Here is an 82,767-nt window from a genome sequence, read left to right as displayed (position 1 = left end):
TGGAGAGGAAATCGAGATTATCGGTATTCGTCCAACGTCTAAGACGACGGTTACAGGCGTTGAAATGTTCCGCAAGCTTTTAGATCAAGGTCAAGCGGGTGATAATATAGGAGCTCTGCTTCGTGGTGTTGACCGTGAAGGGATTGAGCGTGGTCAAGTGTTGGCGAAGCCAGGATCTGTTACGCCTCATACACGTTTTAAAGCAGAAGCTTACATTTTGACAAAAGATGAAGGTGGACGTCATACACCATTTTTCACGAATTATCGTCCTCAGTTTTACTTCCGTACGACGGATGTTACAGGTATTGTTACGCTTCCAGAAGGAACGGAAATGGTTATGCCAGGTGACAATGTTGCGATGGATGTTTCGTTGATCGTTCCGATAGCGATGGAAGAGAAGCTTCGTTTTGCTATTCGTGAAGGTGGTCGTACTGTTGGTGCCGGTATCGTCTCTAAGATCATTGAATAAATAATGCTTGTTGAGTGCTTTGATTATTGAAGGCACTTTGTATAACAGGGAAATAAAGAGCATGAACAGTCAGAATATTCGCATTCGCTTGAAAGCGTTTGATCATAGAATTCTTGATACGTCGACGCGTGAGATCGTATCGACTGCTAAACGTACCGGTGCAAATGTCCGTGGTCCCATTCCGCTTCCGACGCGGATTGAGAAGTTTACGGTCAATCGTGGACCGCATATCGATAAGAAAAGTCGTGAGCAGTTTGAGATGCGAACACATAAGCGTCTTCTTGACATTGTTGATCCAACGCCGCAAACAGTGGATGCGCTTATGAAGCTCGATCTTTCTGCTGGTGTGGATGTAGAAATTAAGCTCTGAGGTTTGAGGACAGAAGGAACAGACCCGATGCGTTCAGGTGTAATAGCACAGAAGCTGGGCATGGCCCGTATTTATAATGATGCTGGTGAGCATGTGCCGGTGACGGTACTTCGTTTGGAGAATTGTCAAGTCGTTGCTCAGCGTACAGTTGAAAAGAATGGTTATACTGCTGTTCAATTAGGTGTAGGCTTTGCTAAGGTTAAGAATACTTCACAAGCTCTTCGTGGACATTTTGCTAAGGCTTCTGTTGAGCCTAAAGCCAAAATAGCAGAGTTTCGTGTGAGTCCCGACAATCTTCTTGATGTTGGTACTGAGATTACAGTGGAACATTTTGTTCCAGGACAAAGAGTTGATGTGACTGGTACCAGTATTGGTAAGGGGTTTGCTGGTGTTATGAAACGACATAACTTTGGTGGACATCGTGCTTCTCATGGTAATTCGATTACACATCGTGCTCATGGTTCTACAGGGCAGTGCCAAGATCCTGGTAAAGTTTTTAAAGGTAAAAAAATGGCTGGCCATATGGGGCAAGTGCGTGTAACAACACAGAATATTGAAGTTATTTCCACTGATAGTGAGCGTGGTTTAATTTTAGTGCGTGGTGCTGTTTCTGGTTCTAAAGGTTCTTGGATTTTGATACGGGATGCTGTGAAGAAGCGTCTTCCTGATAATGCTCCAAAGCCTGCTGGTATTCGCCGTCTTGTGAAGGAGAAAGCGGAAATGGTTACTCCGGTGACGGAAACCTCTGAGGTTGAGGGAGCCTAATAATGGATCTTGTAATTAAAACTCTTGATGGTAATGAAGCTGGCAAATTAAAGGTTTCTGAAGCTATTTTTGATCTTGTTCCGCGTGAGGATATTTTGCAACGTGTTGTTCGTTGGCAGCTTGCACGTCGTCAGCAGGGAAGTCATCAATCCCAAGGTCGTTCTGATGTGTCGCGAACAGGGGCAAAAATGTTTAAACAGAAAGGAACTGGGCGTGCTCGACATTCATCTGCACGTGCACCGCAGTTTAGGGGTGGGGGTAAGGCACATGGACCGGTGGTTCGTAGCCATGCGCATGATCTTCCTAAAAAGATTCGTGCTCTTGGGTTACGTCTTGCTTTATCTGCAAAATTAAAAGCAAAAGATTTAATTATTGTGGATGAGTTGACTGTTAAGGATGCTAAAACGAAAATGCTTGTTTCTCATTTTTCTAAGCTTGGATTTAATAACGCTCTCTTGATTGATGGTAAAGAGATTGATATTAACTTTCTTCGTGCAGCCTCTAATATCCCTAATATTGACATTTTGCCTATTCAGGGAATTAATGTTTATGATATTTTGCGTCGCAGCAAACTTGTTTTATCAAAAGCAGCTGTTGAGGCTCTTGAGGAGCGTTTTAAATGACAGATCTTCGCCATTATGATATAATTATTAGTCCAGTTATTACTGAAAAGGCGACTATGATTTCTGAATATAATCAAGTTGCTTTTAATGTCGCGCCGAAAGCGACGAAGCCTGAGATTAAGGCTGCTATTGAAGCGCTTTTTAGCGTAAAAGTTAAAGCAGTTAACACGATAGTCCGTAAGGGTAAAGTGAAGCGTTTCAAAGGTATAGTTGGTCGGCAGAGTGATGTCAAAAAAGCGATCGTAACTCTGGCCAGTGGTCAGACTATCGACGTTTCGACAGGTCTTTAAGAGGCTCGGAGATAGGAATAATGGCACTTAAGCAGTTTAATCCAACGACACCTGGGCAGCGTCAGCTTGTTATTGTGGAACGTTCTTGTCTTTATAAGGGAAAACCTGTAAAGATGTTAACTGAAGGTTTGTCTTCAAAGGGTGGACGTAATAATCGCGGTCGTGTTACTGCTCGTTTTCAGGGTGGTGGACATAAACGTAGTTATCGGTTTGTCGACTTTAAGCGTCTTAAACGTGATGTTTCAGCAAAGGTTGAGCGTTTAGAATACGATCCTAATCGTACCGCTTTTATTGCTTTAATCCGCTATGAGGATGGGCAATTGAGTTATATTCTTGCACCACAGCGTCTTGGTGTTGGTGATTCTGTTATGGCTGGTTTAAATGTGGATGTTAAACCAGGTAATGCTATGCCTCTTGCTAATATGCCTGTAGGTACAATTATTCATAATGTTGAGATGAAGCCAGGGAAAGGCGGACAGATTGCACGTTCAGCAGGTGCTTATGCGCAGTTGGTTGGACGAGATCATGGTATGGCTATTCTTCGTTTAAATTCTGGTGAGCAGCGTTTGGTTCCGAGTAGCTGTTTTGCAACTGTTGGCGCTGTTTCAAATCCTGATCATGGGAATATTAATGATGGTAAGGCGGGGCGGTCACGTTGGCGTGGTAAACGTCCACATGTTCGTGGTGTTGCTATGAACCCCGTTGATCATCCACACGGTGGTGGTGAAGGTCGTACATCGGGGGGGCGCCATCCAGTTTCTCCCTGGGGTAAACCTACGAAAGGTAAGCGTACGCGCTCCAATAAAGCCACTGATAAATTTATTATGCGTACGCGTCATCAACGCAAGAAATGAGAAAGGTAGTCTGAGGTGGTTCGTTCAGTGTGGAAAGGTCCGTTTGTTGACGGCTATCTTCTTGGTAAAGCAGAGAAGGTACGTGCAAGTGGGCGCAACGAAGTTATAAAAATATGGAGTCGTCGCTCTACTATTTTACCGCAATTTGTTGGTTTAACTTTTGGTGTTTACAACGGTAATAAGCATATTCCTGTTTCTGTTTCTGAAGAGATGGTTGGGCATAAGTTTGGTGAGTTCGCTCCTACCCGGACTTATTATGGTCATGGTGCCGATAAGAAAGCGAAGAGGAAGTAGGAATGGGAAAAGCTAAAGTTTCGCGCCAGCTTAAAGATAATGAAGCAAGAGCTGTCACGCGGACAATTCGTGTTAGTCCGCAGAAGCTTAATTTAGTTGCTGCAATGATTCGTGGTAAAAGAGTTAATGTAGCGCTCGCTGATTTGATGTTTTCACGCAAGCGAATTGCTGCTACTGTGAAAAAAACGCTTGAATCAGCAATTGCAAATGCAGAAAATAACCACGATCTTGATATTGATTCGCTTGTTGTGGCGGAAGCTTATGTTGGTAAGTCGATAGTGATGAAGCGCTTTCATGTTCGTGGTCGAGGGCGTGCTAGTAGAATTGAACGTCCATTTTCGCATCTTACTGTTATTGTTCGTGAAGTTACCGAAAAAGTGGAGGCCGCGTAATGGGGCAGAAGATCAATCCAATAGGACTTCGTCTTGGTGTTAATCGGACTTGGGACTCTCGTTGGTATGCTGATAGTGGTGAATATGGGCGCCTTCTTCACGAAGATTTGAAAATTCGTTCATATGTGCTTGAGGAACTTAAACAGGCGGCTATTTCTAAGGTTGTTATTGAGCGTCCTCATAAAAAGTGTCGTATTACAATTCATTCTGCACGTCCTGGTTTGATTATTGGTAAAAAGGGTGCTGATATCGAAAAGCTTCGTCGTAAACTCTCAGAAATGACGGATGCTGAAACTTCATTGAATATTGTGGAGATTCGTAAACCGGAGATTGATGCGACAATTATTGCGCAATCAATTGCTCAACAGTTAGAGCGTCGTGTTGCTTTTCGTCGTGCAATGAAGCGTGCTGTTCAGTCTGCTATGCGTCTTGGTGCGGAAGGTATTCGTATCAATTGTTCTGGCCGTCTTGGTGGTGCTGAAATTGCTCGTATGGAATGGTATCGTGAAGGTCGTGTTCCACTTCATACCTTGCGTTCTGATGTTGATTACGGTACAGCAGAAGCTAAGACCGCTTATGGTATTTGTGGTATTAAAGTTTGGGTCTTTAAGGGTGAGATTCTTGAGCATGATCCGATGGCTTCAGAACGTCGTGCTACGGAAGCTGATCAATCTGGTTCTTCATCGAATCGTCGCCGCGAAAATGCTTAGTTTTTGAGATTGAACTAAAATTTGGAGTAGAGAACAATGTTGCAGCCAAAGCGCACAAAGTTCCGTAAACAGTTCAAAGGCCGTATTCACGGTTTTGCGAAGGGTGGTACGGATTTGAATTTCGGTGCCTACGGTTTGAAGGCTGTTGAGCCGGAGCGGGTTACTGCTCGTCAAATTGAAGCGGCGCGTCGTGCGATTACACGTTATATGAAGCGTTCTGGTCGTGTGTGGATTCGCATTTTTCCAGATCTTCCGGTTACATCTAAACCGACTGAAGTTCGTATGGGTAAAGGTAAGGGAAGTGTTGATTATTGGGCTGCACGTGTTGCTCCTGGGCGCGTCATGTTTGAGCTTGATGGAGTTCCGGAGGATGTTGCACGTGAAGCACTAAGATTGGGTGCTGCAAAGTTGCCTATAAAAACGCGTTTCATCCAGCGTATTGCTGAATAATGAGGTTATAAGCGATGAGAGCCACAGAATTACGGGCGCAAACGCTCGACCAAATGAAAGATGAATTGGCTAAGTTAAAGAAAGAGCAATTTAATTTGCGTTTTCAAAAAGCAACAGGTCAATTAGAAAAGACTGCGCGCGTTAGACAAGTTCGTCGTGATATTGCGCGTATTAAAACTTTTCTTCGTCAAAAGATAAGTGAAAGTAAGGTTTAAGGAAATAAGAGATGCCTAAACGCGTTTTGCAGGGTGTTGTTATTAGCGACAAAAGTGATAAGACTGTTGTTGTCAAAGTTGAACGCCGTTATTCTCATCCGCTTCTTAAGAAGACTGTTCGGCAGTCTAAAAATTATAAAGCGCATGACGAAAACAACCAATTCAAGATTGGGGATCAAGTTTCTATTCAGGAATCTAGACCAATTTCGAAAGATAAATGTTGGATTGTTGTAAAAGACAATGTAGCGTAATGAGTTAAGCTTATTGTTTTAGAATTTAACAGTGTGGTTATCATTGATAAATTTGAAGGCGATAACTTTATCGTTATTTGGCAGGCAAATCCGAGTGTGTAAAAGATTCAATCGGATATATGTGTTAAGAGAAGGTGGCCAGTCATGATTCAGATGCAAACAAACCTCGACGTTGCTGATAATTCTGGAGCGCGTCGTGTCATGTGCATCAAAGTGTTAGGCGGTTCAAAGCGGAAATATGCTTCGGTCGGTGACATTATTGTTGTTTCGGTTAAGGATGCAATTCCTCGTGGCCGTGTTAAAAAAGGTGATGTTATGAAAGCTGTTGTGGTTCGTACTGCTAAGGATATTCGTCGCGCAGATGGTAGTGTCATTCGTTTTGATAGTAATGCTGCGGTTTTAGTAGATAATAAAAAAGAGCCGATCGGTACTCGTATCTTTGGACCTGTTCCCCGTGAATTGCGTGGTAGGAATCATATGAAGATCATCTCGCTTGCTCCTGAAGTTCTGTAAGGAGTAAATGTTATGCAGAAGATTCGAAAAGGTGATAAAGTTGTTGTTTTGTCCGGTAAGGATAAAGGATGTAGTGGTGAAGTAATTAAGGTTAGTCCAAAAGAGAATAAGGCTTTTGTTCGTGGGATTAATATGATTAAACGTCATCAACGTCAAACGCAGAAGCAAGAAGCTGGAATTATTTCTAAAGAAGCTCCGATTCATCTGTCTAATTTGGCGATTGCTGATCCTAAAGATGGTAAGCCTACACGTGTAGGCTTTCGTATGAATGCAGATGGTAATAAAGTTCGTTTTGCCAAGCGTTCGGGAGAGTTGATTAATGGCTGAGGAAAGACAAATACCGCGTATGAAAGCGCATTATTTTGAAGTGATTCGTAAAGTGCTTCAAGAGAAGTTTAATTACAGAAATGCGATGCAAATTCCGCGGATTGATAAAGTTGTAATAAATATGGGGATAGGTGAAGCAACTGCTGATTCGAAGAAGCCTTCCCTTGCCGCTGAGGATTTAGGGCTAATAACGGGTCAGAAGGCTGTTGTTACGCGTGCGCGTAATTCTATTGCGACCTTTAAGGTTCGTGAAGGAATGCCTCTTGGGGCTAAAGTTACATTGCGTAAAGATCGTATGTTTGAGTTTTTAGATCGTCTTGTGACGATTGCTCTTCCGCGGGTTCGTGACTTTCGTGGTTTAAATCCAAAGAGTTTTGATGGTCGTGGCAATTTTGCTATGGGTATTAAAGAACACATTGTGTTTCCAGAAATCAACTATGATAAAGTTGATCAAATTTGGGGCATGGATATTATCGTTTGTACGACAGCAAAAACGGATGATGAAGCTCGTGAGTTATTGCGTGCTTTTAATTTTCCTTTTCGTTCGTAACGGCAAACGTAGTGAGGTGAAATTATGGCCAAAGTAAGTGCCGTTGAAAAAAATAAGCGTCGTGAGGTGATGGTAAAGTGCTATGCTGCCCGTCGTGCACGTTTGAAAGCAATAGTTATGGATCAGAAGGTTTCTCTTGAGGAACGTTTTAAAGCTTCTGTTCAGTTGGCAGAGTTGCCGCGTAATTCTTCGAAAGTTCGTATTCGTAATCGCTGTGAGGTTTCAGGTCGTCCGCGGGCTTATTATCGTAAATTAAAAATGTCGCGAATTGCGTTGCGTGAGCTTGGCTCTATTGGCTATATTCCTGGTATTGTAAAGTCTAGTTGGTAAGAGGAGATTATTTAATGTCTATGTCAGATCCTCTTGGTGATATGTTAACACGTATTCGTAATGCACTTGGTCGTAAAAAAGGTAAAGTAGTTACTCCAGATTCGAAGCTTCGTGCGCACGTTCTTGATGTTCTTCAGTCGGAGGGTTATATTCGCGGATATAATCGAATTGATTTAGGTGATGGGAAAGCTGAGATTGAAATCGAATTGAAGTATTTTGAAGGGCTGGCTGCTATTCGTGAGATTTCACGTGTATCAAAGCCAGGGCGTCGTGTGTATGTTTCTGCTAAGTCACTTCCTCAGGTGGCAAATGGCCTTGGTATTTCGATTTTATCGACTCCTAAAGGTGTCATGGCAGATCATAAGGCGCGTGAACAGAATGTTGGTGGAGAACTCCTTTGTCGTGTTTTCTAAGTTATGTCAAGAAAACGGAAGAAAAAGTAGGTTAGAACAATGTCTCGTATTGGAAAGAAACCCATTTCAATTCCTTCTGGAGTTACTGCTACTGTTGAAGGTCAGCTGGTTAAGGCAAAAGGTCCAAAAGGTGAGCTGAGTTACGTCGTCAATGATGAAGTCTTAGTCAAACTTGAGGAAAATATCATATCAGTTATGCCGCGGGATCAGTCAAAAGATGCGCGTTCTAAATGGGGTATGTCGCGCTCAATGATTGAGAACATTTTTTGTGGTGTGAAAGATGGTTTTGAAAAGAGGTTGGAGATTAATGGGGTTGGTTATCGTGCTGCTTTGCAGGGTAAGGATGTTCAACTATCTCTGGGCTTTTCGCATGATGTGGTTTATAAAGTTCCGTCGGGTGTTACTGTGACTGTTCCTAAGCCAACGGAAATTGTTGTTTCTGGAATTGATAAACAGCAAGTTGGACAAGTTGCAGCGGAGATTCGTGAGTATCGTAGGCCTGAGCCTTATAAAGGTAAAGGTGTTAAGCATGCAGATGAACGTATCTTCCGTAAAGAAGGTAAAAAGAAATAAGGATTTTGTATTATGGTTTCATCTAAGGACATTATCCAACGTCGTGCAAGGCGTGTTCGTCGTAGAATTAAAATGGTTTCTCATGATCGTCCTCGGCTTAGTGTTTATCGTTCAAATCAGAACATTTATGCTCAAGTTATCGATGATTTGCGGGGATGTACACTTGTTTCAGCCTCTACTCTTGAAAGTGATTTGAAAAAATCGTTAAAGAGTGGTGCTGATAAAAAGGCGGCCTTTGCTGTTGGTAAGTTAATTGCTGAGCGTGCGAAGAAAGCGGGTGTTAATGAGGTGGTTTTTGATCGTGGAGCGTATGTGTACCATGGTCGCGTCAAAGCTTTAGCTGAAGCTGCTCGTGAAGGTGGTTTGAATTTCTAAAATTTCTTATTTATGAATGAGTAAGGAGAGTTTAGAGTATTTCGTTTAAGTTCTTCCAGTTTGATGAGGGACTTTGTTATCGTGCTTCCGGAAAAGAAAAAGGAATGAGGAATGGCACAAAAAGAACGTGGTGAGAGAGAAGAACGCGATAATGAATTTGTCGATAGGCTCGTTCATATCAATCGTGTTGCTAAAGTTGTAAAGGGTGGTCGGCGTTTTGGTTTTGCTGCTCTTGTTGTCGTTGGAGATCAAAAAGGGCGTGTGGGTTTTGGACATGGTAAAGCCCGTGAAGTTCCAGAAGCCGTTCGTAAAGCAACGGAATCTGCGAAACGTGGGATGATTTATGTTCCGCTTCGGTCTGGGCGTACATTGCATCATGATCTTGAAGGTCGTCACGGAGCTGGGCGTGTTTTGCTACGTTCGGCTTCTGCTGGTACTGGTATTATTGCTGGGGGACCGATGCGTGCTATTTTTGAAGCTCTTGGTATGCAGGATGTCGTTGCAAAATCACTAGGGTCGTCGAATCCTTATAACATGGTTCGTGCAACATTTGATGCATTGAAACATCAAATGCATCCTAGAGATATTGCTGCTCAACGTGGTATAAAGTATTCGACTTTGCAGGCGCGTCGTCGCCATTTAGTCGACCTAGAAGGGTAGTTTCTGAGATTATCAGAAAAGGAATTAGGAAATGGTTCAGAAAAAATCTCAGAGTGGTAAAACTGTGACGGTGGAACAAATTGGAAGCCCTATTCGAAACTCACAGATTCAGCGTGCAACCTTAAAGGGGCTTGGACTAAATAAAATGCGTCGTCGGCGCGTTTTAGATGATACACTTTGTGTGCGGGGTATGATTGCTCGGGTTCGGCATCTTGTTCGCGTTATAGATGAAGGTTAAGGGTTGCGGGAGTATTAGATATGAAACTCAATGAACTGCGTGATTGCGAAGGCGCAACAAAAAATCGTAAGCGTGTTGGGCGTGGTATTGGTTCCGGTACGGGTAAGACTGGTGGACGTGGTGTAAAAGGGCAAAAGTCACGTTCTGGTGTTTCCCTTAATGGTTTTGAAGGTGGGCAAATGCCTATCTATCGTCGTTTGCCAAAACGTGGATTTAGGAATTTCTTTGCTAAAACCTACAATGAAGTTTCACTGGGACGTATTCAGTTGGCAGTTGATGCAGGTAAGTTGAATATTGAAAAGCCTGTTGATATGGTTTCTTTGAAAGAGGCTGGTATTATTCGTCGTGAAAAAGATGGGGTTCGTCTTCTTTCTGATGGTGATTTGAAGGCTAAGATTACCTTTCATGTTTCTGGTGCTTCACAAGCTGCTCGTGTTAAGATTGAAAAAGTGGGTGGCCAGGTTATTCTTCCTGATATTGCTCGATAATTTTTTGATATGAATAGAGACCTAAAGAAGAATAATATCTGTTTTGTGGGATCTTTTGTGGAGAATTGTTTAAGTTCTGCATTTGTTTGTGTATGCATATATGAATTTTAGGATTATACTTCTGTGATTTGAAGAACTGGAGTGTAAAGTGGAGACGTTTTATGGCATCAGCAGCAGAGCAATTTGCTTCCAATATAAATTTCGGCACCTTTTCGCGTGCAACTGAATTAAAGAAACGCATCTGGTTTACTCTGTTGGCGCTTCTTGTATATCGTTTTGGCACTTACATCTCTCTTCCAGGTATCAATATCGATGCTTTGCGGCAAACATTTGAACATCACGCGTCGGGTGTATTAGGACTCTTTAATATGTTTGCTGGAGGTGCCGTTGGGCGTATGGCTATTTTTGCGCTGGGTATCATGCCTTATATATCGGCATCTATTATTGTGCAATTGTTAACATCTATTATTCCTTCTTTGGAAACTCTTAAAAAAGAAGGGGATTTAGGTCGTAAGATTATCAATCAATATACGCGTTATGTAACAGTCGTATTGGCAATTCTACAAGCTTTTGGTATTGCGGTTGCGCTTGAAAGCGGTATAGGGTCGGGGCTTCAAATTGTTTTAGAACCAGGTCTTATGTTTCGTATTTCTTCTGTTATTACGCTTGTTGGCGGAACGATGTTTCTTATGTGGCTTGGCGAGCAAATTACGTCACGTGGTATTGGTAATGGGGTTTCTCTTATCATTTTTACAGGGATTGTAGCCAACTTTCCTTCTACTTTTGCTCAGCTTTTGACAGCTCATAGTCAGGCTGATTTATCAACTTTTCTTTTAATAGGAATCGTTCTTATTGCTGTTTTGGTTATTGGGCTTATTGTTTTTATAGAGCGTGCGCAACGGCGAATTCTTATCCAATACCCGAAACGTCAGGTCGGTAATCAAATGTTTCAAGGAGATATGTCGCATCTTCCTTTAAAGTTGAATACTGCTGGTGTTATTCCACCTATTTTTGCTTCATCTTTATTATTATTACCTGCCACTATTAATAATTTTTCTGATAAAATGCCACAATGGGTTCAGGAGATTTCTTATGCTCTTGGTCATGGACAGCCACTTTATATGATTGTTTATGCATTTTTAATGGCGTTTTTTTGCTTTTTTTATACAGCTATTGTGTTTAATCCAAGTGATACTGCAGATCAGTTGAAAAAACATTCTGGTTTTATTCCAGGGATTCGTCCAGGTGAGCGTACAGCTGAATATATTGATTACGTTTTGACGCGTATTACTGTTGTGGGCGCTATTTATATTATCTTGGTTTGTTTGTTACCTGAATTTATGATATCTGCATTACAGGTTCCTTTTTATCTTGGGGGAACATCCTTGTTGATTGTTGTTACTGTTACACTTGATACGGTTGCTCAAATTCAGGGGCATCTTGTTGCCCACCAATATGAAGGGTTGATAAAAAAATCAAAACTTCGTGGAGGTAGAAGGAATTGATGAGAGTTATTCTTTTAGGTCCTCCTGGAGCGGGAAAAGGGACGCAAGCAAAAATGTTGACTGAGGAATATAACATTCCTCATTTATCAACAGGGGATATGTTGCGTGAGGTGATTGCCAAAGAAACGGAGATTGGTAAAAAAGCTAAAGCTATTATAAGTTCTGGTGCTTTGGTACCTGATAGTATTGTTAATCAAATCGTATCAGATCGGATTGATGAAGCTGATTGTGTAAACGGTTTTGTTTTGGATGGATATCCGCGAACTGTGGGGCAAGCAGAAGCGTTGCAACAGATACTGGATTCAAAAAATATGCGGCTTAATGCTGTTATTGAATTGTGTGTTGATGAAGACGTGTTGATTGAACGTATGAAGAAGCGCGTTGAGGAAACAATAGCGACTGGTGGACAGGTTCGTTTAGATGACAATCCTGTTGCTTTTGCAAAAAGATTAGTAGAATATCGTGAAAAAACAGCTCCCTTATCAAAATTTTATTCAGAGAGGGGAATGTTGAAGGTTATTGATGGAATGATTGGTGTTTCTGAAGTGACACGTATGATTAGAGGTTTTTTTTCATGAGATTTTTTTTTTAGAAATAAATGAAAAGAGTTGACTTTTGAGATGAAATCTATCAGAAGTGAATTTAATTTATTTTAGTGAAATAATAGGATTCGGAAGAATTTTTTTCTGAGTCTATTTTTTTCTGTAAGGTATATCAGGTATTTTATAACAATTTGTCAAAATAACTAAGGAGAGTAGGCGTGGCTCGTATTGCTGGCGTCAATATCCCGACAAATAAGCGTGTAATTATTGCGCTTCAATATATCCACGGGATTGGACCAAAATTTGCTCAAGAAATTATTGAAAGAGTTGGCATTCCTTTGGGGCGTCGTGTGCATGAGCTTTCAGATGCTGAGGTGCTGCAGATTCGTGAGGCAATAGATCAGGGGTATCAAGTTGAAGGTGATCTTCGTCGTGAGGTTGCTATGAATGTTAAGCGTTTGATGGATCTTGGTTGTTATCGAGGATTGCGTCATCGCCGGTCTTTGCCTGTCCGAGGACAGCGTACACATACGAATGCCCGTACACGTAAAGGTCCGGCTAAGGCAATCGCCGGTAAGAAGAAATAAGGGCCTTTGTGGAAGGTTTTTTATATATTCTTTTTCTTGTTTGATTTTTTTGACAAGGAAAAAAGGTGGAGCTGCTGATGTTACGGCAGTGATGAGATCGTTGAAAGGGAAATTATGGCCAAGGAAGCCACACGTGTTCGTCGTCGCGAACGTAAAAATATTTCATCGGGTGTTGTGCATATTAATTCAACATTTAATAACACAATGATTACTATTACTGATGCTCAGGGTAATGCAATTGCTTGGTCATCTGCGGGAGCTCAGGGGTTTAAAGGTGCGCGTAAATCGACACCTTTTGCTGCTCAAGTTGCTGCGGAGGATTGTGCAAGAAAAGCGCAAGAGCATGGTATGCGTTCTTTGGAAGTTGAAGTTTGTGGACCTGGATCAGGGCGTGAATCTGCTTTACGTGCATTGCAATCTGTTGGTTTTGTCATTACTTCTATTCGCGATGTAACACCAATTCCTCATAATGGATGTCGTCCGCGGAAAAGGCGGCGTGTTTAATTGGGTGTTGTTTTTTGTTGTCGGAGATTTCTCTGATGTTCACATTGGTCGTTACGATTGAATGGTAACGGAACTAAAGAACGGGAATAAAAATATGATCCAGAAAAACTGGCAGGAACTTATTAAACCCAATAAGGTTGAATCATGTGCACATGATAATCCAAATATTATAAGTGTGATTGCTGAACCTCTTGAGCGTGGTTTTGGTTTAACGTTAGGAAATGCGCTTCGTCGCGTTTTGTTATCTTCGCTTCGTGGTGCTGCTATTACTGCTGTGCAGATTGACGGTGTCTTGCATGAATTTTCATCGATTCCAGGTGTGCGTGAGGATGTTACGGATATTATTCTGAATATAAAAGAAATTGCGCTTCGTATGGAAGAAGAAGGGCCTAAACGTGTCGTCGTTTATAAAGAGGGGCCTGGTGTCGTGAAAGCGGGAGATATCAGTACAGTTGGGGATATGGAAATTCTAAATCCAGATCATGTTATTTGTACTCTTGATGAAGAAGCTGAAATTCGTATGGAATTTATTGTCAACACAGGAAAGGGGTATGTTCCATCTGATCGTAATTGTGTTGATGATGCACGTATAGGGCTTATTCCAATTGATAGTCTTTATTCACCTATCCGTAAGGTATCTTATAAAGTAGAAAATACACGCGAAGGTCAAGTTCTCGATTATGATAAATTAACGCTCACGATTGAAACAAACGGTGCTGTTAATGGTGAGGATGCTGTTGCTTTTGCAGCACGCATTCTTCAGGATCAATTATCGTTATTTATTAACTTTGAAGAGCCACAGAAGGAGCCTGTTGAAGAGGCTGATTCTGAGCTTTCTTTTAATCCTGCTCTTCTCAAAAAAGTGGATGAATTAGAACTTTCAGTTCGTTCGGCAAATTGTCTTAAGAATGATAATATTGTCTATATTGGTGATCTGATTCAGAAAACAGAATCTGAAATGCTTCGGACACCGAACTTTGGTCGCAAGTCGTTGAATGAGATTAAAGAAGTTTTGGCGTGTATGGGTTTACATCTTGGGATGGAGATTCCTGCGTGGCCGCCTGAAAACATTGATGATCTTGCAAAACGTTATGAAGATCAATATTAAAATTAGAATTTAAGGAGAGGGCTTATGCGCCATAGTAAGTCAGGACGCAAGTTGAACCGTACTGCCAGTCACCGTAAAGCGATGTTTGCAAATATGGCAACTTCGTTGATCGAGCATGAGCAGATTGTGACAACACTACCAAAGGCTAAGGAAATTCGTCCTATTGTTGAAAAACTCGTTACTCTTGGTAAGCGTGGTGGTTTGCATGCGCGTCGGCAAGCTATTGCAGCACTTCGTGATGCAGGAAAGGTTGCAAAATTATTTGATACGCTTGCGCCACGTTATGCATCACGCAACGGTGGGTATTTGCGTATTATGAAAGCGGGGTTTCGTACCGGTGATAATGCGCCCATGGCTGTTATAGAATTTGTTGATCGTGATGTTGAAGCGAAGGGTGCTGGGGATCGTGCTCGCATGGAAGCTTCTGAGAATGAAAAGGGAACATCTTCGTAGAGTTTTTTATTCTGTTGGATTTTTAAAGGCCGCCTTGTCTTGGGCGGTTTTTTTGTGAGCATTTTTAAGTTTGTTTTAGTTGAGAAATAGGTGCAGAGAGAAAATTATAGAATATTGAATTATCTTATTTTTATAATATTTATTGTTCAAATAGGTTGTTTTTATTCTCTATTATGAAATATTAATAGAGGTCCTTAATTTGCGGGGATACGTTTTTTTATTCTATTAATCTTCAACAGAATGTGCTGATTTTATAAGGAGTGGATTATGAGGTATTCTTTTTGGGTGCGGATTTTTTTTGCAATTATGATGCAGATATCATTTGATCATGTATATGCTCATGTTCCTCAAACACAAACAGAAATCACCCTTTCATTTGCTCCTTTAGTTAAAAAGACAGTTCCATCTGTTGTAAATATTTATGCAGCTCGACAAATTAGAGCTCGATCACCTTTTGAAGGCGATCCATTTTTTGAGCAATTTTTTGGTCGTTTTCAAAATAAATTTCCTGTTCGTAAGCAATCGTCATTAGGATCAGGGGTGATTGTTGATGCACGTGGTTTGATCGTTACAAATTACCACGTCATTAAAGATGCAAGCGAAATTAAAGTGGCTTTTTCTGATGGACGGGAGTTTGAGAGTAAGGTCGTGCTCAAAGATGAAGCAACTGATATTGCAATTCTTGAAGTTAAGGAAAAAGATGCTCAATTTCCGGCTCTTTCTTTGGGAAATTCTGATACTGTTGAAGTTGGTGATCTTGTTCTTGCTATTGGTAATCCCTTTGGTGTTGGTCAAACAGTTACAAGTGGTATTGTTTCAGCGCAAGCGCGTACACGTGTTGGGATTTCTGATTTTGACTTTTTTATTCAAACAGACGCAGCCATTAATCCAGGGAATTCTGGTGGCGCTTTAATTGATATGAAAGGTCAGTTAATCGGAATTAATACGGCTATCTATTCGCGTTCCGGTGGTTCTGTAGGGATTGGTTTTGCTATTCCAGTTAATCTTGTAAAAGTGATGCTTGATACTGTTAAACGCGGTGGAAAATATTTTGTGCCGCCTTATATTGGGGCTTCTTTTCAAAATGTTACAGCTGATATTGCTGGTGGTTTAGGTTTAGAACGTCCCTATGGTGCTCTTATTGTTGAAGTTATCAAAGATAGTCCTGCTGAAAAAGCTGGATTGAAAGTAGGTGATGTTATTTTGAGTGTGCAGGGGGTACGCGTTGACAGTCCAGATAGTCTTGGTTATCGTTTGATGACAGCTGACGTTGAGCATAGTCTTGCCTTGGAATATTTACGAAGTGGAAAAACTTTAAAAACACAAATAACAGTTTCATCAATATCAGAAACTGCATTTTTAAAATCTGAAAAAATTACGGGTGACAGTCCTCTTGCTGGTGCTGAGGTGTTAGATTTAACACCGCAAAATAGTCGACGTTTTCATCTTCCTATATCTGCAAAAGGGGTTGTGATTACCAATCTTGAGGAAATGAGCAATGCAGCTGGAATTTTTCAGTCAGGAGATATTCTACGTGTTGTAAATGGCCATAAAATTCAAACAGTTCATCAGTTGAAAAAGGTTCTTATGCAAGGTCGCTCAAATATGTGGCAATTGGAATATGAACGTGATGGTATGTATATTCGCCAATTTATTCGTTGAGGTTTTTTTTTTGAAGAAAGATTTTTTTACTTCGTCGTTTGATTTTCAAGTTAATAAAAATCAGCCACTTGCAGAAAGAATGCGCCCTTGTTCTCTCAATGATGTTGTGGGACAAAAGCATTTGATTGGAGAGGATGGTTTGCTTTCACGTATGGCGGCAACAGGCTCAATTGGATCGATGATTTTTTGGGGACCTCCAGGGACGGGAAAAACGACCGTTGCACGTTTGTTAGCCCTTGAAACAAATTTCGCGTTTGAACAGGTTTCTGCTATTTTTACAGGAGTTTCTGAACTTAAAAAGATTTTTGAAGTTGCGCAGAGGCGTTTTATATCTGGGGATAAAACACTTCTCTTTGTTGATGAAATTCATCGGTTTAATCGTGCACAGCAGGATAGTTTTCTTTCTGTGATGGAAGAGGGTACTGTGGTACTTATAGGTGCAACAACCGAAAATCCTTCTTTTGAACTGAATGCTGCCCTTCTTTCGCGTGCACGTGTTTTAACATTTCTTTCTCATGATCATGAAAGTTTGGACATGCTTTTGAGGCGTGCTGAAGAAGTGGAGGGAAAAACTCTTCCCTTGGATAATGATGCCAGAGACGTTTTGATAGAGATGTCTGATGGTGATGCGCGGGTTGCGTTAACATTGGCAGAGGAAGTTTGGTCTATTGCGCCATTGGGAGAGATTCTTGATGTTGTTGCTTTGCAAAAAGTTATTCAGCGTCGTGCGCCTATTTATGATAAAGGACGAGATGGGCATTATAATCTCATTTCAGCGTTGCATAAATCCGTTCGTGGATCTGATCCTGATGCTGCGCTTTATTATTTGGCACGTATGTTGGATGCTGGTGAAGATCCTCTCTATATTGGGCGAAGATTGGTTCGTATGGCCGTTGAAGATATTGGTTTGGCGGATCCTCAAGCTCTTGTCATTTGTAATGCAGCAAAAGATGCCTATGATTATTTAGGATCACCAGAAGGAGAGTTGGCCTTGGCGCAAGCATGTCTTTATGTTGCAACTGCGCCAAAGTCAAATGCAGCATATCTTGCGTATAAAGCAGCACTGCGTTGTGCACGCAAAAATGGCTCTTTACCACCTCCTAAGCATATTCTTAATGCTCCTACGAAATTTATGAAGGAAGAAGGGTATGGAAGTGGTTATTGTTATGACCATGATGAACCAGATGCTTTTTCAGGACAAGAATATTTTCCCGAAAAACTTGGACGTCAGAGTTATTATAAACCAGTTGAGCGTGGTTTTGAGCGTGAAATTGTGAAACGTCTTGAGTGGTGGCAACAGTTGCGCAAAAAACGTAAAGATCAAAATAAAATTTGAGTTGAAATACGTTTTTTATTGATCTCTTATGTTATTGTATGAGAAATTTAGCTTATATTTTAAACAATTTATTGCATTGCTTGTAGAGATTTTTTTGATATCTTCAAAAGTGCATATTTTTTCAAATTTAAATATATCATTCAACTTTTAAGCTGCTTTATTTTTTTTGGTTTTATTAAATAATATATTGACTTATAATGATAATTAACTGTTTCGTAAGTTGAATGAAAGTTTCAAATACCGTAAATTTCTCTCATCCCAAGTCTGTTATTTGTTGAAGCAATCAAGTTATTCGCTTGCATGTTACAAGCAGGATTAGCGTGTGATAAAAACTGTACAAGAAAGGACTAAAAATCCCTCCTATGAATTGTCTCAAGTGCCGAGAGCTGTTGCAATATTGGAGGATGATAAATAGTGTGATGGTGCCGGCTTGCTCCTTCTATAGAGTAAAGATGGTGGTGCCTAAAGGGTTTTGCAGTATACCACATTCATAGGTGTTGTCACAAAATGAGCTTGGAAGTTTTGAGAGATGTTTCTTAAATCAAGTGCATGAATATGCAACACAATAGCGTTTTGTTCTTCGATGCAATAGGGTATGAGGTTGATTGATGATGCGTTTTTTGTGTGATCAATAGCGGGAGAATTCTTAGTCTCTCAAGTATTTAATCAAAGGGATAAGCAGAAGGGTTGTAGAACATTGTGTTTAAAATTAAATTGTTCCTTTTCTAGAGAGATATAAATATGTTAACTATGCTCCCATAGAGATATTACTTTATTGGAGTTTATTATGTGTCATAAGATAAGCAATGCCAATTCTTTATTGTGATGGTCATGAATGTTTATGGACATAATGTGGAGATAGGAATGGAAATAGTCTGTGAAACTCTAAACTCAAGCCTTTAGTTAAATTAAAAGTACAGTATACACTAAAGTTTTAGGTTATTATGAATTTGGTCAAGGATATAATCGTGGATAAAACAAAAGCTCTCGATGCTGCTCTCTCACAAATTGAACGTTCTTTTGGTAAAGGCTCGATTATGCGTCTTGGGCAAAAAGAGCAGGTTGTTGAAATTGAAACAATTCCAACAGGGTCGTTATCCTTGGATATTGCTTTAGGGATTGGTGGATTACCGAAGGGGCGTATTGTTGAGATTTATGGACCAGAAAGTTCTGGGAAAACAACATTGGCTCTCCATGCTATTGCTGAGGCACAGAAAGGTGGTGGGATTTGTGCTTTTATTGATGCAGAGCATGCGCTTGATCCTATTTATGCGCGTAAGCTTGGTGTTGATTTAGAAAACTTGTTCATTTCTCAGCCAGATACCGGTGAACAGGCATTGGAAATTACAGAAACGTTGGTTCGTTCTGGTGCCGTTGATGTGCTTGTTGTGGATTCTGTCGCAGCTTTAACACCGCGAGCAGAAATTGACGGTGAAATGGGTGATGCTTTGCCCGGATTGCAAGCTCGGTTAATGAGTAAAGCGTTACGAAAATTAACCGCAGCAATTTTTCGCTCTAACTGTATGGTTGTTTTTATTAATCAAATTCGCATGAAAATTGGTGTGATGTTTGGTTCTCCTGAAACGACAACGGGTGGAAACGCTTTAAAGTTTTATGCTTCTGTTCGTTTAGATATTCGTCGCATTGGATCCATTAAAGATAGGGATTCAATCGTTGGTAATCAGACGCGCGTTAAAGTGGTGAAAAATAAATTGGCACCTCCATTCAAACAGGTTGAGTTTGATATTATTTATGGTGAAGGTATTTCCAAAGTAGGTGAATTGATTGATTTGGGTGTCAAGGTTGGTGTTGTTGAAAAATCTGGTGCATGGTTTTCTTATAATTCTCAGCGTTTAGGGCAGGGGCGTGAGAATGCAAAGCAGTTTTTACGTGAACATGTGGAAATAGCTACAGAGATTGAAGCAGCTTTGCGCCAAAATGCTGGTTTGATTGCGATTGAATTGTTAGAAAATGCAGGGTCAGAAAATATAGAAAGTGATGAAGCCATTTGATGGGGGGGGTCGTCTATAATTTTTTTTCTTTAAGATTTTTCTGTTTTTTTGTTTGAGTTTTTAAATACGCAGTCATTTTTTTCTCAATTTTTTAAAACAAATATTCCATTTTTGATTAAATTGACTCCATGCGTGGCGAAGAGGATTTAATGAGGGGGGATTTTTCTTTTATGGTTTTGTGCTGTATTGAGCAGGTGTCAACATGAATAGTGTTAATAATATTCGGTCAACATTTTTGGATTATTTTCATCGTAATGGGCATAAAGTTCTTTCTTCTAGTCCGCTTGTTCCGCGGAATGATCCTACACTTATGTTTACAAATGCAGGGATGGTGCAGTTTAAAAATGTTTTTACTGGACTTGAACAACCTTCTTATACGCAGGCAACAACGGCACAAAAATGTGTTCGTGCAGGTGGAAAGCATAATGATCTTGATAATGTTGGTTATACGGCGCGCCATCATACATTTTTTGAAATGCTGGGTAATTTTTCTTTCGGTGATTATTTCAAAGAAGAAGCTATTTTTTTATCATGGAATCTTTTAACAAAGGAATTTTGCCTGCCAAAAGATAAATTGTTGGTGACAGTTTATCAGAGTGATGATGTTGCTGCTGAACTGTGGCGTAAAATTTCAGGTCTTCCAGATGAAAAAATTGTTCGTATTGCGACGGCTGATAATTTTTGGTCGATGGGAGAAACAGGCCCTTGTGGTCCTTGTTCGGAGATTTTTTATGATCATGGTGATGAAATATGGGGCGGTCCTCCTGGAAGTGCTAATGAAGATGGGGATCGCTTTATTGAGATTTGGAATCTTGTTTTTATGCAGTATGAGCAAGTTTCCAAGGAAGAACGTGTTAACTTACCTCACCCTTCTATTGATACCGGTATGGGATTAGAGCGTATTGCTGCTGTTTTACAGGGCGTTCATGATAATTATGATATTGATCTTTTTCGTGCATTAATTGCTGCATCAGAAGAAATTACAGGGATTGAGGCAAAGGGTGATTTTATTGCCAGCCATCGTGTCATTGCTGATCATCTTCGCTCATCTGCATTTTTGATTGCTGATGGTGTGCTTCCTTCTAATGAAGGAAGAGGATATGTTTTACGTCGTATTATGCGTCGTGCTATGCGTCATGCGCATCTTCTTGGTGCTAAAGAGCCCTTAATGTGGCGACTTTTACCTGCTTTAATTCGCGAAATGGGACAAGCTTATCCTGAGTTGACACGTGCTGAATCTTTGATTTCAGAAACTTTAAGGTTAGAAGAAATACGTTTTCGTAAAACGCTTGAACGAGGACTTGGTTTGTTGAACGAAGCAAGTACCGATCTTAAAGAAGGGGACTATTTGAATGGTGAAGTTGCTTTCAAGCTCTATGATACCTATGGTTTTCCGCTTGATTTGACGCAAGATGTTCTTCGTCGTCGCGGAATATCTGTTGACGTTGGTGCTTTTGATAAAGCGATGGAACGCCAAAAAGAGGAGGCACGTGCCAATTGGTCTGGTTCTGGAGAAGCTGGAACAGAGAAAATCTGGTTTTCTGTTCGTGATCAAGTGGGGGCCACAGAGTTTTTAGGTTATGAAACTGAGACAGCGAAAGGTATTCTTACAGCTCTTGTATGTGATGGTAAAATTGTTGATCATATTTCTTCAGATCAGAAAGCTATGCTTGTTGTTAATCAGACACCTTTTTATGGTGAATCTGGTGGGCAAATTGGTGATAGCGGTATCATTTCTGGTGAAAATTTTATTTTTAAGGTGCATGATACCCAAAGAAAGGGTGATGGTGTTTTTATCCATATTGGGGAGGTGAAATCTGGTCAGGCATCGAGGTCTGATTGTGTAGAATTAACGGTTGATATTGTTCGTCGTAAGAAAATTCGTGCGAATCACTCTGCTACTCATTTGTTACACGAAGCTTTACGCCAAACATTGGGGGACCATGTTACACAAAAGGGTTCTCTTGTATCGCCAGATCGGTTGCGTTTTGATTTTTCCCATCCAAAATCCGTTTCACCAAAAGAGTTGAAAAAAATAGAAGATTTAGCCAATGAGATTATTTTGCAAAATAGTAAAGTAATAACGCGCCTCATGGCTGTAGATGAGGCCATTTCTGAAGGAGCCATGGCATTGTTTGGTGAAAAATATGGTGATGAAGTTCGCGTTGTTTCTATGGGGGAGCCACTTGAACAGGAAAGATTAAAAAAGCGTTGGTCAATTGAGCTTTGTGGAGGGACACATGTGGAGCGAACAGGTGATATTGGTTTAATTCATATTGTTTCTGAAAGTTCTGTTTCAGCTGGAGTGCGGCGTATTGAAGCTTTAACAGGCAAAGAAGCACGTCTTTATCTTAGCCGCCAAGATGAACGTATTCATGAAATCGCTGATCTTTTAAAAACTTCTTCTGCTGGTGTGGAAGAACGGGTGCGAATTTTGCTTGATGATCGTCGTAAACTTGAAAAAGAATTGAATGATGTACGCAAGAAAATGATGTTGAGTGGTGGAGTAACAGAAAGGAGCCAAGGTGATATTACCATCATCAATGGGCTTTCTTTTACCGGACGCGTTGTTAAAAATATTTTACCACGGGATCTTAAGGCGCTCGTCGATTCTGAGAAAAAACAAATTGGATCTGGAGTGGTTGCTTTTATTAGTGTCTCGGAGGATGGAAAAGGGAGTGCTGTTGTCGGTGTTACGGATGATTTAACGGATAAATTAAATGCTGTAGATCTCGTTCGTATTCTTTCAGCGATGCTTGGTGGTAAAGGTGGAGGTGGCCGTCCTGATATGGCGCAGGCTGGTGGTCCTGAGGGGAACAAAGCTGATGAGGCATTTGCGGCACTAAAAGATTTTCTTGAAAAAAATTAAAGAATGAAATCATTCTGCATAGGTATTTTTCACATTGTTATATTTGGTTGGCATCTATGTATCATGAATATCTGTCTGGTGTATTTCTGAAATGCAGATACAGCGTAATTGGGGAAAATACAATTGTAAAGATAAAGACAGTGTTTGTCTTTATCACCACTTTATCATTTGGCTTTATAGCTTCCAAGCGTTTCAGGAGTCACCTTTTTAAGATAAGATAGATTATGCAGCACTTCATGCTTTACTGTGTATTCTTTTACTAGGAAGACTAGTTATTGTGTTGCTCTTATAGATTTTTTGAAGAAACATCTCTTTTTATGAAAGGAAAAATACAAGATTTATTGCATACGATTATCCTTATAAAGTTATAAGCTATCATTATTCGATTAGTTATTCAAATGAATAAAATTTCTTTCCTTGAAAAGGCTTATAAAAGAGTTGTTGTATCTTAGAGCTATTATTTTCATTTTGCTTGTTATGTACAAGAAAACAGTTTTTTGGTTTATTATTAAAAGGTCTTGAAAGGAATATTCTCCTATCTTTATAAATCTTTATTTTAAGTTATAAAGTAATGAATTATCAATATAAATCAAAGGAATATAACATAAATCTAAATATTTAGATTAACATCTAATTTATTTATGATAAAATTTCTTTAATATATTGAATTATAATGATAATTTATCGTTTTATCTTTTGAATAAGAGCTACGAATATTCGTAGGGTTTTATTATTTCAAATTCTGTGTATGTTAAATTAATCAAAACCACTCACGAATGTCGTTGTGAAATGGGCTTAAGAGCATTGAAAAATGTTTCTTAAAAAAGTCATATGAATGTGCAAAACAATGATGTTCTGTTCTTTATGAGAGGACTATAAAGAAAGTGATAAACAAAAGTGCAACGCAATACATAATATTCATTATTTAAAAGATATTACTTTAGTTCGTTTTGAAATTCGTAAAGCTGAGTTAAAAGAAGACGGTAAAACTGGAAATTGTTTTTACCTTTACATCTTTACATTTTCCCTAAATGAGAATGTATACTCGTCAATATGCACAGATATAGGAAAATATTTTTGTTCTAATCTAGTAAAATTGCAATAGCAGAGAAAATACTAAACTGTTTTAATATTTTTCTTAAATACCTAAAATGGATTGTGGCATTTTTAGAAATCTTTTTACTTGTATCATATATAAGCACTCTATATTGTATTGAAGAGGCATTTTTTGCATAAGATCTATGAAGAGTATCGTTTTTATGATGCTATGGCTTCATGTAAGGGGATAACATTTTCTCCTTCTCTTTCTGGTGGTTTGATTGTTAAACCACTTGCCTTTAAAAAATTAGAGAAACGTCCCCCTTTATCGATCAATTCTTGAAAGTTTCCTTTTTCCATTAAGTGACCATGATCCAGAAAGAGTATCACATCAGCATTGCGTACTGTTGAGAGGCGATGTGCTATAATAAAAGTAGTGCGGTTATGGCTTATGCAATCGAGAGCATCTTTGACACGTGCCTCTGTTTCAACATCAAGAGCGCTTGTTGCTTCATCTAGAATGAGAATAGGGGCATTTTTTAAAACAGCGCGTGCAATTGCTAGTCGCTGTTTTTCTCCACCTGATAATTGAGATCCTCGTTCGCCCACCATTGTGTTATAACAATCAGCTTTTTTTAGAATAAAATCGTGAGCTTCTGCTATTTTTGCTGCTTCATAAAGTTCTTCATTCGTTGCGCTCGCTTTTCCTATTGAAATATTGTCATGAATAGTACGGTTGAAAAGACCCGAGTCTTGAAATACTGTTGCTAGAGATTTGCGTAAAGATTCGCGATTGATTGAGCATATATTTATTCCATCAATGGAGATATGCCCAAGGGTAGGGTCGTATACGCGCTGCAACAGATTGATCAATGTTGTTTTTCCAGCCCCTGTTGGTCCTACAATCGCAACAGTTTGTCCTGCTTTAACCTCAAAGGAAATATCAAAAACACCTTGAGAAGAATTTGGGAATTGATAGGTCACGTGATGAAATTGTATGGCGCCTTTAACATTTTGGAGGGAAGGAAGATTTTGTGGTTCGTTGATATGAAAGGTTGAGTCTTCCATTTCAAAAAATTCTTGCAGTTTTGCTTGTGAGGATATTGCACAATTAATAAAATTGCTCATTTGGTCTAGGCGGCTAATCATGAGTTGTGCAAATCCAACAAAAGCAACGACTTCACCTACTCGTAATTGATCTTTTGCAACAAAAAAAGCTCCAAGGAGAAGAACACAAACGATTGAAATTGTTGAAGCCATTCGATTTAAGCCACTGGCGAGCGCCCACCAATTGAGAACAGGATTTTGTGCTTTAAGAAGAGCATTTGTATGTTGATGCAGTATGGAAGTTTCTTCTTTTATTCGGTTATAACTTTGTACAATGGAAACATTAGAGATTGAATCACTGACATGTTTAAAAAGGTTATGATGATAGCATTCTACAGCGGCTTGTCCGTCTTTTGTTTTTCGCATCACTAAACGTGCAATTAATACATAAATGATGGCAAGCACAACCAAGACTATTGAAAGACGCCAATTCATATTAAACGCTATGGGGATGAGAACCAATAAGGCGACAAGCGTTGAGAGATGTTGGCGCATAAAATCAAGCCATATGGTTGACATGGAATCTATTGCGCGCAAAAGTGTATGGAGTGCGTTGGAAGTTCCACGTTGTTGATGCCAAATTAAAGGCATGGCAATGATACGTTCGAAAGATTCCGTTAAAACCGTTAAGCGGCGTCTATGGGCTAAGCGGTCAGCACCGCGAGCAACAAGGACATAAGCAATAATATGTGAAAGTCCAAAACAAACCCAAATGGCAAGAGTAGGGATGATAGCTGTTTTGTCTGTAATAGAATCAATAACCCGTCCAAATAAAATAGGTTCTGCAATAGTGATAATAGCTAATATAACATTAGCGGTACAGATTAAAAGGGATGCATTTTTTTCTCTATTTAGGTAAGTGAGAACACGTGCATAGGTTTTGAATAAGGACACGGTTAATTATCTCCATTCGCTATTAAGCGTAAAGGCTGTTGATTTTTACAACGCTTAGTTTTTAGCTAATAAAATTTGGACGTTAAGAAAAGGAAATTTTGGATACTAACTGTAATATGGTGTGATAAAACCAACTAAAATATGAATTTTTGTGTTTATAAAGGCGCAAAAATAGATCAATAAAATTATCAGGTAAGGGAATTTTCATGGCAGGCATAGAAATAAAAAAAGTTGAGGCAGATGAAAATGGAATGCGCTTAGATCGCTGGTTTAAAGTGCATTATCCAGGACTTGGTTTTGGAGCTTTGCAAAAATTGTTGCGTTCTGGTCAGATACGGGTTGATAGTGGACGTGTTAAAGCCGATACGCGTCTTTGTATAGGGCAAGCTGTTCGTATTCCACCTCTCCCTATTAATGACAAGGAGAGTCTTTCAATAACGGATAAAACACTTCGTGGGCAGGATGATGGGACCGTTTTGAAAAAAATGCTGCTTTATGAAGATCCAAAGGTATTTGTTTTTAATAAACCAGCTGGGTTGGCTGTACAAGGAGGCTCTGGTTTAACACGTCATATGGATAGTATGCTTGAGGTATGGCGCAATAAAAAAGGTGAAAAGCCGCGTTTGGTTCATCGTCTTGATCGTGAGACGTCGGGTGTGCTTATTGTTGCGCGATCAAGGGGAGCTGCTCAGTCCTTAACTGCTGCTTTTAGAGCGCGAGAAACAAAAAAGACTTATTGGGCGTTGGTTCGGGGCGTGCCTAAAAAAAAGCAGGACAAAATTTCAACGTGGATGGTTAAGGAAATGACTGCACAAGGTGACAAAATGCGTGTTTGTGAACATGGGGAGCCAGATTCACATCATGCGGTTTCTTACTATCGCGTTTTAGATACGCGAGGGCGGGCTCTTTCGTGGCTTGAAATGGAACCCTATACAGGGAGAACACATCAGCTTCGTGTGCATGCAGCCCATATGGATCATCCTATCATTGGCGATACAAAGTATTTTTTTTCTGATAGTAATTGGACATTACCAGGAGGAATTCAAAATCGTCTTCATCTTCATGCACGTCGTATTCGTATTCCGCATCCTTCAGGAGGAATATTGGACATTGTTGCACCTTTACCACCTCATATGGTCCAAAGTTTTAATCTTTTATCTTTTAATGAGAGTGATGCTGAAACCGACTAAACAAACTTCATTTGTTCTTTTTGATTGATACAAATTTTATCTATAAATTTGATAAGATGAATAGGGCATCATTTGAAGAAAGTTTTTGATAAGTCAATAGCTATGAGAAAATTGTGTTTTTGAGTGATGAAATTTTCGAATATCATGGCTTTCTTTCTACAGCTCTTTATCCATATTGATTGTATTGTTATTTGGGATATGATGTATCGTTTAATAATCTGAGTTTATGAAGCTGCTCCTTTGAATTATCTACAGAGGTCATATATTGGGGAGGCGTGTCTGTTGAGGGAGATGAGTTAGATAAAATCTGAAAGATATTTACTAAAATAGTGAAAGCAATTTTAGTTTTTTCATGGGGAATAATGGAGGCATTTTATAGTAATGCTGAGGGAAAGTAGCCTCTCAAAAAATTCCTGTTGTCAAGGATTTTTGTTTTGTTATCAATGTGGTTTGATATGCTTATAGTATAGATTTATGCTTTGTATTTTTGCTTACACAATGAAGCCTTCTTACCAAAGCTCTCCTTTCAATGACCAATTATTTTTCTACTTACTTAGTTTATCCAAAAGATTATCTTTCATAAAAGAAGAAATAAGTTTTTAGTATCTTAATGCTTCATTGAAGTGAACTCATCACATTGAAAAAATATCTAGACAAAAAATTGGAGATAAAACGTCAGGCGCGTTTTATTGCTCTAAGGAGGGCTTGAACACTTTTGTTTTTTCTAGTGAACAAAAACAGATATTTATTATGGAAACATTCAAAGGGGGGATAAGTTGAAATGAGGAGTGACTGATGGGATCATTATTGATTGACGTTAATAACGTCTCAAAAATATATCGCAACATTGACAGAGGAATTGGTTTTAAAAACAAGGTCTTTTCTCTCTTCAAGCCGGTTTATACAAATCATCATGTGTTAAAAGATATGAGTTTCACCCTCTTTTCAGGGCAATCGTTAGCAATTCTTGGCCCTAACGGAGCGGGTAAATCGACACTGATTAAAATACTTTCTGGTATACAATACGCTGATGAGGGATGTGTTAAAGTCCTTGGTGTTGATCCTTATAAAGCGAAGAAAAATCTGTTCAAGTCTTTGGGTGTGGTCTTTGGTCATAAGAATTGTTTATGGTGGGATTTGCCCTTACGCTACAGTCTGGATATGGTTCAACCATTATATGGTCTTGAACGCGCCTCTTTTACCCGTGATCTTAAAGAGATCGCTGAGTTACTGGGTCTTGAGCATATTATGGATAAGCCAGTGCGGATGCTTAGTCTGGGTGAGAGAGTGAAAAGTGAATTGGCATTTAATCTCTCCTTTAGACCTAAACTGTTGTTTCTCGATGAGCCAAGTATTGGTCTTGATCTTACATCTAAGCATGAAATCAGGGAGCTTCTTAAAAAACTGAAAAGGGAGCGTGGCACTGGGTATATCATCACAAGTCATGATATGGGAGATATTGATGGATACGTTGATGATATTATTCTCTTGCATAAAGGAAAGAAACAGTTTCATGGTAATCTTCACGCGCTTAAAAATGTCATTCCTTCTTTGGTGAGAATAACGTTTTTTTGTGAACACATGGCTGTACCTTCAGCTGTTGTAGAAAAAATTGATGAGATTGCGTTGAAATTATCTACTTCTTTAAAAGATAAGCACTTTAACGCTGAAGAATGCTCGCTGGAGGTTTCGCTGCCCCGTGAGGATTTTGCGCGTTTTGTACGCGAAATTACAACCAAATTGAACTGTACGTTCTCTGTATCCACTCCCTCGCTTGAAGAGATGCTCCGTGTTAAATTTAAAGAATTTATCTAACCACTGCTTTGGTATGTTTCTTTTTGCCAAGAATGGATTACTCACTGTTCTAAGTGATAGAGCAATGTTTTTTACCGATATTATCATTGGGACACTTTCGCCATTTGTTATTCAACTTCTATTATGGAATGCACTTTTCTCTGATACGGGCAACACCATAAATGGCTTTAGCTTTTATGATATGATGTATTATTATGCTTTTGCTTTAGTCCTAGGTCGCTTAAATAATGGTTATAATGTGATTAAGTTTTTCTCTCATCATGTTAAAGAAGGCCAATTAGAAGTATATCTTACAAAGCCCTTTAGTTATATGACACAAATGCTTTTTACTTTTTTAGGGGAGAGTGTATTATATAGCATCCCATTATTGGCTCTTTTTATTGTTAAGCTTGTTTTATCCTATGAAAATATTCTGGGATTGGTCATCGCTTTTCTGTTCTTTTTTCTGGTTGTTATTCTATCACAATTGCTTTGTTTTTTAATCTCTTTTGGAATTGCTTTATTAAGCTTTTGGGTGATTGAGTACAATATATTACTCTCTTTTAGTATTCTTAGTTCAGCGCTTCTTGGGGGTGTTCTTTTACCACCATCTTTTTGGCCGGTGTGGCTTATTCCGCTTATGCAATTTAATCCTTATCGTTTCATGATATCCGCTCCTGCCGAGTTTTTCGCGACGCAAAATTTAGCGTTGTTTCAGCAGTTTATTTTCGGAAGTTTTACTTATATTTTGTGTTTTTTATTCTTAATTTATATCGCTTGGAATAAAGGGATGAAAGCATATAATGGAGCAGGTGGTTGAGATGAAAATCATCCTTCATTTTATCAGTCTGAATATCCGCCGACAGATTGTTTATGGTAAGAATTTGGCTGGGGAGTTTATTCTTTCTCTATGCTATTATTTTATTCAATTCATATTTATTGATAGAGTATCTTCTTTTTCAGGAAAGATCGGTAACTATAGCAGAGATGAAATCCATTTTATCTTTGTTGTCTTTGTTTTACTTGGAATATTTTTGAATATTTTTATTAATTCTATTGAAACGTTTTTTGAAAAAGTAGCGGATGGTAAAATTGAACCATACTTGATAAAGCCCGTTTCAATTTGGTTGTTGATGTTGTTTGGTTGGTGTAAACCTCTTAATTTGATCAAGCTCTTTGTCCTTTATGTTAGTGCCTATTTATTTGTATCATTACCGAATATTTCTGATCTTAAGCTAAGATGGATCTCTTTTGTTGTTGCAATATTTTGTGTTTTTATTGTCAATATTTGTTTTTTTCTGATGTTCAATTTTATAACATTTATTATTAGCCGTAAGATGCCTGTCGAATATTTTCATGAAATGATTTATGAGCTTTCATTTGTGCCAATAGGAATTTATCCTTTAAGCATCGTAAAATGGCTTTTGTTTATGCTTCCCATGGCTTTTTCTGCTTCCTTGCCTGTGTCATTGTTGCTTGGTAAAGGCGAATGGAATATTGGATATCTTCTGTTGAGCGCTTTTCTTTCCATGGTCATGACTTTCATAAGTTATAAGAAAACAATGCGTAAATTTAATGGATTAGGGGGATAATATAAAAGTCATCATGATTATAAAAATAAAAAATTGAGTAAAAATTCTATCGTACTGTAAAATATCGTTATTTATGCTGGCGGTATAAGTCATGTAAAATTTACATATGAGGATTTTTTATTAGACATATTCATGCATAAAATCGGTTGTATTTCTATAGCTATGAGCAAAGAATTTACAATAAAAATCAGAGAGTTAAATTTCTTGGTTTTAGATTAGTTTGAGTTTAGATGGCTGCTTGATGACACAAGCCAATGGTAAGATGGTGTACAATATTAGTAGTGCTTTCTTCTCCGAGCAAAATTTATTTTTGTTGCGTTTATAGTGCTAAAAAATTGTCAAAGATGGGTAATTTTTATATGTGCAGAATGTGGTTATTCGTGCGGATTTTGTTGGTGCATTCAATATATTATTACGTGGATGAGTTTTTGCTTAAACAATAAGAAAATTGACAGAATAAAGCTTTTAAGTTGCCCGATAGAAAGCTAAGAGCTTCGCCAAACAACATGATAGCAATTATCAAGACAACAATCACATAGAGATTTTTCAGCATGCTGAGCAGTCAAAATTCAGTTAATAATTGCTTGGAAATAAAAGGATCCACTAAGCAAAGCGGGAAAAAACGATGGCAACGCAACTGAGTTCAATAACATAATTAAATATATTTCTTTGTTGTAATGGTTAATTAAGGGAATTATACTTAATTTTATTGTAAATTTCTTATTTTATGTTATGATTTTATTTGATATAAAGATAATTATTATGTACTATTTTAGTGTTATTATAAATATTATTATTTAATTAAATATATACAATATAAACATAATATATTTATATTATTTTAAAAAGTAATTAAATAAGATATTATTTTTTAAAAAATTATTTTCTATTTTTTTAATATTAATAAGCTCATTTTTAAATTTTTCTTAACAATGATAAGAGAAAAATGGAGTTTTACATCCTCTTTACAATAAATAAAAATGATACTTTAATCTGGTTTTGCTCTCTAAGCTTAGAGCTATACAAATGTTATTGCTTATCATTAATAAAACTAATGTGATTGATGGCGTAGAGATTACAAAGGGCTAATTTTTTTTGCATGTAATTCATATCTTTTACAAGACTTTAAAAATAACACAGAAAAAATGAGAGAGGAAGGAATAGTGAACAAGAGTGATAAGCTTTTTCATTTTCTAGTGTTATGATTACTTTTGTATTTTACGGTTCATTCATTGTATGTATGATCAATTCCAAAATTTTTATTTTAAGCTTATAGTGAATCTATATTTTAGTCTGTTATTGAAGTGTTGTCGTGATTGAGATTACAATATCACAGTAGTGAACACTCTGATTTAATAGAGAAGATTGTTTGCTAGCAAATAATCTATCCATATCAACGTTATTTAAATTTTTTTCCAAAATATATATCTATGTTAATTTTCGTGATTGATATCTTTTCTAAGATGAAAAGGGGCATGAGCTGATTTGAATATCCATAAATTTTTCGTATTAACTCAAAAAATATACGATCACATCATTTTACGGCTATTCTAGATTATCATTTTGATAAACTGAATAAGTATAGCGATGCGTCTTACAAATATTTGCTAAAATGCTTTTATTGGACATTATTAAATTTTTATGATTCATATTTTTAATCATTTTATCTTGGTTAGAAAGAAGGTGTATTCATTTTTATTTCTCTATTTTATCTTAGAGTCGTGGAATTATATTAATGTTAGAAAGTTATAATTGTGGAAGACAATGAACTTTATTAAAATTATTCCACGTTCTTGTAGAAACGCATGGCTGTGAAATCGTTGAAATGTGTAATAGCTTATGGCATTAGATTTGGCGCATTCACCAAAGTTATCCCTTATCTTACCTAATTTAGCTTTTTCAATCAAAGAGTTAAGCTGGTGCTTACGCTAATTGTAGCTGGGGCAAATATTTTTTCTCAATCTATCCTAAGGAAAAATTATTTTATAAAAATATTTATTTTACTATATTATACAAAAAAATAAAAATATTATGTGTAACTAAAAAACAACATATTGATATTTTTATATATTATAAAATCATAATAATATTTATGATAATAAAGCTAAATTCATAATAAAAACAATAAAATAATTTTATTTTAATATATTTTTATCATTAAACTACATAATGTAAAGTACAAATAAAATAATTGACAATTATTAAATAAACATGTAACGGATATATTGTAAGTGTAATATAATATAAAAATAACAATTAAAATAAAATTATTAATTAAATTTTGTATTATATTTTTATTATCAGAAGATAAATATACTTTATCGATAGATAACGGAATGTTTTCTATTTAGAGGGGGCGGTAAAGAAAATTTATTTTACTAAATATTGTAATTAGGTGGTTATGATGAAAATATTCAAGCATTGTATAGTATGTTTTGTTGCAGTAGCGATTTTCTTTTCACAGATTTTAAGAGCCAATGCTGATTCTTTAAATGGCAGATTTCAAAATGCTGGTTTTATTTCTGTAATGACACAGGAAAATAGAGTTATTAAAGCTGTTGATATGATTATTAGCCAGTTTGGAGGACAAGGGGCTGAGAAAAATGTCCAAAAAGTTGCGGGTTTAATGGGGTTGGAGACAGCGATTTTTGGTCTCATCGCATATCTTGTATATTTCTTTACTAGAAAGCCACCGAGTCCTAACAGAGAGACAGGTGGAAGAACATTCGATGCTTTTGCTCATAGTTCATGGGCTTTGAATTAAAAGATATTATCCTTGATAAACTTTGAATTATGCTGTTATTGAATGTTTTATATTAAATAAACCGTGATATTTAATCACGGTTTATTTATTTTTTTAATCTTAATGACCTTGATAAGTTTATCCTTTTATATCATTAAGATATTGTTTTGTGGATGCCAGTATATGGTGCATTAAATTCAGCTAATCAGTTGCTTTTTAAATTTACTTAAATTTTTTTCTCTTCAAAATGCGCATTTGAGCTAAGTTTGTGGTTGATATTTTTTTTATGATGAAAACGCGAATGCATTAATTGAGATATCCATAAACTTTGTATATCAACTCAAAAAATACAAGGTCACACAATCTTACGACTATTTGTGGGTTTTATGTTGATGAACTGAATAAGTATAGCGATGCGTCTTACAAATATTTGCAAAAATGCTTTTATTGGACTCTTTTAATCTCTTTGTGGTTTACAATTCATTTTATCATTTTATCTTAAGCAAAGAGAATGTGGATTCATTTCTATTTCTCTATTTTATCTGAGAAGGGTGGAGTTATACGAATGTCAAAAAAAGTCATGATCGTGGAAGATAATGAGCTTAATATGAAGTTATTTCGCGATCTTGTAGAAGCGAGTGGTTATGAAACCGTTGAAACACGTAATGGTCTTATGGCATTAGATTTGGCGCGTTCATCAATGCCATCTCTTATCCTTGTGGATATCCAGTTGCCAGAGGTCTCTGGAATAGATGTTATTAAACAATTAAAAGAAGATGAAGAACTTCGATCAATCCCCGTTGTTGCTGTAACAGCTTTTGCTATGAAAGGCGATGAGGAGCGAATTCGAGCCAGTGGATGTGAAGAATATATGTCAAAGCCTATTTCTGTCCCTCATTTTATTACAATGGTAAAGCATTTCTTGGACTAAAGCTTGTTAAGTGATGATAGAAAAAATATTGAAAAGCTTATAAGATTGCTAAAGTTGTCGCGTAAATATTTTTGTGCTTTAGCACGTCGATATATTACAAGTTAGTAAAACAGATTTAAAAAATTGAAACTGAAGTTTTGAATTTTTTCGGTCTATTTTTCTTGCCTTTTATCTTAAGAGAAGAGGTTGTTTTGCATTCTTGTTTTTTCTAATCGGTATAGATTTGTTCCTACATTCATCTAAAAGTCTGTTTTAGCAGTTTTAAAAAGCCCCGTTTTTGTCCGAGGCTTTATGCATTGCAAAAATTGAAATTAACGCTTTGAGAATTGGAAAGAACGACGTGCTTTTGCTTTACCGTATTTTTTACGTTCAACAACACGACTATCACGGGTAAGAAACCCACCTTTTTTCAAGATTGAGCGAAGTTCTGGTTCGTAATAGGTTAAAGCTTTGGAAATGCCATGGCGCACTGCACCGGCTTGTCCAGAAAGACCACCGCCTGCAACGGTTGCAATAATATCAAACTGGGTATCCCTATTTGTTGCAACAATTGGTTGACGAAGAATCATTCTAAGAACAGGACGAGCAAAATATTTGTCAAATTCCTTATTGTTGATCGTGATTTTTCCAGAACCTGGTTTAATCCATACACGCGCAACAGCGTCTTTACGCTTTCCTGTTGCGTAAGCACGTCCTTGTGAATCAAGCTTCTGCACGTGAACAGGAACAACATTTTCATGTGTTTCTGTAATACTTGTTACTATGCTAAGCTCAGAAAGAGAATTAATTTCAGCCATAATCAAGCAATCCTTTTGTTTTTGCGGTTTAAAGCACCAACGTCAAGAGATTCAGGCTGTTGTGCTTCATGTGGATGTTGGCTTCCAGCGTAAACACGTAGATTCTTCAATTGACGGCGACCAAGGGGCCCTCGAGGAATCATGCGCTCTACTGCTTTTTCAATAACGCGTTCGGGAAAACGCCCCTCAAGAAGTTGACGTGCTGTACGTTGTTTGATTCCACCAATATAGCCGGTATGCCAATAATATTTTTTATCCGTATATTTTTTGCCAGTGAGAGCTATTTTATCTGCATTAATGACAATAACGTTGTCACCATCATCAACATGTGGAGTAAATGTAGCTTTATGTTTGCCACGTAAGCGGTTAGCAACAAATGTGGCAAGACGACCCAAAACAAGGTTTTCTGCGTCAATAATAACCCATTTTTTCACCACTTCAGTTGGCTTTTGTGAAAAAGTTGCCATAGAAGTATCCTTTATTAGAACCCTTTTAATATAAGGGAATTTTTACTGTTTTGCGTTGAAAATTGTTACCATAGCGAAATATTTAACGCATACTACTTGCTCTGATATAATGTCTTTTGATTGACGTCAAGAGAAAATAAAAACTTTATAAAACAACATGTTACAAGAAAGGTATTATAATACCCCATTAAAAGAAGTTTGTAGACCATTTAAACTTAAAATGAATGTTGCAAAAGACTATTTTATCTTTAACGCATGATTGTATTTTATCGTTCTTCATTATAAAATAAGAAATAATGCAGTGGTCTCGTTATTTTCTCAATGTTGAATCTTCTGCTTGTGGTCAAGCTTGGTTAGATGCCCTTGATGTTCAAGGGATAAATAACGCGCGCGCTATTTCTCAAAAATTTGGCTTTCCAGATCAGTTAGCTCGAGTACTTTCAGCAAGAGATGTGGATGAAGCTGAGGCTGTTGCTTTTATTAATCCAACATTGCGTACGCTTATGCCTGATCCAGAAAGTTTTAGGGATATGCAATGCGCTGCAGAGCGCATTGTTAAGGCTCTTCTCAATCAAGAACAGGTTGCTGTGTTTGGTGATTATGATGTTGATGGTGCTTGTTCATCGGCACTCATAGCACGTTTTTTTCGTTATTTTGGTATTGAAGTCAAAATTTATATTCCTGATCGTATTGTTGAAGGCTATGGTCCGAATGAACAAGCAATGAGAATGCTTGTGCAAGAAGGCGCTCGGTTAATTATCACTGTTGATTGTGGCGCAAACAGTCCTGATGCCGTAAAAGCAGCGAGGCTTGCTGGTGCTGATGTTGTGATTTTAGATCATCATCAAATGTCAGAGATTCATCAAGAAGCTGTTGCTCTTGTCAATCCTAATCGTCCTGATGATTTTTCTAAACAGGGGCATTTATGTGCAGCTGGCGTTGTTTTTGTTACGTTAGCTTGGGTTCATCATTTGCTGCGGAAAAAACAATTCCAAGGACCGCTGCCTGATCTTTTAAGTATGCTTGATCTTGTTGCATTGGCAACCATATGTGATGTCGTTCCATTACAGGGGGTTAACCGTGCTTTTGTGTTAAAAGGGCTTCAAGTTGCTCGTTCTATGCATAATCTAGGAATAACAGCTTTAACAAAGGTTGCACGAATAGGGGAGCCGCTTAATAGTTTTCATTTAGGTTTTTTATTAGGTCCTAGAATTAATGCAGGAGGGCGCATTGGTGATCAAGCTTTGGGAGCACGTTTGCTTAGCTGTGAGAATAAAGATGAAGCGGACAGAATAGCAGAACAATTAGATCGGCTTAATCAAGAACGCCAAGAAATGGAGAATATTCAATTAGCACAAGCGGAATCCTATATTGCTTCTCTTTATCAAGGTCAAGAAACACCATTGTCACTTGTCATTTCTCATAAAGAATGGCATCCGGGGATTATTGGTATTCTTGCTTCCCGCCTCAAAGAGCGTTTTTTTTGTCCTGTTTTTGCTATTGCTTTGAAAGAAGATGGAAATGGCGTAGGGTCGGGACGCTCAATTAATGGTATAGATTTAGGAGCAATCGTTCGTGAAGCTGTTACACTCAATTTATTAGAAAAAGGAGGGGGGCATAGTATGGCAGCAGGAATTACAATTCAATCAACAAAAATTGAAATTTTTCGAAAATGGCTAGAAGAAAAAGTTTCTTTAATGGTTTCACAGTTGCGTGCAAAAAAATCTCTTAGTATAGATGGTTCTCTTTCTGCTTCTGGTGTTAATGAAGCGCTGTTTGAATTGCTTGAAAAAGCAGGGCCATTTGGGGCAGGGAATGCAACACCTGTTTTTGTTCTTCCCTCTCATCGACTGGTGAATCTATCTGAAGTTGGTAAAGGACATCTTCGCCTCATTGTATCTAATGTTGAAGGAAAAAAACTACAAGGAATAGCTTTTCGTGCTGTAGGGACATCGCTAGGTGATTTTCTTTTTGAAAATATTGGTGAAATGATTCATTTAGCTGGTCATCTTAGTTTGAATTATTGGAATGGAACGATCAATCCGCAACTGCGCGTGATTGACGCAGCTGCAGTGGTTTGAAAGGGATATTTTTTACATTAGATGTCTAGATTAGAAGCAAAAGTAGAGTTTTCTTGTATGAAACGAAATCGTGCTTCTGGTTTTGTTCCCATGAGACTTTCTACAGTCTTTTTCGTTTCTTGCATTTCCACGGCATCAATAGAAACACGAAGCAATGTACGTTTTTGAGGATGCATAGTCGTTTCTTTAAGTTGTTCTGCGCGCATTTCACCCAGCCCTTTAAAACGCCCGATTTCGATTTTAGCTTTTCCAGTAAATTCAGTTTTGAGCAATTCATCCTTATGAATATCGTCACGAGCATAAGCAACTTTTCCTCCTTGCGATATTCTATAAAGGGGAGGGACGGCAAGATATAAATGTCCCTGATGAATAAGGTCAGGCATTTCTTGAAAGAAGAAGGTAATGAGCAGTGACGCAATATGAGCACCATCAACATCAGCATCTGTCATGATGATAATACGTTCATATCTGAGATCTTTTTCACGATACTTGGAGCGTGTTCCACATCCAAGAGCAAGGATCAGATCGCTAATTGTTTGGCTTGAGTTCATTTTTTCATGTGCAGCACTGGCGACATTTAAGATTTTACCACGAAGAGGTAAAATTGCTTGGTTTGCTCTATTTCTTGCTTGTTTAGCAGATCCTCCTGCAGAATCCCCTTCAACAATGAATAGTTCAGCACCCAAAGCATGGTTCTGGCTACAATCTGCAAGTTTACCGGGCAGACGTAATTTACGGACAGCAGTTTTTCGACTTATTTCTCTATCTTGGCGTCGTCTAACACGTTCTTCAGCACGTTCAATAACCCAATCGAGAAGTTTTGTTGCTTCTTGTGGGGAATTTGCTAACCAATGATCAAAAGGATCGCGGATTGCATTCTCAACGATACGCTGTGCTTCAATGGTTGCTAATCGATCTTTTGTTTGTCCAACAAATTCAGGGTTACTAATAAAGACTGAAAGTATTGCGGCTGTTGAAATCATAATATCGTCAGACGTAATAATCGTTGCGCGCTTGTTTCCTATTAACTCAGCGTAGGATTTCAATCCACGCAAAAGAGCTTGACGTAATCCTATTTCATGTGTTCCGCCTTCTCCTGTAGGAATCGTATTGCAATAAGATTGCACACAAGAATCACCACCATGCCAAGCGATAGCCCACTCAACGGAGCCATGGCCATTATTGTGTTGTGTTTTGCCAGAAAAAATTTCTGACGTTACTCGATATTCATCTTTTAGTGACGAAAGTAAATAGTCTTTAAGCCCATCGGGAAAATGAAAAACAGCTTTTTCAGGAATATTTTTTGCGCCTTCAAGTATGACGGGATCACAAGACCAGCGAATTTTTACGCCACCAAAAAGATAGGCTTTGGAGCATGTCATCTTATAGATTTTTTCTGGATCAAAAGCTGCTTTTTCACCAAAAATTTCATGATCAGGATGAAAACGAACGCGCGTACCACGACGATTATAAACATCTCCCAGATCTTCCAATCCAGATTGAGGAATACCGCGTGAGAAACGTTGGCGGTAAAGTTTTCGTTCTCGTGCAACTTCAACTTCCATATCATCAGAAAGAGCATTGACGACAGAAATTCCTACTCCATGAAGTCCACCTGCAGTTTGATAAGCCTTTCCATCAAATTTTCCCCCTGAGTGGAGTTGTGTCATAATAACTTCAAGAGTCGATTTCTCAGGCATTTGAGGATGATTTTCAACAGGAATACCGCGTCCATTATCTGTAACGGTTATATAACCGTTCCTATCTAATGAGACCTCAATAGAATCTGCATAACCCGCAACAGCTTCATCCATCGCGTTATCAATAATTTCGGCAAATAAATGATGAAGCGCTTTACTGTCTGTTCCACCAATATACATTCCAGGGCGTAAACGTACCGGCTCTAAACCCTCAAGAACTCGAATAGAGAGGGCATTATAGTCATCTTCTTGCGTATCTTTTGCACTTTTTCTTGAAATCATCGCGTTTGATTTCATTGGAGACTGCAGAGTGTTTTCTTTTGTATTTACCCGAGATTGGGCTTTATTTAAAACACTAAAAAGATCCTTTTTGTTATCGCTCATAGCGTTTAACTATCCACCTCATAAAATCAAATATTTATTAAAATAATTTTATGCCTGTTTTTTATTTAAAAATCAATGCACTTAGGAAACATCGATTGTTGGACCAAAAATTTTTTCAAAAGCGTGTTTGAGAGCAATATCAATATCATGCATTGCTACAGGGCAACCTAGATCAAGAAAGCTTGTTACACCGTGGTTTGTAATTCCACAAGGAACAATTCCTGAATAATGGGCTAAATTAGGATTAACATTGATAGAAACTCCATGAAAACTTATCCATTTGCGCACTCGAATGCCAATAGCTGCAATTTTATCTTCGGAAGAAAGATCATTTTGTTTTGATGGGCAATGAGACTGTTTAACCCAGACACCAACGCGATCTTCTCTGCGTTCGCCTTTAATATTAAAGTTGGCAAGCATCTGTATGATCCATTCTTCTAATGCACTAATGAAAGCACGAATGTCTTGTTTCCGGCGTTTAAGATCAAGCATGATATAAGCAATACGCTGTCCTGGACCGTGATATGTAAATTCACCTCCACGTCCTGCTTCATAAACAGGGAATAAATTAGGCGCCAAAAGATCTTTTTTATTTGCACTCGTTCCCGCTGTATAAAGGGAAGGGTGTTCGAGAAGCCAAACTTGTTCATGCGCAGTTTTTGCAAGAATTTTTTCTACACGTTCTTGCATATAACGCAGAGCTTCAGGATACTCAACTAGATGATCGCTTATTTTCCATTCGACGGGTGGATTTTCTAGAATTGCATTAAAATGATGTGATAAGTGATTACGATCTGTATGTTTCAATTCACATGTCATGGGTAATATTTATCTTGATGTTTGAGTTTGTATTGTAATCAATAAAAGTGATTACAGAGTAAGGTATAGAATTGTTGAATAAAAGAGAATACGTTCATAAAATTTTATCTTAAGAAGATTTGCTACGCTTAAAAATCCACGTTCCTTTTACCATCTTCCTGTTGCACCACCACCACCTGATGATCCACCACCACCCCTAAATCCCCCTCCACCTCGAGGACCACCGAACCTTCCACCAGGATATCTGCCACCGGCACTTAAGTTAAGAAACCAAGGTGTGAAGATGATCCCCAGCCAGAGATACTTTTGTGGACCCACTTTTTTACCAAAAATCATTGCAAGAATGGGCAAACCAAACATTATAAAAAAGGCTAAAAACATAATTGCATTGATTACCATTTCTTCTTTTTCAGCTTGTTTACGTTGTTCTTCAACGATTTTAGCTTTTTCTTTGATGCGAAAAGTAAAATCAGAATCACTTTCTGTAATAACTTTGATAATTGTATCAACTGCTTCAGCAATTCCTTTTTGATAATTTCCTTCGCGAAAATTAGGAATCATGAAGCTATTAATAATGACAGAGGAAAGAGCATCTGTTAGCTCTCCTTCCAAACCATATCCAACTTCGATACGTGCTGTGCGTTCATTCGGTGCAATGACCAGTAATACACCATTATTGATCTTCTTTTGGCCTAATCCCCATGTACGAAAAAGAGAATTGCTGTACGTTTCTATATCGTTGCCCGAAAGAGTAGGGAGTGTTACAAGAACAATTTGATCTCCCGTTTTCTCTTCGAGTGCTGCCAGTTTTTTTGTCAAGTCTTCCTTGGTTGCATTATCGAGCAAATGAGCCACATCATTAACATAACCTGTTAAATGAGGAAATTTTATTTGCGAACAAGCGATACTTCCCAATGCAGCAACTAAATACAGAGAGCAGATAAAAGCCCATAATTTTGGAAATACAATACGTTGCAAAGAGTATCGAAATGATTTCATTAATTAAAATTAACCTTTGGTGTTTGTTGGCTATCAGTATCGATGGTAAAAGTTGGCATAGGTTTAGCATCACGAAACCATAATTTTGCCCAAATCATCGTCGGCATTGTTTTGAGTGCAGTATTGTAGGCACGTACTGTTTCAATATAATCGCGGCGCGCAACGGAAATACGGTTTTCTGTTCCTTCTAATTGTGATTGAAGAGCAAGAAAGTTTTGGTTTGCTTTAAGATCCGGATAGTTTTCAACAACAGCCATAAGTCGCGAAAGTGCACTTGATAAATTTGCTTGATTTTTGAGATATTGCTGCATAACTTCTGGATTATTCAACATATCTGCATTAATGTTGACTTGTGTTGCTTTAGCACGTGCTTCAATTACATTTGTGAAAACACTTTGTTCATGAGCTGCGTAAGCTTTAACTGTTTCTACAAGATTGGGGATGAGATCTATACGACGTTGATATTGATTGAGCACTTCACTCCATGCTGCATGTGCTTTTTCTTCATTTGTTGGTATCGTATTAAATCCGCACCCACTTAAAAATGGCACTAACCATGCCAAAAGAATCACGATTGGAAATTTTTTTAATATTTTAAACATTGAAGAAGTTTGTACATTTAACATAAAGATGTCTCCACAGATATTTTATGTATTATATAGGGTTTATTTTCTTGGTGGAAAGTATTTTGAACTTTATAAACAGGCGTATTTATCAATAAATTGATATCTCTCTGCGTTTTTGGTACGCTTAAGTGACTTGTTGATGTTAAAATAATAATAGTAATATAGATGTCATCTTATAAAAGATCAATAATATTTATATCAATTATTATTACAGAAAAATATATTATTTTCGTAGGAGTTTTGGGTTTCGCAACGTGCAGATAACAATTGGAAAAGAGAAAAATGTAAGTATCAATCTTATGGAAAGATAGAAGGTCAGGGCAGTTCTTATTTTCCTCCTTTAGAAGTTATGTTTAATACATTGGATAAAAAGGCTTTTTTATTATGTATGGTAGTAATTGAGAAGGAGGGTGAAAGTCCTATGATAGAAAGTGTTCAGCGGCAAAGTGAAAAGTTTGATGGATTGGCTAATGATTATGATCGTTATCGTCCTCGCTATCCCCTTACTTTATTTAAAACCATGCTCCATCCTTTTAAGAACAAAAAGCATTTGTCCATTGTGGATGTGGGTGCTGGGACAGGCATCGCATTAGAGGGAATTGTTAAATTTTTAGGAAATGAGCACCAATATCATGCTATCGATGTATCGGCAGATATGATTAAGCAGGGGCGAAAAAAATTTCCTACGGTGCAGTGGTATCAGGGCCGTGCCGAAGACCTATTGCCTCAAATTGGCGAGGTTGATCTTGTCATTGCAGCGCAAGCGTTTCAGTGGATGGATCGTCCCAAGTTGCTTTGTTCTGTTTCAGATCAACTTCGAGTCAATGGTGTCATGGCGGTTATTCAAAATAATCGTGATTTCAAGCATAGCGAATTTCTAGAGGCTTATGAGACATTGTTAGAGAAAATGAGTCCGAATTATTCCCGTTATTATCGTAATTTTGATTTTTTACAGGAAATGACTGATGGCTTTGGGGTAGATCCAGAAAAGATTTTTTTTCATACGCACAATTGGACGATGATGATCCCATCTGAAGCTTTTATTGGAATGAGCCGCTCTTCAACGCAAGCGCAACGCGCTATTGTTTGCTATGGGGAAGAATATTTGCGGCAATTGGTCGCATTGATAAAGAAATATGAAGTGCAAGGCAATTTGGAGCTTTTGTATCGAAGTGAGCTCTATATGTATGCAGGATAATCCGATATCGATGATTGCTTTTGCTCTTTTAGCACATCAGAGTGGGCGGTATTCAGGAAATTAACGCCTTATTAAGGCAGACTTTGAGGGCGAAAGTTTTTTTCTTCAGCATTCACATTGACATCTTATTACCGCTGATTTTCATTGTTCACTTGATATGAGAGAGTTTAAATAGAAAATTTATGCAGTGCATTATAGTATCGAAGCGCTTTTTTTACTGCAGTTTAACAACAGATTATTTTATAAAATAAGAAGAGGTAGATTGAATAGAAATATTTGATAATTCTTTGTTTTTATGATTGTTTTTTGTTATTAAATGAGAGTGTTTTTAATAAATTTTGACAAAAACAACTGAAAAAGTACAAAAAATTATCATAATCAGAAATTTGTAGTAAAAAAGGTAATGGCTTGGAAGCACCTTTAAAAAACAACTCATTTTGAAATTATCTCTAAATTCAGATTCAATATAACAAAAAAGTAAAATATAAATATGCTATATGAAGCATTTCTCTGTTTAAAAGATATAATATAAAACAATATATTAATTATTTTTTTTTGATATAAGAAAACTTCTTTTATTTTCTATTTTAAATAACGGGTTAGGCCGATTCTTATGTGGTTTTATTGAAGATGTGTTTTTCAAGGTTTAATCTGGCGCTTTAAATACAATTTTAGAAGTCGCAAATAAGCTCAATTTCTTCTCTGTTGTGATGTGTTAAATAAGTTTTTTAATTTTCTATAGAGTTTGATTTTTGCAATCATGATAGATTGTGACAGCTATCTATTTAAGGTTTTTATAAGTTTAGTAAGAATAGCTTGATAATAAATCCATTGATTTTTTCATCTTTACGCTTCATAAAAGAATAAGCCTGCACCATCACGCACTTTGTCATTTCCCAATGTTGCGACAGTCCTTGACATGGTTTATAAGAGGAGTAGTCCTTTTTTGTACAGTTTATCCATACGCCAATTTCGCTTATGACGTGCAAGCGAATGGTTTTGATTGATTCAACATACACAGATTTGGAATGAGAGAGTTTTAAGATATTCAGCTCTCTCATTTAATATGAATCATGCTAGATTATAATTATAAATTAATGCGTTATCTATTTTTAAAATCCATGACCTTGGTTGTGTTTGTCAATATTTCATTTTCATTTATCGTCAACTATTCTACTTTTGGATAATAACTCCATTGTAAGGAATACCTTTAAGAAAGCATTCTCGCTTTAAAGAGTCGTTATAGTTTTTTTTGTTTTATAGAAGGATCAATAATGCTAAACGTTATACTTTGATAAAAAAAAAGAAAGTAGATTATGACTATTATACTGAAACCGAGCGAGGTGACGCTTAGTGAGCTTGCAGCTATTTATTTTAATGGTGAAGTGAGTAAACTTCATAATGACACGCATTTAGCTATCGAGAAAGGGGCTCAGCGCATTGCTGAAATTGCTGCTGGAAGTGAGCCTGTGTACGGTATTAATACTGGTTTTGGGAAGTTGGCTTCCATTAAAATTGATGCGGACGATGTCGCTGTTTTACAGAGAAACCTTATTTTGTCCCATTGTTGTGGGGTAGGAGAGCCTTTAGCTGAAAATATTGTGCGTTTGATAATGAGCTTAAAGCTTATCTCTTTAGGAAGAGGGGCTTCAGGAGTTCGTCTAGAATTGGTAAATTTGCTGGAAAATATGCTTGCAAAGGGCGTCATTCCTGTCATCCCTGAAAAAGGGTCTGTTGGTGCTTCAGGTGATCTAGCTCCACTTGCTCACATGGCGGCTGTTATGATGGGAGAAGGAGAAGCATTTTTTCAAAATATTCGTATGAGTGGGGCGGTTGCATTAGAGAAAGCGGGATTGTCCCCTATTATTTTAGAGGCAAAGGAAGGTCTAGCTCTTATTAATGGAACTCAAACATCAACAGCCCTTGCACTTGCTGGTCTTTTTCGAGGTTATCGGGCATTGTGTGGTGGATTGTTGGCAGGGGCTTTGACGACAGATGCTATCATGGGATCAACGGCGCCATTTCATCCTGATATCCATATTTTACGAGGACATTATGGGCAGATTGCTGTATCGAAAACATTAGAAAAGCTTGTAGAGGATTCAGAAATTCGTGCAGCACATTTACGGGGGGATGAGCGTGTACAAGATCCTTATTGTATACGTTGCCAGCCACAGGTCATGGGGGCATGTTTTGATATTTTGCTGGCAGCAGCAAAAACACTGATTATTGAAGCAAATGCTGTTACAGATAATCCATTGATTTTAAGGAATGGTGAAGTTGTATCAGGTGGGAATTTTCATGCTGAACCTGTAGCGTTTGCTGCTGATCAGATTGCTCTTGCTTTATGTGAAATAGGATCTATTTCTCAACGGCGTATTGCTCTTATGGTTGATCCAGCAGTTTCTTATGGACTTCCAGCTTTTTTAGCGCATAATGCGGGTCTTAATTCAGGTTTTATGATTGCTGAAGTAACAGCGGCAGCTTTAATGTCTGAAAATAAGCAAATGGCCCATCCTGCTTCCGTTGATTCAATCCCAACTTCTGCCAATCAAGAAGATCATGTTTCAATGGCTTGCCATGGAGCGCGTCGGTTATTGGTAATGAGCGAAAATCTTTTTACACTTATTGGCATTGAAACGCTTGTTGCAGCACAAGGAATTGAATATCGTGCACCTTTAAAAACAAGTACTTTTTTGCAATCCGTTATAGAATGTCTACGAAAAAATGTTGCTTCTCTTAAGGAAGATCGCTATCTGGCTCCAGATCTTCATCAAGCACATATACTTGTGCGTGAAGGGCACTTATTATCTGTTTTACCAGAAACAATTTTTCCTTCATTAAGTTTTCAATAGTATTTGTTTGAAGGTCAATGCTGAAGGGCGGATATTGAATTTTAAAACTTTCTCATATGAAAATATAGAGGAGCGATACAATATTTGAATTATTTAATAAATCATATATTTATTACTGTATATATCTGATTTTTGTAGTTAACTAGATATTATGTTATTTTATAGAAACTATAAACTTAAAGCACCTATATTTTCTGATTTATATCAGAAATTTTAATATAAGTTAAATAATATCCACGAATTATATATTCGTGATATTATATTTCTATAAATATAAATATAAATTATAATATATGTATTGTATCGAGTAAAAATAAAAGTTTTATTTTATATTATTCTTATTTGTTAATACTTTATGAATTTTATAGTTTATTTTTGATATTTAAAATAAAAAAGGAGAAAGGAATGTTTAAAAGTGCTAAATTATGTGTTTCAATAACAGTTCTTTTTTTCTCTCAAATTCTTGAGATTCATGCAAATTTTAGGAGAGGTAGCTTTCCAGAGGAAGTTTTCATTATGATAGTGGCCCAAGAGAAAGAGCCTCTTATTTCAGCGAAAAACAAAGATTTTATTGCTATATCAGGGCAAATTCCCAGAGGTAAGGAGAACGCTATCATCGGACCAACAATCAAAGATGCTCTTTTTACCGTATATTTTTTTTTTCATTGGAAAGCTTGTCGTTAAGGCAGCTGGAGTCCTTAAAAGATGGGTTGTAGATACACTTTCTCATACTTTTGAAAACTTGCGAGATTCGTATTATCATTAATTGAGCTATTCAATTGGCGTAAAAAGTTTTTTTATAAGCTCAAAGAGAGTTGGCTTAAAGTAACAAAAAATTAATTGTATGCATAGTTAATGTGTTTGTTATGAATTTTTAGGCTTCTATTTCAGTGCACTGAAATAGAAGCCTAAAAGTTTAGATTACATTAAGGTTAATTTTCTCTGTAAAAAACTAGAGAATACGAAATGAATTAAATGACAATTATGAAAAAATTCATTATCACTTTATTTGAATAAAATAATACGAAATTGTAGGCTATAAAAGCTGAATAATTCGCAATAAAAGTATTTTTTCATTGTTTAGAGCAAAGTGTTGGACTGGCTGGTCTTCGATGTTTTTTGAAATATATTTGTGAAAGAAACATGAGGCTTTATTTCTCATAGAGCTGTTATCGTGGTGTGGATTGTCAGCATTTCAAAAAGTAAGGAAAGAAATGGCAATAAATGAACTGAAAAGAGGGATGAGTAAGCGCCAAGTTATTTTTTTAGCTCTTGGTTCTGCTATTGGAACAGGTCTTTTTTATGGGTCTGCACAGGCAATTAAGCTTGCGGGTCCCAGTGTTTTGATTGCCTATTGTATTGCTGGTTTAGCTATTTTTATGGTTATGCGGGCTCTAGGAGAGATGATACTTCATAATCCATTGCCTGGTTCTTTTGCTCGTTATGCGGCAAATTACATATCACCATTAGCAGGTTTTTTAACGGGATGGACATATGTATTTGAGATGATTCTTGTTGGTTTGGCTGATATTACAGCTTTTGCGACTTATATGGGGTTTTGGTATCCTGATGTTGCTCCTTGGGTATGGGCACTGAGTATTACATTAATCATCACAGGTATTAATTTAGCGGCTGTAGAAGTCTATGGTGAACTAGAGTTTTGGCTATCTTCTATTAAAGTTATCGCTATCATTGCGATGATTATTTTAGGAATAGCAATTATTTTTTGGGGGTGGGGTGAAGGTGCAGATTTTTCTACCGTTACTGTTCATAATTTATGGAAAAATGGTGGACTTTTTCCCAATGGTTGGTTTGGTTTTTTAGCTTGCTTTAGTGTTGTTGTTTTTGCTTTTGGTGGCATAGAAATCATTGGCATGGCAGTTATGGAAGTTCAAAACCCTCATCAAACGATTTCAAAGGCAATTAATTCTACTCCAGTTCGTATTTTGCTTTTTTACGTCATGACGTTAGCTATTTTAATGTCTCTTTATCCTTGGAATGAGATTGGTCTCATGGATAGCCCTTTTGTATCCATTTTTGAAAATCTTGGGATTTCATATGCAGCAAATATTTTAAATATTGTTGTTGTTACAGCGGCTATTTCAGCAATGAATAGTGGAATGTATGGTGCTTGTCGTATGATCCATGGTTTATCGCAGGAAGGTTATGCTTTAAAAAAGTTTCAATATTTATCAAAAAACGGTATACCAGTTTTTGTTATTTTGATGATCTTCGGTATTTTTCTTCTTGGTGCTGTCCTTAATTATTTTTATCATGAAAAGCTTTTTTTTCTTATTGCTGCAATGGCAACATTTGCGACAGTTTTTGTTTGGATGATGATTCTACTTTCACAATTTTTTATGCGAATTAAGATGCCTAAAGAAGCTCAGAATGGTTTAAAATTTCCCATTCCATTTTGGCCAATAGGATCGATTTTTTCTATTTTATTTATGGTTTTTATTTTTATTCTCCTATGGTATTTTGATGAGACACGACCAGTTTTAATTATAGGTGTTATTTGGATTGCTTGGCTTGTTATTTGTTTCTATGCACTTAAACTTTATAATTTTAAGCAAAAGAAGCTGAATAAAATGTGAATAGAGAAAAAACTCAAAACAAATAGCTGATGTCATCAGGAGAACAGGTGTTTGATTGTTTTCTCTAAAGGTTAGAACAATCTAGATTGAAAAATCTGCTCGTTATTATTTTGCTTTGGAAGTTTTTGTGAACCATTGTTTACGGTAACGACAAAATCATATAAATATTAGGCGTTTTTTTGATGGTGAGCTGTGCCATCAATATAAGTCTTTCAGGTTAAAATGCCTAACAGTGCAAATAGATTTTACCAGATACATGATTATAGGCAGATATCTTTTTCTAAACGTATTAATGAAGTTCTGTTTCACGAAAGAAGTTATTGTAAGAATTGTTTTTTAGCTCTTTAAAAAATTGGTTGTTTAAATTTTGTTGTTTAGAAAATTACTATTGCTTTTAGAAGCGAAGATAAAGTTCTTTATGTATTTTTTCTCAAAGAGGATTGGCGTTGGTAGAAAATAGTGGATAACAAAGTTACATGAGGCATTGTATCATTGTTTTTACAAAAACTTTAATAAACAGCAGCAAGGTATTACAATAAAATCTCATAGAAGAGTAAATTAAAGAGAACAATGAACGTGTGACAGTTTTACGATTCTTATTGCTCTCACAAGAGGAAGGATCAAACTTATTTTTTAATATTGATACAAGAGTAATTTTTATCACAAGTGGAGGCGGACAAAATGCACTCCGCAACTGTATTTCGGTGCAAAATTATTCGATATTACCATAAAAGGCGCTCAAGAACACTACAACCAGCAAAAAAATCATCGGAAAGTGGCTTTTTACACGAGAAATCTTCCAATAGCTCTGAACACACACAACAACAATTCTCTCTATCCTTGAGGCAACAGGCAATGTTGATATGGATGTACAATGAGATGCTACGATTATTGCTTCTCATCTGATTTCTGGTCAAGATATCAATGTAATGGGGGAAAGTATGACGATTGTTGGCATGACAGACCATCATAGCAGCCATTCACAGACGCATGAAACAGGTTTTGATGGGAATAAATTTGACTTTGTAAGCAGAATTATTGGCGGTAATGGCTATACCTACGAAACGATACCTGCTGGCAGTAACGTTTGGATAGAATGGTAGAGAGTGGCTACAAATCCCATAAATCCCCATACCTGTCTTGGAGATGCGGGTCCAAAATGCCAAAAATTTTATGGCACATCTCATTTAGAACAAAAGCCTTGAATTAGATCATGGAGTAAAAAATGAAACACATCGTAAAATTATTAAGTGCTGTAACTTTGTTAAGTATAGCTGGATGTCAGTTTAATAAGCCTCCTTCAGGATATTTGACTGCTTGGGAAAAACCAGGAGCAGATTTTACAGAGATAGGAAAAGGCTTGTTAGAATGTGGTATGCCAACTCCTTATGATGTCGATCCAGAAAACAGAAAGCAGAGCATCAATGCAAAAGCAACAACTTATGCTTGCATGCTTCAATCAGGTTTCCGCTATAAAGATGAAGAGGTAGCAAGAGCGGGTGGACCATGTTATACTTTTAGAGCCGAAAACTTGCCGATTTGTCGTTCAGGCGCAGTCATCCCGAGGCGCAGTGTCAAGAAGCGCTTGAACAGCCCTTTTTGTAAAAAATATAAAAATGCACCTGAATGCAAACCTTAAGTCTTGCTGTTTGTGACGATCACAATCCCTACCTTCATGTTTCTCATACCCGTACGCGGGGGGCTTAATTCAGCATGTCAATGCTATTTATTTATGGGTACCACAACTGTTGGCGCAATAATATGAAATATCTATTTTGGTTATAATCAAAATATTGATAATAATTATAAGCATATCGTTGATAGATAGATGATTTTAGTAATAATTTTACCGTATTTTTGATATAATAATTATGGCATAATCTTCGGAAAGATAAAAATAATATAGGTTGATAATGTTCATCATTGTTTTGGAAATAAAAAACAGCATGTAAAATAATTTATAGATTGTTTCGTAATATCAAAATTACTCAAGGATAGGAAAATGAAGCAGATTTTAAAATTATTAAGCGGGATAACCTTATTTGTTATGGCTGGATGCTACCCTGAGCAGCCTTCTCGAACAGCTGTAGATGCATGGGAAAAATCAGGTGCTGATCAGCTTGAGATCAAAAAAGCTCTGTTAGAATGTGGAATACAGCATCTTGATGGTCGTCTTGATACAGAAACAAGTACTGATGAGAAATTCAATGCTGAGGAGTCTGTGAATGCATGTATGATCCAAGCAGGTTTCCAAGATAAATTGGGAAGAATGAAGTGGTGTGAGAAATATAAAAATCTTCCAATTTGTCAGCCTGATGCAGTTATTCCTCAGCGAAGTGTAGAGAGGCGTTTGAATAGTCCTCATTGTGAAGAGCATAAAGAACAACCTGAATGTCAACCTTAAGTATTGAGGCTGCTGTAATCAAAAATCCTTCCATTCTTGTTTTTGCATGGGGGGTGGGATTGTTTCTTCAATATCTATATGCTAACAAAAGTCATCTTGCGTGTGAGAAAATATTAGAAGACTTATCAGTCTTTCTATCGTAAATATTGACGGAGGGGGAAATGAAAAAAACATTGAAATTATTGATTGCTATAATTTTATTAAGCTCTGCTGGGTGTATTAGCAAACCTCCCCCATCGACGTTAGAATTATGGGAAAAGTCTGGTGTCAGTAAGTCTATGGTCCAACAAGCACTGTCAAAATGTGGTTGGAAACCAATCTACGCTTCTTCTAAAAATATGGATTCGCGTGCAAGTGATTTTGCAGCAGTTTATGAGTGCATGACTAAAGCAGGTTATCGGTACAAATTACAAGATTCAAAGGGAATCTATTTTTCATCAACGCCGCGAAGTGATTCATTTTTAGTCAATTTAATGGTAGCAGGGTATCAGCAGGTTATGGACAATGATACTTTTGGTGTAACCAATTCGACACAACAAGAGCGAGATTTGATGTTACGTTTTGAAAATGATAAAAAGCGCCAGAAAATAAAAAAAGCTTTGCACAAGTGATCATCAACAGTAGAACGTTAATTTTTAAAGCAATAATTAAATAAAAATATTAAACGGGAGAAGAGAGAAATATAGCTCTTTTGTCTCTAATGTAGTTATATTCATCAGCTACGAGATTGGCAATAGTGTTGTTGTCAGATGATGCTAGCGGAGGATAGTGAGTTGTTGTTTAGAGAAATTTATTCAATATAAAGAATGGCAAATAATAGCTTTGCTAAAATATCTTCTTTAACGATAATAAACAGATAGCTTTCATAGAGCTAATTTTGATGAAATTTTATTTTGGTGTTTTTTAAGTTCAGAATGGTGAGTGTTTTACTGTATTTTAGATTTTATCAAAAGATCTAAAATATTACATTTATTAATTCAAATCATTGATGATAGGGTATTAGGAGAAGTTTTTTATTTATTCAAATTTCTTTGTTAGATATCTAGCATTTTTAATATAGAAATTGTGTACATTAGCTTATACATTAGTGTGCAATTTCTTGTTTTTTTGTTGTAGTTGAAGAGATGATGCGGTTATAGATTTCGTATACTGTATCTTTTTGTTCTGTGTTTTATTAAAACGTTTTAATCGTTTAATCTTAGAAGTTATTCTCATTTTGTTGTATTTTTATTTTTTGGTGGTGAGATAAATTGAATATTATATCTCTTCAAAATTCGCATTTTTTTACGTTTTTTTAAGATTGGTTTTTTGGCCTTTTGTAATTACAGTTTCCAGCGGTTTTTGAGATGCATTCTTTAAAGGGATTTTCATCCTAAATGGTATTTTTAAACTTTTTGTTCTTTCTTTACATAAAACACAAAACATATTATTGAATGCTATGATTTTATCATGAAAAATAAAATAATTTTGTTTGTTTTATTCTTGTTGTGTTTAATTTGTGGTTTATTTTTTTGCCAGCATTTTTTGTTTTTGTTGAAAAAAGAAAGTTTTGAAAAACAATGATAATCAAGGTATCTAACAATCACTTGTATTCGTGCGTTTTTACAGCAGCTATTTTTTCTTTTTTGTTAAATATAAATATTGAGGCACATTCTCATTCATATACATCACTGTCATGTGACAAAAACAAATTACCTTATGAATGCAGTGATGGTTCAAAGCATACAATTAGTGATAAAGTATATAAATTCACGGCGCCTGTTAAAGAAACGAATGGGGAGGATTGTTCTCTCATGTTACCTGCTGCTATAGTAGTGCAGGAGCCAAATACAGTTATTCAGGCAACGCGTGTAGAGGTTGAAGGGACTGCGGGTATAGAAGATATTTATGGTGTTTTTGTATCACGAGGGGGAAAAATTGTTTTGAGCGATTCAGCTTTTAAAAATGTATCAATAGGTCTTAAAGCTGATAATGGAATGATTGAGGTTGATCGTGGAACAATTGAGGCTTTTCAGATTGCTGCTTATGCAGAGAAGCGAGGAGCATCTGTTACGTTAACGAATACAAAAATTAAAGTGGAAGGTTTGGGTATCGGTCAAGAGAGTGCTCTTTTCGTTAGTGCTGATGCGGGTATTCAGATGAAAAGTGGATTTATTGATGTGAATGATGCTGCTGCGCTTTATGTGGGGAGAGGGGGGAGTGCGACTTTAGATGGTGTTACCATTGCTTCAAAATATCAAAAAACAGAAGACAAAGAAAATACAAATGAAAAAATTACACATACAGTTTTCAATGTAAAACATCAGGGTTCTGTTTATGTAAAAAATACGAATATTATTTCTACGGATGTTCATGTTTTAACAGTTGGACAAGATTCTAACACGCCATCCAATAACGGCAGGGAAGGAAATATTTTAATTTCGCGGGTTAATATTGAAGATTCAACAATTAAAGCAATAGGTAACAAACATGGTATGTATTTTGAGAGGGATGAGGAAAATGATGCGTATGAACAGGGGCTTGTCTTTTTGAAAAGGACGATTTTTGAGGTTCCAGATGGGACAGCTGTTCATAGTCATAACAGTCGTATTTATATTGGAGTAACAGAAGGTACAAAAATTTTTGGTGACTTATTATTAACAGCTGAAAAAGGGGGAAGTGTAGCGATTTTGGCTAATTCTTCTTCATTGATAGGAGGGACTCGTGTTGCCGATGATTCTATTGCTGAGCTTTATTTAACAGGGGGATCAAAATGGTTTTTGACAAAAAGAAGAGAGATCGATTTGCAAGTTGCAAACCGTACAAGTTCGTCTATTTCATTTGTGAAAGTTTCTGATAGTTTTATTGCTTTTGAGACTCCAATGTTTCAGGAGTATCAGACACTTCATATTGGGAAGGGAGAAAAAGAAGTTTATAGTGCGCAAGATAGGGCAGATATTTATCTCAATACGCATCTCAGTAGTGATGGTTTGCTCGATAATACAAAAACTGATCGGCTTTTAATACATGGTGATGTTTCTGGAAAAACAACAGTTTATGTGCAATTTTTTGCAGAAAATCAGGGTGAGATAGCAACCGGTGAAAATGCTCATAGTATTTCACTTATTCAGGTTTCTGGAAAAGCGGCAGAGGATTCTTTTCAGTTAAATCGTGCTTATATCGCATTAGAGGGTTTGCCTTACCAATATTATCTTCATGCTTATGGTCCAGCTTCTGCTCTTGGAAATGCACAAACTTCTCAAAGATTGGTTGAAGGAGATGGAGATTTTTGGGATTTCCGCCTTGAAAGTAAATATATTCAGCCTGCTTTAGAGGTGCCTGCTATTCCCCCTTCTGAGTTAAAGGTCAGAGAGGTTGTTCCACAAGTTCCGACCTATCTTTTGTTACCAAATGCGTTGTTTCATGTTGGGCTCATGGATATTAGTCATCAACAAAAGCAGTTGCAAGTTAGGCGGTCTATTCCTCGTAAATTATTAAAAGTTGAAGGGAACTTTGCTTTATCTGTCCACGGTTATGGTGGGAGTTATCGTTATGTCTCAGATCTTTCTACACTTAAATATGGGTACGATGGTCATGTTGATTATAACGCTATAAAAACAGATATTTTGCTCAAAACAATAGAGCGTGCATATAGTACGACATCTTTTGGGATTATGGGAACCTATGGAAAGCTTTCCTTACAACCTCATAACGTGGAACAAAGTCAAAAGAGTACATTTAATAAATGGTCATTTACGGCATATGCTAGTGTGAAACATTACACTGATTTTTATATAGATAGTTTTTTATCTTATGGTTTGTTTAAAGGGGATGTGCGTAGCCGTGTTTGGGGTAAGACGGCGACATTAAAAGCAAATCCTTTGAACGTGTCGTTTTCTGCTGGTAAAGTGTCTATGACAGGATATAAAGATCTTATTTTTGATCCGCAACTTCAGCTTATTTATCAACATCTTCAATTTGATAAGTTTCGTGATATTGATGGATTTGATGTTGAGATGAAAAAAATAGATCAATGGTTTATGCGTGTTGGTGGGCGTTTAAGTAAAACATTTACAGCCTCTGAAAAGGATCGTATCATTTCTTTTTATGGCAATATTCATCTTGCTCATTGTTTTGGTAAAGAACAATTTGTTCATTTTAAAGATGTTTTTCAGTTGAGTTCTTTTGGTTCTTCCTTAGAAGTTGGCTTGGGTGTCAATTCACAGTTTTCTTCTAAAGTTACACTTCACAGTGATCTTAGCTATCAGCATAGGTTAACCAAGGCTGGTTTTTCTGGAGTTCGTTTTTCTGGTGGATTGCGCTATCATTTTTAAGCAATCTTTTTAAAAATAATAAATGTGATTTTCGAAGTCTTGTTCTACTATCGGAATTAAAACCATTGTTTGTGCAGAATTTTTTAATAATGGTACCATGTGCTTTAATAAATATGAAAATATCATGTTGATTTATTTTTATCTGCTATAGCATTTCTCAAATGCTTTAAAAAATTTGTCCATCTGATAAACAGATTAAAATGAGAAAATCCTACAATATCGGGGTTCTTATTCAATATGAATAAAGATAAATTATCATTATAAATCAATGTTTTGCCATATGATGCTTAAGGTGTCATCGAGCCATTTGTGATAATTGCGTGCTTCTTCGTTTGAGTTATGAACAGAGAAAATAAAACCAGGATATCCACCAAATGCTGGTGGAGGTGGTGAAAGATGATTGGTTTCAAAGAAAATGATAGTTCTGGCGGTTTGAGGATGCTGTGCAACCTTATCGAGACCTAAAAATCCAGAAAACCGTCCATGACCACGAAGAGGAATAATATAATTTGCCGCCACTTTTTCAGCTGGAAGTATATCGGGAAGGTCTAAGTTTTTTTCAGCTAAAGCGGTATTCATACATAGTTTTGCAAATGAAATCCCTGTACTTTGCTCAACAATAAAATGGGAGACACCCGATCCACCTATACGAGCGCCAATCTCAATGATATAAGGTAAATTATGAGCATCTAGGCGTAGCTCTACATGGGCAGCACCTATATTTATACCAAGAGCTTTAACTCCAGAGCATGCAGCCTCACATAAAGCAATAATTAAAGGATCATCTATATCACAGCGTTGACGATAAATTGTTTCTTCAAACCATGGTCCCTCAGGCTGTCCCTTGTCTCCAATGGCCAGAACGTGTACACCTGCTGTATCAACAAAGCATTCTACGACAAACTCTTTTCCTGGCAAATACTGTTCTACTACTAAACCTACAGGTTTATTTTTATCATTAAAACGTGCCATGTCTTTATGCTGAACATTCCATACGGCTTTAATGAGATCAGGAAGTTCGGCGGAATTTTTAGCTAACATTACGCCTGTACTTGCCCATCCAGAGACGGGTTTAATAACGAGTGGATAATCCAAGGCTTGTGTTTGTGATAGGTCTTCTGGATGATCTATATAAAAGAATCCTGGTGTTCTTAAGCCTGCTTTAGCGAAAGCTTGACGCATGAGATATTTATTTCTGGTTAATGCTGCTACTTCTGGTTCAATACTTGGAGTATTGATTTTTTTTGCAGCCAAAGCTGTCCATAGGATGGCTTCTTCGCGAAGGGTCATAACCCCAGAAATATTGCGTTCTTTTGCTTCCGTTGCAAAAGTGTCTAGAGCTGCCTCTGGGTTATCAAAAACAGGAAGTTGCCAAGTTGAAGTTACTGCTGCGGGGTGTTGAGAGGGAACGCTTTCAGCGGTATCATAGATCATTACTAATTCGATATTAGCTGCTTGTGCTGCTTCAAATATAAATGGTAATTTTGCATTGCGCTGGCAAACTAACGCGAGTTTTTTCATTTTGTTTCCTCATTAAATTTGGAGTTTTGAGAATGGCGTTTATGTTGCCATGTAGATACCTTTGATGCATCTATAAATAAGAGTGTCATCCCTATAACAACTACAATCATAGCAATTATTTTGATCATATTGAGAGAAGGGCTCGAGCCGATTATCCATTCACATGCAATCACTGCAAAAGGGGATAATACGCCGATAGTGTTGGCGTATAATACGCCTCCTTCGGCTAAAACTTTTTGATATAATACGTAAACTGGTGCCGAGCAAACAGTTCCTAAAATCAATATTTTAAATATATCTTCTAACTTAAGATAGAAGAGTGGGGCAGGATCAAAAATAAATAATGGCATAAATGATGCTACAGAAATTGTCGTGATCCAAGCCAGTGAGGTGAGCAAAGGTAGATTTTTAAGATAACGTTTAGACAATAAGCCATAAGCAGAATAAGAAAGTGCTGCTGTTAAGGCAAGCACTACTCCTATCAGGTTATAATATCCACCTTCTCCACTATTTATATTGAATACTACAGCTGCTACACTGACAATTATCACTCCACTAAGCTTCAGCCATGAGAATTTAAGGACATTTGTCAATGCACCTAATATATAAGTAATTCCTGGAATAGTAGCGAGCACCATGGTTAAATCACTGGCTTTGAGCGATTTTAATGCACCAAAGCTGCATACAAAATACAGCGAAAATCCTAACACTGAGAGAATTAAAAAAGAAGGTATCATGGAAAGCAATGGTAGGGATCTGAAAACAGCTTTCTCACGAAATATTGCAATCAGCCATAAGGTGGCAGCGGTGGCAAACAACCTAAGTCCAACTGCATGCATGACGGGTATATTGCTAACCAAATTCTTAGATAATAACCAACTTATGGAAAACAATGCTAGAATGGCAAAAGTAAATAATAGTAACCGTCCTTTTATAAAACTCAATGATTTAATCCTCTAATCACTCGCTGTGCATAAGATGATGTTGAAAAATTAAATCGTGACTTTGAGGTCTGTGGTTTTCCAAGATTATTTTGGATATAATCTTTAGCTCCTGCCAAATAAGCGTCATCATCTAATGCTTCAAGTGCTTCTATATCTGCTATCATCAATATTATTACTTTTTCAAGACGCTCCAAATCAAATTGAAGATAACCTTGATTTGTTTCAATCAATGCTTTGTTCCGCATCAATATTTCAAAAAGCAAGATCCCTGTACCAGCATCGAATGTCATATGCTGATCAGAATCTTTTGGATAACGAAATATACGTTCTAATAGGATAAATTCAGTTATTTCTTTCCAAAATTTTGGATGATTTTGTAGCATAATACGCACTGTAATTAAATCAACTTTAGTTTCTTCTAGAAGACCTGTAAACCAATTTAATTTTATATACAGATTTTTATCCAATGGCCGCGGTCCGGTATGATGTGCATAGTCATGATAATAGCCCCACAAACAGCGAGCATCGTAAATGTCTTCTTTAGATAAGTTACGACTATGCAATTGACCGAACAGGAATTTACTATCTCGACCGAGTAAACGTTCAGCTTCCACAATTGTTTGCTTGTTGTAAATATCAAAGAATTTACTGAAAAAAAACAAAGCAAATGCTTGCTTATCAATTTTTTGAGCAGCTGCTACAGATTCTGGGAATAGAACAATGCAATTGCCTTCTAAAAAACCTCTTGATGCTATTCCCATTTTTATACATTGAAATGGTGATACATAATTATTTGTATATTTTGAGGCGTCAGCAAGATAGGCCGTTTCATGACGATATCCTGTAACTAATTCCAGCCGGAATCCTTCTGGATCAGGTCCATTTGTTGCACGCATTGGAGCCAAGAAAAACAAGGGCGCATCTGGTAATGGGGCTTTGAAAGCAGCCAAAGTGTTATCAAATTTAGGAGGGGTCGTTAAACCGCTGATCATCCACTGAAGAAGATCATCAGAAATGATCGCTAAAAGTTTTGGAGATAATCCATCAAGAATATTAGCATGGTGGTTCAGCAGAGTGATCAATTTATTAATCATATTACTATCTGCTGAAGTTGGTTCCTTAATGCTCCCATTTCGTTCTTGGCGCATACGGAATTTGTCAACTAAGTTAACAATGGAAAGAAGCGCTTCAGATTTTTTCATGATGAGTTGACTTTAGTGAGTGGAGCAAAAAGTCCATTGGCACTTGTCCAAAATTTTCGACAATACTCAGCCTATAGCGATTTGCCGCAACCGATGTTGTGATACAAGCATCGGCTTTTTCAGCCTTACAAAGAACGGCTGCATCAGCATTGCTGTTGGCAAATACTTTGTCATATTGATGAGCTACCAGAGATTGTGGGGCAGGATGAGTCGCTACGGTTTTAATTTCATCAGCGTTATTGCGTTTAGCTAAAACCATAGAGTGAGTAGGCATGATAAAGCTGTCAAATAATTGCATATCACCTAAACGGGTAAATATGAGTGTATGCAAATCAGGGTAAGCAGCACAGCTTAAGAGATATCCATCCTTTTTCTGAGCAAGTTCATTAAATGCTTCTTCAAGAGTTGCGTATAAGATAATACGGGATCTCGAGTCAGTGGACAAAATATTTTTATTGTGATTATCAAGCCACCACTGTGCTGCTGCTGCACAGTTAGTATCTGCAGGGCCAAGTGTATAGATAAAAGTATTATTTTCAGATTGCATGATCTCTATTCTTTTAATTATGCGACTAAATTTAAATTAGTGTGATATGATAGAGTATATCAAGAACAATGCGTTAAGTAATTTAGTGCTTTATAAAATAATGTATATATGAAAGAAAATTTACAATTATAATTTTGTCTGTTCATTATTCTATCATGCCGTAAAACAGCGTCGTTTAGGGGAGTAATTGAGCAGGAAAAATTCTATGCAGGGTATTTATTGGATATGTTAGAGAATTATTGGAATGGTTAAGCGAAGGTGAATGACACGTAAACCGCACTGCTCTATCATTTTTTGGATGAGCAGCGTTTTTGAATCTGTTCATATTGATAATACTATTATAGGTGAATAATAAGCAAATTGGTAAGGCGTGAACATCTTTGCCATAAAACTCAATATATTTAACTTCTTAATTAAGATAATACTTTTAGAAATTGTTTTACTATTATGATTGTATTAAATATATAAAAGGCAATCATCATTGTCTTGTTTGTAAAAGAAACATGAAATATAACTCTTAAATCAGATTGAGATTGGCAAGATTTTTTTCTTCTTTGGAATCGTTAAGAAGGTCAGATTAAACCTTATTCAAGCTACAGAACCTAAAGAAACAGTCGTTTTTTTTGAAAAGATCAGAGGTAAACAAATATGCGTGAGATTTTGGATCATGTTGATATGCCATTGAATAAGAAGAGTTCTGTTCAAAAGGTTCAAAATCTTTCATGCCAATCACACCCAAAACGGTTTTATAAGCAAGTGAAGATCGCTTGTGAGGAGGCCGGCTTTACGATTTTGTTGGATGAACGTCCCGTAAAAACGCCCGCAAGGCGTCATTTTCATGTGCCAACAGAAGTGTTTGCTGAATATGTTGCTCAGGAATTTGAGAACCAAAAGCACGTTGTTGATCCTGCAAAAATGCCGATGACGCGTTTGGTTAATACTGTTATTGATGGTATCGCTGATGATATGCAGGTGGTTTTTGAAGATTTATTGCGTTTCGTTGCATGTGATATGATCTTTTATCGTGCACAGACACCTAAAGAGTTGGTGCAAAAACAATCTGAGCAATGGGATCCTTTATTAGATTGGGCAGAAAAAAAACTGGGTGCAAGGTTTTATTTGACAGAAGGGCTGATGCATGTGGAACAATCACCAGAAGCACTTCAAGCTGTGAGTCATTATTTACGTAGCGTTGAGTCTGCTTATATGCTTGCTGCACTTCATATGATGACAACATTAACGGGATCTGCTCTCATTGCTCTTGCTGTTGCTGCGGGAAACATTGATGCTGATCATGCTTGGTCTATTGCCCATTTAGATGAAGATTGGATGATGGAGCAATGGGGAACGGATAAAGAAACAATAGCACGCCGTTCTCATAAAAAAGTTGAATTTAATGCTGCTGCTACAATTGTTACAACTTGTTTATAGGGGAAAATCTTTTATTTACGTGCATTCTTTTCGCTCAGAGTATTTTTGTGACTTTTTGAGGATTGGTTTTTACTTTATCAAGTCCAGGAAATAGTTCATTGGTTATGGTTAAGAGCGCTTCGTCATTACCACGGATAAAATACCATTGGTTATCGTGAAGTAGGGCAATAATTTCAGTTTGAATAGAGCATTTTTTTCCAGCATTTGTTGTGGTTACAAGCTCCACGGGTATAACAAAATAAGGGGTACCATTATCAAGGGTACCTTCACGTTTTTGTTTTTGATCAATGTTGATCGTTTCAATCTTGTAACTTTCTGCCAACCGTTCTATTTGGCTTTTCATGATTTGTAGAAATTGCGATTGATTAAGATTTTTTTTGGCGGTTAAGCGGTTGATGACTTGGGGAGGAATAGCATTTAAGATGGCATTTGCATCGGCATTTTTAAGTGCTTTACTATAAGCAGATGTTGCTTTTTCAAGAGTTGTAAGTTTTTGGTTGGTTATTGTATGTGCTTTAGTTGTTGATGTGATAAAGACAATGCATAAAAGAACGGAAACGAGAAAACAAATTCGCGGCATTAGAAACCTTTGTTAATTCATTTGAAGAGATTCAACACATTATAAAGGAAAAGCGGATGAGCAAAAAGCCTCTTGCGCTTTTGCATGAGAAGAATATCCACAAAAATGGAGGCTTTTGCCTCCACTTTAAAAATCAAAAGAATACGTATTAATTGTTTAAACAGAATAGTACATATCAAATTCAACAGGATGGGGTGTTGTTTCGTAACGCAAGACTTCTTGCATCTTTACTTGAATGAAGGAATTAATCTGATCATCATCAAAAACGTCGCCAGCTTTAAGAAAGCCACGATCTTTGTCAAGTGCTTCAAGCGCTTCACGCAGGCTTCCTGAAACAGTAGGGATTTCTTTAAGTTCCTTTAAGGGAAGATCATAAAGATCTTTATCCATAGCATGTCCGGGATGAATTTTGTTTTTGATACCGTCAAGACCAGCCATTAAAAGGGCTGCAAATGCCAAATAGGGATTTGCTGTTGGGTCTGGAAAACGAACTTCTACGCGTTTTGAATTTGGTGAGGAGCTCATTGGAATACGGCAAGATGCAGAACGATTACGTGCTGAATAGGCAAGAAGAACAGGAGCTTCATAACCAGGAACCAAACGTTTATAGGAGTTTGTAGATGGGTTGGTAAAAGCATTTATTGCTTTTGCGTGCTTAATAACACCACCGATAAAAAACAGACAGGTTTCTGATAGTCCAGCATATTCATTTCCTGCAAAAATGGGTTTGCCATCTTTCCAAATGGAAATGTGGACATGCATTCCAGAGCCGTTATCACCAAAAACTGGTTTTGGCATGAAGGTTGCTGTTTTCCCATAACTGTTTGCTATTTGATGTACAACATATTTAAAAATTTGCATCTTGTCAGCCTCGCGAACAAGTGTATCAAAACGAATACCCAATTCATGTTGGCCCGCTGCTACTTCGTGATGGTGTTTTTCGACCTGTACACCCATATCTTTGAGTGCTGTGAGCATTTCAGAACGCATATCTTGGCAGGAATCAATCGGCGGAACAGGAAGGTAGCCTCCCTTTATTCGTGGGCGATGCCCTAGATTTCCTGTTTCATATTCCGTATCATCATTAGAGGGAAGTTCACTTGAATCGAGTTTAAACCCTGTGTTGTAAGGGTCCGTTTTATAGCGCACATCATCAAAGATAAAAAACTCTGCTTCTGGACCCACATTGATTGTATCTCCAATGTTTAAAGATTTCATATACACCTCAGCCCTTTTGGCGATAGAACGAGGATCTCTACGATAAAACTCACCAGAGACAGGATCAAGTACATCACAAAATATGACCAAAGTAGATTGAGCAAAAAAAGGATCAATATGTGCTGTTGCTGGATCTGGCATTAAAACCATGTCAGATTCATTAATTGTTTTCCAACCAGCAATTGAAGAACCATCAAACATGACACCATCACTAAAAGTATCCTCGCTGATCTCTGCGATATCCATTGTAATGTGATGCAATTTTCCTCGTGGATCAGTAAAACGTAAATCAACAAAACGGATTTCGTTGTCTGTAATCTGTTTGATAATATCTGATGCGGTTGTCATATTCAATTTCCTTAATATGGCGTTGAGGTGGATAAAAAAGTGAATTTTCCTGTTATTTATTAAAGGGCATCGATACCGGTTTCGTCTGTGCCTATACGAATTGCATCATCAATGGAAAAGACAAATATCTTTCCATCCCCTATATGTTTGGTTTGAGCTGCTTTACGTATTGCATCAACAGTTTGTTCCAGTTTTTCATCGGACACAACAATTTCAATCTTTACTTTAGGTAGAAAGTCAACAACATATTTCGTACCACGATAAAGTTCTGTATGTTCCCTTTGACGACCAAAACCTTTCGCTTCTGTTACTGTAATACCATGTAACCCAATTTTTTGAAGCGCTTCTTTCACTTCATCAAGTTTGAAAGGTTTTATAATGGCTTCAATTTTTTTCATGCTGAAATTATCTCCAACGTTATTTTGTCTTTTTAGACTGCATCACATTATATTGACAACTGTAAGATGTCCAACAGATACTTTGTGCACAAAAAGTCGAAAATAATGACACTCTATGCTCTGTTAGGAGAGTTTCTTTTGTAGAATACAGCCAAATACTGTTTTTTGGGAAAAAAACTTACAATTCTTATACAGAATTCAAATAATATAATAAAAGAGTTTTGTTTCTTTTTTATTAGATAATATCTTGACTTATAAGGATAATTAGACGCTCTCCACATTGAATGAGAAACTCTAATAGCGTAAGATTTTCTCATTTTAGATCTTTTTATCGTCAATCAATCAAAACGATACTTTTATATATCATAAATAGTTATGAGTGTGTGGATAACAACATTTGAAAAAAGAAATAAAATGCTTTTTATGAAAGCTTTCGATAATTAAAGGCTTTACAATATTAGGGAGTAGGGAAGACAAATATTGGAAAAGAGTGTGATGATGCCGATTCATAAATGTAAAGATGGTGGTGTATAATAATGAGTTTATCATTATAGCATTCATAGGAGCCGTTGTGAAATGGGCTTGAGAGCATTGAGAAATGTTTCTTTAAAACAGATGTGGGAATTGGCAACGCAAATATATTCCGTTTGGGGCGTTTTGTTCCTTCGTGAGGAATGTGATCTTCATTAAGGAACGCGATAAATAAAAGTGTGAAGCAATGGCAATCTTCATTATAAGATATTGCTGTGGATGCCTTGGAAAATCATAAAGATAAATTAAAAGGAAATGGAAATATAGAAATTTATTTATACCCTTAAAACTTCATATTCTTCCCAGTTTAGGTTGTCTGGTCGTTTCAGGTATAAACAAAACAGAGAATAAATACGCAATTATGTGCGCGTTCCTATTTGGCAATACGACAACTGAAACAGCTTATAAAGCGCTAAATTGTTTTTAGTCTTTGCTTCAAACGTGTTGCACCACTGGAATTAGGTGTTGGTTTACAGGTAATAATAAAAGTACAGGCTTTGTTAGTATGCTGTATTTTACAATAGAAAGCGTTTCTAAGAATTGGAATTATAGAGAGATGGGCGCAGTAAAACATGTTTTAGAAATTTTCCCGTATAGGAAGCGGGAACCTTAATGATGTCTTCAGGGCGTCCAATTGCAACAATTTCACCACCGCGATCTCCACCTTCTGGTCCTAAATCAATAATCCAGTCGGCTGTCTTTATAACATCAAGGTTATGTTCAATGACTATAACTGTGTTGCCTTGCTCGACTAGTTCGTGAAGCACTTCAAGAAGTTTGGAAATATCATGAAAATGTAAACCTGTTGTCGGTTCATCCAAAATATAGAGTGTACGTCCCGTTGTTTTACGAGAAAGTTCTTTCGCAAGTTTTACACGTTGTGCTTCCCCACCAGAAAGTGTGGTTGCTTGCTGTCCTACTTTTATGTAACCCAATCCTACTTTAATGAGAGTTTCCATTTTATTATGAATAGCGGGAATAGCTTGGAAAAATTCCTCTGCCTTTTCAATTGTCATATCCAAAATATCGGCTATAGACTGTCCTTTGAATTTTATTTCTAGTGTTTCTCGGTTATAGCGTTTTCCTTTACAGACATCGCAAGTAACATAGACATCAGGTAAAAAGTGCATTTCAATTTTGATGACTCCATCACCTTGACATGCTTCGCACCGTCCTCCTTTAACATTAAATGAAAAACGCCCAGCTTTGTAACCGCGGGCTTTTGATTCTGGAAGATCGGCAAACCACTCACGAATCGGTGTAAAAGCACCTGTATAGGTTGCGGGATTAGAGCGTGGGGTGCGTCCAATAGGAGACTGGTTGATATCGATGACTTTATCAAGAAATTCTAATCCTTCAATTTTGTCATAGCTGGCAGGGCTGTGATGAGAGCCCATGATATGATGTGATGCTGCTTTGAAAAGCGTTTCAATAAGAAATGTTGATTTTCCTCCTCCAGAAACACCAGTTATGCATGTGAAGGTTCCAAGAGGAATATTCGCATTGATATTTTTGAGGTTATTGCCTTTGGCGCCGATGATTTTAAGTGTTTTCGTTTTTGATATTTTGCGTCGCTCTGTCGGCATTTTAACAGCCATTTTTCCTGAAAGGTATTGGCCTGTGAGAGAGGCTGAATTTTCTATAATTTCCTGCGGTGTTCCTTGCGCTATGATTTCTCCACCATGAACGCCTGCGGCAGGCCCCATATCGACAACATAGTCTGCTGTGAGAATAGCATCTTCATCATGTTCAACAACAATAACTGTATTGCCAAGATTACGCAAATGGCGCAGCATTTCCAACAGGCGTTCATTATCGCGTTGGTGTAAACCGATAGATGGTTCATCTAAAATATAAAGAACGCCTGTAAGACCAGAACCAATTTGGGATGCCAACCGAATGCGTTGGCTTTCTCCCCCTGAAAGCGTTCCTGAATTTCGAGACAAGGTAAGATATTCCAATCCTACATGATTTAAAAAAGCCAAGCGTTCACGAATTTCTTTTAAAATACGTACGGCGATATTACGTTGTTTTTTTGTGAGATATTGATGAACATTGGCAAACCAATCATCTGCCTTTAGAATAGAAAGATCTGATATTTGCCCAATATGCATTCCGTTTATTTTTACAGCAAGTGCCTCTGGTTTTAAACGATAACCGTGACAAGCTGGGCAGGGCGAAGAAGACATATAACGTTCGATTTCTTCTCGAGACCAAGCAGAATCGGTTTCTTTCCAGCGTCTCTCCATATTAGGGATGATTCCTTCAAAGGGTTGGGTCGTTTTATGCGAACCAGAATTATTTTTATAGATAAAAGAAATTTCATCTCTTTTTGTACCGTAGAGAATAGCCTGTTGTGCTTCATTAGAGAGTTCACACCATTGATCTGTGAGTTTGAAACCGTAAGCTTTTCCTAATGCTTCTAAGGTTTGTTTATAGTAAAGTGAATCTGACTTAGCCCAAGGGGCAATGGCGCCATTCTTGAGGGTAAGATTTTTATTGGGCACAATTTTCAGTGGATCCATTGCTTTTTTTATGCCCAGTCCATCGCAGAGAGGACAGGCGCCAAAAGGATTATTGAACGAAAAAAGGCGTGGTTCAATTTCAGGAATAGAAAAACCCGATACAGGGCAGGAAAACTTTTCTGAAAAAATGAGCCGTTTGTGTGTATCATTTTTTGATTTATGAGCAGATTCCTTTGTCGTTTCTTTTTGTGCTAAGGGGTGGTCTGCCATTTCAGCTATGGCAAGCCCATTTGCTAGCTGTAAACAGGTTTCTATACTATCAGCCAAGCGAGAGGTGATATCCTTCTGTACAACAATGCGGTCTACCACGACATCGATGTCGTGTTTATATTTTTTATCAAGAGGTGGAATATCAGCGATTTCATAGAATTTTCCATCAACTTTAGCGCGTTGAAATCCTCTTTTTAAAAGTTCTGTTAGCTCTTTTTTATATTCTCCCTTTCGTCCTCGCACTAAGGGTGCCATAATAAAAATTCGCGTTCCTTCTGGTAAGGCCATAATTTGATCCACCATTTGGCTTACTGTCTGGCTTTCAATAGGAAGTCCTGTTGCAGGAGAATGAGGAATACCAATACGTGCAAAGAGAAGACGCATGTAATCGTGGATTTCAGTAACGGTACCTACCGTTGAACGAGGGTTGCGACTGGTTGTTTTTTGTTCAATGGAGATAGCTGGAGAGAGACCGTCTATGCGGTCGACATCGGGTTTTTGCATGACTTCCAAAAATTGGCGTGCATAGGCTGAAAGGCTTTCGACATAGCGGCGTTGTCCTTCAGCGTAAATTGTATCAAACGCTAAGGATGATTTCCCTGATCCAGAAAGTCCTGTTATAACAATGAGTTTATCACGAGGCAGATCGAGATCAATATTTTTAAGGTTATGCTCACGTGCACCGCGAATGGAGATATATTTTTGATGAGTCATACTTTATCCTTGGCATATGTGGCAAAAATTGAGCACCTAAAATGGAATAAAACTGTTTTTTTAGAATTATAATGTGTTTAACTGCTTTAATGCAAAAGGAAGGTATAAGTTTTGTGAAAAAAATACAAATGAGCAGCTTTTTATTCTCTCGTGGTCGAATAAACTATGCGTTTTTATCATCTTTTGTTATAATTACACTGAATACAATATTGGTAAAGGATAGCAATACCCATATTGATAGTCAATTGCGACATGTAAATTGAAGGTCAAGATGGTTATAACTGTTATAGAACAGAGTATTTTACAAATTAAAATTTTGGAGTTTATGCGATGGCTGGTAGCCTTAATAAAGTTATTTTGATTGGTAATCTTGGTGCGGATCCTGAAATCCGCCGTTTGAATTCTGGTGATCAAGTGGCAAATCTGCGTATTGCTACTTCAGAAAGTTGGCGCGATCGGAATACAAATGAGCGAAAAGAACGCACTGAGTGGCATAGTATTGTTATTTTTAATGAAAACCTTGTCAAAGTTGCAGAGCAATATTTAAAAAAGGGCAGCAAAATTTATATTGAGGGGCAGTTACAGACACGAAAATGGCAAGATCAAAATGGAAATGACCGTTATACAACAGAGATTGTTTTGCAAAAGTACCGTGGCGAATTACAAATGCTTGATGGGCGGGGAGCTGCGAGCGGGGAGCAAGGAGCAAGTCAAGGGGGGAGTTATAGTGGTGGCTTTGCCGATAGTCACTCAAATCAGAGAAATGCTTTTGGTCAAAATAATAATCAATTGGGAGAAAGTTTTTCACACAAATTAGATGATGACGTCCCTTTTTAAGAGTCTTTAAATTGCAGTATTATGATCATTTTATGGTTTGCTTGTTTCAGATTTTTGAAGTTTAGCGAAGTGAAAATTGTTAATTATTATTGGTAATTTAAAATATAAATTAATAACATCTTGAAAAATATTGTTAAATTTCTTTTTTGTCATGGGAGAGAAATTAGCATTTTTGTGTATTTTTCGCTATAAATAAAGTGAAATGATTCTTTTTTGAAAGTTTTGAAATTGTGACCGATCTTACTCCACACCCAGAACGTGATGTGCTAACCGGTATTGAACCAATCAGTATTATTGATGAAATGCAACGCTCCTATCTCGATTATGCGATGAGCGTGATTGTTTCACGTGCACTCCCTGATGTCCGTGATGGTCTTAAGCCTGTTCATCGACGTATCCTTCATGCTATGAATGAGATGGGGCTTTCTTTCAATAAGTCGTATCGTAAATCTGCTGGTGTTGTTGGTGAGGTTATGGGGAAATTTCATCCCCATGGTGATGCTTCAATTTACGATGCATTAGTGCGTATGGCGCAGGACTTTTCTTTAAGAAATCCATTAATTGATGGTCAGGGAAATTTTGGTTCCGTTGATGGTGATCCACCCGCGGCTATGCGCTATACTGAGTGTCGTTTAGAAAAAGTTTCAGAAGAACTTTTAGCTGATATTGATAAAGATACTGTTGATTTTCAGGATAATTACGATGGGCGTGAGCGTGAACCGGTTGTCTTACCAGCGCGTTTTCCCAATCTTTTGGTTAATGGGTCAGGGGGAATTGCTGTGGGAATGGCAACCAATATTCCTCCCCATAATCTTGGTGAAGTCGTTGATGGTTGTATCGCTTTGATTGATAATCCCGATATCACACTCGATAAAATAATTGAAATTATTCCTGGTCCGGATTTTCCTACAGGGGGTATTATCCTTGGCCACTCTGGTGTTCGTGCAGCTTATGAAACAGGGCGTGGCTCAATCATTATGCGTGCTAAAGTTGAGATCGAAGAAATTCGCAGTGGTCGACAAGCAATTATTGTGAGTGAGATCCCTTATCAAGTTAATAAGGCAACAATGATTGAGAAAATGGCTGAATTGGTGCGCGATAAACGCATTGAGGGAATCTCTGATTTGCGTGACGAATCTGATCGTGATGGATATCGGGTTGTTATTGAGCTGAAGAAAGATGTTGTTGCGGAAGTTGTTTTAAACCAATTATATCGGTATACGCCGCTACAAACTTCCTTTGGTTGTAATATGGTTGCTTTGAATGGGGGAAAACCCGAACAGATGACGTTGCTTGATATGCTTCGTGCATTTGTTTCTTTTCGGGAAGAAGTTGTCAGTCGGCGAACAAAATATCTTTTGCGTAAAGCGCGTGAGCGAGCACATGTTTTGGTTGGCCTTGCCCTTGCTGTTGCCAATATTGATGAAATTATAGCGCTTATTCGCAAAGCTCCTGATCCGCAGACAGCACGTGCACAGTTAATGGAGCGACGCTGGCCAGCGATGGATGTCGCGCCTTTGATTAAACTTATTGATGATCCTCGTCATATTATTCATGAGGATGGTACTTATAACCTCTCTGAAGAACAGGCGCGTGCTATTTTAGAATTGCGTTTGCAACGATTGACAGCCCTTGGGCGTGATGAAATCGCTGATGAATTGAATAAAATTGGCGTGGATATCGCTGACTATCTTGAGATCTTGGCATCACGCGTACGCATTATGTCTATTGTTAAGGATGAGTTGAGTGCTCTTCGTGAGGAATTTGCAACGCCGCGACGTACCGTATTTGGTTTTGGTAGCGCTGAGATGGAGAGTGAAGATCTGATCGCACCAGAGGATATGGTGGTAACGGTAAGCCATAGTGGCTATATTAAGCGTGTGCCTCTTAATACCTATCGTGCACAGCGACGTGGTGGTAAGGGGCGTTCTGGTATGTCCACGAAGGATGAGGATTTTGTAACGCGGTTGTTTGTTGCCAATACGCATACTCCGGTTCTTTTCTTTTCATCACGTGGGATTGTTTATAAGGAAAAAGTTTGGCGGCTGCCGCTGGGGACACCCCAATCGCGTGGGCGGGCTTTGATCAATATGCTTCCTTTACAACAAGGTGAGCGTATTACAACGATTATGCCTTTGCCTGAAGATGAAGCGAGCTGGAGTGCATTAGATATTATGTTTGCGACAACACGTGGAACTGTGCGTCGTAATAAATTATCAGATTTCGTTCAGGTTAATCGTAATGGTAAAATTGCGATGAAACTTGATGAAGAAGATGAAATTCTTTCTGTTGAAACCTGTACAGAACATGATGATGTTGTTCTAACAACAGCCAAAGGACAATGTATCCGTTTTCCAGTTGTTGATGTTCGGGTCTTTGCTGGGCGTAATTCTGTGGGAGTTCGTGGTATCAATTTAGCTAAAGGCGATAAAGTCATTTCGATGACAATTTTAGAGCATGTCGAGGCGACGTCCATTGAGCGTTCTGCTTATATTAAACGTGTAATGAATGAACGGCGTGCTTCTGGTGCAGATGCTGATGTTGAAGATGTTATAACTTTTGATGAAGAAGATGGGGGTGCTGAAACAGAGTTAACAGATGAACGTTATGCAGAACTTCATGCACGTGAACAAATGCTTTTGACAGTGAGTGAGTTTGGTTATGGTAAACGTTCTTCTTCCTATGAGTTCCGGATTTCGGGACGTGGCGGAAAGGGGATTCGCGCAACAGATCCATCTAAAACAGCTGAAATTGGTAAATTAGTAGCGGCTTTTCCGGTGAAGGCGCAAGATCAAATTATGTTGGTATCAGATGGGGGGCAGCTTATTCGTGTCCCTGTTGAGGGAATTCGTACTGCTGGGCGCTCAACTAAGGGAGTCACAATTTTTAATACAGCCAAAGGTGAAAGAGTCGTATCGGTTGAACGTATTTCTGAACCTGAAGATGATACGAGTTCATTAGATGATGAAGGTGAGAAGCATTCTGATACAGTTGATATGAGCGAAGAAAAATAATTTTTAAGAGGAAGGAGTAAAGTCATGAAAATTGCTCTTTACGCGGGTTCTTTTGATCCTCTTACAAATGGTCATCTTGATGTTTTGAAAGGGTGTTTTGTGTTAGCTGATAAGGTGGTCGTCGCTATAGGGATACAGGCTGACAAAAAAACACTCTTTAGCTTCGAAGAGCGTGTTGATTTCATTACGCAGGTAGGGAAAGACTTATTTGGTGCAGATTCTAATCGATTGCAGGTTCTTTCATTTAGCAACCTTCTCATTGAGAAGGCGCGTGAAGTTGGTGCTTCATTTCTCATTCGTGGATTGCGTGATGGTACTGATCTTGATTATGAAATGCAAATGGCAGGAATGAATGGTGTTATGGCTCCTGAATTGCAAACTGTTTTTTTGCCGGCAAGTGTTTCTGGGCGCGCGATAACTTCTACATTGGTACGCCAAATTGCCTCTATGGGAGGTGATGTGACACCATTTGTACCGCCCAATGTTGCACAAGCTTTAAGCTCGAAATACCAATCTTTTAGGGGAGAATAAGTGTGTCTCGTAGAATTTTTGCTGTTTTGATATGTGTGTTTTGTTTTTTTTCATTGTTCGCTGTCGCTGGTAATTCTAGCCCAGCAAATGACGCAAATCTTCTTATTTTATCTCTCAAAGATGGTGATGTCATTATTCGTCTGCGTCCTGACTTGGCGCCAAAACATATTGCGCAAATCAAAAGATTAACAGAGGAGGGGGCCTATAATAATGTTGTGTTTCATCGCGTTATTCCTAANCGCCAAAACATATTGCGCAAATCAAAAGATTAACAGAGGAGGGGGCCTATAATAATGTTGTGTTTCATCGCGTTATTCCTAATTTCATGGCGCAAACTGGTGATGTAGAATTTGGAAAAAAAGGCAGTAGAGATTTTGATCTGAAACGCGTTGGTATGGGTGGCTCAAATTATCCCAATATACCGGCAGAGTTTTCAAAACAGCCGTTTAAGCGTGGTACAGTTGGGATGGCACGATCACAAGATCCGGATTCCGCGAATTCTCAATTCTTCATTTGTTTTGAGGATGCTGCTTTTTTAAACGGTCAGTATACGGTTGTTGGAGAGGTTATAAAGGGGATGGATGTTGTTGATAAAATAAAAAAAGGTACGACAAGTAATAATGGATCTGTAAAAAATCCTGATGTTATTAATGCTGCTACTTTACAAGTTGAGAAATGAATCAAGGGAGCTTTCCATATGGCTGAGAATAAAAATCCAGAGAATACTTTAATTCTTGAAACAACAAAGGGCAGAGTTGTTATTGAGCTTTTTGCTGATTTGGCACCTTGTCATGTTGCACGTATTAAAGAACTGGTACGGGAAGGTGCTTATGATAATGTTATTTTCCATCGCGTTATTGATGGTTTTATGGCGCAAACAGGGGATGTGCAATTTGGAAAGAAGGATAGTGAAAAATTCAATTTATCACGTGCTGGTATGGGGGGGGCAGAAAAACCAAATTTAACAGCAGAGTTTTCAAATCTTTCTCATAAGCGTGGTACAGTTTCTATGGCACGGAGTCAGAATCCAAATTCTGCTAACTCTCAGTTTTTTATTTGTTTTGCAGATGCTCCGTGGCTTGATCGTCAATATTCCATATGGGGGCAGGTTGTTGAAGGTATGGAAAATGTTGATAAAATTAAACGTGGTGAACCTGTTGCAGATCCAGATTCAATTACCAAAGCCATTATTGCTGCGGATGTAGAATAGTATAAACTATACTGATTTCAATTGTAAGTTTCTAAGAAAAAGTACTCTTTTCTGATCAATAAAGGCACACGAAACTCTTTTGTAGTATCACGCTTACCTTTTATAATTTCGAGCTAAGCATTGTCCATATATTTTCTTCAATCGGATCTTCCTGAAGAATATAACGTAACGGATTTGTACAAACACCTGTCAGAATAAGAAAACGCAAAGTCTGTTGTATTATGGTTGTTGTTTGGCAAAGTGTTTTATAAAAAATTCGGCATTTCTCTTCAATCCATTGTCGGTCTTAATGGTTTTATGATGTTACTTTCTTAAGAGAGCGTGTGCTTTTGTTTCTGCTCGTAAATCAACATCCAATCCTAATGCAGAAGCATGTTTGAAACACATATTAAGATGGATAAGAGCTTTACTCGCTCATCCAGTTTTCCTAGCAAGGTGGAAAACCAGCATTTATATATATTGGCGTAATCTTTAAAATAAGAAGACAGTTTAATCTTAGAAGAATATAATAAAGGCGCAGAAGTGAAACAAATGGCTAGTCTTGCCATCTCCTTTTTAACTCAACTTTACTTTTTTAAAAGTATCTAATGCAATATCTTTTAAATAATGAAGATTATGCATGGACTTACGCTTTTATTTTTCTCGTTTTTTAATAGAGGAATGCTCCAAACGGAATACACTTGTGTTGCGTATTTACGTGTTTTTTAAGAAGCATTTCTTAGTACATATCAACGTTCACTTCCACGATGATATTCATGGCATGTATAGTTTTAAAGCTATAAATAGTATAAAATCTATTATGTACCACCTTCTTTAAAGCTTATGAAGGAGCAAGCGGGTACCATCATACGCTTTTTCAGCCTCTAATGTTACGATAGAGCTTTTTGTATTTGAGAATCTTTACAAAAAGCATTTTTAGTTTTTTAAAGTATTTTTATTTACACTTTAATTTCTTTTGTGAATTATCTCTAATGCCAAGAGCTGTCTCAATATTGTGAGTGGATAAGTGATTATGCTCATTTGCGTTTTTATTAAGCGTGAGGATCGCTGTGCCCAGTAGATGAAAAATTTTTATCTGTAAAAGTTAAAGAATATGTAAGCTGTACAATGCGTTCAAAATTTTCTTCTATGGGTACAAAGTTACTGCTTATGGAAGTATGTGAAGATGAAATTATTGTGATAATAATTTTGCAGTTCTGTTAAGGATAAGCGTAGGTATTTTGAGGTATGGTATTACAAGGATTTTACTATTTTTTGGGAGCTAGATTATCACTTTTATTATGGTGGTTTCTTAACAAGAAATGTTCTTTTATCTCGTTTAATTTTTGATGCTGATTACAATATTGAGCGAATCAAAAATTAATTCATAAAGCTTTTGACAATGCTCGTAAGGGGATATCTTTTTTCTTTCTATAGAGATATGCATTGATGGAATCAAAAAGACGAGAGTTATGATAAAGACATTTCATTATAGAAAAATTGCTCAAGATGGGTATGCACGTCGAGGCGAAATTATAACGGGGCGAGGATGTGTTCGTACACCCGCATTTATGCCTGTTGGGACGGCAGGAACCGTTAAGGCTATGTATATGGATCAAATTCGTGATCTTGGTGCAGATATCATTTTGGGGAATACTTATCATTTAATGTTACGTCCAGGAGCTGAACGTGTTGCGCGTTTAGGAGGATTACATGAATTTTCACACTGGAGCGGACCTATTTTAACCGATTCTGGTGGCTTTCAGGTTATGTCATTGGCGGGAATCCGTAAAATTACTGAACAAGGTGTGATTTTTCGTTCTTACATTAATGGAGCCTACTATGAAATGAGTCCAGAGCGTTCTATCGAAATTCAAGAACTTCTTGGTGCGGATATCCAGATGCAGTTGGATCAATGTATTGCATTACCCGCAACTGAAAAAGAAATGGAAGAAGCTATGGAACTTTCATTGCGGTGGGCGCTGCGTTGTAAAACAGCTTTTGGAGAGCAGCCAGATAAAGCATTGTTTGGGATTGTTCAAGGTGGTGATAATATGAAACTGCGTGAACGTTCTGCTCAAGCATTAAAAGAAATAGATTTAAAAGGTTACGCTATTGGAGGGCTTGCTGTTGGTGAGCCGCAGAGTGTTATGACAGCAGTATTGGATACTACTTGTCCGATTTTACCAGAGGATAAACCACGCTATCTTATGGGAGTAGGGACACCTGATGATATTTTACAAAGTGTTGCTCGTGGTGTTGATATGTTTGATTGTGTTATGCCGACGCGTGCAGGACGTCATGGTTTAGCTTTTACCCGCTTTGGTAGAATTAATTTGCGTAATGCGCGTTATGCAGAAGATCCACTTCCTCTTGATCCACAGTCACTTTGTCCAGCAGCACATGATTATAGTTGTGCTTATTTGCATCATTTGATTAAATCTGGTGAATCTCTTGGGGGGATGTTGTTGACGTGGAATAATCTTTTTTATTATCAACAACTTATGCAGGGAATTCGTGATGCCATTGAGGAAGGCTGTTATGCCGATTTTTGCGCTGAAACGCGTGCTCTATGGGCACAAGGACGCTAAAATATTAATCGTAATATAGCACCTCATTTTTTTATTGAATTTATTCTCACACTTACAAATTTAGCTAAAAAATGAAATTAGAAACATCTTCCAAAATTATAAAATTCCACTATCTTAGGATATAACAGTGCGGTTTTATAGGGCACATATTCTTTTTCTAATTACTAGATAAAAACAGAAACTGTTACTCCGGTACGCGCTACCTGATCCGGAGAAAAACAGTTTTTCTGTTTCTGATGACTGTTTACAGCAACAATGTTAATGAGGCGTTAGCGAACTCTTAAAGAAGTATGAAAATTGTATTTTTATGAGCTACTTTGTGTTTTTTATTACTAAAGGTAAAGAATGGATTATATACAATCGAACAGATAAATTTTTAGAAAATTAAAATAAAACTAAAATAAAATTACAACATTTAAAATGTTATAATTTTATTTTTTAAGTTTTTATATATAAATATTCTTTAAAATAGATTTATGTAATATTATTTATATAATAAAAATATAGATATTATGTCATAATAAATTAAATATTAATCACGGTAATTGTCATGTTTATAAAACATCAATAAACATACTTATACAAAATTTATTATATTTGTTTTTTGCTTTGTTTATAGAATTTATCTGAAAATAATCATAATATATTTACGTGAATATTTTAATTTACAGATAGTGAGTTAGATATCTGATGCGATTCCTCTGTTAGATGAGGGAGGGGTAAAGATGTCTAAAAGAGGGTATTTAATAAATCTAGAAACCAAGCACTATTATCATGAGAATTTTTAAAAGACTCTATAATAATTTATAAGAATGGCCTAAAGTTGAAATTATAGCTTATCGATTTGGGGAATCTGTATTCAGGTAGCAAAATAAAGCAACAATAATTTTGGGGGAGAAGTTTTATCTTTGTATCAAGATAATGATGAGATATTATTCACTTGTTTGAAATGCATTCTTCGGCAAATTTTAGAATTATTTATAGGATATAGTATATCGTTGCAAAATAAAGTTTTCACTGTAAAATTACAATGGCTGAAAAGAGGAGACAAAGTTTATTATCTGGTAGATCTGATAGAAATAGGTGAATACGTCTATGATCTTGAGGTTTTCAAAGATTTTCCATTAAAGAATCTTACTTAAAACTCTATAAAATGCTTTATATATCAAAATATTTCTAAAACTTTATTGGGGACTATTGGGCATGCGTATAATAATGTTTTGAATTTTTGTTTGTGTGTATTACAGATATTTACAGTTAAAACTCCTATCCAGAAGTGATAGTATGGAGGATTTTTATCAACAAAAGGTTCTTGCATTGGGAATTGATTCGAGAATACGGCGTTTAATAATTTTAGCTCTTGCCGTGGGGAGTTTTGCTATTGGTACTGCAGAGTTTGTCGCAATGGGGCTACTGCCAGAGATGGCACGAAGTTCCTATGTTGATATTCCTACCGCTGGTCAATATATTTCTGCTTATGCATTAGGAGTTGTGATTGGAGCACCTCTTTTAGCTGTGGCAACAGCTCAGGTATCACGCAAAACTGTTTTGATGGGATTAATGCTTTTTTATGCCTTAGCAAATATTGCTAGTGCCTTTTTTTCTGATTTTAGCATATTAGTAGTATTACGCTTTCTCAGTGGACTTCCCCATGGAATCTATTTTGGACTTGCGGCTATGGTTGCTTCTTCAATGGTAGAAATGAAAGAACGTTCTAAAGCTGTTGGATATGTTATGCTCGGCTTAACAATTGCAACCGTTTTGGGAGCACCCAGTGCTACTTGGATTGGTCAACTTATTGGTTGGCAGATTGCTTTTATCCTTGTGGGTATGATTGCTTTATTGTGTAGCTTGCTTATTTGGAATTTTTTTCCTTGTGATTCAAGTTTTCCAAAAACGAATCCTTTGCAAGAAATGGGTGTATTAAAGCAAAAGCAGGTGTGGCTTCTTTTGTTGATGGTGTCGGTGGGAGCGTCAGGATTATTTTCTGTTTTCACTTATATCAAGCCAACATTAATGCATATTTCTGGTGTTTCACTTGAGTGGGTACCATTTATTATGCCGTTAGTTGGATTGGGAATGGTGATAGGAAATCTCTTGGGGCCTAAATTAGCTGTTAAAATTGGCATTTCACCGATGATATTTTTCTCTATGCTTTGGAGCGTATTTGTTTTTTTTCTTTTTTTCTTTTTATCCTATGCTCCGTTAACAGCGGCAATAGGATGCTTTTTTGTTGGAACTTCTTTTGCTGCTATGCCTTCTATACAAACAAAAATTATGGATGTTGCACTACAGGGACAGATTTTGGCAGGAGCATTAATGCAGTCTGCTTTTAATATTGCCAACGCTCTTGGTGCTGAATCTGGAGCATTAGTTTTAAAATTGGGCTATAGTTATGAATATACAGCTGTTTTAGGAAGTGTTCTAACTTTGTGTGGATTAATGGTTTTTTGCATCTCATGGTATATGGAGAAGCATGCTTAATATTTTTCATTTTTTAAATGAAGAAGGAATTTTTATATTTATTTTTAGTTATTGGAATGTCCTGTTGGGTTTTTCAATATGAAGTAAGAAATGCGCAGTGCTAATGGAATAGCAAGACAAAATAAAAGACCCATGAGCACTATAAGAAGAGTTTTTGCTGCTAAGATCATTCCTATTGTTCCTCCAGGATTAAAGAGGCCTGCAAGATTGGTGATGACTCCTGCTAGAGTTGCACTTAAGGCTGCTGAAAATAGTTGTACAGAGGTGAGGGATTCACTGGCACGGAGAGCATCTTCATCATTTGCACATTGTAAGATCCTTGTGAGCAAATGTGGCCATGCTATGCCCGCACTGATTCCAATAGAAAACAGTGCTAAGCAAATAATAAAAATATATTCAAGCGCGGAAACTTCTGTTGGGATGAGCCATAAAAGAATCATTATGCCTAACAGTTTTAATAGGGGCGAGTATACAATGATGTTGCGAATTTTTTTTGTGGAGAGACCAGCACTTGAGATGGCTCCACATGTCCACCCTAGGCTCATAAGTGCTGCTATATAACCAGCAATAAGTGGAGCTTGCCCATGAAGCTCTTGAAGAAAAAGTGGAAAATAAAGTTCTATACTGTATACGACTGTTGTCATAACGAGTATCAATGCGTAAACAGAAAAGATTTCAGAAGAGAAAGAAAAGGATTTGCGAGGCAACATAGGATGAGGGGTAGATGATTCGATTTTTGCTAGAACAAAAAGAAGACTAAGTCCGATAACTAATCCGCAAATTTTTGCTATTGTAGACTCCATAGCCCCTCCAACAGAAATAATAAAAATCAATAAGGTGAGTGTGAAAAGCTGGAGAAGAGGAAGAGGGGGTGTTGGAACATCGTTTTCATTCTTTTTTGGTAAAAATTTAAAGGCGATGAGTGAGAAAAATATAGCTAATACGCCAATGATCAAAAAGGATGCTCGCCATAGCCCATAATATACAGAAAGCCCCCCGATTGCTGGTCCTAACAAGGTTGATATTCCCCACATTCCAGAGATAATACTTAATGCATGTGACCATAAAGATGGGCTGAAAACAATCCGTACCATGGAATAGGATAGGGATAACAAAGAACCACTTCCAAATCCTTGAATAAAGCGTCCTATTAAAAACAATGGCATAGATGAAGAAATGCTGCACATAAAAGTGCCTAGGGTGAAGATAAGTCCAGAAATAACATACGCATTGCGAGGACCTAATTTCCCTAATATTTTTGTTGCAAGTGAAGTACCCACGAGTGAAGCTGTAATAAAGACAGTAGCCACCCAAGAATAATATATTTCACTGCCAATATGATTCATAAGAGAGGGTAAAATAGTAATAACAATATAAACGTTGGTGGCGTGTAACACAACTCCACCTGTAAACGTTAAAAAGCAAAGACCATTTTTACCCAATAAAAGCGCAGACCAGCCCTGTTTTTTCACTGTTGTTTGCTATTTAATAAAAATCTATCCTCTTTTTACTTATAAGGTACTTCTTTGAATTTGCCAAGAGAAATTCAAAGCTCTGTTTAGAGCTTTGAATTTTAATTTAAGTAATAACTTAATTGCTCATTGCTTTTTTGAGATTCTCATCAATTTTATCGAGGAAACCTGTTGTAGAAAGCCACTTTTGTTTAGGCCCAATCAAAAGTGCGAGATCTTTGGTCATAAAACCTTCTTCGACGGTTTTAATACAAACTTCTTCCAATGTCGTGGAAAAGTTTTTTAACTTCTCATTGTTATCTAGTTTAGCACGGTGCGCTAGTCCACGCGTCCATGCAAAAATAGATGCAATAGAGTTCGTTGATGTTTCTTCATTCTTTTGATGCTGACGATAATGGCGTGTTACGGTGCCGTGTGCTGCCTCTGCTTCAACAATTTTGCCGTCAGGTGTCATGAGAACAGAAGTCATGAGACCCAGAGAACCAAAGCCTTGGGCAACAATATCAGATTGGACATCACCATCATAGTTTTTACATGCCCATACGTATCCACCTGACCACTTTAATGCAGAAGCAACCATATCATCAATAAGACGGTGTTCGTAATATAATTTACGGTTTTCAAATTCAGTTTTAAATTCCGTATCGAATATTTCTTGAAAGATATCTTTAAAACGACCATCGTAAGTTTTTAGAATGGTATTTTTTGTTGAAAGATAAACTGGAACATTCCGTTGTAGTCCATAATTAAAGGATGCGCGGGCAAAATCACGAATTGACTCATCAAGGTTATACATAGCCATGGCAACCCCTGCGCTTGGAGCATCAAAAACATTATGTTCAATAACTTGATTATCATCACCGACAAATTTAATACTTAATTTCCCTTTTCCTGGAAATTTAAAATCTGTTGCCTTGTATTGATCACCAAAAGCGTGACGTCCGATAATAATTGGCTTTGTCCAGTTAGGAACAAGGCGAGGGACATTTTTACAGATAATGGGTTCGCGAAAAATGACTCCTCCTAAAATATTGCGGATTGTGCCATTAGGTGATTTCCACATTTTTTTTAGGTTAAATTCTTTAACGCGTGCCTCATCAGGTGTGATGGTTGCGCATTTTATACCAACCCCATATTTTTTGATAGCATTGGCAGAATCGATAGTTACCTGATCATTGGTTGCATCACGATTTACGACGGAAAGATCATAATATTTTAGATCAATGTCGAGGTAGGGATGGATTAATTTATCTTTGATATATTTCCAGATGATGCGGGTCATCTCATCCCCATCAAGTTCAACAACGGGGTTTTCTACTTTGATCTTTACCATTAGAAATCCTTTTTCTTTTAAGCGATACTACTTGTATAACACTTTCAAGTTTATAATGAAAAGTAAAAACAAGGGAAAAAAGCATTCAAATATGAGCTTTTAGAATATATTATCAATAGAGTGTAAAATTTTGTTGGAGGGTTTAATTTTTGAAAAGAAGTGATGTGTTTGCAAATCTATAATTATTCGATGATTGATGAAGAATCTGTTTAATAGATAAGGTAGTTAGATCACCGGGGGATAGGGATTATGCATTTTTATTATCAGAGATTCCATTTAATAAGTTGATCGTATTCTGAATTATAGTTTCTTGATTTGTTGTGTTAGGTGAATAAGAAACTATTTTTATATTGCTATTTCAATTCTAAGCTTATGGTCTGTTTGTTTATAAAAAGTTTAATGTAATAACAAAGGCACTGTAATTAGAAATGCTTCATATAAAATGCGTTTGAGATAAACTTCAATTTTGAAGGTTGAAAAAAACGTATAAATGATGCGGCTGGTTTTAATTTAAAAATTAACAGCATACGCAAGAATATGACTTATAAAATTACCGTATCGCGAGCTAGAATCTTCTAATTCTTATGTTTTATCGATTCTTATTGTTATTAACTATGCGCAGTAAAGCACTATCCTCGAAATGCAACAAAGAAATTAATCACCTAATGATTCTTGTATCCTTTTTACGAAGATATTCCTTTTAAAATCTTATTCCCTCATTTTTATTTATGCATCCCTCATTTTTAAAAACACAAATAAAATGAATATATTACACATAGAAAAAAGAAACATGGTACGCCCAAGGGGAATCGAACCCCTGTTTCCGCCGTGAAAGGGCGATGTCCTAACCGCTAGACGATGGGCGCAAACCAATGATGAGGCTTATAGAGAGGATCTTTTTACTTCGCAAGCCCTCTGTGTCATTTTTTTTGAAAAAAGTGTGTTTTATTGAATAATTTTTGAGCGATTCCTGTTTAGATCATTTTATTTTCTAAGATTTTTTGTAGAAAAAATATAAAGTTATCATGATTGATAGAAAATTTTGATGTGGGTATCATCTCAGGGAATGATATTTTCAGTTTTGAGGAGTAGGCAAAAATGATCAAAAACAGCATTTTTAATGTATTTATTTTTTGCATATTTTATCGCTTGTTATCTTTGCTCACCACATGAGAATATTATTTAACTTGCTTGAAAGAGCCTTTATACAGAAGATTTCTCATTTGAGTTTATCATAAAGCAAAAACTGTATAATTTATGAAGTAGAAAGAAAATATTTATTACCAAATTAACAAATAATACAAAAGTTTTTCTATGAACAATCCATAGATTATTTGCAGTTTAACAAAATATAAATAGATATCTGTATGCTAAAAATGAAAATATTAAATCAATTTTTATAGAATATATGAAGAAAATATTTTTTTATATTTACTTTTACATGTCTGTAAAATTTTTAAAATTAAAAACCATTCATTTGCTCTTTTACATATTGAGAAGGTTCTTGATTTGAAAATGAATTAGTGTGGATAAAGGGTAGATTGAGTTTTTTCTCATTTCAATTCGCTAGTTTTTTAAAGAGGTGCAATAAGTTGAGATAAAATATTCGAATTTTGCAAATTTATTCTCCATATTTATAATATTTCAGAATTAGGGTGTGCGCATATTAAGTCTTGTTTTTTACTTTAATGTAAGGTTCTATTTTGATATATGAGTGCGTTAAGATTTTTGCATTAAAGATTTATAGTTAAAGCTATGGAATGGTAGGAAGGAATGTGTTATCATTTACTGATCTACTTTCATTTTATCCATTCCCTAAGTTATCATATGAAAGAATGTTTTTTGTTCCATACTTGTTGATTTAGAAGAGATGTTTTTATTCTTTCTTAC

72 protein-coding genes, 1 tRNA gene and 1 pseudogene are annotated in these 82,767 nt (G+C 37.0%); 56 read left to right on the top strand and 18 right to left on the bottom strand.

Translation table 11 applies throughout. From position 1 onward, the window contains the following. The 32 genes from ACFIMS_RS09760 to alaS form a co-directional block, all read left to right on the top strand. A partial coding sequence (locus ACFIMS_RS09760) for an EF-Tu/IF-2/RF-3 family GTPase (protein WP_375629610.1) occupies positions 1-469 on the top strand: 469 nt, incomplete at its 5' end. A 61-nt stretch (positions 470-530) separates the two neighbouring features. Beyond that, on the top strand, positions 531-839 hold the full coding sequence (gene rpsJ / locus ACFIMS_RS09755) for a 30S ribosomal protein S10 (protein ID WP_005773267.1): 309 nt from the start codon (positions 531-533) through the stop codon (positions 837-839). Positions 840-866: 27 nt separating this feature from the next. Beyond that, positions 867-1,604 (top strand): 50S ribosomal protein L3, encoded by a 738-nt coding sequence (gene rplC / locus ACFIMS_RS09750; RefSeq protein ID WP_375696698.1) that lies wholly within the window; start codon positions 867-869, stop codon positions 1,602-1,604. A 2-nt stretch (positions 1,605-1,606) separates the two neighbouring features. Beyond that, positions 1,607-2,227, top strand: coding sequence for a 50S ribosomal protein L4 (gene rplD, locus ACFIMS_RS09745; RefSeq protein WP_375650443.1), 621 nt, complete (start codon positions 1,607-1,609; stop codon positions 2,225-2,227). Beyond that, positions 2,224-2,517 carry a 50S ribosomal protein L23 gene (locus ACFIMS_RS09740; RefSeq protein WP_273723987.1) on the top strand — a complete coding sequence of 98 codons (294 nt, stop codon included), beginning with the start codon at positions 2,224-2,226 and terminating at the stop codon, positions 2,515-2,517. The genes rplD and ACFIMS_RS09740 overlap by 4 nt, the downstream gene beginning before the upstream one ends. A 20-nt stretch (positions 2,518-2,537) precedes the next feature. Then, positions 2,538-3,371 (top strand): 50S ribosomal protein L2, encoded by an 834-nt coding sequence (gene rplB / locus ACFIMS_RS09735; RefSeq protein ID WP_375611474.1) that lies wholly within the window; start codon positions 2,538-2,540, stop codon positions 3,369-3,371. Between the two features lie 15 nt (positions 3,372-3,386). Further along, positions 3,387-3,665, top strand: coding sequence for a 30S ribosomal protein S19 (gene rpsS / locus ACFIMS_RS09730; protein ID WP_004855734.1), 279 nt, complete (start codon positions 3,387-3,389; stop codon positions 3,663-3,665). Positions 3,666-3,667: 2 nt separating this feature from the next. Continuing rightward, the gene (gene rplV, locus ACFIMS_RS09725) at positions 3,668-4,057 is read left to right on the top strand and encodes a 50S ribosomal protein L22 (protein WP_273791407.1); all 390 of its coding nucleotides are present in this window, start codon (positions 3,668-3,670) and stop codon (positions 4,055-4,057) included. Next, positions 4,057-4,767, top strand: a complete 711-nt coding sequence (gene rpsC, locus ACFIMS_RS09720; protein ID WP_273791408.1) for a 30S ribosomal protein S3 — start codon at positions 4,057-4,059, stop codon at positions 4,765-4,767. Before rplV ends, rpsC begins: the two co-directional genes overlap by 1 nt. A gap of 36 nt (positions 4,768-4,803) precedes the next feature. Next, positions 4,804-5,217, top strand: a complete 414-nt coding sequence (rplP, locus tag ACFIMS_RS09715; RefSeq protein ID WP_375611475.1) for a 50S ribosomal protein L16 — start codon at positions 4,804-4,806, stop codon at positions 5,215-5,217. Between the two features lie 14 nt (positions 5,218-5,231). After that, on the top strand, positions 5,232-5,432 hold the full coding sequence (gene rpmC / locus ACFIMS_RS09710; RefSeq protein WP_375606714.1) for a 50S ribosomal protein L29: 201 nt from the start codon (positions 5,232-5,234) through the stop codon (positions 5,430-5,432). 11 nt (positions 5,433-5,443) lie between these two features. Continuing rightward, positions 5,444-5,683 carry a 30S ribosomal protein S17 gene (rpsQ, locus tag ACFIMS_RS09705; RefSeq protein WP_012231991.1) on the top strand — a complete coding sequence of 80 codons (240 nt, stop codon included), beginning with the start codon at positions 5,444-5,446 and terminating at the stop codon, positions 5,681-5,683. Between the two features lie 144 nt (positions 5,684-5,827). Then, on the top strand, positions 5,828-6,196 hold the full coding sequence (gene rplN, locus ACFIMS_RS09700) for a 50S ribosomal protein L14 (protein WP_004855715.1): 369 nt from the start codon (positions 5,828-5,830) through the stop codon (positions 6,194-6,196). Between the two features lie 12 nt (positions 6,197-6,208). Next, positions 6,209-6,523 carry a 50S ribosomal protein L24 gene (gene rplX, locus ACFIMS_RS09695; RefSeq protein ID WP_015856579.1) on the top strand — a complete coding sequence of 105 codons (315 nt, stop codon included), beginning with the start codon at positions 6,209-6,211 and terminating at the stop codon, positions 6,521-6,523. Then, positions 6,516-7,073 (top strand): 50S ribosomal protein L5, encoded by a 558-nt coding sequence (rplE, locus tag ACFIMS_RS09690; RefSeq protein ID WP_375611477.1) that lies wholly within the window; start codon positions 6,516-6,518, stop codon positions 7,071-7,073. Before rplX ends, rplE begins: the two co-directional genes overlap by 8 nt. Before the next feature lie 24 nt (positions 7,074-7,097). After that, positions 7,098-7,403 carry a 30S ribosomal protein S14 gene (gene rpsN, locus ACFIMS_RS09685; protein ID WP_375663660.1) on the top strand — a complete coding sequence of 102 codons (306 nt, stop codon included), beginning with the start codon at positions 7,098-7,100 and terminating at the stop codon, positions 7,401-7,403. A gap of 14 nt (positions 7,404-7,417) precedes the next feature. Further along, on the top strand, positions 7,418-7,816 hold the full coding sequence (gene rpsH / locus ACFIMS_RS09680; protein ID WP_375696697.1) for a 30S ribosomal protein S8: 399 nt from the start codon (positions 7,418-7,420) through the stop codon (positions 7,814-7,816). Positions 7,817-7,855: 39 nt separating this feature from the next. Then, positions 7,856-8,389: a 50S ribosomal protein L6 gene (gene rplF / locus ACFIMS_RS09675; protein ID WP_273791413.1), complete on the top strand. Its 534-nt coding sequence runs from the start codon at positions 7,856-7,858 to the stop codon at positions 8,387-8,389. A 12-nt stretch (positions 8,390-8,401) separates the two neighbouring features. Beyond that, positions 8,402-8,764, top strand: coding sequence for a 50S ribosomal protein L18 (gene rplR, locus ACFIMS_RS09670; protein ID WP_273791414.1), 363 nt, complete (start codon positions 8,402-8,404; stop codon positions 8,762-8,764). A 111-nt stretch (positions 8,765-8,875) separates the two neighbouring features. Next, on the top strand, positions 8,876-9,424 hold the full coding sequence (rpsE, locus tag ACFIMS_RS09665; protein ID WP_015856574.1) for a 30S ribosomal protein S5: 549 nt from the start codon (positions 8,876-8,878) through the stop codon (positions 9,422-9,424). A gap of 31 nt (positions 9,425-9,455) precedes the next feature. After that, a complete protein-coding gene (rpmD, locus tag ACFIMS_RS09660; RefSeq protein WP_375611481.1) occupies positions 9,456-9,662 on the top strand; it encodes a 50S ribosomal protein L30 in 207 nt (68 codons plus the stop codon). A gap of 20 nt (positions 9,663-9,682) precedes the next feature. Continuing rightward, positions 9,683-10,150 carry a 50S ribosomal protein L15 gene (gene rplO, locus ACFIMS_RS09655; protein WP_375613141.1) on the top strand — a complete coding sequence of 156 codons (468 nt, stop codon included), beginning with the start codon at positions 9,683-9,685 and terminating at the stop codon, positions 10,148-10,150. Between the two features lie 161 nt (positions 10,151-10,311). Then, complete coding sequence (gene secY, locus ACFIMS_RS09650) at positions 10,312-11,655, top strand: preprotein translocase subunit SecY (protein WP_375696696.1); 1,344 nt, start codon at positions 10,312-10,314, stop codon at positions 11,653-11,655. Further along, positions 11,655-12,233, top strand: coding sequence for an adenylate kinase (locus ACFIMS_RS09645; protein WP_375611484.1), 579 nt, complete (start codon positions 11,655-11,657; stop codon positions 12,231-12,233). The genes secY and ACFIMS_RS09645 overlap by 1 nt, the downstream gene beginning before the upstream one ends. A 182-nt stretch (positions 12,234-12,415) precedes the next feature. Further along, positions 12,416-12,784, top strand: coding sequence for a 30S ribosomal protein S13 (gene rpsM, locus ACFIMS_RS09640; protein WP_026500557.1), 369 nt, complete (start codon positions 12,416-12,418; stop codon positions 12,782-12,784). A 114-nt stretch (positions 12,785-12,898) separates the two neighbouring features. Further along, on the top strand, positions 12,899-13,288 hold the full coding sequence (gene rpsK, locus ACFIMS_RS09635; RefSeq protein ID WP_007347762.1) for a 30S ribosomal protein S11: 390 nt from the start codon (positions 12,899-12,901) through the stop codon (positions 13,286-13,288). A 94-nt stretch (positions 13,289-13,382) separates the two neighbouring features. Next, positions 13,383-14,396 (top strand): DNA-directed RNA polymerase subunit alpha, encoded by a 1,014-nt coding sequence (locus ACFIMS_RS09630; protein ID WP_375611485.1) that lies wholly within the window; start codon positions 13,383-13,385, stop codon positions 14,394-14,396. 24 nt (positions 14,397-14,420) lie between these two features. Then, the gene (rplQ, locus tag ACFIMS_RS09625) at positions 14,421-14,849 is read left to right on the top strand and encodes a 50S ribosomal protein L17 (protein ID WP_273791421.1); all 429 of its coding nucleotides are present in this window, start codon (positions 14,421-14,423) and stop codon (positions 14,847-14,849) included. 267 nt (positions 14,850-15,116) lie between these two features. Beyond that, positions 15,117-16,511, top strand: coding sequence for a DegQ family serine endoprotease (locus ACFIMS_RS09620; protein WP_375611486.1), 1,395 nt, complete (start codon positions 15,117-15,119; stop codon positions 16,509-16,511). Between the two features lie 10 nt (positions 16,512-16,521). Beyond that, positions 16,522-17,847 carry a replication-associated recombination protein A gene (locus ACFIMS_RS09615; RefSeq protein WP_375613137.1) on the top strand — a complete coding sequence of 442 codons (1,326 nt, stop codon included), beginning with the start codon at positions 16,522-16,524 and terminating at the stop codon, positions 17,845-17,847. Between the two features lie 968 nt (positions 17,848-18,815). Then, positions 18,816-19,859 carry a recombinase RecA gene (gene recA, locus ACFIMS_RS09610; RefSeq protein ID WP_273791424.1) on the top strand — a complete coding sequence of 348 codons (1,044 nt, stop codon included), beginning with the start codon at positions 18,816-18,818 and terminating at the stop codon, positions 19,857-19,859. 202 nt (positions 19,860-20,061) lie between these two features. Further along, positions 20,062-22,728 (top strand): alanine--tRNA ligase, encoded by a 2,667-nt coding sequence (alaS, locus tag ACFIMS_RS09605; RefSeq protein WP_375681389.1) that lies wholly within the window; start codon positions 20,062-20,064, stop codon positions 22,726-22,728. Between the two features lie 1,257 nt (positions 22,729-23,985). Here alaS and ACFIMS_RS09600 read toward each other — a convergent pair. Continuing rightward, on the bottom strand, positions 23,986-25,767 hold the full coding sequence (locus tag ACFIMS_RS09600; RefSeq protein ID WP_375671851.1) for a glucan ABC transporter ATP-binding protein/ permease: 1,782 nt from the start codon (positions 25,765-25,767) through the stop codon (positions 23,986-23,988). Positions 25,768-25,973: 206 nt separating this feature from the next. Between ACFIMS_RS09600 and ACFIMS_RS09595 the strand changes: the two genes are divergently transcribed. The 6 genes from ACFIMS_RS09595 (at position 25,974) to ACFIMS_RS09570 (ending at position 34,017) form a co-directional block, all read left to right on the top strand. Beyond that, the gene (locus ACFIMS_RS09595) at positions 25,974-26,957 is read left to right on the top strand and encodes an RluA family pseudouridine synthase (protein WP_375632409.1); all 984 of its coding nucleotides are present in this window, start codon (positions 25,974-25,976) and stop codon (positions 26,955-26,957) included. A gap of 795 nt (positions 26,958-27,752) precedes the next feature. Next, entirely contained in the window at positions 27,753-28,772 is a 1,020-nt protein-coding gene (locus ACFIMS_RS09590) for an ATP-binding cassette domain-containing protein (RefSeq protein WP_375613133.1), read from the top strand. Further along, positions 28,747-29,571, top strand: a complete 825-nt coding sequence (locus ACFIMS_RS09585; RefSeq protein ID WP_375629019.1) for an ABC-2 family transporter protein — start codon at positions 28,747-28,749, stop codon at positions 29,569-29,571. The genes ACFIMS_RS09590 and ACFIMS_RS09585 overlap by 26 nt, the downstream gene beginning before the upstream one ends. Then, positions 29,555-30,343 (top strand): ABC-2 family transporter protein, encoded by a 789-nt coding sequence (locus tag ACFIMS_RS09580; protein WP_375613131.1) that lies wholly within the window; start codon positions 29,555-29,557, stop codon positions 30,341-30,343. The genes ACFIMS_RS09585 and ACFIMS_RS09580 overlap by 17 nt, the downstream gene beginning before the upstream one ends. A gap of 2,404 nt (positions 30,344-32,747) precedes the next feature. Next, positions 32,748-33,107: a hypothetical protein gene (locus ACFIMS_RS09575; RefSeq protein WP_375613153.1), complete on the top strand. Its 360-nt coding sequence runs from the start codon at positions 32,748-32,750 to the stop codon at positions 33,105-33,107. A 544-nt stretch (positions 33,108-33,651) separates the two neighbouring features. Then, positions 33,652-34,017, top strand: coding sequence for a response regulator (locus tag ACFIMS_RS09570; RefSeq protein WP_273724078.1), 366 nt, complete (start codon positions 33,652-33,654; stop codon positions 34,015-34,017). A 311-nt stretch (positions 34,018-34,328) separates the two neighbouring features. Here the strand turns inward: ACFIMS_RS09570 and rpsI are convergent, their stop codons facing one another. Continuing rightward, a complete protein-coding gene (gene rpsI, locus ACFIMS_RS09565) occupies positions 34,329-34,814 on the bottom strand; it encodes a 30S ribosomal protein S9 (protein ID WP_015856545.1) in 486 nt (161 codons plus the stop codon). A 2-nt stretch (positions 34,815-34,816) separates the two neighbouring features. Continuing rightward, on the bottom strand, positions 34,817-35,281 hold the full coding sequence (rplM, locus tag ACFIMS_RS09560) for a 50S ribosomal protein L13 (protein ID WP_015856544.1): 465 nt from the start codon (positions 35,279-35,281) through the stop codon (positions 34,817-34,819). A gap of 296 nt (positions 35,282-35,577) precedes the next feature. Here rplM and recJ point away from each other — a divergent pair, with 296 nt between their 5' ends. Beyond that, a complete protein-coding gene (gene recJ / locus ACFIMS_RS09555; RefSeq protein ID WP_375629022.1) occupies positions 35,578-37,362 on the top strand; it encodes a single-stranded-DNA-specific exonuclease RecJ in 1,785 nt (594 codons plus the stop codon). 17 nt (positions 37,363-37,379) lie between these two features. Here the strand turns inward: recJ and parE are convergent, their stop codons facing one another. From parE to ACFIMS_RS09535, 4 genes are all read right to left on the bottom strand, one after another. Continuing rightward, positions 37,380-39,446: a DNA topoisomerase IV subunit B gene (gene parE / locus ACFIMS_RS09550; protein WP_375632404.1), complete on the bottom strand. Its 2,067-nt coding sequence runs from the start codon at positions 39,444-39,446 to the stop codon at positions 37,380-37,382. An 81-nt stretch (positions 39,447-39,527) separates the two neighbouring features. Then, on the bottom strand, positions 39,528-40,265 hold the full coding sequence (gene lipB, locus ACFIMS_RS09545; RefSeq protein ID WP_375613128.1) for a lipoyl(octanoyl) transferase LipB: 738 nt from the start codon (positions 40,263-40,265) through the stop codon (positions 39,528-39,530). A gap of 147 nt (positions 40,266-40,412) precedes the next feature. Beyond that, positions 40,413-41,264 (bottom strand): TPM domain-containing protein, encoded by an 852-nt coding sequence (locus ACFIMS_RS09540; RefSeq protein WP_375696695.1) that lies wholly within the window; start codon positions 41,262-41,264, stop codon positions 40,413-40,415. Then, on the bottom strand, positions 41,264-41,890 hold the full coding sequence (locus ACFIMS_RS09535; RefSeq protein WP_375629028.1) for a LemA family protein: 627 nt from the start codon (positions 41,888-41,890) through the stop codon (positions 41,264-41,266). Before ACFIMS_RS09535 ends, ACFIMS_RS09540 begins: the two co-directional genes overlap by 1 nt. A gap of 421 nt (positions 41,891-42,311) precedes the next feature. Between ACFIMS_RS09535 and ACFIMS_RS09530 the strand changes: the two genes are divergently transcribed. The 9 genes from ACFIMS_RS09530 to ACFIMS_RS09490 all read left to right on the top strand — a co-directional run bounded on the left by ACFIMS_RS09530 (position 42,312) and on the right by ACFIMS_RS09490 (position 55,257). After that, a complete protein-coding gene (locus ACFIMS_RS09530; protein ID WP_375629030.1) occupies positions 42,312-43,088 on the top strand; it encodes a class I SAM-dependent methyltransferase in 777 nt (258 codons plus the stop codon). Between the two features lie 1,316 nt (positions 43,089-44,404). Then, positions 44,405-45,943, top strand: a complete 1,539-nt coding sequence (gene hutH, locus ACFIMS_RS09525) for a histidine ammonia-lyase (RefSeq protein WP_375696694.1) — start codon at positions 44,405-44,407, stop codon at positions 45,941-45,943. 405 nt (positions 45,944-46,348) lie between these two features. Continuing rightward, on the top strand, positions 46,349-46,627 hold the full coding sequence (locus ACFIMS_RS09520) for a hypothetical protein (RefSeq protein WP_375696693.1): 279 nt from the start codon (positions 46,349-46,351) through the stop codon (positions 46,625-46,627). A 530-nt stretch (positions 46,628-47,157) separates the two neighbouring features. Continuing rightward, positions 47,158-48,540 (top strand): amino acid permease, encoded by a 1,383-nt coding sequence (locus tag ACFIMS_RS09515; RefSeq protein WP_375613124.1) that lies wholly within the window; start codon positions 47,158-47,160, stop codon positions 48,538-48,540. 941 nt (positions 48,541-49,481) lie between these two features. After that, positions 49,482-49,643, top strand: a complete 162-nt coding sequence (locus ACFIMS_RS09510; protein ID WP_375613123.1) for a hypothetical protein — start codon at positions 49,482-49,484, stop codon at positions 49,641-49,643. 122 nt (positions 49,644-49,765) lie between these two features. Beyond that, entirely contained in the window at positions 49,766-50,179 is a 414-nt protein-coding gene (locus ACFIMS_RS09505; protein ID WP_375613122.1) for a hypothetical protein, read from the top strand. Between the two features lie 363 nt (positions 50,180-50,542). Next, positions 50,543-50,944 (top strand): hypothetical protein, encoded by a 402-nt coding sequence (locus ACFIMS_RS09500; RefSeq protein ID WP_375613121.1) that lies wholly within the window; start codon positions 50,543-50,545, stop codon positions 50,942-50,944. A gap of 161 nt (positions 50,945-51,105) precedes the next feature. Continuing rightward, complete coding sequence (locus ACFIMS_RS09495) at positions 51,106-51,555, top strand: hypothetical protein (protein WP_375611505.1); 450 nt, start codon at positions 51,106-51,108, stop codon at positions 51,553-51,555. Positions 51,556-52,503: 948 nt separating this feature from the next. Beyond that, positions 52,504-55,257 (top strand): autotransporter outer membrane beta-barrel domain-containing protein, encoded by a 2,754-nt coding sequence (locus ACFIMS_RS09490; RefSeq protein WP_375681393.1) that lies wholly within the window; start codon positions 52,504-52,506, stop codon positions 55,255-55,257. A gap of 258 nt (positions 55,258-55,515) precedes the next feature. Here the strand turns inward: ACFIMS_RS09490 and ACFIMS_RS09485 are convergent, their stop codons facing one another. The 4 genes from ACFIMS_RS09485 to ACFIMS_RS09470 are packed head-to-tail and all read right to left on the bottom strand — an operon-like array spanning position 55,516 to position 59,471. Then, entirely contained in the window at positions 55,516-56,778 is a 1,263-nt protein-coding gene (locus tag ACFIMS_RS09485; RefSeq protein ID WP_375681394.1) for an acetyl-CoA carboxylase biotin carboxylase subunit family protein, read from the bottom strand. Next, entirely contained in the window at positions 56,775-57,722 is a 948-nt protein-coding gene (locus ACFIMS_RS09480; protein ID WP_375681395.1) for a DMT family transporter, read from the bottom strand. The genes ACFIMS_RS09485 and ACFIMS_RS09480 overlap by 4 nt, the downstream gene beginning before the upstream one ends. Then, positions 57,719-58,924: a DUF6421 family protein gene (locus ACFIMS_RS09475; protein ID WP_375696692.1), complete on the bottom strand. Its 1,206-nt coding sequence runs from the start codon at positions 58,922-58,924 to the stop codon at positions 57,719-57,721. Before ACFIMS_RS09475 ends, ACFIMS_RS09480 begins: the two co-directional genes overlap by 4 nt. Next, on the bottom strand, positions 58,911-59,471 hold the full coding sequence (locus tag ACFIMS_RS09470) for a prephenate dehydratase domain-containing protein (protein ID WP_375696691.1): 561 nt from the start codon (positions 59,469-59,471) through the stop codon (positions 58,911-58,913). The genes ACFIMS_RS09475 and ACFIMS_RS09470 overlap by 14 nt, the downstream gene beginning before the upstream one ends. Positions 59,472-60,119: 648 nt before the next feature. On the opposite strand from ACFIMS_RS09470, the gene ACFIMS_RS09465 reads away from it, so the two are divergent. After that, positions 60,120-60,902: an ATP12 family chaperone protein gene (locus ACFIMS_RS09465; RefSeq protein ID WP_375686139.1), complete on the top strand. Its 783-nt coding sequence runs from the start codon at positions 60,120-60,122 to the stop codon at positions 60,900-60,902. A 34-nt stretch (positions 60,903-60,936) separates the two neighbouring features. Here ACFIMS_RS09465 and ACFIMS_RS09460 read toward each other — a convergent pair whose 3' ends face one another. The 4 genes from ACFIMS_RS09460 to uvrA form a co-directional block, all read right to left on the bottom strand. Further along, positions 60,937-61,482 (bottom strand): hypothetical protein, encoded by a 546-nt coding sequence (locus ACFIMS_RS09460; RefSeq protein WP_375611513.1) that lies wholly within the window; start codon positions 61,480-61,482, stop codon positions 60,937-60,939. Between the two features lie 156 nt (positions 61,483-61,638). Further along, on the bottom strand, positions 61,639-63,048 hold the full coding sequence (gene glnA, locus ACFIMS_RS09455; RefSeq protein ID WP_375611514.1) for a type I glutamate--ammonia ligase: 1,410 nt from the start codon (positions 63,046-63,048) through the stop codon (positions 61,639-61,641). A gap of 59 nt (positions 63,049-63,107) precedes the next feature. Next, complete coding sequence (locus ACFIMS_RS09450) at positions 63,108-63,446, bottom strand: P-II family nitrogen regulator (RefSeq protein ID WP_015856528.1); 339 nt, start codon at positions 63,444-63,446, stop codon at positions 63,108-63,110. Positions 63,447-64,510: 1,064 nt separating this feature from the next. Next, a complete protein-coding gene (gene uvrA, locus ACFIMS_RS09445) occupies positions 64,511-67,426 on the bottom strand; it encodes an excinuclease ABC subunit UvrA (RefSeq protein ID WP_375611515.1) in 2,916 nt (971 codons plus the stop codon). Positions 67,427-67,756: 330 nt separating this feature from the next. Here uvrA and ssb point away from each other — a divergent pair, with 330 nt between their 5' ends. From ssb to ACFIMS_RS09410, 7 genes and pseudogenes are all read left to right on the top strand, one after another. Next, a complete protein-coding gene (gene ssb / locus ACFIMS_RS09440) occupies positions 67,757-68,263 on the top strand; it encodes a single-stranded DNA-binding protein (protein WP_375611516.1) in 507 nt (168 codons plus the stop codon). Between the two features lie 230 nt (positions 68,264-68,493). Beyond that, positions 68,494-71,277, top strand: coding sequence for a DNA gyrase subunit A (gene gyrA / locus ACFIMS_RS09435; RefSeq protein WP_375629047.1), 2,784 nt, complete (start codon positions 68,494-68,496; stop codon positions 71,275-71,277). A gap of 24 nt (positions 71,278-71,301) precedes the next feature. Next, the gene (gene coaD / locus ACFIMS_RS09430; protein WP_375611518.1) at positions 71,302-71,808 is read left to right on the top strand and encodes a pantetheine-phosphate adenylyltransferase; all 507 of its coding nucleotides are present in this window, start codon (positions 71,302-71,304) and stop codon (positions 71,806-71,808) included. Between the two features lie 2 nt (positions 71,809-71,810). Further along, positions 71,811-72,487, top strand: a pseudogene (locus ACFIMS_RS09425) (peptidylprolyl isomerase). Positions 72,488-72,505: 18 nt separating this feature from the next. Continuing rightward, positions 72,506-73,018 (top strand): peptidylprolyl isomerase, encoded by a 513-nt coding sequence (locus tag ACFIMS_RS09420; RefSeq protein ID WP_375611520.1) that lies wholly within the window; start codon positions 72,506-72,508, stop codon positions 73,016-73,018. A 1,451-nt stretch (positions 73,019-74,469) separates the two neighbouring features. Then, positions 74,470-75,588, top strand: coding sequence for a tRNA guanosine(34) transglycosylase Tgt (tgt, locus tag ACFIMS_RS09415; RefSeq protein ID WP_375696690.1), 1,119 nt, complete (start codon positions 74,470-74,472; stop codon positions 75,586-75,588). Between the two features lie 1,284 nt (positions 75,589-76,872). Beyond that, positions 76,873-78,072: an MFS transporter gene (locus ACFIMS_RS09410; RefSeq protein ID WP_375681400.1), complete on the top strand. Its 1,200-nt coding sequence runs from the start codon at positions 76,873-76,875 to the stop codon at positions 78,070-78,072. A gap of 44 nt (positions 78,073-78,116) precedes the next feature. On the opposite strand, the gene ACFIMS_RS09405 is transcribed toward ACFIMS_RS09410, so the two are convergent. The 3 genes from ACFIMS_RS09405 to ACFIMS_RS09395 all read right to left on the bottom strand — a co-directional run bounded on the left by ACFIMS_RS09405 (position 78,117) and on the right by ACFIMS_RS09395 (position 81,743). Further along, positions 78,117-79,544, bottom strand: a complete 1,428-nt coding sequence (locus tag ACFIMS_RS09405; protein WP_375629058.1) for an MFS transporter — start codon at positions 79,542-79,544, stop codon at positions 78,117-78,119. Positions 79,545-79,662: 118 nt separating this feature from the next. Continuing rightward, on the bottom strand, positions 79,663-80,877 hold the full coding sequence (locus tag ACFIMS_RS09400) for an NADP-dependent isocitrate dehydrogenase (RefSeq protein WP_375681401.1): 1,215 nt from the start codon (positions 80,875-80,877) through the stop codon (positions 79,663-79,665). A 791-nt stretch (positions 80,878-81,668) separates the two neighbouring features. Further along, positions 81,669-81,743: transfer RNA gene (locus ACFIMS_RS09395), tRNA-Glu, on the bottom strand. Positions 81,744-82,767 lie beyond the last annotated feature (1,024 nt).

Source organism: Bartonella sp. AP331QHHD (assembly GCF_042195905.1).
GTDB lineage: Bacteria > Pseudomonadota > Alphaproteobacteria > Rhizobiales > Rhizobiaceae > Bartonella.
Note: the sequence above shows the minus strand (reverse complement) of the source record. Positions and strands in the feature narration are given on the sequence as shown.

Bases quoted from the DNA above. Each gene is read 5' to 3' on its own strand.
- ACFIMS_RS09575 (WP_375613153.1), top strand. From the start codon at position 32,748: ATGAAAATATTCAAGCATTGTATAGTATGTTTTGTTGCAGTAGCGATT.
- ACFIMS_RS09470 (WP_375696691.1), bottom strand. From the start codon at position 59,471: ATGCAATCTGAAAATAATACTTTTATCTATACACTTGGCCCTGCAGAT.
- alaS (WP_375681389.1), top strand. From the start codon at position 20,062: ATGAATAGTGTTAATAATATTCGGTCAACATTTTTGGATTATTTTCAT.
- ACFIMS_RS09505 (WP_375613122.1), top strand. From the start codon at position 49,766: ATGAAACACATCGTAAAATTATTAAGTGCTGTAACTTTGTTAAGTATA.
- rpsE (WP_015856574.1), top strand. From the start codon at position 8,876: ATGGCACAAAAAGAACGTGGTGAGAGAGAAGAACGCGATAATGAATTT.
- ACFIMS_RS09495 (WP_375611505.1), top strand. From the start codon at position 51,106: ATGAAAAAAACATTGAAATTATTGATTGCTATAATTTTATTAAGCTCT.
- ACFIMS_RS09465 (WP_375686139.1), top strand. From the start codon at position 60,120: ATGCGTGAGATTTTGGATCATGTTGATATGCCATTGAATAAGAAGAGT.
- ACFIMS_RS09570 (WP_273724078.1), top strand. From the start codon at position 33,652: ATGTCAAAAAAAGTCATGATCGTGGAAGATAATGAGCTTAATATGAAG.
- coaD (WP_375611518.1), top strand. From the start codon at position 71,302: ATGAAAATTGCTCTTTACGCGGGTTCTTTTGATCCTCTTACAAATGGT.
- ACFIMS_RS09520 (WP_375696693.1), top strand. From the start codon at position 46,349: ATGTTTAAAAGTGCTAAATTATGTGTTTCAATAACAGTTCTTTTTTTC.
- rplM (WP_015856544.1), bottom strand. From the start codon at position 35,281: ATGGCAACTTTTTCACAAAAGCCAACTGAAGTGGTGAAAAAATGGGTT.
- secY (WP_375696696.1), top strand. From the start codon at position 10,312: ATGGCATCAGCAGCAGAGCAATTTGCTTCCAATATAAATTTCGGCACC.
- rplB (WP_375611474.1), top strand. From the start codon at position 2,538: ATGGCACTTAAGCAGTTTAATCCAACGACACCTGGGCAGCGTCAGCTT.
- rplO (WP_375613141.1), top strand. From the start codon at position 9,683: ATGAAACTCAATGAACTGCGTGATTGCGAAGGCGCAACAAAAAATCGT.
- rplX (WP_015856579.1), top strand. From the start codon at position 6,209: ATGCAGAAGATTCGAAAAGGTGATAAAGTTGTTGTTTTGTCCGGTAAG.
- ACFIMS_RS09540 (WP_375696695.1), bottom strand. From the start codon at position 41,264: ATGAAATCATTTCGATACTCTTTGCAACGTATTGTATTTCCAAAATTA.
- rpsC (WP_273791408.1), top strand. From the start codon at position 4,057: ATGGGGCAGAAGATCAATCCAATAGGACTTCGTCTTGGTGTTAATCGG.
- ssb (WP_375611516.1), top strand. From the start codon at position 67,757: ATGGCTGGTAGCCTTAATAAAGTTATTTTGATTGGTAATCTTGGTGCG.
- rpsQ (WP_012231991.1), top strand. From the start codon at position 5,444: ATGCCTAAACGCGTTTTGCAGGGTGTTGTTATTAGCGACAAAAGTGAT.
- ACFIMS_RS09510 (WP_375613123.1), top strand. From the start codon at position 49,482: ATGACGATTGTTGGCATGACAGACCATCATAGCAGCCATTCACAGACG.
- ACFIMS_RS09630 (WP_375611485.1), top strand. From the start codon at position 13,383: ATGATCCAGAAAAACTGGCAGGAACTTATTAAACCCAATAAGGTTGAA.
- ACFIMS_RS09490 (WP_375681393.1), top strand. From the start codon at position 52,504: ATGATAATCAAGGTATCTAACAATCACTTGTATTCGTGCGTTTTTACA.
- rplC (WP_375696698.1), top strand. From the start codon at position 867: ATGCGTTCAGGTGTAATAGCACAGAAGCTGGGCATGGCCCGTATTTAT.
- rpmC (WP_375606714.1), top strand. From the start codon at position 5,232: ATGAGAGCCACAGAATTACGGGCGCAAACGCTCGACCAAATGAAAGAT.
- ACFIMS_RS09740 (WP_273723987.1), top strand. From the start codon at position 2,224: ATGACAGATCTTCGCCATTATGATATAATTATTAGTCCAGTTATTACT.
- ACFIMS_RS09590 (WP_375613133.1), top strand. From the start codon at position 27,753: ATGGGATCATTATTGATTGACGTTAATAACGTCTCAAAAATATATCGC.
- ACFIMS_RS09515 (WP_375613124.1), top strand. From the start codon at position 47,158: ATGGCAATAAATGAACTGAAAAGAGGGATGAGTAAGCGCCAAGTTATT.
- rpsN (WP_375663660.1), top strand. From the start codon at position 7,098: ATGGCCAAAGTAAGTGCCGTTGAAAAAAATAAGCGTCGTGAGGTGATG.
- recJ (WP_375629022.1), top strand. From the start codon at position 35,578: ATGCAGTGGTCTCGTTATTTTCTCAATGTTGAATCTTCTGCTTGTGGT.
- ACFIMS_RS09400 (WP_375681401.1), bottom strand. From the start codon at position 80,877: ATGGTAAAGATCAAAGTAGAAAACCCCGTTGTTGAACTTGATGGGGAT.
- rplD (WP_375650443.1), top strand. From the start codon at position 1,607: ATGGATCTTGTAATTAAAACTCTTGATGGTAATGAAGCTGGCAAATTA.
- ACFIMS_RS09535 (WP_375629028.1), bottom strand. From the start codon at position 41,890: ATGTTAAATGTACAAACTTCTTCAATGTTTAAAATATTAAAAAAATTT.
- ACFIMS_RS09410 (WP_375681400.1), top strand. From the start codon at position 76,873: ATGGAGGATTTTTATCAACAAAAGGTTCTTGCATTGGGAATTGATTCG.
- glnA (WP_375611514.1), bottom strand. From the start codon at position 63,048: ATGACAACCGCATCAGATATTATCAAACAGATTACAGACAACGAAATC.
- ACFIMS_RS09580 (WP_375613131.1), top strand. From the start codon at position 29,555: ATGGAGCAGGTGGTTGAGATGAAAATCATCCTTCATTTTATCAGTCTG.
- parE (WP_375632404.1), bottom strand. From the start codon at position 39,446: ATGAGCGATAACAAAAAGGATCTTTTTAGTGTTTTAAATAAAGCCCAA.
- rpsK (WP_007347762.1), top strand. From the start codon at position 12,899: ATGGCCAAGGAAGCCACACGTGTTCGTCGTCGCGAACGTAAAAATATT.
- rplP (WP_375611475.1), top strand. From the start codon at position 4,804: ATGTTGCAGCCAAAGCGCACAAAGTTCCGTAAACAGTTCAAAGGCCGT.
- rpsJ (WP_005773267.1), top strand. From the start codon at position 531: ATGAACAGTCAGAATATTCGCATTCGCTTGAAAGCGTTTGATCATAGA.
- ACFIMS_RS09620 (WP_375611486.1), top strand. From the start codon at position 15,117: ATGAGGTATTCTTTTTGGGTGCGGATTTTTTTTGCAATTATGATGCAG.
- rpsI (WP_015856545.1), bottom strand. From the start codon at position 34,814: ATGGCTGAAATTAATTCTCTTTCTGAGCTTAGCATAGTAACAAGTATT.
- rplV (WP_273791407.1), top strand. From the start codon at position 3,668: ATGGGAAAAGCTAAAGTTTCGCGCCAGCTTAAAGATAATGAAGCAAGA.
- rplQ (WP_273791421.1), top strand. From the start codon at position 14,421: ATGCGCCATAGTAAGTCAGGACGCAAGTTGAACCGTACTGCCAGTCAC.
- lipB (WP_375613128.1), bottom strand. From the start codon at position 40,265: ATGACATGTGAATTGAAACATACAGATCGTAATCACTTATCACATCAT.
- ACFIMS_RS09460 (WP_375611513.1), bottom strand. From the start codon at position 61,482: ATGCCGCGAATTTGTTTTCTCGTTTCCGTTCTTTTATGCATTGTCTTT.
- rpmD (WP_375611481.1), top strand. From the start codon at position 9,456: ATGGTTCAGAAAAAATCTCAGAGTGGTAAAACTGTGACGGTGGAACAA.
- ACFIMS_RS09450 (WP_015856528.1), bottom strand. From the start codon at position 63,446: ATGAAAAAAATTGAAGCCATTATAAAACCTTTCAAACTTGATGAAGTG.
- ACFIMS_RS09485 (WP_375681394.1), bottom strand. From the start codon at position 56,778: ATGAAAAAACTCGCGTTAGTTTGCCAGCGCAATGCAAAATTACCATTT.
- ACFIMS_RS09530 (WP_375629030.1), top strand. From the start codon at position 42,312: ATGATAGAAAGTGTTCAGCGGCAAAGTGAAAAGTTTGATGGATTGGCT.
- ACFIMS_RS09475 (WP_375696692.1), bottom strand. From the start codon at position 58,924: ATGAAAAAATCTGAAGCGCTTCTTTCCATTGTTAACTTAGTTGACAAA.
- rplE (WP_375611477.1), top strand. From the start codon at position 6,516: ATGGCTGAGGAAAGACAAATACCGCGTATGAAAGCGCATTATTTTGAA.
- uvrA (WP_375611515.1), bottom strand. From the start codon at position 67,426: ATGACTCATCAAAAATATATCTCCATTCGCGGTGCACGTGAGCATAAC.
- rplR (WP_273791414.1), top strand. From the start codon at position 8,402: ATGGTTTCATCTAAGGACATTATCCAACGTCGTGCAAGGCGTGTTCGT.
- rplN (WP_004855715.1), top strand. From the start codon at position 5,828: ATGATTCAGATGCAAACAAACCTCGACGTTGCTGATAATTCTGGAGCG.
- ACFIMS_RS09595 (WP_375632409.1), top strand. From the start codon at position 25,974: ATGGCAGGCATAGAAATAAAAAAAGTTGAGGCAGATGAAAATGGAATG.
- hutH (WP_375696694.1), top strand. From the start codon at position 44,405: ATGACTATTATACTGAAACCGAGCGAGGTGACGCTTAGTGAGCTTGCA.
- tgt (WP_375696690.1), top strand. From the start codon at position 74,470: ATGATAAAGACATTTCATTATAGAAAAATTGCTCAAGATGGGTATGCA.
- ACFIMS_RS09645 (WP_375611484.1), top strand. From the start codon at position 11,655: ATGAGAGTTATTCTTTTAGGTCCTCCTGGAGCGGGAAAAGGGACGCAA.
- ACFIMS_RS09420 (WP_375611520.1), top strand. From the start codon at position 72,506: ATGGCTGAGAATAAAAATCCAGAGAATACTTTAATTCTTGAAACAACA.
- rplF (WP_273791413.1), top strand. From the start codon at position 7,856: ATGTCTCGTATTGGAAAGAAACCCATTTCAATTCCTTCTGGAGTTACT.
- rpsH (WP_375696697.1), top strand. From the start codon at position 7,418: ATGTCTATGTCAGATCCTCTTGGTGATATGTTAACACGTATTCGTAAT.
- ACFIMS_RS09500 (WP_375613121.1), top strand. From the start codon at position 50,543: ATGAAGCAGATTTTAAAATTATTAAGCGGGATAACCTTATTTGTTATG.